The organism is Cellulosimicrobium sp. Marseille-Q8652 (genome assembly GCF_965112045.1).
The window spans coordinates 459,694-575,036 of sequence record NZ_CBCOPS010000001.1; the positions used below are offsets into that span (position 1 = coordinate 459,694).

At 74.0% G+C, this 115,343-nt stretch carries 84 protein-coding genes, 3 tRNA genes and 2 pseudogenes (2 of these 89 only partly in view); 18 read left to right on the plus strand and 71 right to left on the minus strand.

Going from position 1 to position 115,343, the window contains the following annotated elements:
* On the plus strand, positions 1–132 hold the end of the coding sequence (locus ACWPWV_RS02075; protein ID WP_454041316.1) for a L,D-transpeptidase family protein. Its footprint begins 876 nt before the window's first position; 132 of the gene's 1,008 nt are visible here — the last part of the coding sequence; its start codon lies beyond the left edge, outside the window; the stop codon is at positions 130–132.
* 13 nt (positions 133–145) lie between these two features.
* Here ACWPWV_RS02075 and ACWPWV_RS02080 read toward each other — a convergent pair whose 3' ends face one another.
* Genes ACWPWV_RS02080 through ACWPWV_RS02090 form a run of 3 tightly spaced genes read right to left on the minus strand, consistent with a single transcriptional unit; the run spans position 146 to position 4,365 of the window.
* Positions 146–1,390, minus strand: a complete 1,245-nt coding sequence (locus ACWPWV_RS02080; RefSeq protein ID WP_454041317.1) for a UDP-N-acetylmuramate dehydrogenase — start codon at positions 1,388–1,390, stop codon at positions 146–148.
* Positions 1,391–1,399: 9 nt separating this feature from the next.
* Positions 1,400–2,749: an MFS transporter gene (locus ACWPWV_RS02085; protein ID WP_454041318.1), complete on the minus strand. Its 1,350-nt coding sequence runs from the start codon at positions 2,747–2,749 to the stop codon at positions 1,400–1,402.
* Positions 2,746–4,365, minus strand: coding sequence for an MFS transporter (locus tag ACWPWV_RS02090; protein ID WP_454041319.1), 1,620 nt, complete (start codon positions 4,363–4,365; stop codon positions 2,746–2,748). The genes ACWPWV_RS02085 and ACWPWV_RS02090 overlap by 4 nt, the downstream gene beginning before the upstream one ends.
* Positions 4,366–4,456: 91 nt before the next feature.
* On the opposite strand from ACWPWV_RS02090, the gene ACWPWV_RS02095 reads away from it, so the two are divergent.
* Positions 4,457–5,653: a LacI family DNA-binding transcriptional regulator gene (locus tag ACWPWV_RS02095; protein ID WP_454041320.1), complete on the plus strand. Its 1,197-nt coding sequence runs from the start codon at positions 4,457–4,459 to the stop codon at positions 5,651–5,653.
* A 30-nt stretch (positions 5,654–5,683) separates the two neighbouring features.
* On the opposite strand, the gene ACWPWV_RS02100 is transcribed toward ACWPWV_RS02095, so the two are convergent.
* The 7 genes from ACWPWV_RS02100 to ACWPWV_RS02130 form a co-directional block, all read right to left on the minus strand.
* Positions 5,684–7,204, minus strand: a complete 1,521-nt coding sequence (locus ACWPWV_RS02100; protein WP_454041321.1) for a Tat pathway signal sequence domain protein — start codon at positions 7,202–7,204, stop codon at positions 5,684–5,686.
* Positions 7,205–7,331: 127 nt separating this feature from the next.
* Positions 7,332–7,778 carry a MaoC family dehydratase gene (locus ACWPWV_RS02105; RefSeq protein WP_454041322.1) on the minus strand — a complete coding sequence of 149 codons (447 nt, stop codon included), beginning with the start codon at positions 7,776–7,778 and terminating at the stop codon, positions 7,332–7,334.
* The gene (locus ACWPWV_RS02110; RefSeq protein ID WP_454041323.1) at positions 7,775–8,245 is read right to left on the minus strand and encodes an FAS1-like dehydratase domain-containing protein; all 471 of its coding nucleotides are present in this window, start codon (positions 8,243–8,245) and stop codon (positions 7,775–7,777) included. Before ACWPWV_RS02110 ends, ACWPWV_RS02105 begins: the two co-directional genes overlap by 4 nt.
* 22 nt (positions 8,246–8,267) lie before the next feature.
* A complete protein-coding gene (gene rpmG / locus ACWPWV_RS02115) occupies positions 8,268–8,438 on the minus strand; it encodes a 50S ribosomal protein L33 (RefSeq protein ID WP_021482899.1) in 171 nt (56 codons plus the stop codon).
* 87 nt (positions 8,439–8,525) lie between these two features.
* Positions 8,526–8,602, minus strand: a tRNA-Met gene (locus tag ACWPWV_RS02120).
* 62 nt (positions 8,603–8,664) lie between these two features.
* Positions 8,665–8,737 (minus strand) — tRNA-Thr (locus ACWPWV_RS02125).
* Positions 8,738–8,866: 129 nt separating this feature from the next.
* Positions 8,867–8,948, minus strand: a tRNA-Tyr gene (locus ACWPWV_RS02130).
* 138 nt (positions 8,949–9,086) lie between these two features.
* On the opposite strand from ACWPWV_RS02130, the gene rarD reads away from it, so the two are divergent.
* The 3 genes from rarD (at position 9,087) to ACWPWV_RS02145 (ending at position 11,683) form a co-directional block, all read left to right on the plus strand.
* Positions 9,087–10,076 (plus strand): EamA family transporter RarD, encoded by a 990-nt coding sequence (rarD, locus tag ACWPWV_RS02135; protein WP_454041324.1) that lies wholly within the window; start codon positions 9,087–9,089, stop codon positions 10,074–10,076.
* Between the two features lie 118 nt (positions 10,077–10,194).
* Complete coding sequence (locus ACWPWV_RS02140; RefSeq protein WP_454041325.1) at positions 10,195–10,689, plus strand: YajQ family cyclic di-GMP-binding protein; 495 nt, start codon at positions 10,195–10,197, stop codon at positions 10,687–10,689.
* Positions 10,690–10,702: 13 nt separating this feature from the next.
* Positions 10,703–11,683: an HAD family hydrolase gene (locus ACWPWV_RS02145; RefSeq protein ID WP_454042788.1), complete on the plus strand. Its 981-nt coding sequence runs from the start codon at positions 10,703–10,705 to the stop codon at positions 11,681–11,683.
* On the opposite strand, the gene ACWPWV_RS02150 is transcribed toward ACWPWV_RS02145, so the two are convergent.
* The 31 genes from ACWPWV_RS02150 to ACWPWV_RS02300 all read right to left on the minus strand — a co-directional run bounded on the left by ACWPWV_RS02150 (position 11,636) and on the right by ACWPWV_RS02300 (position 59,336).
* Positions 11,636–13,393: an L-aspartate oxidase gene (locus ACWPWV_RS02150; RefSeq protein WP_454041326.1), complete on the minus strand. Its 1,758-nt coding sequence runs from the start codon at positions 13,391–13,393 to the stop codon at positions 11,636–11,638. The genes ACWPWV_RS02145 and ACWPWV_RS02150 overlap by 48 nt on opposite strands.
* A gap of 227 nt (positions 13,394–13,620) precedes the next feature.
* Complete coding sequence (htpX, locus tag ACWPWV_RS02155) at positions 13,621–14,508, minus strand: zinc metalloprotease HtpX (RefSeq protein ID WP_454041327.1); 888 nt, start codon at positions 14,506–14,508, stop codon at positions 13,621–13,623.
* Positions 14,509–14,726: 218 nt separating this feature from the next.
* Positions 14,727–16,139 carry an FAD-dependent oxidoreductase gene (locus ACWPWV_RS02160; RefSeq protein WP_454041328.1) on the minus strand — a complete coding sequence of 471 codons (1,413 nt, stop codon included), beginning with the start codon at positions 16,137–16,139 and terminating at the stop codon, positions 14,727–14,729.
* 268 nt (positions 16,140–16,407) lie between these two features.
* Complete coding sequence (locus tag ACWPWV_RS02165; protein WP_454041329.1) at positions 16,408–16,881, minus strand: hypothetical protein; 474 nt, start codon at positions 16,879–16,881, stop codon at positions 16,408–16,410.
* Positions 16,882–17,009: 128 nt separating this feature from the next.
* Positions 17,010–17,279, minus strand: a complete 270-nt coding sequence (locus ACWPWV_RS02170; RefSeq protein WP_251153494.1) for a hypothetical protein — start codon at positions 17,277–17,279, stop codon at positions 17,010–17,012.
* 147 nt (positions 17,280–17,426) lie between these two features.
* Positions 17,427–21,938: an FtsK/SpoIIIE domain-containing protein gene (locus ACWPWV_RS02175; protein WP_454041330.1), complete on the minus strand. Its 4,512-nt coding sequence runs from the start codon at positions 21,936–21,938 to the stop codon at positions 17,427–17,429.
* A 68-nt stretch (positions 21,939–22,006) separates the two neighbouring features.
* Positions 22,007–22,708 carry a hypothetical protein gene (locus tag ACWPWV_RS02180; RefSeq protein ID WP_454041331.1) on the minus strand — a complete coding sequence of 234 codons (702 nt, stop codon included), beginning with the start codon at positions 22,706–22,708 and terminating at the stop codon, positions 22,007–22,009.
* Complete coding sequence (locus ACWPWV_RS02185; protein ID WP_454041332.1) at positions 22,705–24,462, minus strand: protein kinase domain-containing protein; 1,758 nt, start codon at positions 24,460–24,462, stop codon at positions 22,705–22,707. The genes ACWPWV_RS02180 and ACWPWV_RS02185 overlap by 4 nt, the downstream gene beginning before the upstream one ends.
* Positions 24,459–26,126 (minus strand): FHA domain-containing protein, encoded by a 1,668-nt coding sequence (locus ACWPWV_RS02190; protein ID WP_454041333.1) that lies wholly within the window; start codon positions 26,124–26,126, stop codon positions 24,459–24,461. The genes ACWPWV_RS02185 and ACWPWV_RS02190 overlap by 4 nt, the downstream gene beginning before the upstream one ends.
* An 11-nt stretch (positions 26,127–26,137) precedes the next feature.
* The gene (locus ACWPWV_RS02195; RefSeq protein ID WP_454041334.1) at positions 26,138–26,992 is read right to left on the minus strand and encodes a PP2C family protein-serine/threonine phosphatase; all 855 of its coding nucleotides are present in this window, start codon (positions 26,990–26,992) and stop codon (positions 26,138–26,140) included.
* Positions 26,989–28,647 carry an RDD family protein gene (locus tag ACWPWV_RS02200; RefSeq protein WP_454041335.1) on the minus strand — a complete coding sequence of 553 codons (1,659 nt, stop codon included), beginning with the start codon at positions 28,645–28,647 and terminating at the stop codon, positions 26,989–26,991. The genes ACWPWV_RS02195 and ACWPWV_RS02200 overlap by 4 nt, the downstream gene beginning before the upstream one ends.
* Positions 28,644–31,160 carry a transglutaminaseTgpA domain-containing protein gene (locus ACWPWV_RS02205; protein ID WP_454041336.1) on the minus strand — a complete coding sequence of 839 codons (2,517 nt, stop codon included), beginning with the start codon at positions 31,158–31,160 and terminating at the stop codon, positions 28,644–28,646. The genes ACWPWV_RS02200 and ACWPWV_RS02205 overlap by 4 nt, the downstream gene beginning before the upstream one ends.
* The gene (locus ACWPWV_RS02210; protein WP_454041337.1) at positions 31,160–32,452 is read right to left on the minus strand and encodes a DUF58 domain-containing protein; all 1,293 of its coding nucleotides are present in this window, start codon (positions 32,450–32,452) and stop codon (positions 31,160–31,162) included. The genes ACWPWV_RS02205 and ACWPWV_RS02210 overlap by 1 nt, the downstream gene beginning before the upstream one ends.
* Positions 32,453–32,529: 77 nt before the next feature.
* Positions 32,530–33,504, minus strand: a complete 975-nt coding sequence (locus ACWPWV_RS02215) for an AAA family ATPase (protein ID WP_454041338.1) — start codon at positions 33,502–33,504, stop codon at positions 32,530–32,532.
* A gap of 43 nt (positions 33,505–33,547) precedes the next feature.
* Complete coding sequence (locus ACWPWV_RS02220; RefSeq protein ID WP_454041339.1) at positions 33,548–39,565, minus strand: Ig-like domain-containing protein; 6,018 nt, start codon at positions 39,563–39,565, stop codon at positions 33,548–33,550.
* 393 nt (positions 39,566–39,958) lie between these two features.
* On the minus strand, positions 39,959–40,963 hold the full coding sequence (locus ACWPWV_RS02225) for a polyprenyl synthetase family protein (RefSeq protein ID WP_454041340.1): 1,005 nt from the start codon (positions 40,961–40,963) through the stop codon (positions 39,959–39,961).
* A 38-nt stretch (positions 40,964–41,001) separates the two neighbouring features.
* Positions 41,002–42,828, minus strand: coding sequence for an NADH-quinone oxidoreductase subunit NuoN (gene nuoN / locus ACWPWV_RS02230; protein WP_454041341.1), 1,827 nt, complete (start codon positions 42,826–42,828; stop codon positions 41,002–41,004).
* Positions 42,825–44,492: an NADH-quinone oxidoreductase subunit M gene (locus tag ACWPWV_RS02235; protein ID WP_454041342.1), complete on the minus strand. Its 1,668-nt coding sequence runs from the start codon at positions 44,490–44,492 to the stop codon at positions 42,825–42,827. Before ACWPWV_RS02235 ends, nuoN begins: the two co-directional genes overlap by 4 nt.
* A gap of 8 nt (positions 44,493–44,500) precedes the next feature.
* A complete protein-coding gene (nuoL, locus tag ACWPWV_RS02240) occupies positions 44,501–46,504 on the minus strand; it encodes an NADH-quinone oxidoreductase subunit L (protein WP_454041343.1) in 2,004 nt (667 codons plus the stop codon).
* Positions 46,505–46,517: 13 nt separating this feature from the next.
* Positions 46,518–46,817: an NADH-quinone oxidoreductase subunit NuoK gene (gene nuoK, locus ACWPWV_RS02245; protein WP_435738708.1), complete on the minus strand. Its 300-nt coding sequence runs from the start codon at positions 46,815–46,817 to the stop codon at positions 46,518–46,520.
* Positions 46,817–47,722 carry an NADH-quinone oxidoreductase subunit J gene (locus ACWPWV_RS02250; protein ID WP_454041344.1) on the minus strand — a complete coding sequence of 302 codons (906 nt, stop codon included), beginning with the start codon at positions 47,720–47,722 and terminating at the stop codon, positions 46,817–46,819. Before ACWPWV_RS02250 ends, nuoK begins: the two co-directional genes overlap by 1 nt.
* Positions 47,719–48,444, minus strand: coding sequence for an NADH-quinone oxidoreductase subunit NuoI (gene nuoI, locus ACWPWV_RS02255; RefSeq protein WP_454041345.1), 726 nt, complete (start codon positions 48,442–48,444; stop codon positions 47,719–47,721). The genes ACWPWV_RS02250 and nuoI overlap by 4 nt, the downstream gene beginning before the upstream one ends.
* A complete protein-coding gene (gene nuoH / locus ACWPWV_RS02260; protein WP_454041346.1) occupies positions 48,437–49,837 on the minus strand; it encodes an NADH-quinone oxidoreductase subunit NuoH in 1,401 nt (466 codons plus the stop codon). Before nuoH ends, nuoI begins: the two co-directional genes overlap by 8 nt.
* Positions 49,834–52,524, minus strand: coding sequence for an NADH-quinone oxidoreductase subunit G (locus ACWPWV_RS02265; RefSeq protein WP_454041347.1), 2,691 nt, complete (start codon positions 52,522–52,524; stop codon positions 49,834–49,836). Before ACWPWV_RS02265 ends, nuoH begins: the two co-directional genes overlap by 4 nt.
* A complete protein-coding gene (gene nuoF / locus ACWPWV_RS02270) occupies positions 52,524–53,897 on the minus strand; it encodes an NADH-quinone oxidoreductase subunit NuoF (protein ID WP_454041348.1) in 1,374 nt (457 codons plus the stop codon). The genes ACWPWV_RS02265 and nuoF overlap by 1 nt, the downstream gene beginning before the upstream one ends.
* Entirely contained in the window at positions 53,894–54,784 is an 891-nt protein-coding gene (nuoE, locus tag ACWPWV_RS02275; protein WP_454041349.1) for an NADH-quinone oxidoreductase subunit NuoE, read from the minus strand. Before nuoE ends, nuoF begins: the two co-directional genes overlap by 4 nt.
* The gene (locus tag ACWPWV_RS02280) at positions 54,781–56,172 is read right to left on the minus strand and encodes an NADH-quinone oxidoreductase subunit D (protein WP_454041350.1); all 1,392 of its coding nucleotides are present in this window, start codon (positions 56,170–56,172) and stop codon (positions 54,781–54,783) included. Before ACWPWV_RS02280 ends, nuoE begins: the two co-directional genes overlap by 4 nt.
* Complete coding sequence (locus tag ACWPWV_RS02285) at positions 56,169–56,951, minus strand: NADH-quinone oxidoreductase subunit C (RefSeq protein WP_454041351.1); 783 nt, start codon at positions 56,949–56,951, stop codon at positions 56,169–56,171. The genes ACWPWV_RS02280 and ACWPWV_RS02285 overlap by 4 nt, the downstream gene beginning before the upstream one ends.
* Positions 56,948–57,499, minus strand: coding sequence for a NuoB/complex I 20 kDa subunit family protein (locus ACWPWV_RS02290; protein WP_251153475.1), 552 nt, complete (start codon positions 57,497–57,499; stop codon positions 56,948–56,950). The genes ACWPWV_RS02285 and ACWPWV_RS02290 overlap by 4 nt, the downstream gene beginning before the upstream one ends.
* Positions 57,500–57,568: 69 nt before the next feature.
* Positions 57,569–57,931 (minus strand): NADH-quinone oxidoreductase subunit A, encoded by a 363-nt coding sequence (locus ACWPWV_RS02295; RefSeq protein ID WP_454041352.1) that lies wholly within the window; start codon positions 57,929–57,931, stop codon positions 57,569–57,571.
* A 103-nt stretch (positions 57,932–58,034) separates the two neighbouring features.
* Positions 58,035–59,336, minus strand: a complete 1,302-nt coding sequence (locus tag ACWPWV_RS02300; RefSeq protein ID WP_454041353.1) for a geranylgeranyl reductase family protein — start codon at positions 59,334–59,336, stop codon at positions 58,035–58,037.
* 234 nt (positions 59,337–59,570) lie between these two features.
* On the opposite strand from ACWPWV_RS02300, the gene ACWPWV_RS02305 reads away from it, so the two are divergent.
* Positions 59,571–60,122 carry an MOSC domain-containing protein gene (locus ACWPWV_RS02305; RefSeq protein ID WP_454041354.1) on the plus strand — a complete coding sequence of 184 codons (552 nt, stop codon included), beginning with the start codon at positions 59,571–59,573 and terminating at the stop codon, positions 60,120–60,122.
* Between the two features lie 23 nt (positions 60,123–60,145).
* Here ACWPWV_RS02305 and ACWPWV_RS02310 read toward each other — a convergent pair whose 3' ends face one another.
* Positions 60,146–60,844, minus strand: coding sequence for a demethylmenaquinone methyltransferase (locus ACWPWV_RS02310; protein ID WP_454041355.1), 699 nt, complete (start codon positions 60,842–60,844; stop codon positions 60,146–60,148).
* 65 nt (positions 60,845–60,909) lie between these two features.
* On the opposite strand from ACWPWV_RS02310, the pseudogene ACWPWV_RS02315 reads away from it, so the two are divergent.
* Both ACWPWV_RS02315 and ACWPWV_RS02320 read left to right on the plus strand, forming a co-directional pair.
* Positions 60,910–62,261, plus strand: a pseudogene (locus ACWPWV_RS02315) (isochorismate synthase).
* Positions 62,262–62,359: 98 nt separating this feature from the next.
* Positions 62,360–62,953 carry an N-acetyltransferase family protein gene (locus tag ACWPWV_RS02320; protein ID WP_454041356.1) on the plus strand — a complete coding sequence of 198 codons (594 nt, stop codon included), beginning with the start codon at positions 62,360–62,362 and terminating at the stop codon, positions 62,951–62,953.
* Between the two features lie 170 nt (positions 62,954–63,123).
* Here the strand turns inward: ACWPWV_RS02320 and ACWPWV_RS02325 are convergent, their stop codons facing one another.
* From ACWPWV_RS02325 to pdxR, 6 genes are all read right to left on the minus strand, one after another.
* Positions 63,124–64,689 (minus strand): S1C family serine protease, encoded by a 1,566-nt coding sequence (locus ACWPWV_RS02325; RefSeq protein WP_454041357.1) that lies wholly within the window; start codon positions 64,687–64,689, stop codon positions 63,124–63,126.
* A 100-nt stretch (positions 64,690–64,789) separates the two neighbouring features.
* The gene (gene menD, locus ACWPWV_RS02330; RefSeq protein ID WP_454041358.1) at positions 64,790–66,646 is read right to left on the minus strand and encodes a 2-succinyl-5-enolpyruvyl-6-hydroxy-3-cyclohexene-1-carboxylic-acid synthase; all 1,857 of its coding nucleotides are present in this window, start codon (positions 66,644–66,646) and stop codon (positions 64,790–64,792) included.
* Positions 66,643–67,653: an o-succinylbenzoate synthase gene (locus ACWPWV_RS02335; RefSeq protein ID WP_454041359.1), complete on the minus strand. Its 1,011-nt coding sequence runs from the start codon at positions 67,651–67,653 to the stop codon at positions 66,643–66,645. The genes menD and ACWPWV_RS02335 overlap by 4 nt, the downstream gene beginning before the upstream one ends.
* Positions 67,654–67,711: 58 nt before the next feature.
* Positions 67,712–68,401: a TetR/AcrR family transcriptional regulator gene (locus tag ACWPWV_RS02340; protein ID WP_454041360.1), complete on the minus strand. Its 690-nt coding sequence runs from the start codon at positions 68,399–68,401 to the stop codon at positions 67,712–67,714.
* Positions 68,401–68,730, minus strand: coding sequence for a DMT family transporter (locus ACWPWV_RS02345; protein WP_454041361.1), 330 nt, complete (start codon positions 68,728–68,730; stop codon positions 68,401–68,403). The genes ACWPWV_RS02340 and ACWPWV_RS02345 overlap by 1 nt, the downstream gene beginning before the upstream one ends.
* A 72-nt stretch (positions 68,731–68,802) precedes the next feature.
* A complete protein-coding gene (pdxR, locus tag ACWPWV_RS02350; protein ID WP_454041362.1) occupies positions 68,803–70,212 on the minus strand; it encodes a MocR-like pyridoxine biosynthesis transcription factor PdxR in 1,410 nt (469 codons plus the stop codon).
* A gap of 245 nt (positions 70,213–70,457) precedes the next feature.
* Between pdxR and ACWPWV_RS02355 the strand changes: the two are divergent.
* The 3 genes and pseudogenes from ACWPWV_RS02355 to ACWPWV_RS02365 all read left to right on the plus strand — a co-directional run.
* A pseudogene (locus ACWPWV_RS02355) lies at positions 70,458–70,742 on the plus strand (EamA family transporter); the annotation flags it as partial.
* Entirely contained in the window at positions 70,741–71,259 is a 519-nt protein-coding gene (locus ACWPWV_RS02360; protein WP_454041363.1) for an EamA family transporter, read from the plus strand. The pseudogene ACWPWV_RS02355 and the gene ACWPWV_RS02360, both read left to right, overlap by 2 nt.
* A gap of 263 nt (positions 71,260–71,522) precedes the next feature.
* Positions 71,523–72,392, plus strand: coding sequence for a 1,4-dihydroxy-2-naphthoyl-CoA synthase (locus tag ACWPWV_RS02365; RefSeq protein WP_454042789.1), 870 nt, complete (start codon positions 71,523–71,525; stop codon positions 72,390–72,392).
* A 55-nt stretch (positions 72,393–72,447) separates the two neighbouring features.
* On the opposite strand, the gene ACWPWV_RS02370 is transcribed toward ACWPWV_RS02365, so the two are convergent.
* Positions 72,448–72,681, minus strand: a complete 234-nt coding sequence (locus ACWPWV_RS02370; protein ID WP_454041364.1) for a hypothetical protein — start codon at positions 72,679–72,681, stop codon at positions 72,448–72,450.
* Positions 72,682–72,810: 129 nt separating this feature from the next.
* Positions 72,811–73,899 (minus strand): DUF3048 domain-containing protein, encoded by a 1,089-nt coding sequence (locus ACWPWV_RS02375; protein WP_454041365.1) that lies wholly within the window; start codon positions 73,897–73,899, stop codon positions 72,811–72,813.
* 136 nt (positions 73,900–74,035) lie between these two features.
* On the opposite strand from ACWPWV_RS02375, the gene ACWPWV_RS02380 reads away from it, so the two are divergent.
* Together ACWPWV_RS02380 and ACWPWV_RS02385 are read left to right on the plus strand one after the other, a co-directional pair.
* Complete coding sequence (locus ACWPWV_RS02380; RefSeq protein ID WP_454041366.1) at positions 74,036–75,304, plus strand: AMP-binding protein; 1,269 nt, start codon at positions 74,036–74,038, stop codon at positions 75,302–75,304.
* A gap of 29 nt (positions 75,305–75,333) precedes the next feature.
* Positions 75,334–76,203: a 1,4-dihydroxy-2-naphthoate polyprenyltransferase gene (locus ACWPWV_RS02385; protein ID WP_454041367.1), complete on the plus strand. Its 870-nt coding sequence runs from the start codon at positions 75,334–75,336 to the stop codon at positions 76,201–76,203.
* Positions 76,204–76,211: 8 nt separating this feature from the next.
* On the opposite strand, the gene ACWPWV_RS02390 is transcribed toward ACWPWV_RS02385, so the two are convergent.
* Positions 76,212–76,511, minus strand: a complete 300-nt coding sequence (locus ACWPWV_RS02390; protein WP_454041368.1) for a DUF4229 domain-containing protein — start codon at positions 76,509–76,511, stop codon at positions 76,212–76,214.
* 31 nt (positions 76,512–76,542) lie between these two features.
* On the opposite strand from ACWPWV_RS02390, the gene ACWPWV_RS02395 reads away from it, so the two are divergent.
* Entirely contained in the window at positions 76,543–77,082 is a 540-nt protein-coding gene (locus ACWPWV_RS02395) for a PLD nuclease N-terminal domain-containing protein (RefSeq protein WP_454041369.1), read from the plus strand.
* Positions 77,083–77,107: 25 nt separating this feature from the next.
* Here the strand turns inward: ACWPWV_RS02395 and ccsB are convergent, their stop codons facing one another.
* From ccsB to ACWPWV_RS02425, 6 genes are all read right to left on the minus strand, one after another.
* Positions 77,108–78,193, minus strand: coding sequence for a c-type cytochrome biogenesis protein CcsB (gene ccsB, locus ACWPWV_RS02400; protein WP_454041370.1), 1,086 nt, complete (start codon positions 78,191–78,193; stop codon positions 77,108–77,110).
* Positions 78,194–78,196: 3 nt separating this feature from the next.
* Positions 78,197–80,110 carry a cytochrome c biogenesis protein ResB gene (gene resB, locus ACWPWV_RS02405; RefSeq protein ID WP_454041371.1) on the minus strand — a complete coding sequence of 638 codons (1,914 nt, stop codon included), beginning with the start codon at positions 80,108–80,110 and terminating at the stop codon, positions 78,197–78,199.
* Entirely contained in the window at positions 80,110–80,916 is an 807-nt protein-coding gene (locus ACWPWV_RS02410; protein ID WP_454042790.1) for a cytochrome c biogenesis CcdA family protein, read from the minus strand. The genes resB and ACWPWV_RS02410 overlap by 1 nt, the downstream gene beginning before the upstream one ends.
* A gap of 71 nt (positions 80,917–80,987) precedes the next feature.
* Positions 80,988–81,599, minus strand: a complete 612-nt coding sequence (locus ACWPWV_RS02415; RefSeq protein ID WP_454041372.1) for a TlpA family protein disulfide reductase — start codon at positions 81,597–81,599, stop codon at positions 80,988–80,990.
* A 106-nt stretch (positions 81,600–81,705) separates the two neighbouring features.
* The gene (locus ACWPWV_RS02420; RefSeq protein WP_454041373.1) at positions 81,706–82,377 is read right to left on the minus strand and encodes a histidine phosphatase family protein; all 672 of its coding nucleotides are present in this window, start codon (positions 82,375–82,377) and stop codon (positions 81,706–81,708) included.
* A 37-nt stretch (positions 82,378–82,414) separates the two neighbouring features.
* Positions 82,415–82,915 carry a MarR family winged helix-turn-helix transcriptional regulator gene (locus ACWPWV_RS02425; RefSeq protein WP_454041374.1) on the minus strand — a complete coding sequence of 167 codons (501 nt, stop codon included), beginning with the start codon at positions 82,913–82,915 and terminating at the stop codon, positions 82,415–82,417.
* 191 nt (positions 82,916–83,106) lie between these two features.
* On the opposite strand from ACWPWV_RS02425, the gene ACWPWV_RS02430 reads away from it, so the two are divergent.
* The gene (locus ACWPWV_RS02430) at positions 83,107–83,658 is read left to right on the plus strand and encodes a YceI family protein (RefSeq protein WP_454041375.1); all 552 of its coding nucleotides are present in this window, start codon (positions 83,107–83,109) and stop codon (positions 83,656–83,658) included.
* Positions 83,659–83,805: 147 nt separating this feature from the next.
* Here ACWPWV_RS02430 and ACWPWV_RS02435 read toward each other — a convergent pair whose 3' ends face one another.
* Together ACWPWV_RS02435 and ACWPWV_RS02440 are read right to left on the minus strand one after the other, a co-directional pair.
* A complete protein-coding gene (locus ACWPWV_RS02435; protein WP_454041376.1) occupies positions 83,806–84,477 on the minus strand; it encodes a redox-sensing transcriptional repressor Rex in 672 nt (223 codons plus the stop codon).
* A gap of 63 nt (positions 84,478–84,540) precedes the next feature.
* On the minus strand, positions 84,541–84,858 hold the full coding sequence (locus ACWPWV_RS02440) for a glutaredoxin family protein (RefSeq protein WP_454041377.1): 318 nt from the start codon (positions 84,856–84,858) through the stop codon (positions 84,541–84,543).
* A 48-nt stretch (positions 84,859–84,906) separates the two neighbouring features.
* Here ACWPWV_RS02440 and ACWPWV_RS02445 point away from each other — a divergent pair, with 48 nt between their 5' ends.
* Positions 84,907–85,722 carry an HAD family hydrolase gene (locus tag ACWPWV_RS02445; RefSeq protein ID WP_454041378.1) on the plus strand — a complete coding sequence of 272 codons (816 nt, stop codon included), beginning with the start codon at positions 84,907–84,909 and terminating at the stop codon, positions 85,720–85,722.
* Between the two features lie 134 nt (positions 85,723–85,856).
* Here ACWPWV_RS02445 and ACWPWV_RS02450 read toward each other — a convergent pair whose 3' ends face one another.
* Positions 85,857–85,955 carry a 30S ribosomal protein bS22 gene (locus ACWPWV_RS02450; RefSeq protein ID WP_003792170.1) on the minus strand — a complete coding sequence of 33 codons (99 nt, stop codon included), beginning with the start codon at positions 85,953–85,955 and terminating at the stop codon, positions 85,857–85,859.
* A 251-nt stretch (positions 85,956–86,206) separates the two neighbouring features.
* A complete protein-coding gene (locus ACWPWV_RS02455; RefSeq protein WP_454041379.1) occupies positions 86,207–87,433 on the minus strand; it encodes an acetoin utilization protein AcuC in 1,227 nt (408 codons plus the stop codon).
* Between the two features lie 96 nt (positions 87,434–87,529).
* On the opposite strand from ACWPWV_RS02455, the gene ACWPWV_RS02460 reads away from it, so the two are divergent.
* Together ACWPWV_RS02460 and ACWPWV_RS02465 are read left to right on the plus strand one after the other, a co-directional pair.
* Positions 87,530–88,906 (plus strand): TrkH family potassium uptake protein, encoded by a 1,377-nt coding sequence (locus tag ACWPWV_RS02460; protein WP_454041380.1) that lies wholly within the window; start codon positions 87,530–87,532, stop codon positions 88,904–88,906.
* A 139-nt stretch (positions 88,907–89,045) separates the two neighbouring features.
* Complete coding sequence (locus tag ACWPWV_RS02465; protein WP_454042791.1) at positions 89,046–89,747, plus strand: potassium channel family protein; 702 nt, start codon at positions 89,046–89,048, stop codon at positions 89,745–89,747.
* Between the two features lie 25 nt (positions 89,748–89,772).
* Here the strand turns inward: ACWPWV_RS02465 and ACWPWV_RS02470 are convergent, their stop codons facing one another.
* The 10 genes from ACWPWV_RS02470 to ACWPWV_RS02515 all read right to left on the minus strand — a co-directional run.
* A complete protein-coding gene (locus ACWPWV_RS02470) occupies positions 89,773–90,408 on the minus strand; it encodes a hypothetical protein (protein WP_454041381.1) in 636 nt (211 codons plus the stop codon).
* 236 nt (positions 90,409–90,644) lie between these two features.
* Complete coding sequence (locus ACWPWV_RS02475; RefSeq protein WP_454041382.1) at positions 90,645–92,660, minus strand: OmpL47-type beta-barrel domain-containing protein; 2,016 nt, start codon at positions 92,658–92,660, stop codon at positions 90,645–90,647.
* Entirely contained in the window at positions 92,657–94,906 is a 2,250-nt protein-coding gene (locus ACWPWV_RS02480; RefSeq protein WP_454041383.1) for a glycoside hydrolase family 127 protein, read from the minus strand. The genes ACWPWV_RS02475 and ACWPWV_RS02480 overlap by 4 nt, the downstream gene beginning before the upstream one ends.
* A 173-nt stretch (positions 94,907–95,079) precedes the next feature.
* Positions 95,080–97,686, minus strand: a complete 2,607-nt coding sequence (locus ACWPWV_RS02485; protein WP_454041384.1) for an immunoglobulin-like domain-containing protein — start codon at positions 97,684–97,686, stop codon at positions 95,080–95,082.
* Between the two features lie 123 nt (positions 97,687–97,809).
* The gene (locus ACWPWV_RS02490) at positions 97,810–102,855 is read right to left on the minus strand and encodes a family 43 glycosylhydrolase (protein ID WP_454041385.1); all 5,046 of its coding nucleotides are present in this window, start codon (positions 102,853–102,855) and stop codon (positions 97,810–97,812) included.
* A gap of 229 nt (positions 102,856–103,084) precedes the next feature.
* Entirely contained in the window at positions 103,085–107,275 is a 4,191-nt protein-coding gene (locus tag ACWPWV_RS02495; RefSeq protein WP_454041386.1) for a beta-L-arabinofuranosidase domain-containing protein, read from the minus strand.
* A 306-nt stretch (positions 107,276–107,581) separates the two neighbouring features.
* Positions 107,582–111,469 (minus strand): alpha-L-arabinofuranosidase C-terminal domain-containing protein, encoded by a 3,888-nt coding sequence (locus tag ACWPWV_RS02500; RefSeq protein ID WP_454041387.1) that lies wholly within the window; start codon positions 111,467–111,469, stop codon positions 107,582–107,584.
* Between the two features lie 274 nt (positions 111,470–111,743).
* Positions 111,744–112,718: a galactofuranose ABC transporter, permease protein YjfF gene (gene yjfF / locus ACWPWV_RS02505; RefSeq protein WP_454041388.1), complete on the minus strand. Its 975-nt coding sequence runs from the start codon at positions 112,716–112,718 to the stop codon at positions 111,744–111,746.
* Positions 112,719–112,801: 83 nt separating this feature from the next.
* On the minus strand, positions 112,802–113,860 hold the full coding sequence (locus tag ACWPWV_RS02510) for an ABC transporter permease (protein ID WP_454041389.1): 1,059 nt from the start codon (positions 113,858–113,860) through the stop codon (positions 112,802–112,804).
* Positions 113,857–115,343: the 3' portion of a sugar ABC transporter ATP-binding protein gene (locus ACWPWV_RS02515; protein WP_454041390.1), read on the minus strand. It continues 55 nt past the right edge of the window; 1,487 of the gene's 1,542 nt are visible here — the last part of the coding sequence; the start codon falls outside the window, past its right edge — the gene reads right to left on this strand; it ends in the stop codon at positions 113,857–113,859. Before ACWPWV_RS02515 ends, ACWPWV_RS02510 begins: the two co-directional genes overlap by 4 nt.

A 115,343-nucleotide genomic window follows, 5' to 3' on the forward strand; every position in this document is an offset into this window, starting at 1 on the left:
GCGGTGCACGGCTCGGGCTCGATCCCGCCGTGGCCCGCGTCGCACGGGTGCATCCGCGTCGCGAACAGCGCGATGAACTGGATCTGGGACACGTGGGGCGCTCCGCCCGGGACGACGGTCGTCGTCTACTGAGCCCTCCCGGGCGTCAGAGGGACGCGCCCACCAGGACGGGCTCGGGGACGAGCTCGACCCCGAAGGCGTCGAGCACGCCGTCGCGCACGGCACGCGCCAGCTCGAGCACGTCGGCGGCGCTCGCCCCGCCACGGTTCGTCAGCGCGAGCGTGTGCCGGGTCGAGAGGGTCGCGGGGCTCGACGTGCCGTGCACGCCGTAGCCCTTGCCGAAGCCGGCGTGCTCGATGAGCCACGCCGCGGACGTCTTGACGAGCGTCGGGTCGACCTCGCCGAGGCTCGGGCCCGTCGTCCGGCTCGGGGTCGCGGACCGCACCGGGTAGCGCGGCGCCTCGGGGGGCAGCTCGTCCGCCTCGTCGGCCGGCACGACGGGGTTCGTGAAGAACGACCCCGCGCTCCACCGGTCGTGGTCGGGGGCGTCGGGATCGCCGTCGAGCAGCATGCCCTTGCCCGCGCGCAGGGCGAGGACGGCGTCGCGCACGTCCGCCATCGGCGCGCGCTCCCCCACCTGGACTCCGAGGCGGCGGGCGAGCTCCGGGTACGCGACGGGTGCGGACAACGACCCGAGCCGTGTCTGGAAGCCGACCTCGAGGACGACCCAGCGCGGCGACGGGTACCACGGGCCCGACGCGTCGCCGTCGGGACCGGCACCGCCCGCCCCCACGTGCATCGACCGCTTGAGCACCGACGTGCGGTACCCGAAGCCGAGCTCGCCGAGAGCGAGGGTCCGCACGCGGCCGCGCTCGCGGTCCCACACCCGCACGGTCGAGACGACGCCCGCGACCTCCTGGCCGTACGCCCCGACGTTCTGCACGGGTGCGGCCCCGACGGTGCCGGGGATGCCGGACAGCGCCTCGACCCCGACCCACTCCTCCGCCACCGCGCGCGCGACGAGCGCGTCCCAGTCCTGGCCCGCGGGCGCCGTGAAGCTCGCCCCGCCGCACGAGTCCTGCGCGTCGACGACGACGCCCTGGCGCAGGTCGCGCACCACGACGCCCCCGAACCCCTCGTCGGCGACGAGGAGGTTGGACCCGCCCCCCAGGACCAGCAGCGGCTCGCCCGCGTCGTCGGCCGCGCGGACCGTGGCGATCAGCTCCGCCTCGTCGTGGACCTCGACGTAGCGGTCCGCGGGACCGCCGACGCGCAGCGTCGTCAGCTCGGCGAGCGTCGGCTCCCCGACGGAGTCGGGACGCAGGCCGGGTGCGGTCGCGGTGGCGGTCGCCGTGTCGACGACGCGGGGTGAGGCGGGTTCGCAGGTCACGCCGACAGCCTAGTTCGGGCGGTCGACGCTCGACGCGGCATCGTCCGCGCCGGGACGGGCACCGTCGTCGGCGGCCCGGTCGCCCGTTCCTCCGGCGGCCGTCGGGAGCGGTCGCGCCGCCCCGACGACGAGCAGCCCGACGACGACCGGGATCGCGATGACGAGCAGCGCGGACCGGTACCCGACCTCGTGCGCGAGGAACCCGATGAGCGGCGGACCCATGAAGAACGCCGAGTAGCCGATGGTCGCGACGACGCTCACCCGCACCGCCGCGCGCTGCGGGTCGTCGGAGGCCGCGCTCATCCCCACGGGGAACCCGAGAGCGGCGCCCATGCCCCACAGGACCACGCCGCCGAGCGCGAGCCACAGGCTCGGCGCGAGCCCGAACAGCAGGAGCCCGGCGAGAGCCAGACCGGCGGAGACGCGCAGGACCGCGACGCGGCCGAAGCGGTCGAGGAGCCCGGTCCCGAGCAGGCGCATGCCCGTCATCGCGGTGAGGAACACGGCCAGCCCGACCGCGCCCGTCGCGTCGTCCGTCCCGAACCCGTCGACGACCGCGAGGCTGACCCAGTCGTTGGCCGCGCCCTCGGTCAGCGCGGCGGCGAGGACGACGAGGCCGATGAGCAGCGTGCGCGGCTCGGTCCACGCCGACAACGCCGACCGGGCGCCGCGCGACCGGTCGCCCCCGGAGCCGTGGACGGGGACCGCGGTGGCGGGATCGGCCCCGCCGGAGTCGGCCGAGCGCGGGGTCCCGCCGTCGTCCACCCTCCCGGCCGGGAGGAAGAGCCGGACGCACCACAGGATCGCGAGCAGGCTCACGACGACGGCGACGGCGAGGTGCCACTGCACCGGCACGCGCGTGGCCGCGGCCACGGCTCCCAGGCCGGCGCCCGCCATCGTGCCGAACGAGAACCCGGCGTGGAAGCGGGGCATGATCGCCCGGCCGAGCCGCTGCTCGACCGCGGCGCCCTCGAGGTTCATCGCGGCGTCCCAGACACCGGTCCCGACGCCGGTGACGAACAGCCCGACGCGCACGACCCAGTCCGCGCCCTCCGAGACGGCGAACGCGGTCGTCACGAGACCCGCGGTGTTGATCGTCGCGAAGATCACGACGGCGCGCGCCGCGCCGAGCCGCTGGACCACGAGCCCGGAGAGCGGGAGCGCGAGCAGCGAGCCCACGGCCATGAAGAGCAGCAGCAGGCCCATCTGGGCCTCCGCGAACCCGAGCTCGTCGCGCACCGCCGGCAGCCGGGACGCCCAGCTCGCGAAGTTGAAGCCGTTGAGGAAGAACACCGCGAAGACGGCCCACGCGGCGAGCGCGACGGCGCGCGCGGGTGCGGGGCGGGACGGGGCGGTCATGCGGAGGTCTCCTCGCGGCGTCGGGGGGTCGTGCGGTGCGGACGACGGCGACCGTGCCGCACGTTGCCGCGCCGGCGGACGCGTCCGGGCCGGACGTCGTGCGACGAGGTCTCGGTCGCCGGTGTCTCGGGCGCCGGCGCCTCGGGCGCCGGGGCGTCGGGCGACGCGACGTGCAGGGCGGGTGACCGGCCCGGGCCGGGAGCTGCGGCGTCCACCGCCCCATCCTCCCCCGCGCGGCGGGCGGCGAGCGCCGCGGGCGTGCGCAGCGGCGCCACCTGGCGGGCGAGGAGGACGCTGAGGACCATCGCCCCCACGATGAGGACGAGGGCGTGCCGCGCCCCCATGGCCTCGGCCGCGAGGCCGAGGAGCGGCGGCGCGGCGAGCGACGCCATCGAGGAGAACGCCGACACCACGGACACGCGCCCCGCGGCGCGCAGCGGCTCGTCCGAGGCCGCGGCGATCCCCACAGGGACGGCGAGCGCGGCACCGAACCCCCACAGGACGACGCCGACCCCGGCCAGGGTCAGGGTCGGCGCGAACCCGAAGAGCACGAGCCCGACGATCGAGGTCACGCCCGAGGCGCGCAGCACCGTGACGCGGCCGAACCGGTCGATGAGCCGCGTGCCCAGGAGGCGCATGACGGTCATCGCCGCCACGAACGTGCCGAAGACGACGGCTCCGACGGCCTCGGTCTGCGCGAACCCGTCGACGACGGCGAGCGACAGCCAGTCGTTCGCCGAGCCCTCCGACAGTGCCGCGGAGAGGATGACGAGACCGATGAGGAGCGTGCGCGGCTCGCGCCAGGCGCCGAGCGCCGCGCCGAGCCGCGCCCCACGACGGGCGCCGCGGCGCGCGAGCCGCGGGTGCAGGCGGGCGGTCTCGACGTCCACGACGGCGTCCCCGAGCGACTCCAGGGCAGCGGGCGCGTGCTCGGCCGCGGGCCCCGACGGGGCCCCCGCGCGGGCCGTCCGACGCGCGACGGCCGTGTCGTGCACGGTCGCCGGGATCGCGACGAGGCGCCACACGAGGGCCACCGCGCCGGTGACCGTGAACTGCACGAGGACGGGCACCTCGCCGTGCGCGCACGCCGCGCCGAGCAGCGAGCCGATCACGGCGCCGACGGAGAACGCCGCGTGGAACTGCGGGAGGATCGTGCGGCCCATGCGCCGCTCGATGCCGGCGCTCTCGACGTTCATGGGCACGTTGCCGAGCGCGAACGCCATGCCGTTGAGGAAGATCCCGGCGGCGAGGAGCGCGACGGAGCCGGTCGCCGGGCCGAGGCCGAGCAGGAGGAAGGCACCGCCGAAGAGCCCCGCGGAGAGCGCGAACGCGGCGCGTCCGCCGAAGCGCGTGACGAACGGGCCCGCGGCGGTGACCGTCGCGAGCGCGCCGACCGCTCCCGCGAGGAGCACGACGCCGAGGTCGGCGGGGCTGAGCGAGAGAGCGTCGCGCACCGAGGGGATGCGCGCGAGCCAGCTCGACATCATCACGCCGTTGAGCGCGAAGATGCCGAGGAGCGCCCAGCGGGCGCGGGACAGGGACGCGGAGTGCGCAGCACCTCCTCGAATCGATTCGATCCGAGGAAGGAGAGAGCGCTTCGAATCGATTCGAGGCATGGTGACCAGTGTGCGGGTACGCTGGCCGCGCGTCAATCGACATCCCGTCCGGACCAGGGCGGACGAGCAGGTACGGGCAGGCAGGAGCGTGATGAGCGGCACCCGCGGCACGACCGGCGGCACGCCCGGAGGTACGCCCGGCACAGGCCCGGCGGAGAGCGCCGCGCCGGTGGCGAGCACGGCCCCGGCGCCCCGCCCGCGGCCGACGCTCGCGAAGGTCGCCGACCTCGCCGGCGTGTCCGTCTCGACGGCGTCCCTCGCGTTCTCCGGCGCGGGACCGATCACGCCCGAGACGCGCGCACGCGTCCTCGCCGCCGCGGAGGAGCTCGGCTACACCGGTCCCAACCCCCTCGGCCGCCAGCTGCGCTCCGGTCGGTCGGGCGTCGTCGGGGTGGTCGTGGGCGACCAGCTGCGCCGCGCCTTCCGGGACCCGGTGGCGGTCCAGGTGCTCGACGGCCTGGTCTCCACCCTCGGCGAGAACGGTCTCGGCGTCCTCCTCATCCCCGGCATCCCCTCCGACGACCCGGCGCACGCGGTCGACCCGCTCGTCGAGAGCGCCGCGATGGACGTCGCGGTGCTCGTCTGGGGCGTCGGGGCCGAGGACGCGACGCTCACCGCGCTGCGCCGACGCGGCGTGCCGGTCGTCATCGGGGAGGGGCGCGCCGTCGAGGGCGCGCCGCTCGTGGGCATCGCGGACCGTCGCGGGACCGCCGACGTCGTCCGGCACCTGGTCGGGCTCGGGCACGCGCGCATCGCCGAGGTGTCGCTCCCCTTCGACACCTCCGACCGGAGCGGCCCCGTCGACGCCGGGCGCCTCGCCCAGGTCGACCGGACCCCCACCGCCAACCGCCTCGCCGGGGTGCGCGACGTGATCGAGCCCGTCGCGAGCTGGGAGACGGAGGCGTCGCTCGTCGAGCACGGGCGCTCGGCCGCGATCGCCCTGCTCGGCCGCACCGACGCCGACGGCGTCGTCGTGCCGCTCGACCCCACGTCCCGGCCCACCGCCGTCATCGCCCACTCCGACCTGCTCGCCGCGGGCGCGCTGCTCGGCGCGCGCGAGCTCGGCCTGCGCGTGCCCGACGACGTGTCCGTCGCCGGGTTCGACGGCCTCGACCTGCCGTGGCTGGCCCCCGACGTGCTGACGAGCGTCGACCAGCCGCTCGCGCGCAAGGGCGCGGAGCTGGGCCGCGCCGTCATCGACCTCCTCGCGGGCGAGGAGCCCCGGACCGTCGTGCTCGAGGTCGAGCTCGTCGTCGGGACGACGACCGGGCCCGCACCGACCGCCTGACGACGGACGGCGCGAGCCCGGGCCGTCTCGTCAGCGCAGCCCTCCGACCTGGAGCGGGTTCGCCCCCGCCGCCGCCATGAGGTACCAGGACGTCGCGCCGACGTGCTGGACCTGGAAGTACCCGAAGCCGAACCCCGTGTCGAGCAGGCTCGACGCCGCGACCACACCGGACCGCTCGGGCAGCGGCGTGCCGCCGACCGTCTGGCCCGCGCCCACGGAGTCCTGCGCGACCCGCACCTCGCGCAGCAGGTCGGCCGCACGGTCCCGGTCGTCGCGCCGGCGTCGCCCGCCGCCGTGCCGACCCCGGCCGTCCCTCCCGTCGCCCTTCCCGTCACGGTCGAGGAACGCCCCCGCCAGCTGGGCGGTGCCCTCGAGCCACACGCCCTGCTGATGCACGGGGAGCCCGTTGTACGACGCCGTCGACGTGAGGCTCGCGCTCGAGAACGTGACGCCCTCGACCGTCACGCCCGCCGGGAGCTGGGAGACGCCCTCCCCGGCGACGTCGCGCGCCGCGAGGGCGTCCGCCGCCCAGTCGAGAGCCCGTGCGTAGCGGCGGTCGCGCAGCGCCAGCCAGCCCCAGGTCTGCGGGTCGAGCGGGAGCGGGTCGCGGTTGATCTCGGTGCCGTCGTTCGTGCCGGTGTACAGATAGCCGCCGGCGGGCTCCCACATGCGGTCGACGAACGCGCGCGCGTGCTCGCTCGCGCGCGTCCAGCGCCGGTCCCGGGTCGCGGCCGCGAGCTGGCGGAAGAACGCGACGCAGTCGACGTTGTGCTCGGTCGAGCCGTTCGGTACCGGCGCGTTCGCGGCGTCCACGCCGAACGAGAAGCCGCCCAGCGGCCGCGTCGACCACGTGTTCGCGACGATCCACTCCGCGATGCGCAGCGCGCCCCGCAGGTAGCGCCGGTCGCGCGTCGCGGCGTGCAGGTGGAGCAGCGCGATCCCCGGCCAGGCCATGTCCCCGACCGCGGTGCCGAGGAACCCGAACTGCCAGCCGACGTTCGCCGTCCCGTCGGGGAGCACGAGGCCGTGCTCCTGCGGCGAGCCGTCGTAGAACACGTACGGGCCGACGTTGTACGCCTGGCGCAGGCGGCCGTCGTCGTGCGCGGGGTCGTTCTCCTGCGCGAAGAGGAAGCCGTCACCGAGCGCGCGTGCGCGGTCGAGGTGCGCGCGGCCCGCCGTGAGCGACGCGCAGATCGCCAGCGCGTTGTCGTAGACGAACGCCGTGGAGAACAGCCCGAGCTGGTCCGCGTACGACTGCGCGAGGCGCGGCCCGGGGTTCTGCTCCGGGTAGGCGTCCGTCATGACGTCGAGGAAGCCCTGCGCGCGCCGGACGGCGTCGCGCGCTCCCCCGCCGTGGGCACCGCCGTGCCCTCCGCCGGTCGCCACGGCGGGCGCGCCGGCGGTCGTCGCCGTCGCCGGCGCGGCGAGCAGCGTGGTCAGCGCGGCGGCGCCCGCGCCCGAGAGGGCGAGGAAGGCGCGGCGGTCGAGCGCGCGACCGGCGCTGGGCGCCCGGTCGGACGGCGTGGCCTCGTGGGGTCCGGACAGGGTCATGAGCGTCTCCTTCGACGTCGGCGAACCGTGACCCCACGGTAGTGGGAGCGTTCCCACCTTGGGAAGGGCTGCGTCGGACGACGTCAGGCGCTCCGACCGGCCGGGGCCGCGCCGGCGCACGGAGGCCTCAGAGCCGGACGACCGCCTGGCTCTTGCCGAGCACGCGCGCGCCGTCGGACGTCACCGTCAGGTCGACGCGCACGGTGCCGGCCTCGGCGTCGATCGCCCCGAGGGTGCCGGTGACCTCGAGCGTCGCGACGCCCGGGTTCGGGACGGGCACGGGCCGCGTGAAGCGCGCCTGGTAGTCGACGACCGCCCCGGGGTCGCCCGCCCAGTCCTCGACCAGCGCGACGGCCGCGCCCATCGTGAACATGCCGTGCGCGATGACGCCCGGCAGCCCGACCTCGGCCGCGAACGCGTCGTTCCAGTGGATCGGGTTGAAGTCGCCGCTCGCGCCCGCGTAGCGGACGAGCCAGGCACGGTCGACCTCGACCGTGCGGGTCCCGACGACGTCGCCGACCGAGAGGTCAGCGAGGACGGGGCGGCCGGCTGCGTCGGCAGGCTCGGTGCTCATGCGTCCTCCCCGCGGACGGCGAGGGTGGAGCGGACGGTCGCGACGGGCGTCCGGACGGCTCCGTCGTCGCCCGGCGACTCGGCCAGGATCTCGCAGCGCGTGGTGACCATCGCGAGGCCGGCCCGCTCGACGATCGAGTCCACGTGCAGCACCGTCACGAGCTCGTCGCCCGCGACGATCGGCCGGTGGTGCGTGAAGCGCTCGTCCGCGTGGACGACGCGGGAGAAGTCGATGCCCGCCTCGGGGTCCTCGATGAGCTGCGCCTCGGCGCGCTGCGCGACGACGACCGCGAACGTGGGCGGGGCGACCAGGTCCGGATAGCCAGCACCCCGCGCCGCCACGAGGTCGTGGTGCACGGGGTGCGTGGATCCGACCGCCGCGGCGAACTCGCGCAGCTTCTCCCGGCCGACGGAGTACGGGGCGTTCGCCGGGTACTCGCGACCGGCGAAGTCTGCGTTGATCGCCACGGTCGGGTGCCGGACCGCTGGGTCAGCGGGTCTCGCGGTGCGCGGTGTGCTTGCCGCAGCGCGGGCAGAACTTCGCGAGCTCCAGGCGGTCCGGGTCGTTACGACGGTTCTTCTTGGTGATGTAGTTGCGCTCCTTGCAGTCCACGCAGGCCAGCGTGATCTTGGGGCGAACGTCAGCGCTCTTGCTTGCCACGGTAGTGAGCCACCTCTCGCGCCTCCGGAGGGCGCTTGTGCTGTGCAGGCCGCACGACGCCGGCCGCCGTACGGAGATTGTCGAAAGTGGTAGCGGAGGCGGGGATCGAACCCGCGACCTCACGATTATGAGTCGTGCGCTCTAACCATCTGAGCTACCCCGCCGCATGAGGCGAACGCGAGGTCGTCTCGCAGTATTCCAGCAAGACGACCCCGCGTCACCACAGAGCCCCGAAAGGGAATCGAACCCTTGACCTTCTCCTTACCATGGAGACGCTCTGCCGACTGAGCTATCGGGGCGGCGCGGAAAACTCTACACGCAACCGGGCGCGGTACGAAATCGGCGGGATTCCGCCGCTGCGACCCCGCCCGGACGACCGGTGGAACGTCGACGGGGCGCCCCCGTGAGGTGGCGCCCCGTCGCTCCGGTGGCAGGTGAGGGATTCGAACCCCCGAAGGCTGAGCCGTCTGATTTACAGTCAGATCCCTTTGGCCGCTCGGGCAACCTGCCGCGTGTGGAGCTGCCGACACGACCGACCCGTGCACGTGGTGCGGGGTGGCCATGGCGGCGAGCCAACGATACAGCCCGTCCGGCCGCAGAGCGAAATCCGCTCCACGACGGCCCCGCGGCGGCTCCTAGAGTGTTCCCGTGACCGACCCTGCTCCCTCCCCGGAGCGCAGCCCCGACCTCGACGCCGCGCCCCGGCGATCCCCGCGCGACGCCGCGCCGGCCTCCGGCACCCTCGACCGTCGAGGCGTCCTGTTCGGCGCGAGCGCCTACGTCCTGTGGGGCGCCATGCCGCTCTACTTCCCGCTCCTGGAGCCCGCCAGGCCGCTCGAGATCATCGCCCACCGCGTCGTCTGGAGCCTCGTCGTCTGCGTGCTGCTGCTCGTCGTCGCCCGACAGCTCGGCCGGTTCGGACACGTCCTGCGCAGCCCGCGCACGCTCGCGCTGCTCGGCGTCGCCGGCGTGCTCGTCGCCACGAACTGGACGATCTACGTCTACGGCGTGCTCTCCGGCCACGTGCTCGACGCCGCCCTCGGGTACTTCGTCAACCCGCTCGTCACCGTGCTCCTCGCGGTCGTCGTGCTGCGCGAGAGGCTGCGGCCGGCCCAGTGGGTCGCCCTCGCGATCGGCACGGCCGCCGTCGCGGTCATCACCGTGGGGGTCGGGCGCGTGCCCTGGATCGCGCTCGGGGTCGCCTTCACGTTCGGGCTCTACGGGCTGGTGAAGAACCGCGTCGGGCGCAGCGTCGAGGCGCTGCCCGGCCTCGCGGCAGAGACCACGACGCTCGCGCCGCTCGCCCTCGCCTACCTCGCCTGGCTGGGTGTCTCGGGAGAAGGCACCTTCTCGCTCACCGACCCCGCCCACGCCGCCCTGCTCGCCTCGTCGGGGCTCGTGACCGCCGTCCCCCTCCTGCTCTTCTCGTCCGCGGCACGACGCATCCCGCTGTCCCTCGTGGGCATGCTCCAGTATCTCGCGCCGGTCCTGCAGTTCCTCTGCGGGGTCCTCGTGTTCCACGAGCACATGCCGCCGGCCCGGTGGGCGGGCTTCGTCCTCGTGTGGCTCGCGCTCGTCGTGCTCACGGTCGACGGCGTGCACACCGCGCGGGCGACCCGGCTCGCCGACCGCGCCTGACGGGCTCCGCACCCGACGCGGTCGCAGCAGTCGGCCGGGCGGCGTGCGACGACCGTCCCGCCGCGCACTCGACTACGGTGGACCCAGCACCCGCACCCGTCCCCGAGGGAGGACCACCATGGCCGACTCGTCGTTCGACATCGTCAGCAAGGTCGACCGCCAGGAGGTCGACAACGCGCTCAACCAGGCCGCGAAGGAGGTCGCCCAGCGGTACGACTTCCGCAACGTCGGCGCCTCGATCGCGTGGAGCGGCGAGAGCATCGTCATGGTGGCCAACTCGGCCGAGCGCGTCCTCGCGATCCTCGACGTGCTCGAGACGAAGCTCATCAAGCGCGGCATCTCGCTCAAGTCCCTCGACACGGGCGACAAGGAGCCCAAGGCCTCCGGCAAGGAGTACCGCCTCGCGGCGACCCTCAAGGAGGGGCTGTCGAGCGAGAACGCGAAGAAGATCACGAAGATCATCCGCGACGAGGCGCCCAAGGCCGTCAAGACGCAGATCACCGGCGACGAGGTCCGCGTCACCTCGAAGTCCCGTGACGACCTGCAGACCGTCATCGCGCTGCTCAAGGCGGCGGACCTCGACGTCGCGCTGCAGTTCACGAACTACCGGTAGAGCCGCGGTGCCCGTGACCGACGGCGGTCCGCACCCCGCGCCGTCGGCCGGCCGACGCCCGGCCTCGCCCCGGCTGCCTCGCCTCGTCGCCACCGACCTCGACGGCACGCTGCTGCGCTCCGACGGGAGCCTGTCGCAGCGCACGCGCGACGCCCTGCTCGCCGCCGAGGGGGCCGGCGTCGAGATCGTCTTCGTGACGGCCCGCCCGCCGCGCTGGCTCGCGCCGCTGCGCGACGTCGTGGGCGGGCACGGCCGCGTCATCTGCCTCGGCGGGGCGGCCGTCTGGGACCTCGCCACCGAGCAGGCGATCGACGTGTGCGGCTTCACGGACGCGGACGTGCGCGAGCTCGTCGACGACCTGCGCGAGGGCGTGCCCGACGTCGCGCTCGCGCTCGAGCGCGTCGACGGCCCGACGTTCGACCCCGGATTCCGCTCGGCAGCGGACGACCGCTCCGACCCGTCGGGGGCCGAGACGGTCGTCCGGTGGGTCGAGGAGACGCTGGGCGGGCACGACACCGTCGCCGGCGCGACCGTGCCCCGGCCGGTGGGCAAGATGCTCGCGCGCCTGCGCACCGCCCCTCCCCCGCCCGACGCACCGGCGACGCAGCCCGTCGTCGTGGCGTCGCACCAGGACGAGGCGCAGGAGCGCTTCCTCGCCCGGGTGCGCGAGGTCGTCGGCGACCGGGCCCACCTCGCCTACTCGGGCGCGGCGGGCCTCGCCGAGCTCCTCGCGCCCGACATCACGAAGGACGCCGCGCTCGCGCGCTGGTGCGACCGGCTCGGCATCCTCGCCCGGGACGTGTGGGCCTTCGGCGACATGCCCAACGACCTGCCCATGCTGCGCTGGGCCGGACGCTCGTTCGCCGTGGCGAACGCCCACCCCGACGTCCTGGACGCGGCGACCGACAGGACGTCCACCAACGACGAGGACGGGGTCGCCGTCGCGCTACTCGACGAGCTTGCCCGTCACGGAGTCGTCGTCGCGACGGAGTGAGGCGATCTCGTCCGGGACCGGCGGGATCTGCTCCGCCTCGACCCCGCGGCCGGGCGACCAGACGAGGTTCACGCGCAGCGCCGGGTCCGTGTCCGGGTGGTCCGACCGGTTGTGGGCGCCGCGGGTCTCGCGCCGGACCAGCGCCGACTCCAGGGTGGCCCGCGCCGCGAGCAACGACCCCTGGAGGTCGAACGCGTGCGCGAGGTCGTCGTACCCGGCGATGTCGGGGTGCGCGACGACGGCCCCGGACCGCTCCTCGACCTCGCCCAGCCGTCGGAGGCCCTCCGTGAGCCCGTCCTCGGAGCGCACGACGCCGGCGTGCGCCGACATCAGGTCGCGCACCTCCCGCTGGAGGCGACGGGCGTTCTCCTGGCGCACGGCGTCCGCGCCGGGCGTCGAGCCGAGCCCGAGCGCGCGGTCGACCTCGTGCGCGGCCTCGGCGACCGCTCCCGCGTCCCGCCGTGGCGCGTCCGACCCCGTCGCGAAGTCCGCCGCGGCCTCGCCCGTGATCCGCCCGTAGACCAGCAGCTCGATGAGAGAGTTGCCGCCGAGGCGGTTCGCCCCGTGCAGCCCGCTCGCGGCCTCGCCGATGACGTACAGGCCGTCGACCTCCGTGGCGTGGTCGGCCGCCGCGACCCGCACCCCGCCCATCGAGTAGTGCGCCGTCGGCGCGACCTCCATGGGCGTGGTCGTGATGTCGAGCATCTGGAGGTCGAGCATCATCCGGTACACCCGCGGCAGGCGCTCGAGGACCTGCTCGCGCGGCAGGTGCGACACGTCGAGGTAGACGCCCCCGTGCGGGGTCCCCCGGCCCTCGGCGATCTCGGTGTAGCCCGCGAGCGCCACGCGGTCGCGCGTGGAGAGCTCCATGCGCTGCGGGTCGTAGCGCTCCATGTAGCGCTCCCCCAGCGCGTTGCGCAGGATGCCGCCCTCGCCCCGCGCGGCCTCGGACACGAGCGTCCCTGCGGCGTCCTCGGGCTCGAGGATCCCCGAGGGGTGGAACTGGACGAGCTCGGCGTCGCGCAGGCGCGCACCGGCGAGGACCGCGAGACGCCACGAGTCCCCGGTGTTCTCGTCGCGGCGCGAGGAGGTCCGACGCCAGATGCGGGTGTGCCCCCCGGCGGCGAGGACCACCGCGTCCGCGTGGATCGTCACGCGCGTCCCGTCGGTGACGTCGAACCCGTACGCGCCGAAGACCCGCCCGTTCGCGGTGAGGATCCGCGTGACGTAGACCGTGTCGAGGACCGGGACGTGCAGCTCGCCCGCGCGCCGCACCAGGGTGCGCTGGATCTCGAGCCCCGTGTAGTCCCCGGCGAACGCCGTACGGCGGTAGGTGTGCGCGCCGAAGAACCGCTGGCTGATCCGCCCGTCGGCGTCGCGCGCGAAGGGCATGCCCCACCGCTCGAGGTCCTCGATGCCGCGCGCGGCTCCCCGCGTGACCACCTCGACGACCTCGGGGTCGGCGAGTCCGTACGACTCGGTGATCGTGTCCGCCGCGTGCTGCTGCCACGAGTCCTCCGGGTCCGTCGTCGCGAGCGCGGCGTTGATGCCGCCCGCGGCGAGGCTGGTGTGGGCGTCGTGGCGGCGCCGCTTGCCGACGGCGAGCACGTCCACCCCCCGCTCGGCGAGCTCGATGGAGGCGCGCAGCCCGGCGCCTCCCGTGCCGACGACGAGGACGTTCGTCGCGAGACGTCGATGACTCCACTGCATGGCGGGACCTCCGTCGGTGCACCAGGGTCGCCCGGCCCGGAGGCCCGGGCGACGGTCCCGGGGAACCGGGGCCTTCGTCCACGGTAGGCACCGCCCCGCCCTCGCGGGCCGGGTCGTGAGCCGGGTCACGCAGCCGGTGCGTCACGCTCGTCGGTCACGCCGGCGGGTCACGCTCGTGCGTCACGCTCGTGCGTCACGCCGGCAGGTCACACGCAGTCGCCACCTGGTCAGTGGTACGTGATCCCGCCGTACCCCGGGCCGTGCCCGGCCATCCCCTCGAGCCTCTTGATGCGCTCGGCCATCGGGGGGTGCGTCGCGAACATCTTCGCGACGCCGGCGCCCCGGAACGGGTTCGCGATCATGAGGTGCGAGACGTCGACGAGGTCGCGGTTCTGCGGCAGCGGGGCACGCTGCGTCCCCGCGTCGAGCTTGCGCAGCGCCGAGGCGAGCGCGAGCGGGTCGCCGGTGAGGCGGGCGCCGTCCTCGTCCGCGTCGTACTCGCGCGTGCGGGAGATGGCGAGCTGGATGAGCATCGCCGCCACGGGTGCGAGGACGACCATCGCGAGGGCGGCGATCGGGTTGCCCCCGCGGTCGCGGTCGCCGCCGAAGATCAGCAGGAACTGCGCGAGGGACGTGATGACGCCGGCCAGCGCGCCCGCGACCGACGACGTGAGGATGTCGCGGTTGTACACGTGCATGAGCTCGTGCCCGAGGACCCCGCGCAGCTCGCGCTCGTCGAGGATGCGCAGGATCCCCTCGGTGCAGCAGACGGCGGCGTTCTTGGGGTTGCGCCCGGTCGCGAACGCGTTCGGCGCCTGCGTGGGCGAGACGTACAGGCGCGGCATCGGCTGGCGCGCCTCGGTCGAGAGCTCGCGGACGATCCGGTACATCGTCGGCTGCTCGAGCTCGCTCACGGGCCGGGCGTGCATGGCCCGGATCGCGATCTTGTCGGAGTTCCAGTAGCCGTAGAACGTCGTCAGGAGACCGATGCCGACGAAGACCCAGAGCAGGTTGGCCCGGGCGCCGAACAGGGCCCACAGGCCCAGGACGACGACCCACATGCCCCCGAACAGCGCGGCGGTCTTCAGACCGTTGAAGTGCTGGCGTCGTCCCACGGGCGCTCCTTCCGTGCTCGGGGCGGCCCACCGTGGTGCCGGGCCGCCCGCAGAGGGCGCCGTCCTGCCGCCGCCCACCAGGTGAACGCGCCACGACGCCGACACGTTCCCGGGGCATCCGTCCTGCCTTCCCGCCCGTCGACGGCACGGACCGGGGACGACGACGGCGCCCCGCCCGGGAGGGCGGGACGCCGTCGTGACGGTCCGTGAGCCGGAGGTCAGCCGACCTGCGACTCGCCGCGCGCGACGCGGATCATGTCTTCGCGCGGGACGACCTTGATGCGCTCGCGGCCGTGCGGCTCGCCGAGGCCGCGCTCGAACGCGTCGAGCAGCTCCCAGCCGGACCACTCGATGTAGTCGACGCCGCGCTCCGCGAGGAACTCGACGACGGCGTCCGGGGTGCCGAGCGGGGCGACGCGTCCTGCCTCGAGGTCGGCCGACGCGACGTCGCCGCCGTCGCCCGCGCCGGTGACGTCCTCCACGAGGTGACGGACCGTCTCGGACGCGTCGGACTTCGTGTGGCCGATGAGCCCGACCGGTCCGCGCTTGATCCAGCCGGTCGCGTACACGCCCGGCAGGTGCTCGCCGTCGATGTCGAGGACGCGGCCCTCACGGTTGGGGACGACGCCCTTGAGCTCGTCGAACGGGATCTCGGGGAGCGGCGAACCGAAGTAGCCGACCGCCCGGTAGACGGCCTGGACGGGCCACTCGTGGAACTCCCCGGTGCCGGACACCGTGCCGTCGCCGTTGAGCTGCGTGCGCTCGGTGCGCAGCGCCTCGACCTTGCCGTCGCCGAGGATCGCGACCGGCGCGTGCAGGAAGTGCAGGTGCAGGCGGCGCGACGCCGTGTGCTCGCTCGGGTCCTTGAGCGTCCAGTCCGTGAGGGTCTTGACGACCTGCTTCGTCTGGTTCGACGAGCTGATGGCCGCCATCGAGCCCTCGTCGAACTCGAAGTCCTCGGGGTAGACGATGACGTCCACGTCGGGCACGTGGCCCAGCTCGCGCAGCTCGAGCGGCGAGAACTTCGCCTGTGCCGGGCCGCGGCGGGCGAAGACGTGCACGTCCGTCACGGGCGACGCCTTGAGCGTGTCGTAGACGTTCTGCGGGATCTCGGTGGGGAGCAGGTCGTCGGCGTGCTTGGCGAGGATGCGCGCGACGTCGAGAGCGACGTTGCCGGCGCCGAGGACGGCCACCTGCTGCGCCTCGAGCGGCCACGTGCGCGGGACGTCGGGGTGACCGTCGTACCAGGACACGAAGTCGGCGGCCCCGTAGGACTCGGGCAGGTCGATGCCCTCGATGGGCAGCGCCGCGTCGCGGATCGAGCCGGTCGAGAAGATCACCGCGTCGTAGTACTGGCGCAGGTCGTCGAGCTTGAGGTCGACGCCGTAGTCCACGTTCGCGAGGAGGCGGATGTCGCCCCGGCTCAGCACCTTGTGGAGCGCGACGATGATCTGCTTGATGCGCGGGTGGTCGGGGGCGACGCCGTAGCGCACGAGCCCGAACGGTGCCGGCAGGCGCTCGAAGAGGTCGATGCTCACGTCGAGATCGGTCTTGGACAGGATGTCCGCGGCATAGATCCCGGCGGGACCCGCGCCGACGATCGCGACGCGCAGGGGACGGATGCTGCTCACAGGACAGGGTGCCTTCCGGTCGAGGACGGGAGTCTGGTGCTCGGTGTGGTGCTCGGTCTGGTGCGCAGCGGGACGAGCGGGGCTCGTGCCCGGCCGCAGCACGGCGGTCCGGTGCTGACCGACCGCAGGTGACCACCTCGATTGTACGACCGGGTGAGGGTTACCTCACTCAGCCCTCTCCCGATCCTCCTACTGTGCCAGCGGTCTCGCCAGGTGGATAGGGCGTCTTGTGATCCGGGCGAATGTAAACGGTGACGGTCCTGCGGTGTCAGCGGTCGAGGCGCAGGCTCTCCTGGATCGCGCGGATCTCGTCGCCCGCCCACGGGTGCTGCACGACCGTGCACGTGCCGGTCGTCTGCACGACGTCCGCCACGGGCCCGCGCGGCACGACGACGGTCCGCACCGACTGGACCAGCACCGTCCCGGCGCCGCCCTTGAACGAGGCCTCGACCCAGCGCCCGGCCAGCCCGTCGACCTCGAGCTCGCCGCTCCCCAGCTCCCGCAGCTTCGGCAGGGGCCGCAGCTTGCGGACCACCTCGACGTGCGCGTCGTCGAGCGTCGCGTCGGCCCGGACGCGGGAGACGACGACGATGACGTTCGGGTTGAACTCCCCCTCCGGCACCTCGCGGCCGAGCGCGAGCGGGAGCGCGACGTGCGGCAGCGGCAGCCAGCCGTCCGGGGCGGTCACGCGGACGCCCACGGGCGCAGGGAAGTCGTCGCTCGGGTAGCGCAGCTCGGTCATGCGGCGGGGCCTCTCGTCGGGGGTGGTGCGTCAGCAGTCTCCCAGACGGCCCGGCCCCGGACACGCCGAGGGCGCAGGACCCCTCTCGGGATCCTGCGCCCTCGGTGGACCGCAGTGGAGCTCGCGGATCAGGAGTTCGAAGCCTGCTCCTGCTGCTGCGCGTTCTGCTGGGCCTTCTGGCCCGCCTCGGTGAGCATCTGCGAGACGTTGTTCAGCTGCGTCTGCGCGGCGGGCCAGTCGCTGCCCTTGAACTGCTGGGCGTCGGGGCCCTCCCAGGTGACACCCTGGACCTGGGTGTTCAGCGTGTTCATCGTGGTCCGAATCTCGTCCGCCTTCTGCTGCAGCGTCTGACCGAGCCCGCGGAGGTCCTCGACGTTCGCGCCCCAGTATCCAGCCATGGTTCATCTCCTTCTGTCCTCGGCCTCCACCTTGCGTGGACGCCGTCCCGTTGTCGATGGCCCTACTCAACCATCGGCCCCCGCACGCGTCGATGGGGAGGCCTCCCCATCGCCGTGCCGGAATCCTGCCCGAGGGCGCTCAGCCCGTCAGCGGGGCAGCGCCACGTGCATCTTGCGCGCCCTGCCCGAGACCACGAGGAAGCCGCGACCGGGCGGGAAGTCGGCGCGCCGCAGCCGCCCGAGACCCGTGCCGAGGAGCGTGTCCCCGTCGAGGTCGCCGGGCGTGAGCAGCAGCCCCGAGCGACCTGCCTTGAACGGCTGGGCGATGGCCCAGGCCTGGCCCCACGTCGACGACTCCGACTCCCCCACCACGAGCTGCTCCGCGCGCACGGCCGTCCGGACGAACGCCGCGAGCGGCTGCTCGGCCGGCGTCCCCGTGAACTCCGTGACCGACTCGACGAGCACGGTCAGCGACCCCGGGCGCAGCGATCCGCCCTCGAGCGCGGCCGTGAGGCTCTCGAGCAGGGTCACGACGTCCTCGGGCGACGTGGCCGCCGTGTCCCACACGTCGAGGGCGGAGATGCTCGTGCGCCGGGGCGCGAGGTACACCACGCGGCCCGCGCGCGCCCGGCGCACGGCCTGCGCGATCGTGACCAGCGCCGTCGTCCGCCCACCGCCGGGAGGCCCCGAGAGCATGAACGTGCCGCGCGCGGGAAGCGCCACCGGCGCGATGTCCAGGTCGTCGAGCCCGATCGTGGGCCGGTCCGCCGTGAGCTCGGGCAGCGCGTCGAGCGTGAAGCTGTCCGGCAGCCGGTCGACCCCGGGCGCCTGCGGGATCCCGAGCCGCGACATCGCGTCGCGCAGCCTGCCCAGCTCGCGGGCCTGGAGCGCGACGTTGGGGTCGCCGCCGAGGACCGCGACCTGCACCTCGTTCTCCTCGAGGATGCCGCGTCCCGGGGGCGACGTCAGCGTGAGGACGTCCTTCGGGACGCCCAGCGTCATGTAGTCGTCCTCGTTCGCGAGACGCAGCACGAGGCGCTTCTGGATGGTGGAGCCGAGCGACGTCGGGACGGAGGCCGCGCGGTCCCCCGTCACGACGACGTGCACGCCCACCTGGCGGCCGTCGGTCGCGATCTGCGTGAAGGCCCCCCACACCGGGAACGCGTGCGACGGCCGGAACTCGTACGCGTCGCGGAACGCGCCGATGCCGTCGACGAGGAGCAGGATGCGCTGCTCGTCGGGCGCGTTCGCGATCCGGCGGTACTCGTTGAGGTCGCCCGCCCGCACGGCCGCGTACCGCGCGGAACGCTCGTCGACGAGGTCGCGCAGCGTGCGCAGCACGCGCTGGACCCGTTCCTCGTCGTCGCCCGAGACGACCGCCCCCACGTGGGGCAGGTCCTCGAGCATGCGCAGGCCGCTGGCCCCGGCGTCGATCGCGTACACCTGGACCGGCCCGCCGCGCGCCGTGATCGCCGCCGACACCGCGATGGTGCGCAGCGTCGCGCTCTTGCCCGAGCCTCCCGTGCCGTAGATCGCCATGTTGCCGTCGCGGTCCGGCTCGTAGAACACCGTGGGCTGCGTCTGCGTGGTCGGGTCGTCCTCGACGCCGAGCAGGAGCATCGCGTCGGTGCGGGGGTTGGGCAGGCGGGCGAGGTCGTAGGTCCGCGCGAGCTCGGGCAGCCACGGCTTGCGGGGCGCCGGGACCGCCGCCTCGGCCGCGGCGCGCGAGATCGTCGCGACCACGCGCGAGATGTCGTTGGGGCCGGGGTCCTGCGTGTCGTCCTCGACGTCGGGGTCCGGCACCTCCCAGCGCAGCCCCGTGCCGAACGACATCTCCTGCACGTCGATGCGCGACGGCTCGGGGCGCGAGGACGTCCAGCCGCCCGCGTACCCCGTCTGGAACGGGGTGATGCGGCCGGGGCCGGTCTTCACGGCGCCGCGGCCGGGGATCGACGGGTCGAAGTGCGCCGCCATCGGGATGCCGAGGATGTCGGTCGAGTCGTCCTCGTCCGCCATGCGCAGCGCGACACGGAGGTTGGTGTTGGCGCGCAGGTTGTCCTTGATGACCCCCGCGGGACGCTGGGTCGCGAGGATGAGGTGCAGGCCGAGCGAGCGACCGCGCTGCGCGACGTCGACGACCCCGTCGACGAACTCCGGGACCTCGTTGACCAGGGCCGCGAACTCGTCGACGACGATGAGCAGGCTCGGCGGGGCGTCGGGGTCGCCGGTGCGCTCGAGCGACGCGAGGTCCTTGGCCTTCTTGCGGTTCAGCAGGTGCTCGCGGTACCGCAGCTCCGCGCGCAGCGACGTCAGCGCGCGGCGCACGAGGTGGGGCGACAGGTCGGTGACGAGACCCACCGTGTGCGGCAGGTTCACGCAGTCCGCGAAGGCGGCGCCGCCCTTGTAGTCGACGAACAGGAACGTCACCCGGTCCGGGCTGTGCGCGGACGCCATGCCGAGCACCCAGGACTGCAGGAACTCGGACTTGCCGGCACCCGTGGTCCCGCCGACGAGCGCGTGCGGTCCCTGCGTGCGCAGGTCCAGGTAGAGCGGCTCCGTCCCCGAGTGCCCGACGAGGCCGCGCAGGTTCGTCGGGGTCCTGCGCCGCACGGGCGGCGAGCCGTCGCGCGGGGTCAGCGAGCCGTTCTCGCGCCAGGCGTCGACGAGGATCGCCGGGTCCTCCGCGAGCGACGTGCCCGCGAGCGCCAGGTACGAGACGGAGCGCGGGAGGTCGGAGTCGTCGTCGACCGGAGCGCCCACGTCCACGACGGGGGCGAGGATCCGCGCGACGTCGTGCGCCGTCGCGAGGTCGACGGTCTCGCACGTCACGGGGAACGACAGGCGCCCGACGCGCACCTCGCCCGTGGTCGCGCCCTGGGCGGCGCCGGGGCGTCCCGCGTCCTGCGCACCGGCCGGTGCGGCGTTCTCCTCGACGAGGACGAACGTGCGGCACGCGGCGGGCAGCTGCTCGACGGACGGCGCGACCCACACGAGGTGCACCCCGGCGTCCGCGCCGCGCTCGGCGAGCCGGGTGAGGCGCGAGCGGTCCACCGGCGCGTCGTCCTCGACGAGGACGACGACGCTCGGCAGGACGGGCTTCGGGACGTCCTGGGGCTCGTCGGGGTCGATCGGCCCGCGCAGCTCGGCGTGCGCCCCGAGGTCGGCGCCCCGCAGCTCGACGATGTCCTCGAGCCGGGACAGCAGGGACAGCGCGGCACCCGGGTTGTCGGCGAGGTGCGCGCCCCCGCCAAGCGGGCTGTGCGGCGAGCCGGTGTGCGGGAGCCACTCGAGCCACTCCCAGTCGGCGCGCGACCGCTGCGAGGTGATGGCGGCGAGCACGAGCTCCGACGGCGAGTGCAGCCCGGCGAGCTGGACGAGCACCCCGCGTCCGACGGCGTCCGCGGTGGCCCCGGCGCCGGCGATGCCCAGCGCGCCGTCCGTGCGCAGACGGGCGACGACGGGGACGCCGTCGATCGTCGCGCACTGCGCGTGGAGCTTCTCGAGCTCGCTCCAGAACTCGGGGAGCGTGTTGTTCTCGTTCTGCTGGTCGACCTGGGCCCTCGACGGCGCGGTCCCGAGCCCGACGCGGACGGTGAGGAACGCCTCGTGCTCGGGCCGGTGGGTCCACAGGAGCCCGCCCAGACGCCGCACCGCGTCGACGGTGTCCGCCACGGACGGGGCCTCCGTGAGGCGCACGGCGCGCTCGACGGCGTGCGTGCGGTCGATGGTGTCGCGCATCGCGGCGACCGACGCCCGGAACTGCTCGACCTGGGCCTTGAACTTGCGCTTGGCCTGCATCCGCTGGTCGAGGTAGTTGCCGAGCATGAGGATCGGGCTGAGCCCGATGAACACGATCGACAGGATGCTCTTCGTCACCGAGTAGAGGATCACGCCCATGAGGAGCGGCGCGACCATCGCGAGGTACGGGAAGCGCGTCGGGTCCTGGGGCTGCGGGGGCTTCGGTGCCCGCAGCTTGCGCTCGGGGAAGCGCGCGACCACGCGCGGCGAGCGGTTGAACTCGACGACGGGGCTCGTCGGGGCGAGGCTCGTCGAGCGGTGCAGCGAGACCACGGAGACCACGGTGCTGCCGATCGCGACGGTGTCCGCCGACGTCAGCGTCGAGCGCGTCATCCGCTGGCCGCCCATGACCAGGCCGTTCGCCGAGTTCGTGTCCGTGATCTCGATCGACTCGCCGACCGTGATGCGGGCGTGGCGCTTCGAGACCTGAGGGTCCGACAGCCGGATGTCCATGTTGCGGTCACGGCCGACGTAGCTCGTCCCGACCGGCAGGGGGAACTCGCGACCCGCGTCCGGGCCCTCGAGGACCCGCAGGACGGCGACCGCCGCGCCGCGGTCCTGTCCCGGGGAGTCGAACTGCTCGGAGACCCGCACGATGGAGACGGTCGAGCCCGAGCGCAGGCCCGCCTCGACCAGGTCGCTCGTCGGTGACAGCACCCGTCCCTGCAGGGACGCCCCGCTCGACGTCGGAGCCCCCGTCACCTGGAGCGTGAGCCGTTCGGGCAGGGCCGACCCCGCACGCGTCGGGTCGCCCGCGAACAGCGCCTCCGCGACGTCGCGCACGGTGGCGGTCGCGTCGGCGGTGACGGCGACGTTCGTCGTCGTCGCGTCGGGGCGGTGCAGGGTCAGCTTGATGCGCACAGGGGTGTCCTCGGGGGGTCCTCGGGGTGGTCCTGGGTCGTGGCCGCGCCGTGGCCGGCGCGACCCGGTCAGCCGTCGTCGGCCGTGTCGAGCAGGGGGAGGTCGGCCGACGTCACGAGACGGGACGCCACGGCGTACTCGACGAGCCGCGCGCGCCGGTTCGTCGCGAGCGCTCCCGGGCCGCCGCGCAGCCCCTTGACGCCGATCCGGTCGAGCTTGTCGCACACGTTGTCGAGCTTGCGGTTGAAGCGCGTCGTCGCCCAGCCGAGCCGCGCGGCCGCCGCGGCGGACGACGGGATCTCGGACAGTCCCGTGCCGTCGCGGCGCAGCATCGGCTCGGCGAGCGCGACGATGAGCTGCTTCTGGCTCGTCGTGAACGTGATCATGCCGATGGTGGTGGCGCCGGAGTCCGGGTCCTCCGAGCGGATCTCCTGGTACGGGGCGCCCTTCAGCTGCGCGAGGATCTCGTACGTCGTCGGGCCGGCGGTGAACACGATCGAGGTCGTCGGGAAGACGATGGGGAGCCGGTTGCCCGGCGAGAGCCACGACTGCACGCCGCCGCCGGCGTCGCACACCGTCGCCGAGATGAGCGACCCCACGTTGGCGAGCCACCAGATCCCGCTCTCGAACGACACCCGGAGGAACCGGCGGTGCAGGTACGGGTTGTCCTCGATCGACAGGTCGCCGTCGCGCCCGATCTCGAAGACGTCGCCGTCGTCCGCGGAGGGGCGGAACCACTCGCCGCAGAACTCGATCGCGAGCTCGCTCATCCCGCGGCCCCCTCGACGCACGCGGTCTGCGGGCTCGCGGAGGCCTTGCCGGCACGCTCCACGATCACCTCGATGCACACCTGCTCGCCGGGGTCCGCGCTGAGCTCGACGGTGTCCTGGTCGAAGACCTGCTGGTACTGCGCCTCCTCCACGAGGTCGAGCTTGCGCCACGCGAAGCCGTCGCCCTCCTGGGCGTCCGGGCTGTCGTACGCCCACGTGAAGACGGCGACCTGCCGTTCCGGGTCGTACGTGCCGGTGAGGTCGTTGACCGGCGGGACGAGCGCACCGAGGTTGTCCGACGGCACGGACGACTCCTCGCCCGTCGCGGTGGAGGGGTCGTCGTCGGGCTCGGGCGACCCGCCGCCCCGGGTCAGGGCGACGACGCCGACCCCGGCGAGCACCAGGACGCCCGCGCCGACGAGGACCGGCAGGAGGGCTCCGCGTCGCGCCTCCTGCTCCGGCGTGCCCGCCGCCTCCTCCTCGCCCGGCCCGACCGTCCGCTGCACGGTGTCCTCGACGGGGGCCGTGCCCCACGACGCGTGGGGAGCGGCACCTCCCGGCCGCAGGCGGGACGGGTCCGTGGCCTCGACGACGGGCGCGTAGGGACCGGCGGTCGGGTACGTGCCCGAGGTGCCCGACGGCGCGTAGCCGGTCGAGGAGCCCGTCGAGGTCGCCGTCGGGACGCCGGTCGGCCGGTCCGTCCACGTCGCGGGCGCGACGGACGCCGCGCGGGCGCCCGGCGCGGGCTGGAGCGGGGTGGTCGGGACCGTCGGCCCGCGCGTCGGCGTCGGCTGCGGCGCCTCACCCCGTGGGTCGATCGACACGACCTGGCGCAGGCGCGTCCCGGCGTCGTCGTCCGGCTCCTCCTCGTGCACGTGGCCCGAGTCGTCCAGGAGGTCGACCGGCGTGACCGCGTACGAGAGCTCGTTCTGGACCTGCTGCAGCGCCCGGGCGAAGGCGAGCATCGTCGGGTACCGGGACGCGGGGTTCTTGGCCATCGCCGTGTCGAGCACGCGCTCGAGCGACGCGGGCACGTCCGTGCGCCCCGTGCGCGGCAGCGGGGAGGTCTCGATCCGGGAGATGAGGTTCGCGCTGGAGTTCGAGCCGCCGGGCACCTCGAACGGCGAGCGACCGGCGAGCAGCGTGTAGGTCGTGGCCGCGAGCGCCCACACGTCCGTCGCGATGCCGCTGCGCGGCGGCTCCGCGAACGACTCCGGCGGGGACCACGGGATCGACATGCCCTCGGCGCGCGCGGCGTCGTCGACCGTCGACGAGATGCCGAAGTCCGTGAGCGCCGGGTGGCCGTACTCGGTGACGAGGATGTTCGCCGGCTTGATGTCGCGGTGGAGGATGCCCGCGCGGTGCGCGGTCTCCACGGCGCCCGCGATCTGGACCGCGGTGCGCAGGGCCTCCGCGACGGACAGCCGCTCCGTGCGGTAGCGGGCACCGAGGTTGGGCCGCGAGCAGTACTCCATCGCGAGGTACGGGCGGCCGTCGTCCGCGACGTCGGCCTCGTACATCGTGACGATCGACGGGTGCGTCGAGAGCGTCGCCATGAGGTCGGCCTCGGCGTCGAACGCCGCGCGCTGCGACGGGCTCGACCACTCCTGGAGCAGGACCTTCACCGCGACGCGGCGGCGCGGCCGCTGCTGCTGGTAGAGGAAGACGTCGGAGAACCCGCCCGACCCGATGAGCGAGACGTACTCGAAGCCCTGGATCTCCGGTGGTGGGGACGGCGCTCGCTTGGTGCTCACCAGATTCCCTCGAACGTCAGGGTCACGCCGTCCCCGAGGTCGACGACGTCGCCGTCGACGACCAGCACGGGCTCCGACGGGTGCAGCCGGCGCGGTGGCTGCCCGGCGCGCAGGAGCGTGGTGCCGTTCGTCGTCGCCATGTCGCTCACGAGCACGTGCCAGCCCTCGAGCGTGACCTCGAGGTGGGAGCGGGAGATGTCCTGCTGCGGGCTCGGCACGGTCACGAGCCGCGGGAGGTCGGCCGCCTGGGTGCGAGGCGTCCTGGGTCGACGTCCGACGACGACCCCCCGGTCGAGCTCGACCGTCTGGCCCGTGGAGACCAGCAGGCGGCCGAGCGGGGGGCGCACCGCGAGGGCGGCGTCGCCGTCGAGCGGACCGCCGCACACCGCGCACGTGTCGCGCGACGGCGGGTTGGTGTGCCCCTGCGCGCACGTGCGCGCGAGGATCCGCTGCTGACCCGAGACGGGCGGGGTCGTGAACGAGGGCGCCGCGGGCGGCGGAGGCGGGGCGTCGGTCCCGCCCGCTGCCGCGCGCAGGTCGGCGATGGCCGACGACAGGACGGTGTGCCCGTCGTGGTCGAGGCCGCCGCCGTGCTCCTGCCCCTCGGGCGTCGCCGGGTCGTCGGGGTCGACGGTCGCGGCGCGGTGCGCCGCCGCCGGGGTGGCACCCGTCCACTCGCGCGGGACGCCGGCGATGAGGCCGCCGACGAGCGACGGCTCGTCGGGTCCGGGTACGGGGGCGTCGTCGGCCGGTGGCGGCGGCGGGACGGCGGCGTCCGGCCCGGCGGACCCGGACGGCGATGGCGCGGGGGGCTCGGCCTGCTCCTCGTCGGCGTCGTCCTGCGCACGGACGGCCGCGTCCTCGACGGTGCGCAGCACCGTCGAGCCCCACAGGTGCGAGTAGTCGTCGGCCGGGGGGAACGGGTCCTCGGGCGGCGCCGGCGCGTCGGCCTCCGGCTCGCTCGCGTCGCCGGGCAGGTCGGGACGACCCGCGCCGTCGGGCTCGGGGGCCATCGTCTCCTCGGGCATCGCGATGGTCGCACCGAAGGCCCCGAGCGGCTCGGCCGGTGCCGTCGGCTCGGTCGCTGCGGACGGCGGCCCGACGCGAGGGGCGTCGTCGGACGGCCCGGCGCCAGGGACGACGACCGGGGTCGGCGCGAGGACCTCGGGAACCGACGGCACGTCCGGCTCGTCGGCGGCGGGACGCTCCGCGAGCTGCCACGCCACCGCGTCGGCGAGCACGACCGCGGACGCGAGGGGCCACGTCGCGCGGTCGCCGAGCAGCGGCCCGCCCGCTGCGGCGTCGGCCGGGGCGCTCCCCGTGCGCACGAGCACCTCGACGACGTCGTCCACGACGCGCTCGGACCAGGTGGTCACGTCGTCGCCGTCCACGTGGACGCGGTCACCGCCCTCGACCTCGAGCGTCACCGCGAGCGCGCCCCGCACGGCGACGTGGACGCGGCGGTCGGCCACGACGGCGACCGCGAACGGCGGGATGGTGCGCAGGCTCGAGCCGAACGCGCCGGTGAGCACCTGGAGGACCTCCACGACCCCCGGCGCGGCGCCGAGCTGGTCCCACACCTGGTCGACGAGGGACGGCTCGACGGGGGCGGGGAGCACCACGACGGCGCCACCCCGCACGAGCGCGCGTGCCTCTCCCGTCACGTAGCGCAGCGTCACGCCATGCCCCCCATCTGGAGTCGAGCCTCTCGCGGCAAGGTGTCCTCGTCGACCGTCGAGCCCGGCTCGGACGCCCGGTCGCGCGGCGCGGTGCTGCCGCCGCTCGTGTCGTCGGACACGCCCGTCGCGTCGACGACGACGACTGTGATGTTATCCCGGCCCCCGGCCACGATGGCCTCGTGCACGAGGCGCTCGGCGGCGCCCTGCGGGTCCGGGTTCTCGAGCAGGACCTCGGCGATGCGTTCGTCCGACAGCTCTCCCGTGAGGCCGTCGGAGCAGACGAGGATCCGGTCGTGCCGGTGGATCGGGAGGTACCAGAAGTCGGCCTGCGGCTCCCCGCGGGACCCCAGCGCCCGGGTCACGACGTGCCGGCGCGGGTGCGTGAGCGCCTCGCTCGGGGTGAGCAGCCCGGCGTCGACCATCTCCTGGACCTCCGAGTGGTCCACGCTGACCTGCTCCAGGCGGCCGCCGGACAGGTGGTACGTCCGCGAGTCCCCGACGTTGACCACGAGCCAGTACGGGTTGCCGTCCTGCTCGGCCACGGCGACGCCCGTCACCGTGGTCCCGGCACCCCGGCCGGGCTCGGTCGTGATCGCCCGGACGTTCTCCTGCGCCACGGCGAGGTGCGTGCGGACGTCGTCGGGCGTCACGACCTCGAGGTCGGCGAGCGGCCGGAGGGCGTCGACGGCCGTCGCGCTCGCGACCTCGCCGGCGTCGTGCCCGCCCATGCCGTCGGCCACGACGAAGACGGAGCGCGAGACGAGGAAGCGGTCCTCGTTGAGCAGGCGGCGGGCCCCGCGGTGCGAGGCGGCACCCCAGGCGAGGTGGACCTCGGTCTCCGGTGCCGTCATGCCGGACCCGGGTGCACGACGAGGCGACGGTCGCCCACGTGGATCGTCGCGCCGACCGGCACGCGGACGCGAGCGCCCGGCTCGGCGACGCGCGGCGCCGCGCCCGGGGCCGACACCACCGTCCCGTTGGTCGAGCCGCGGTCGCTCACCCACAGACCGTCCGGGTCGACGCCGAGCTCGACGTGCGTCTTCGACACCGACCGCGTCGGGTCCTCGACGGCGACGAGGATCCAGTCCTCGCCGTCTGCGGGCTGGGGGTTGCGCCCGACCAGCGCCGGACCGTCGACGACGCGTCGCTCGCCGGACTCGAGCTCGAGCACGACGGTCACGACCGGCGCGGGGTCCATCGTCCGGACGTCGCGGGCGCCCATGCGGGTGCTGTCCCACTCCGGGTCCTCGGGCTCCGCGACCGGGCTCGCGGACCTGCCGGCCGCGACCGGCACGTCGACCGGGACGGCGCCCTCCCACGGCGGCCGGGGTGTCTCGGCGGGTGCCTGCGCGGGGACGGGCCGGGGCGGCGCGGGCGCCGCGTGGTCGACCGGACCGGCCATCCCCGGGACGCCGGTGATCAGCCCGCCGCCACCGCTCGCGGGGGCCGGCGCCGACGACGGGAAGGCCCACGGGTCGGGCAGCGGTGCAGAGGCCTGCGCCGGCTGTGCCGTCGCCGGTCCCCCGGGGCGGGGCGGGGCCGGCGGTGCATACCCGGTCGACGGCGGCCCGGCCGGGTACGCGGGCGTCGGGGCAGGACCGTGTCCGGCGGTGGGCGCCGACGCGGGGGCGTACCCGGCCGCCGGTCCGTAGGCGCCGTGCGCCGGGTAGGCCGCCCCGGGCCGGTTTCCGCCGGCCGGCGGGACGAGCGACGCGACGCCCTCGGCGCCGTCGCGCGCCGGGGCGACGCCCCGGGCGTCGACGACGACGGCCTTCGCCGCCTTGTCCTGCCAGCCCTGGCGGCGGCCCGAGGAGTCGAACGCCGGGCTCAGGACGACGACGAGCTGGCCGACCCAGAAGACGATCGACCCGGCGCCGACGACGAGCCAGCGCAGGAACGCGCGCCCGAACCCGACCGGCGCGCGGGTGGCGGCGTCGAGCGTGCGGACCCCTGTCGCGAGGTTGCCCAGGGTCTTGCCCGTGGTGCCCTCCCAGAACCAGAGGCCGACCCACCACGCGATCGCGACCACGGCTGCGACGACGTAGACGCCGAGCAGCTTCCCGAGGAGCGCGGACGCCTCCTCCGCGCTCACGGTCTGCGTGCCGCCGAGGAGAGGGACGCCGACGACGGCCGTCCCGGCCAGGACCACGGCGAGCACGATGACGCCGATCGCGGCGGCGTCGACGAGGTACGCGAGGAACCGGCGGCCGACGCCCGCGTACGGCGCGGTCAGCAGCGTCGGCCCGCCGGACGACGGCGCACCCAGCACGGCCTTCTGCGTCGCCGTGTAGACCTCGGGCTCGGTCGTCGTGTCGGGCGTGGCTCCGCCCGTGGCGAACGGCGGGAGGCCGGGTCCGCCGGCGGCGGCCTGGCCTCCGCCCCGGGGACCCGCCACGTCGGAGGCGACCGGACGGCCGGTGCGCGGGAACGGCTGCCCGCACACCGCGCAGAACGCCGAGCCCGGGGACTGCGCGGAACCGCACGCGGCGCACGTCACGTCCGTCATGACTTCTCTCCCTGCTCCGTCGACGACCCCGTCGTCGGGTTCCTCGACGACGTCGTGGACCTCGTCGCGTCGCGCCGGAACCACGACGTCAGACGTCGCGTCCCGCCACGACCGGCGGACCGGGCCGCGCGCAGCGACCGGGTCGACAGCGCGGCGCGGATCCGGGCACGCCGGTTCACGGAGGAGCGTAGCCCGCCGACGACGCCGTCGACGTCCGCCCAGAACGCCTCGATCTCCCGCTCGGTCGGCTCTCCCACGCCGAAGACCGTCGCGTCGGCGCGGTGGGCGAGCGGGATCGTCGTCGTCGCGCCGAAGGTCTGCGCGATGACGCCCGCCCCCTCACGCCGGGTGGCGCCCGACGGCACCGGTGTCCCGAGGTCGGTCGCCGCGTCGACGACCTCTCGCCAGCCGCCGCTCACCCGGTCGACCGGGCGCTCGGCCGCGCGACGTCGGGCGCGGCGACGCGCCTTGGAGGCGAGGATCAGCACGATCGGCAGGGCCAGCAGGGCGAGCGGGATCGCCACCGCGACGGCGACGACCAGGACGGTGCCCCAGTCGAACCCGTCGCTGTCGGCCTTCTCCTTGTCCTCGTCGTCGACCTTGCCCGCCTCGGCCTCGGCGGGCTCCTCCGGCGGCTCCGGGTCCTCGAGGACCGGCGGCTTGGGGACCTGCAGGCTCTTCGGCTCGGGCTGGATCTTGTTGTCCTCGTCCGGGATCGCCACGATCGGCACCCACCCGTGCCCGACGAACGGCACCTCGGCCCACGCGTGGACGTCGGCTCCCGTCGCGGTGAACGGCTCCCCCGGCTCCAGCGGGTCCTTCTCGTCCGGGTAGAAGCCCATGACGACGCGTGCCGGGATCCCCGCCTGGTTCGCCATGAGGGCGAGCGCCACGGCGAACTGCTCGTCGTCGCCGACCATCTCCTCGTCCGCGAGCAGGGTGTCGATGCGCTCCGCCGAGTGGCCGGGCCGCGAGGGCGGCTGGTTGTCCAGGCCGCTCGAGAAGATGCCGCTCGCGACGAGCCCGTCGCGCAGCGCGAAGAGCTGGTCGACCGGGTCGGTCTCCTCGCCCATGAACTGCGCCCCCTTGCCGGCGAGCGCTGCGGGGAGCAGGCCCTTGGGCGTCGGCGGGACCTGGACCTGCTCGATCGCGCCGGCGCGCAGGTCCTCCTCGGTGGGCTCGGGCGACACGCGCGCGGTGACCGTGTAGGTGTCCCCCGGCTGCAGGCCGGCCGTCGTGAGCGCCGTCCCCGTCGTCGCGTTGTAGTAGGTGCCCTCGGCGAGCTCGCGCGCGCGGTCCCCGGTGTACGAGATGCCCGCGAGCGTGCCCGTCTCGGGGACCCAGACGCCCGAGTAGTCGCCGACCACGACGTCGAGGGTCGCCTCGGTGCCCGGGGCGACGGTCGCGATCTCCTCGCCGGCCCGGGTGTACACGCCCGACCCGGGCAGCCCGCTCGAGGCGTCGTAGACCACGCCGTTGTAGGCGTCGAGGGTCGCGAGCCGGACCTTCGTGCCCGCGGGGAGCCCGCGGACCGTGAAGAGCTCGGCCTCCTTCATGTCCTTGGCGTACTTCCGGAACGCCGTGAGGGGGCTGACGTACTCGTGGAGGTCGAGCGGGGGGACGACCGTCTCGCGCAGCACGGTGCGCGGCTCGTCGGGCAGCAGGACCGGTCCGCCGAACGCCGCGGCGACGCCGCCGACGGCCAGCATCGCGGCGCCCGCGCGCACGCGGTGCCACCAGAGGCGACGCGTCGCGGCCCTGCTCGCCTCCGTGGTCACCTGGTGCCCGCCGAGCCGTGCGGCGGTGACGCGCCAGCTCGCCCAGAGGAGCCCGACGACCCCGACCACGAGCCCCTGCGCCACGGGGTAGGCCGCGATGACCGTCCCCAGGAGGATCACGCCGACGAACGCCGTGACCAGCGGGACCAGGGCCCAGGCGGCGTGCTTCGCGCGCCACGCGACCGAGCCCGCGACGAGCCCGGTGACGAGCATCAGCAGGTACGGCACGACGGCGAGCTCGGGGAACGAGTGCAGCGGCGGGACCGTCGTCACGAACTCCTTCCAGCCCGTGACGGCACCGAGGAGCAGGTCCCGGACGGTGTCGAGCGACGGCAGGACGCCGCCGACCGCGTCGGCGGGCAGCGCCAGCACGCCGCCCAGCAGGACGTACGCCACGACCGCGACGGCGAGGACCGTCACGGCGGGCCAGCGCCGCCAGGCCCCGAGCCACGCGACGCCGAGGCCGACGACGGCTCCCCCGACGGCGGGCAGGAGGTAGCCGGTGGAGCCCCAGACGGGGGCGAACCCGACGACCGTCGCGCCGAGGACGACCGCGAGGGCGACGGCGTCGATCGCGCCCAGCGCCGTGAGCGCACGGGGCTTGCCCTCGCGGAGCCGGGTGGTGCCCCGGCGGGACGTGCCGGACGACGTGCCGGACGGTGCGCCGGACGGGGTGCCGGGCCGTCCCGTCGGTGCGCGGCGCGAGCCGCGGGTGGTGGTGCCGCTGGCGCTCATCAGTCGTTCAGCCTCCGCAGGGCGAGCGGGAGCTCGCCGAGCTCCCCGATCGTCAGGACCACGAGCTCGGCGATCGCGTGCCGGCTCAGCGACGCCCCCGGGACGCACTGGATCGCCATGACCCGCACGTCCTGGGGAAGTCGCGCCGACGCCGCGCGGAGCTCGGTCGGCGTCACGCGCGACCCCACGATGAACGCCACGACCGACGCGTCGGTGATCGTCAGGCCCGCGACGCGTGCGACGTCGACGAGCGACGCCCGCTGCGACCGGGACTCGACCCGCGCGAGGTCGTCGAGCAGCCTCGTGCGGTGGTCGCCGCGCAGGGAGCCGTCGTTGACGAGCACCGTGACCCCGCGGTCCTCCTTGATCGCCTGGAGCCCGAGGGACCCGCACGCGCTCACGGCGAGCTCGAACTCGTCGTCCGTCGCGTAGTCCTCGGCGCGCGTGGACAGGAGCACCGCGAGGTGCGAGCGCCGCGTCTCCTCGAACTGGCGCACCATGAGCTGGCCCGTGCGCGCCGTCGTCTTCCAGTGGATGTGGCGCCGGTCGTCGCCCGGCACGTAGTCCCGCAGCGCGTGGAACGAGACGTCCGAGTTCGAGATGTCCGTCGTGACGCGGCCCTCGAGGTCCTTGAGGAAGCCCGTCGACGACCCGGAGAGGTTCTTCACGCGCGGGTGGACGAACAGCTCCTCCGGCTCCGTCCACACGACCTCGCGCCGCAGGAGCGCGAGCGGGTCGGCACGCACCGAGCGGACCGGACCGACGGAGATCACCGACCGCCGGTGGGTCGGCACGGTGAAGATCTCCTCGTGGTTGGCGCCGGGCCGCAGGCGAGGGACGGGGAAGGTCGCCATGCCCTGGCCGACCGGGAGCTCCATGACCGAGGGGAGCAGCGGGCGCGACGAGTCGTTCTTCACGTCGAGCCGGCCCACCGCCCGGTCACCGACGGTCACGCGGCGCTGCGCCAGGTCCAGCACGACGGCGTAGCGGAAGCGTCCGAGCACGAAGACGACGGCCGCGAGCAGCGCGACCGTGAGGAGGATCGCCACGACGACCAGCTCGAGCCACGCGAAGCGCAGCCCGGCCCACCACGCGGCGACCGCGGCGACGACCGTCGCCCAGCCGAGCGGGCTCACGGCGGAGGTCACCGGCGCGAGCGGGGCGAGCGCCCGGCCGACCCCGGCGAGGGCGCGGGCCACCGCGTCCCGCAGGGGACGCAGGAGCCCCGCGAGCGCGGTCGACGGCGGGGTGCCGGCGGTGGCGCCGCGGGATCGGGGTCGTGAGGCGTTCATCGTCCTGCTCTCGGAACGGGTCCTGCGAGGTGGGTGGTGTCGTGCGGTCGGCGCCGTCGGCATGGCGGCGCGCCGGGTCAGGCGCTGCGGCGCTCCTGCGGCGCGGCGACGTCGGCGAGGAGGCGGCCGAGCACCGCCTCGGCGCTCGCCCCCGCGAACTCGGCCTCGGGGTCGAGGACGAAGCGGTGCGCCCAGACCGGCTGCGCGAGCTCCTTGACGTCGTCGGGCAGCACGTAGTTGCGGCCGTGCGCCGCCGCCCAGACCTTGGTGCAGCGCACGAGTGCGAGCGCGCCGCGGACCGAGACGCCGACGCGCACCTCGGGGGCGTTGCGCGTCTCCTCCGAGAGCCGGGAGATGTACTCGAGGACGGCGCCGTCGACGTGCACGCGCGCGCCGAGCTCGGCCATCTCGGTGACCGCCTGCGTCGTGATGAGCGGCTGCAGCGTCTTGCTGCGGTCGCGCACCGAGGCCCCGGAGAGGATCTCGACGGTCGAGGCGTGGTCGGGGTAGCCGATCGACGTCTTCATGAGGAAGCGGTCGAGCTGGGCCTCGGGCAGCCGGTAGGTGCCGGCCTGCTCGATGGGGTTCTGCGTCGCGATGACCATGAACGGGCGGCCCACCTCGTGGCCGACGCCGTCGACCGTGACCCGGCCCTCCTCCATGACCTCGAGGAGCGCCGACTGCGTCTTCGGCGACGCGCGGTTGATCTCGTCCGCGAGGACGATCGACGCGAAGATCGGGCCCGGGTGGAAGTCGAACTTGCCCGTCTTCTGGTCGTAGATCGTCACGCCCGTGACGTCGGAGGGCAGCAGGTCCGGCGTGAACTGGATGCGCTGCTGCGTGCCCTGGACGCTGGCCGCGATGGCACGCGCGAGCGACGTCTTGCCCGTGCCGGGGGCGTCCTCGAGGAGGACGTGGCCCTCGGAGAGCATGCACGTCAGCACGAGGCGCACCACGTGCGGCTTGCCCAGCACCGCCTGGCCGACGTTGCCGACGAGGCGGTCGAAGGTCTGAGCGAACCAGGCGGCCTGCTCGGGGGTCATGGTCGTCATAGGGGTTCCGTTCGCTGTCCGTGGAGCTGGCCTGGCGGGAGTGCTAGTACCAGGCCATGCGGTTGGTGTTGCCGATCGTCGTGTCGACCCAGACCTGCGTGCCGGGGCCACCCCACACGCACTGCTGGCCGCCGGAGTAGTTGCCGTTGCCGTCGGTCCGCAGGTTCCGGTACTGGGCGTCCTGGGTGTAGTTGCCGGAGCCGATCCGGTTGCCGCCCGCGTAGCACGTCGAGCGGAACGACGTGTTCGGCGGGCCGTCCTTGATCGTCAGGTACAGCTCGGCGCACGACGAGTGCTGGCAGTTGCCGGGCCAGTTGCCGTCGGGCAGCTTGTGGTTGCTGCCCTTGCTGACGGTGAACACCGGTTCGGGCTTCTTGTCGGACGTCGCCTCGCGGCACGTCTGCTGCGAGGTGCCCTCGGTCGGCGTGACGGTGACGCAGATCCGGCGCGTGTCGGAGTAGCCGACGTTCAACGTCCCCGACCCGTCCTTGCTGGAGGAGCTCACCGCTCCGGTGACCGAGGTGGAGTACGGGCGGCCGTTCCCCGCCGTCGACCAGGCGTAGGTGATCGACTGGTTGCCGCCGTTCATCGTCAGGCTCGGCGCGGGGATGGGCCCGTACGGCGACTCGCGGTTGGCCGTCGCCGCGGGACCGGGCTCGGTGGTGGGGCCGACCCCGGCCACCGCGCGGACCGCGATGTCGTAGTTCTGCCCGTTGGTCAGCCCGCCGACCACCTTGTTGGCGCCGAGGTTCTGCCAGCCACCGCCGGCGTTGTACTGGTACGTGATCTCCTCGGGCCTGACACCGTTGCCCGACGCCGCCCCGAACGCGAGCTGGATCTGCCCGTTCGCGCCGTTCGCGTCCGCGCTCAGACCCGACACGGTGCCCGGCGTCGCGAAGGCGCGGACGGCCGCGGAGGCGGGCGAGAACTCGGCGTCGCCGAACTTGTCCGTGGCCTTGTTGTGCGCCCGTACCCGGAACGTGTAGTCGGTGGTCGAGGCCGGGACGGGGACCGTGGCGCTGGTCGCGCCGCCGCCCGCGGTGACGGTCCTGGCGACGGTACCGCCCTGCAGGGCCTCGACGGTGTAGCTGGTGATCGGGCCCCCGTTGTCGTGCGGCGGGGTCCAGGAGACCGTCATCTGCACCTCGTCGCCGAGCCCGCCGCGCGAGACGTTCGGCGTGGCCGGCGCCGCCGGCTTGCCGGCCGGGATCTCCGGTGCCGAGGTCTCGCCCCACTCCGAGGGGTCGGGCGCGGCGTTCTCGGCCTGGACCTGGACCGTGTACGGGGTGCCGTTCGTCAGCCCTTCCCAGGTGGTGGTGGTCTCGGTCAGGCACGTCTTGTCGGTCGCGCCGCCGGCGGGGGCCGGGGAGATGCGCAGGTTGACGCACTCGATCGGGGACCGGTCGGTGTAGGTCGCGTTCTTCCACGTGACGGTGAGGGACCCGTCGCCGAACTCGAGGGTGGGTGCGGCGGGCGGGTCGGGCTTCTCGTTCGGGCGCGCGACGGCCGAGGGCGGGGACGCGGGGCCGTCGCCGACGGCGTTCGTCGCGAGCACGGTGAACGTGTACTCGACGTCGTTGGTCAGCCCGTCCAGGGTGCAGGTCGTGGTGCCGCACGCCTTCTCGTACCCGTTCTGGGACCGCACGGTGTAGCCGGTGATGTCCGCGCCGTTGTTGTTCGGCGGGTCCCAGGACAGCACGACCGTCTTGGAGCGGACCTCCTCGACCTGCGGGGTGGGCGGTGCCTCGGGCTTGCCGAGCACGGTGAGCTGGACACGGCCCTCGACCTCCCGGTCGGGGTCCTGCGTCGCGTCCTGGACCCGGTAGCGCACGACCATGACCCCGACGAAGTCGTCCCGGGGCGTCACGGACACCCGGTCGCCCGCGAGCGACACCGTGCCCTGCCCGGTCTCGATGACGGCGTCGAGGAGCGTGAGCGGCGTCTCGGGGAAGGGGTTGGAGTCGTTCGCCAGCACCGGCACGACCGTCTCCTTGCCCTGGTGGGCGTCGGCGACCGCGTCGTCGTTCGCCCGGGCCAGCGGCCGCGTCGACGCGACCACGGTCAGCGTCGCGGAGCCCTCGACCGGCGGGTGCTCGCCGTCGGTCACGGTGATCGGTACCCGCACGACCGTGCCCTTGGGCACGTCGGGCGTGGCCTGGGCGCGGAGCGTCGAGCCCTCCATGGACAGGGTCACGCCCTGCGCCTGCCCGCTGCTCCGGAAGGTCAGCGGGTCGCCGTCGGGGTCCTCGGCGAAGCGCGCCAGGTCGACGGCCGCGTCCTCCCCCGCCGCGACGTCGAGCGTCGGCGAGCCGACGAGCTCGGGCGGGAGGTTCTCCGGCGGCAGCACGCTGATGGGCAGCGTGAGCAGCGCGGTGCTGCCGTCCGGGTCGTCCGGGCCCGAGCCGTCGGTGACCTCGAACGTCACGGCAGCGGGACCGACGTAGCCGGCGGTCGACGTGTACGTGATCTCCGTCGTGCTCGTCACCTGGCGCGACCCCTCGAGCGCCGTGACCTTGTCCTCGACGGTCAGCCGCGGCGTGCGGCCCTCGACGACGAGCACGTGGTCGGTGATGTCGATCTCGAGCGGTTCCCCGCTGTTGACCTCGAGCGGGGCGATGCCCGGGCGGAGGGTCGGGGCCTGGTCCATGAGACCGGGCACCTTGACGAACGCCTTGGCGGTCAGGCCGTCGGGGTCGGTCGCCGTGTACGTCACGACCTGGCGCCGCTCGGTCAGGGTGACCTCGAGCTCGTTGCCGTCGGTCACCGCGACGGTCTCCCCCTCGGCGGCGACGGTCAGCTCGGACGCGGCACCGTCGGGGTCGTCGTCGTTCTCCAGCACCGGGACGGTGACCGTGGTCTTGCCCAGGATGTCCTCCACCGCCACGGTGTCGTCGCGCGCGACGGGCGGCTGGAGCGGGGCGTCGGCGGCGACGTTCACGGTGATCGCACCGGTGGCCCGCGCGCCGTAGGTGTCCTGGATGCCGTAGTAGAACGTGTACGAGCCGTCCTCGGCGGGCGTCGTGACGACCACGCGGTCGGCGACGACCTCGGCGTCCATGCCGTGCTCGTCCTCGACCGCGGACGGGACGAGCGCGACCTGGTCCCCGTCGGGGTCGGTGTCGTTGACCAGCGCGGCGACGGCGACCGTGCGTCCGGGTCGCACCGTCACCTCGTCGTCGACGGCGACCGGCGGCTGGTTCGTCTCGCCCGGCGCCGAGATGCCCACGCGCACGGAGCCCGTCGCCACCGCGCCCCGGGCGTCGAGCACCGAGTACGTGAACGAGTCGAGCCCGACGGAGTTCTTGGACGCCGCGTACTCCACGACGCCGTCGACGACGCGGGCGGTCCCCTTCGACGCCGGCGACGCGATGCCGGTCACCTGGACGGAGTCGCCGTCGGGGTCGATGCCGTGCACCGGGATGTCGATGCGCACCGACGCGCCGGACAGCACGCGGGCCTCGACCTCGCGCGGCTGCGGCGGCGCGTTGTCCTCGCCGTCGCGGATGCGGATGGTGACCTGGGCGGAGTCCTCCTGCCCGTTGGCGTCGCGCACGCGGTAGATCGCGTACGCGGTGCCCGCCTCCGAGCCGGCCTTGAACCGCAGCGTGTCCTCCGACACGAACGACTCGCCCAGCGCCGGGTCGGCGCCCTGCTCCAGCTCGGGCTGCAGGAACAGCTCCAGCCCGTCGGGGTGCGTGTCGTTCTTCAGCACCGGGACCGTCACGACGTCGCCCGCGTGCACCGTGACCTCGTCCGCCGCCGCGTTCGGCGGCTGCAGGCGGGTGGGCGCGGGGACGGGGACGACGCGCACCTGTCCGGTCGAGGTCTCGGTCCCGTTCGACGCCGTGTACTCGATCGTCACGGGGCCGTCGAGCCGGCGGATCTCGGTGATCCGGAGCATCTGGTGGGCGAGCACGGCGACCGACACGCCCGCGTCGGCCGGCACGCGCACCGACTGCACGACGAGCACCCCGCCGGCCGGGTCGGTGTCGTTGGCGAGCACGTCCACGAGCGTCTTGCCGCCCGTGGGCAGCAGCGCGGTGTCGGCGACGACGACCGGTGCGCCCTCCGCGGCCGACGGCGGGAGGACGTCGACCCGGACGAGCCCGGTCGTGGCGTCCGGACCGTCGGTCACCTGGTACGTCAGGTCGTAGGAGCGCGGCTCGTTCGAGAAGAACGTGAACGTCCCGGCGTCGTAGTTGGGCGTGATCTCGGCCGGTGCGGACTCCGAGACCGACGCGAGGCGCAGCTCGTCGCCGTTCGGGTCGGAGTCGTTGCGCAGCGGCTCGACGGTGACCGGCTGGCCGGCCGGGACGACGACGTGGTCGTTGACGGCGATCGGGGGCTGCGCCCCCGGGACGACGTCGACGAGCAGCTTGCCCTCGGCGATGCCGCCGAGGCCGTCGGCCACCGCGAGCGTGACGATCTTGCGCCCGGTCGAGCCCCCGGCGTCGCGGAACTCGACGGTGCCGTCCGGGCGCGAGCGCACGTCGTCGCCCGCCGACGTCGCCGCCGCGGAGGCCAGGTAGAGGTCGTCCCCGTCGGGGTCGCGGAAGAACGGGAGCACCTTGATCGTCGCGGTCCCGCCCTGCGCGACCTTGAGCACGGGGTCGCCCGTCGACTCGGGGATCCCGTTCTCGCTCCACGGCGAGATCTTCAGCGAGACCCCGGCCTCGGCGACGCCGCCCCGGCCGTCGGACACCGAGTACCGGAAGCCCTGCGTCCCCTCCGCGTCCTCGGGCACGACCGCCTGGAGCGCCGCGCCCCCGAGGATCTGCTGCACCGTGGCGTTGGCCGGGGACTCCCCGACCAGCGAGGCCGTCATGACGTCGCCGTCGGGGTCGACGTCGTTGGCGAGCACCGGCAGGATGGTCGTGCGCCCGGGGCGGGCCCCGAGCACGTCGTCCTTCGGCTGCGGCGGCTTGTTCGGCTGCGACCGGTCCGCGATGAACTGGTCCACCTGCTCGGGGTTGGTCAGCTCGGCGTCGGACTCCTCGCCCTCGGCCTCCTCCGGGAGCTGCACGTCCCAGTCGTCGACCTTCTCGTACTCGTCCGCCGCCATCCACAGCGTCCCGGCCGCCAGGTCGTTGAGCACCACGACGTGCCGGTTCACCCGGTACTCCAGGCGCGCCTGCGGGTCCACACCCTCGAGCCGCTTGTCCACGTCGTCGTCCGGACCCGCACAGTCCCGGATCACCTGCGCCGTCGAGCCCCACACCCCGTAGGTGCAGCCGTCGAGCTGCACCGGGGCGGACGGCACGCCGTCGGCGCGCCGGACCTGCGCGTCCCCGCCGCCGAGCGGCTGGGTGACCAGGCCGGTCGACGTCGCGACCACGACGTCGTCCGACGCGGCGGACGGCTGCTGCAGCTGGGCTCCGTCCGCGCCGTCGAGCGCGACCGCCTTCTCGCCGGGAAGGATCAGCTGCCCGCCCGACCGGTCGAGGACGACGGGCTGGTCACCGACGGCGGTCACCGCCACGTCCGCGCCGGTGCTCACGGGCAGGGCGGACTGCTCGGGCTCCTCGGGCGTCCCCCTCGACGTCGTGCCCACCGTCCACAACGTCCCCGTCGACGGGACCGCGACGAACACCGTGCCCTCGCGCGAGACCGCCAGCGCACCGTCACCGTCCAGCTCGGCGACCGGCTCCGTCTCCTCCGGGTCGAACGCCGTCGCACCGTCGAACGGCAGCACCCACAGCAGGCCCTCCTCACCGTCGAGCACCGCCGTCGCCGCACCTCCCGACGCCACCTGCGCCCCCGCCGGCAACCGCACCTGCCCGTCCAGCGTCAGGTGCGCCACCTCGACCGGCGACGCCGTGCTCGTCCCGTCGTCGTCCAGCAGCACCCGACCCTCGTCCTGCTGCACGTCGAACGACGCCGACCCCGCCACCAGCACGCCGTCGATCGCCTGCGACGCGTAGTTGAACCGACCCAGCTGCCCGGACGACGTCTTCGTCACCCACACACCCGAGTCGTTCAGCTCCACGTCCGCCGTCGCCTCGCCCTCGTAGAGCCAGGCCAGCCCGACGAGCGCCGTCGAGAACACCGACACCGTCGTCACCGAGGCCACGGTGCGTCGGTTGTCGTTCAGGCGCGCCAGGAAGCCCACGTGTCCTCCGAGAGTCGGGTCGGTGACGACCGGTTCCGTCGTGTCCCCCGTCGCTCCGTGTCGCCGGGCCCCGCACCGATCGCGCACATGAGAATAGCGTCCTCGGGTGTCGGGCTCGTCACTGTTCCATGGGGAGAAGTCCCCCGTCCCGGACCGGTTCGCCGTGCGACGCTCGGGCCGCCGGCCGGGTCCGCCGGTCCTCCCGGCGACAACTCCGCAGGTCATCGATGCCTTCAGCAACGGCCTGCGGTCCGGGAGCGTCCGGTCCACCGATGTCGGGGGCGCACCGCGATCTCACCCGCTCGACGGGCCGGGGGCGGGCGGTGGCGCTCCCGGCACGGACCGTCAGGCGGCGCGGTCCGCGAGCGCCTCGGCGAAGGACCGGAGCGCGTCGATGACGGGCCCGTCCGGAAGACCGTCGAGCTCGCCCGCCGCGTCACGGGCCCATCGCACGGCCAGCGCGCGCGTCTCCGCGACCACCTCGTGCCGGCGCAGGGCGGCCACGGCGTCGGCGAGCGCGGCGTCGTCGGACAGGTCGGAGTCGAGGAGCTCGACGAGCGCGACGTCCGCGGCGTCGGCCGAGCCGTCCGCGACCCGGGCGCGGAGCAGGAGGACGGGCATCGTCGGGACCTTCTCGCGCAGGTCGGTGCCGGGCGTCTTGCCCGACTCGTCGCCGGTCGAGGCGAGGTCGAGCACGTCGTCGGCGAGCTGGAACGCGACGCCGAGCCGCTCGCCGTAGGCCGCGACGGTGTCGACCGTGCGGGCGTCGCACCCGGCGAACATCGAGCCGAGCCGGGCCGACGTGGACAGGAGCGAGGCCGTCTTGTCCGCGAGCACCTGGAGGTAGTGCGCGACGGGGTCCTCCCCCTCCCCCGGGCCGACCGTCTCGTGCAGCTGGCCGAGGCACAGGCGCTCGAACGTGCGCGCCTGGATGAGCACGGCCTCGGGCCCGAGCGCCGCGACCGTCGACGCCGCGCGCGCGAACAGCAGGTCGCCGACCATGATCGCCACCGAGTTGCCGAAGACCGCGTGCGCCGCCGGTGCCCCGCGCCGCACGGCGGCGGAGTCCATGACGTCGTCGTGGTAGAGCGACGCGAGGTGCGTGAGCTCCACGACGACGGCCGCCTCCACCACCTCGGACCGGTCCCCGTCGCCGAGCTCCGCCGCGAGCAGCGTGAGCAGCGGGCGCAGCCGCTTGCCCCCCGCGTTGACGAGGTGGCGCGACGCCGTGTCGGCGAGCGGGTCGGCGTGTGCGACGGCGTCCCGCAGCCTGGTCTCCACGCCCGCGAGCCGCTGCGTGAGCAGGGCGGCGAGCTCCGGGTCGGAGATCGGGATGGCGGTGGTCGTCACGGGGGTCGTCCGTGCGGGCGGCCCAGGAGGAACGGAGGTCACGGGACGAACTTAACCGCCTCGGCCGCCAGATCGAGAACCGGGGACGGGAACACGCCCAGGACGAGCACGCCGAGCGCGCACAGGGCGATCGCCACGGTCGTCGGCCCGGTCGACCGGACGACGGTCACGCCGACGCCGCCGTCGGCGTCAGCACCCTCCTCGGCGGGGGGCGTGAAGAACATGAGGACGATGATCCGGACGTAGAAGAACACCGCCACGGCGGACGCGAGCACACCGACCACGGCGAGCACCCACGTGGAGCCGCCGCCGAGCCCGTCGGGTCCCGCGACGGCCGCGCCGAACGCCGTGAACTTGGCGATGAACCCCGCGGTGAGGGGGATGCCGGCCATCGAGAGCAGGAAGAGCGAGAACGCGCCCGCGAGCCACGGGCTGCGACGCCCCAGCCCCGCCCACTGCGCGAGGTGCGTCGCCTCGCCGAGGACGGCGCCGCCGTCGGGTGCGGTGCTGCGGGACGTGTTGTCCGGGACCTCTCCCGGCCGGTCGCCGCCGCCGGACGCCGCGGCGTCGCCGCCCGCGGTGAGCTCGCCCGCCGCCGCGCCCGAGCGGGCTCCCACGACGGCCGGCGCTGCCGCCGCTGCGGCGACCGGCGAGGGGGCCTTCTCCCGGACGAGCGTGACGACGGCGAACGCGCCGACCGTCGCGAGCCCGTAGACGAGCAGGTAGAAGACCGTCGCGCGCAGCGCGAGCTGGTTGAACCCGACGACGCCGACGAGGATGAATCCGGCGTGCGCGATCGACGAGTAGGCGAGCAGGCGCTTGACGTCGGTCTGCACGGCGCCGACCGCGGTGCCGATCACCATCGTGAGGAGCGCCACGACCCACAGCGCGACGAACAGGTCCTGGCGCAGGTCCGGCGCGCCGTACTCCAGGCCGATCGCGACGGAGTAGAGCACGCGCAGGAGGGCGCCGAACGCGGCCGCCTTGGTGCAGGCCGCCATGAACCCCGTGATCGGGGTGGGGGCGCCCTGGTAGACGTCCGGCGTCCACGCGTGGAACGGCGCGGCGCCGACCTTGAACAGCAGGCCGGCGAGGACCAGCAGCATCCCGGTGAGCACGAGGCCGGGCATGTCCGCGACCGGGCTCTCCCCCGTGGCGAGCGCCCGCTGGATCTGCGCGAGGTCCACGGAGCCGGCGTAGCCGTAGAGCAGGGCGACGCCGAAGATGAAGAGCGCCGACGCGAACGACCCGAGCAGGAAGTACTTGAACGACGCCTCCTGCGACAGGAGCCGGCGCCGGCGTGCCATCGCGGAGAGGACGTACAGGGGCAGCGAGAGCACCTCGAGCGCGACGAACATCACGAGGAGGTTGCCCGTCGCCGGGAAGATCATCATGCCGCCGACGGCGAAGAGCACGAGCGGGTAGACCTCGGTCTGCTCCAGGCCCTGGCGGCGCGCGAGGTCCTCGTACGGGGAGCCGGGCACGGCCGCCGCCGTCGGGGCGAAGGCGTCCTGCCCGGTCGACGTGCGGTCGGCGATGACGAGCAGCGCGAGGAACGCGAGGAGCACCACGGTGCCCTGGACGGCGAGTCCGAAGGCGTCGACGACCATCGACCCGCCGAGCACGCGGACGCCCGCGGCGCCCGTCGAGGGGTCGCCCTGCACCGCCGGGTCGCGCCAGAGCACGACGATCGCCGCGAACGACGCCGCTGTGGCGAGCAGCGCGAGCACGACCTGGGTCGTGCGGCGCACGCGTGCCGGGACGAACGCCTCGACGAGCACGCCGACCACGCCGGCGCCGAGCACCACGAGGATCGGGACGAGGTAGACCCAGTCGACCGTGGGGGCCACGAAGGAGTCGGTCACGACTCGCTCCCTTCTGCGGTGGTGGGCACGGCGGTGCCGACGACGGCGAGGCCGTCGAGGTCGGCGGCCGCGGCGTCGGACGGCACGTCGGACGCGAACGGGTCGGTCCGCGGCGGGTCCTCGACCCCGGCCGGAGCGAGGTCGGACAGCGTGACCTCGGCCGGCTCGTCGACGAGGTCGAGCGCGGGCGCCGGGTAGAACCCGAGCACGAGGAGCAGGGCGATCAGCGGCGCGACGACCCACTTCTCGCGCCCGCCGAGGTCCGGGAGCTGCTCGAGGCCCTCGCGGGTCGTGCCCGTGAACACCTTCTGGTACGTGAGCAGCACGTACAGGGCGGCGAGGACCACGCCGAGCACCGCGACGAGCGCCGCCCACGGGCTGCGGGTGAACGTGCCGAGGAGCACGAGGATCTCGCTGACGAACGTCGACAGGCCGGGCAGCGACAGCGCCGAGAGGCCCGCGACGAGGAACGTCCCGGCGAGCACGGGGACGACCCTCTGGAGACCGCCGTAGTCCGTGAGCCGTTGCGAGCGCTCCGGGTGCCGCGCCACGAGGAACCCGGCGAGCAGGAACAGCGCGCCCGTCGAGATGCCGTGGTTGACCATGTAGAGCGACGACCCGGCGACGCTCGTCGTGGTGAACGCGAAGATGCCGAGCACGATGAACCCGAAGTGCGACACCGACGTGTAGGCGATGAGGCGCATGAGGTCGCTCTGCCCGATCGCCATGAGCGCGCCGTAGAGGATCGACACGACCGCGAGGACGACGACGACGGGTGCCGCCCACGCGCTCGCGCTCGGGAAGAGCGGCAGGCACAGGGTGAGCATCCCGAAGGTGCCGACCTTGTCGAGCACACCGACGAGCAGCGTCGACGTGCCCGCCGGGGCGTGCTGCGCGGCGTCGGGCAGCCAGGTGTGGACCGGGAACAGCGGCGCCTTGATCGCGAAGGCGAGGAAGAAGCCCAGGAACAGCAGCCGCTCCGTGGTGACCGGCATCGGGTTCGCGGCGAGGTGCTCGACGAGGTTCGCGGTGAGGAAGCCCTGCGGCCCCCCCGGGCCGTGCAGGTAGAGCGCGATGACCGCCGCGAGCATGATGAGCCCGCCCGCGAGCGAGAAGAGCAGGAACTTCACGGCCGCGTAGCGCCGCCGCGCCCCCACGCCGAACCCGCCGATCATGAAGTAGACGGGGATGAGCATCGCCTCGAAGAGGACGTAGAAGAGGAACACGTCGCGCGCGACGAACACCGCGACCATGAACGCCTCGAGGAGCAGCACGAGCGCGAGGTAGTGGCGCAGGCGGCGCACGTCGCCCTCCTGCTCCTTCCACGCGGCACCGACGACGAGCGGGACGAGCACGACGGCGAGCGCGACGAGCGCGAGCGCCACCCCGTCGGCGCCCACCGCGTAGCTCGCGCCGATCTGCGGGATCCACGCGTACGTCTCGGCGAGCTGGACCGTGCCGGACGCCGCGGTGTCGAACGCGGTGAAGGCACCGACGAGCAGGGCGACCTCGACGAGCGCGGTGCCGAGCGCGATGCCGCGCACCGCGCGCAGGGCACCGGTGCCGACGCCGCGCGTGCGGGCCGCGGCGGTGAGCCACACCGCGGCGGCGCCGACGACGGGCCACGCGACGAGGACGGTGAGCCAGGGGAAGCCGTTCATCATGAGTCTCCTCAGCTCGCGGTGCCGGTGGTCAGGGCGAGGACGACGGCGGCGATGACGACGAGCCCGCCGAGCATGGTCGCGCCGTAGGAGCGGACGTAGCCGTTCTGCCAGCCGCGCAGCCACTCGCCGGTCTTCCCGACGAGGCCCGCGAGGCCGAGCCACCCGCCGTCGACCATCTCCTTGTCCGCGTAGACGAGAGACCGGGTCAGGTACTGGCCGGGCCGCATGAAGACGGTCTCGTTGACGTCGTCCTGGTAGAGGTCACGACGGGCGGCGCGCGTGAGCACGGTGCCGCGCGGCGCCTGCACCGGGACGAGCGAGACCACGTACTGCCGCCACGCGAGCAGGAGGCCTGCGAGGACCAGGAGCAGCGTGAGCGCGATGAGCGACCACACCGGCAGCACCGGCTCGTGGTGCTCGGCGTGCCCCGTCACGGGCTCGAGCCAGTCGACGAACCGCGATCCGGCGGCGAGGAACCACCCGAGCCCGACCGAGCCCACCGCGAGGACGATCATGGGCCACGTCATGAGCCGCGGGGACTCGTGCGGGTGCTGCACCGGCCCGTCCTGCGCCCCGAGGCCGTCGACGTCGCCGCGACCGTCGTTCCAGCGCCGACGTCCGAGGAACGTCATGAAGAACAGGCGCGACATGTAGAACGCGGTGATCCCGGCGCCGATCAGCGCCGCGCCGCCGAACACCCAGGCCCGCCAGGGCGCGCCGTCGACGGGCACGAACGCGGCCTCGATGATCTTGTCCTTGCTCCAGAAGCCCGAGAACGGCGGGATGCCGAGGATCGCGAGCCAGCCCATCATGAACGTGATCCACGTGACCTTCATGAACCGCGAGAGGCCGCCGAACCGGCGCATGTCGACCTGGTCGCCCATGCCGTGCATGACCGAGCCGGCGCCGAGGAACATGCCCGCCTTGAAGAAGCCGTGGGTCACGAGGTGGAAGATCGCGAACGCGTAGCCGATCGGCCCGAGCCCCGCGGCGAGGATCATGTAGCCGATCTGCGACATCGTCGAGGCGGCGAGCGCCTTCTTGATGTCGTCCTTCGCGCAGCCGACGACCGCCCCGAAGATCAGCGTCACGGCACCGACGACCACCACGACGAGCTGCGCGGTCGGCGCGCCCTCGAAGACCGGCGCGGACCGGACCACGAGGTAGACGCCCGCGGTGACCATCGTGGCGGCGTGGATGAGGGCCGAGACCGGCGTCGGGCCGGCCATCGCGTCACCGAGCCACGCCTGCAGCGGGAACTGCGCCGACTTGCCGCACGCGGCGAGCAGCAGGGCCAGGCCGGTCGCGGTGAGGAGCGCGGTCGACGCCTGCGGCGCCTCGGCGAAGACCGTCGTGAAGTCCACCGCGCCGAACGTCGCGAACATGAGCATGAGCGCGACGATGAGCCCGATGTCGCCCACGCGGTTCATGACGAACGCCTTCTTGGCGGCCACCGCGTAGTCGCGGCGGTGGTTCCAGAACCCGATGAGCAGGTACGACGCGAGGCCCACGCCCTCCCACCCCACGAACAGCAGGAGGTAGGAGTCGGCGAGGACGAGCACGAGCATCGCCGCGACGAACAGGTTGAGGTACGCGAAGAACCGGCGGCGGTCGACGTCGTGCTCCATGTACGCGACCGCGTACACGTGGATGAGCGTGCCGACGAAGGTCACGAGCAGCACGAACGTCATCGAGAGCGGGTCGATGCGCAGGCCGGCCGCGACGTCGAGACCGCCGGCGGCGATCCAGTCGAAGAGCCGGTAGTCCACGACCCGCTCGTCCGCGGGGAGGGACAGCATCGACACGAAGACCCAGGCGCCCACGAGGAACGCCGCGCCGGACATCGCCACGCCGAACCACGCGCCCCACCGGTCGCTGCGGCGCCCGGCGAGCAGGAGGACCGCCGCGCCGAGCAGCGGGAGCACGACGAGCAGCGGCGCGGCGAGGAACGGGCCGGGGACGACCGTGCTGGCGGGCACGATCGTGGACTCGAGGGGCAGGAGCGTCGTCATCGGTGCCGACCTCTCAGCTCTTCAGCAGGTTGACGTCGTCGACCGAGGCGGACCGACGCGTGCGGAAGATGGACACGATGATCGCGAGGCCCACGACGACCTCGGCGGCCGCGACGACCATGACGAAGAACGCGAGCACCTGCCCGGTCACGTCGCCGTGGATGCGCGCGAACGTCACGAGCGCGAGGTTCGTGGCGTTGAGCATGAGCTCGATGCCCATGAACACGATGATCGCGTTGCGCCGCAGGAGCACCGTCGCGGCGCCGATCGAGAACAGGATCGTCGCGAGCACGAGGTAGTTCGTGATCTCCATCAGGCCTCATCTCCGAGGGTGCGGGTCCGGCCCGGGTCGTCGGGTCCCGACACGTCGCCGGCCGGAGGTGCGTCGGCCGGCTCCGCCGCGACGGTCCGTTCGTTCGCGTCGCCCGCGCGCAGCGCGGGGAGCGCTCGCTGCGGCTCGTGCTCGACGAGGACCTCGCGCTCGGCGGCGAGGATCGTCCCCGCCGAGCGCTCCTGCCCGCGGATCCGCAGGATGCGCGAGACGGACTCCTCGATCGGGCGTCCCGCGGCGTCGAGCGCGGGCGTGTCCATCGCGTTGTTCTGCGCGTAGACGCCGGGCGCGGCGAGCGGCGTGAGGCGACCGCCCGACGGCAGCGCCGCGACCTTCGCGTCGGCCTGCTCGCGCTGGCCCACCTTCGGCACGAGGCGACGGCGGTGCGTGAGCACGAGGGCCGAGACGGCGGCCGTGACCAGCAGGATGCCGACGACCTCCATCGCGAACACGTAGTCGGCGAACAGGACGCGCGCCAGGGCCACGGGGTTCGTCGCCTCGTTGGCCGCGGCGAGACCGATGGCCGGAGGGAACGTCGCCTGCGTGACGACGCCCACGAGCACGGCGCCCAGACCGAGCCCCAGCAGCACGCCGATCCACCGCTGCCCGCGGATGGTCTCGACGAGCGAGTCGGACGCGTCGACGCCCACGAGCATGAGGACGAAGAGGAACAGCATCATCACGGCGCCCGTGTACACGACGACCTGCACGACCCCGAGGAACGACGCCTCCTGGGCGATGTAGAGGATCGCGAGGTCGACCATGACGAACATGACCGCGATCGCCGCGTGCACCGCCTTGCGCGCGAAAAGCAACGAGAGGGCTGCCAGGACCATGAGGGGGGCGAGGACCCAGAAGAGGGCCGCCTCGCCCGCGCTCGCGGTCACCGGGCAGCCTTCCGGTCACGACCGGCGCGGGCCGCGTGCTCGACGCGGCGGACCTCGGGCGCCGGGCCGGACGGCTCGGGCGGGAGCGTCGGGTCGTCCGGGCGGTGCTCGCGCACCCACGCCACCTGCTCGGCCACCGGGCCGCTCACCTCCCCGCGGTAGTACTCCGTGTCGGTCGTGCCCGGCACCATCGGGTGCGGTGCGGCGAGCATGCCCTGCTCCAGCGGCGCGAGGAGGTCCTCCTTCTCCCAGATCATCCCCTCGCGCGTCGGGCCGGCGAGCTCGTACTCGTTCGTCATCGTCAGCGCGCGCGTGGGGCACGCCTCGATGCAGAGCCCGCAGAAGATGCAGCGCAGGTAGTTGATCTGGTAGACGCGGCCGTACCGCTCGCCCGGCGACATGTTCTCGCCCTCGGGGAGGTCGGCGTTGTCGGCGCCTTCGACGTAGATCGCGTCGGCGGGGCACGCCCACGCGCACAGCTCGCACCCGATGCACTTCTCCAGGCCGTCCGCGTAGCGGTTGAGCTGGTGCCGCCCGTGGTAGCGCGGCTTCGGCGCGTGCTTCTTCCGCGGGTACTGCTCGGTGACCGTCGGGCGGAACATCGACGAGAACGTCACGCCGAAGCCCGCGACGGGCGCGAGCGCCTCGCGCAGGCCCGAGGCCTGCGGGCGCAGGGGCCGGTACTCCCCCGGTGCTGCGGACTGCTGGTCGTCGTCAGCCACGGTCGACCTCCTTGTCGTGGGGCGCTGCGGGACGGGTGCCGGACGACCCCGCCTCCGCGGGCGAGCGGTCGTCGTCGGGCACGAGGGCACGACGGCGCGGGGACGGCGGGAGCGACTGGCCCGGCAGCGGCGGGACGGGGAACCCGCCCGCGAACGCGTCGAACGGCTCGGCGGCCCCACGGGCGCCCGACGCAGCGGGCCGGGCGGCGCCGGCAGGTGCCGGTGGCGCCTTCTTCTCGGGCCAGAACCACGTGATCGCGACGATCACGAGCGCGAGCCCCACGCCGACCCCGATCACGGTGCGCGTGTCGACGTCGCCGAACTGGCGCACGCCCTGGACGACCGACAGGAGCACGACCCAGCCGAGCGCGACGGGGATGAGCACCTTCCAGCCGAAGGTCATGAACTGGTCGTAGCGCAGCCGAAGGAGCGTGCCGCGGACCCACACGAAGACGAACATGAAGGCCCACATCTTCACGAGGAACCAGAGGATCGGCCACCAGCCCTCGTTGAACATCCCGTCGTTGATCGCCGACAGCGGCCAGGGTGCGCGCCAGCCGCCGAAGAACAGCGTCGTCGCGATCGCCGAGACGTTGATCATGTTGATGTACTCCGCGAGGAAGAACCACGCGAACTTCATCGACGAGTACTCGGTCATGTAGCCGGACACGAGCTCGCCCTCGGCCTCGGGCAGGTCGAACGGCAGGCGGTTCGTCTCGCCGATCATCGAGATGACGTAGATGACGAACGCCGGCAGGAGCGGCAGCGCCCACCACAGCGGCGTCTGGGAGTCGACGATCTGCGACGTCGACATCGACCCCGCCATGATGAACACCGAGACGAGCGACAGGCCCATCGCGAGCTCGTAGCTGATGACCTGCGCCGTCGAGCGCACCGAGCCGAGCAGCGGGTACGTCGATCCCGACGACCAGCCGCCGAGCACGATCCCGTACACGCCGAGCGCGGCGCAGGCGAGGATGTACAGCACCGCGACGGGGAAGTCGGTGAGCTGCGCCGGCGTCACGTAGTCCGTGAACGGGATGCGCACCTCGGGCCCGAACGGGATGACGGCGAACACGAGCAGCGAGCAGAACACCGAGATCATCGGCGCGAGCAGGTAGACGAACTTGTCCGCGGCCTTGACCGTGATGTCCTCCTTGAGCAGGAGCTTCATCGCGTCGGCGAGCGACTGGAGCAGGCCGAACGGGCCGTGCACGTTCGGGCCCGGGCGCACCTGCATGCGCGCGACGACCTTGCGCTCGAACCAGATCGCGAGCAGCACGCTCGTCAGCAGGAAGACGATGATGAGCACCGCCTTGACCAGGTAGGTCCAGCCGTTGTCCTGCGAGAAGTCGGCCGCGATGCCGGGCACGTCAGGTGTCTCGAACCTCATGACCGCTCCCCTCCCTCGGTACCCGTTCGCGCGACGTCGACCGACGCCTCCGCGGGCGCGAGCGTCACGACGTCGCCCGGCACCGCGCCGAGCGTCGCGTGCACCTGCGACCCCGCGGAGCGCAGCGGGAGCCACACGACGTGGTCGACCATGTCCGTCACGACGACCGGCAGCGTGATCGCCCCGCGGTCGGTGCCGACGCGCACGAGCTCGCCGTCGAACACGTCCACCGCGGCCGCGGTCGTCGCGGACATCCGGGCGACCGGTCGTTTCGCCGTCCCGGCGAGGTAGCGCTCGCCGTCCTGGCCGCGCCCGTCGTCGAGCAGCAGGCGCCAGCTCGCGAGCACCGCGGTGCCCGGGGCGACGGCAGGCGGCTCGGCGGCCGGCACGTCCGGGGCGGCGACGCGCTCGCCGTCCCACGCGTCGAGCCGACCGAGCTCGGCGCGCACGGCGTCCGCCGTCGGCAGACCGAGGCCGACGCCCGCGGCGTCGGCGAGGGCGTCGAGCACGCGGTGGTCCGTCATCGCGGTCGACGCGAGCGCCGCCGGGAACGTTCGCAGTCGGCCCTCCCAGCTCCAGAACGACCCCGCCCGCTCGACGGGCGGCGCGACGGGCAGGACCACGTCCGCGAGCTCGGTGACGGCCGAGCGGCGCACCTCGAGGCTCACGACGACGTCGGCCGCCTCGAGCGCGCGGCGCGCGTGCACCGGGTCGGGCAGGTCGGCGAGCTCGAGCCCGCCCACGAGCACGCCCGCGAGCTGACCGACCGACAGCGCGTCGAGCATCTCCGTGACGTCGCGGCCGGTCGTGGCGGGCACGTCCGCGGCGTCGACGCCCCAGAGGCGCGCGACGTCCGCACGGGCGGCCGCGTCGGCCACCGGTCGCGCGCCGGGCAGCAGGTTCGGCAGCGTGCCGACCTCGACGCCGCCGCGCTCCCCCGCACGACGCGGCACCCAGGCGAGCCGGGCACCCGTGGCGGCCGCGGCGCGCAGCACGGCGCTGTAGCCGCCGGGGGTCGCGGCGAGCCGCTCCCCCACGAGGATCACCGCGCCGGGCCTGCGCAGCGCGTCGCTCGCGTCGGCGAGAGAGTCCTCGGGGCCTGCCGCCTCGTCGAGCGTGCGGACCCGGTCGCCCGCGGCGATGCCGTCGAGCCACTCGGCCTCGGTCCCGGGCGCGGCCGGGAGCAGCGTGCCCTCCATGCGCTCGAGGCCCCGCGACGCGTACGGCGCGACGGAGAACACGCGCACGCCGTGCTGCACCGCACCCTTGCGCAGCCGCAGGAACGTGACGCCCGCCTCCTCCTCCGCCTCGAGTCCGACGAGGAGGACGGCCGGGGCCTTCTCCAGCTCGGTGAACGTCACGCCGATCCCGTGGCCGGCGACGGCGTGCGCGAGGAAGTCGGCCTCCTCGGCGCTGTGCGCACGGGCGCGGTGGTCGACGTCGTTCGTCCGGAGCAGGACGCGGGCGACCTTGGCGTAGGCGTACGCGTCCTCGACCGTGAGGCGGCCACCGGGCAGGACCCCGACGCCGCCCGCGTCGCGCGCCGCGACGAGGGCCTGCGCGGCGAGCTCGAGCGCCTCGGCCCACGACGCCGGCCGCAGCTCACCGCGGGTGACGGTCCCGTCGGGAGCCACCTCGCGGTCGCGCACGAGCGGGTGCGTCAGGCGGTCGGGCGCCGACTGCCACGTGAACGCGAAACGGTCCTTGTCGGTGATCCACTCCTCGTTGACCAGCGGGTCGTCGCCCGCGAGACGCCGGAGCACGACGCCGCGGCGGTGGTCCACGCGGATCGCGCTGCCGCACGCGTCGTGCTCGCCGACCGACGGCGTCGAGACGAGGTCGAACGGGCGCGAGCGGAACCGGTAGGCGGCCCCCGTGAGCGCGCCCACCGGGCAGATCTGGACGGTGTTGCCGGAGAAGTACGACGCGAACGGCTGGCCCGACTCGTCCTCGAGGGCGAGCCCCACCGGGCGGTCGCCGGGCATCTCGCCCGCGGGCGGCGCGAAGTCCAGGACGGCCTCGTCGAACCGGCCGATCTGCTGCGCGGCCCCGCGCTTCTGCAGGTCGATGAACGCGTCGCCCGCGATCTCCTTCGAGAAGCGCGTGCACCGCTGGCACAGGACGCAGCGCTCACGGTCGAGCAGGATCGTCGTCGACACCGAGATCGGCTTGGGGAACGTGCGCTTGACGTCCACGAACCGGCTCGTCGCGCGCCCGTTGCTCATCGCCTGGTTCTGCAGGGGGCACTCGCCGCCCTTGTCGCACACCGGGCAGTCGAGCGGGTGGTTGATGAGCAGCATCTCCATGATCCCGTGCTGCGCCTTGTCGGCGACAGGGCTCGTGCGCTGCGTCTTCACCACCATGCCCGGCGTGACCTCGAGCGTGCACGACGCCTGCGGCTTCGGCATGGGCCGCAGGTTGCCCTCGCGGTCCGGCGTCGCGACCTCGACGAGGCACTGGCGGCACGCGCCGGCCGGGGCCAGGAGGGGGTGGTCGCAGAACCGCGGGATCTGGATCCCGATCTGCTCCGCCGCGCGGATGACGAGCGTGCCCTTCGGCACGGCCATCTCGATGTCGTCGATCGTGAACGACACCTGGTCCGCGGGCGGCGCCGGCTGTGACGGCTGTGACGGCACTGCGGGCTGCCCCTCTCCGGCGCCGGAGGTGGCCGGGGTGGTCGTCGTCATCAGTGCACTCCTGCCGTCAGGGCGCGCGCGGCGGCCGGTCGCGGGGTGTAGTCGAACAGCGCCGCGGCGGACGGGTCGAACGGGCACCCGTGCCCGGTGATGTGCGCCTCGTACTCGTCGCGGAACAGCTCGATGCTGCTCGTCACGGGCGACGTCGCGCCGTCGCCCAGCGCGCAGAACGCACGCCCCAGGATGTTGTCGCACGTGTCGAGCAGCAGGTCGAGGTCACCTGGGGTGCCCTGGCCCGCCTCGATGCGGGCGAGCACCTGCTTCATCCAGTACGTCCCCTCGCGGCACGGCGTGCACTTGCCGCACGACTCGTGCGCGTAGAAGTCCGTCCAGCGGCTCACCGCACGCACGACGCACGTCGTCTCGTCGAAGAGTTGCAGAGCACGCGTGCCGAGCATGGAGCCGGCCTTCGCGACCGACTCGTAGTCGAGCGGGGTGTCGAGGTGCGCGTCCGTGAAGAGCGGCGTCGACGACCCGCCCGGGGTCCAGAACTTCAGCGCCTTGCCGCCGCGCATCCCGCCCGCGAGGTCGAGCAGCTCGCGCAGCGTCGTGCCCAGCGGCGCCTCGTACTGCCCGGGCCGCGTGACGTGGCCCGAGAGCGAGAAGAGGCCGAACCCGGCCGAGCGCTCCGTGCCCATCGACGTGAACCAGTCCGCGCCGCGCGCCACGATCGACGGCACGCTCGCGATCGACTCCACGTTGTTCACGACGGTCGGACGCGCGTACAGGCCCGCGACCGCCGGGAACGGCGGCTTGAGCCGCGGCTGCCCGCGCAGCCCCTCGAGCGAGTCGAGCAGCGCCGTCTCCTCGCCGCAGATGTACGCCCCGGCCCCCGCGTGCACCGTGACGTCGAGGTCGAAGCCCGACCCGAGGACGTCCGTGCCGAGGTACCCGGCCTCGTACGCCTCCTCGACCGCGCGCAGCAGGCGCCGGTACACGTGCAGCACCTCGCCGCGCACGTAGATGAACGCGTGCCGGCACCCGATCGCGTAGGACGTGATCGCCACGCCCTCCACGAGCGCCTGCGGGCTCGCCATCATGAGCGGGATGTCCTTGCACGTCCCCGGCTCCGACTCGTCCGCGTTGACGACGAGGTAGCGCGGCCCGCCGTCGGGCGCGGGCAGGAAGCCCCACTTCATCCCCGTCGGGAACCCCGCACCGCCGCGCCCCCGCAGGCCGGAGGCCTTGACGGTCTCGACGATCGCCGCCGGCTCCTGGGCCAGCGCCGCGCGCAGCCCGTCGTAGCCGCCGCGGTCGGTGTATGACGCGAGCGTCCACGACCGGTCCGCGTCCCACGTGTCCGACAGGACCGGGGTCAGCGGGTCCGTCCTCGGGCGCTGCACGCCGCTCTGCTGCTCGCTCATGCGTCCGTCCCCTTCGACGCGTCGGGCTTGGCCTCGGGCGTCCCGGGCTTGCCGCCCGGGTCGACGTCGGCGTCGGTCGTGGGTGCGCGCTCGGCGCTGGACTGCTCCTCGCCTGCAGCCGGCTCACCGTCGGCCGGGGTGGCGGAGTCGCCTTCGGCGGGCACCGGGGCGTCGGGGGTGGGGGCGGTCCAGTCGTGCTCGCGTGCCAGGCGCAGGCCCGCGAGGGTGGGCTCGCCGGCGCCGACGCCCTCGTCGGCGCGGCCGTCGGAGAAGCCCGCGAGGACGCGGCTCATCTGCTTGAAGGAGCACACGCTGGCCGCACCGCGGGTCGGGGCCACCTGCTCGCCCGCGCGGAGGCGGTCGACGACGTCGGTCGCGGTCTGCGGGGTCTGGTTGTCGAAGAACTCCCAGTTGACCATCATGACCGGCGCGTAGTCGCAGGCCGCGTTGCACTCGACGCGCTCGAGGGTGATCGCGCCGTCGTCGGTCGTCTCGTCGTGACCGACGCCCAGGTGCTCCGAGAGCTCGTCGAAGATCGCGTCGCCGCCCATGATCGCGCAGAGCGTGTTGGTGCAGACGCCCACGGTGTAGGTGCCGTTGGGGTGGCGCTTGTACTGGGTGTAGAACGTCGCGACGGCGGAGACCTCCGCTGCCGTGAGGTCGAGCTGCTCGGCGCAGAAGAGGATCCCGTCGCGCGAGACGTAGCCGTCCTCGGCCTGCACGAGGTGCAGCATCGGCAGGAGCGCCGAGCGCGCCTGCGGGTAGCGCGCGACGATCTGCGCGGCGTCCGACGCGAGGCGCGCGTGCGTCTCGGAGTCGTAGCCCGGGCGCGAGCGGGGACCGCCCGCGGGCGACCCGTTCGTCGCGCGTCCGGCGTCGATCGTCATCGGTCCACCCCTCCCAGCACCGGGTCCAGTGACGCGACGGCGACGACGACGTCGGCGACCTGGCCGCCCTCGCACATCGCGGCCACGGCCTGGAGGTTGTTGAACGACGGGTCGCGGAAGTGCGCGCGGTAGGGGCGCGTCCCGCCGTCGGACACGAGGTGCACGCCGAGCTCGCCGCGCGGGTGCTCCACCGTCTGCCACGCCTGGCCCACGGGGACCCGGAAGCCCTCCGTGACCAGCTTGAAGTGGTGGATCAGGGCCTCCATCGAGGTGCCCATGATCTCCTTGATGTGCTCGAGCGAGTTGCCCTGGCCGTCGGAGCCGATCGCGAGCTGCGCGGGCCAGGCGATCTTGCGGTCGCCGACCATGACGGGCTGGCCCGCCGTGGCCTCGAGGCGCTCGAGGCACTGCTCGACGATGCGCAGCGACTGGTAGCACTCCTCGAGCCGCAGCACGACGCGGTCGTAGCAGTCGGCGCCCTGCGACGTCGGGACGTCGAAGTCGTACGTCTCGTAGCCGCAGTACGGGTCGGTCTTGCGCACGTCGTACGGCAGGCCCGTCGACCGCAGCACCGGGCCCGTGATGCCGAGGGCCATGCAGCCCGCGAGGTTGAGGTGCCCCACGCCGACGAGACGGCCCTTGAAGATCGGGTTCGCGAGCATGAGGTCGCCGAGCTGGCCCAGGTAGCGGCGGATCAGGGGCTCCGCCTCGCGGACCTGCTCCACGATGTCGGGCGGCACGTCCTGCGCCACGCCTCCGGGGCGCACGTACGCGTGGTTCATGCGCAGGCCCGTGATCGCCTCGAAGATCTTGAGGATCTCCTCGCGCGCCGTGAAGCCGACGGTCATGACCGTCGTGGCGCCCATCTCGTTGCCGCCCGTGCCGAGGCACACGAGGTGCGACGCGATGCGGTTGAGCTCCATGACGAGCACGCGGATCACGCTGGCGCGCTCGGGCACGTCGTCCGTGATGCCGAGGAGCTTCTCGACCGCGAGGCAGTACGCCGTCTCCTGGAAGAACGGCGCGAGGTAGTCCATGCGCGTGCAGAACGTGACGCCCTGCGTCCACGTCCGGAACTCCATGTTCTTCTCGATGCCCGTGTGCAGGTAGCCGATGCCGCACCGCGCCTCGGTGACGGTCTCCCCGTCGATCTCGAGCATCAGGCGCAGCACGCCGTGGGTCGACGGGTGCTGCGGCCCCATGTTGACGACGATGCGCTCCTCGCCGAGCGCCGCCGCGGCGACGGCGCTCTCCGCGATCTCCGCCCAGTCGCCGCCCGACGCCTCGAAGCTCGGGACGCCCTGCTCGAAGTCGCCCTCGGGCGGCCGCGTCGAACGGGGTGTCGCGTGCGGGCCCGAAGGGGGAGCCCCGGTGGTGTGCGTGCTCACGAGTACGACCTCCTCGTGTCCGGCGGGGGGACGGTCGCGCCCTTGTACTCGACCGGGATCCCGCCGAGCGGGTAGTCCTTGCGCTGCGGGTGGCCGGGCCAGTCGTCGGGCATCTCGATGCGCGCGAGCGACGGGTGCCCGTCGAAGACGATGCCGAAGAAGTCCCACGTCTCGCGCTCGTGCCAGTCGTTCGTCGGGTAGACCGACGTGGTCGACGGGACGTGCGGGTCGGCGTCGGGGACGGCGACCTCGAGGCGCAGCCGGCGCCCGTGCGTGATCGACGTCAGGTGGTACAGCGCGTGGAGCTCGCGGCCGACGTCGTGCGGGAAGTGCACGCCGCTCACGCCGAGGCTCAGCTCGAAGCGCAGGTCCTGGTCGTCGCGCAGGGCACGGCACACCTCGACGAGGTGGTCCCGGTGCACGTGCAGCGTCAGCTCCCCGTGCCGGCCCGGAGGGTCCACGCTCACGTACTCGACGGCGTCGGCGATCGACGTGCCGGCCTCGGCGAGCACCTGCGCGAGGACGTCGACGACGTCGTCGAACCAGCCGCCGTACGGGCGCGGGGTCGCGCCGGGCATCGCGACGGGCTGCACGAGGCCGCCGTAGCCCGACGTGTCTCCCGAGCCCTGCGCCCCGAACATCCCCGAGCGCACCTCGACGACGTCGAGCGTGCGCGGCGCCTCGGCGCCGGTGACGAGCTCGCCCGCGCGCGGGCCCTGGACCTCCTCGGGCTGCGGCACCGGCTTCGCGCCGCCGCCCGGGCCCGTCGTCGCGCTCACCGGAGCAGCCCCTTCATCTGGAAGGTGGGGGTGGCCTCGAGCGCGGCCGCCTCGGCGGCACGTGCCGCCTCCTTGCGGTTGGCGCCCAGCGGCTCGTCGCCGATCTGCTCGTGCAGCGCGAGGATCGCGTTGATGAGCATCTCGGGGCGCGGCGGGCACCCGGGCAGGTAGATGTCGACCGGGACGACGTGGTCGACGCCCTGCACGATCGCGTAGTTGTTGAACATCCCGCCGCTCGACGCGCACACGCCCATCGACAGGACCCACTTGGGCTCGCTCATCTGGTCGTAGACCTGGCGCACGACGGGCGCCATCTTCTGGCTCACGCGTCCGGCGACGATCATGAGGTCGGCCTGGCGCGGCGACGCGCGGAAGACCTCCATGCCGAAGCGCGACAGGTCGAAGCGCGAGGCGCCCGCGGCCATCATCTCGATCGCGCAGCACGCGAGCCCGAACGTCACGGGCCACAGCGAGGCCTTGCGGAAGTACCCGGCGAGGTCCTCGATGGTCGTGAGCAAGAAGCCTGAAGGAGCTTCCTCGATCCCCATGGTTGTTCTCCTAGCCCATCGTCGGTCGCGCGTGCGGCTCGTGCCGCGGACAGGTGCAGATGATCGGTGTCAGTCCCACTCGAGGCCCCCGCGGCGCCACTCGTAGACGAACGGGACGGTGATGAGCGCGAGGAACGCGAGCATCGCGACGAGACCGAACGTCGCGAGCGTCGCGAAGTCGACGGCCCAGGGGTAGAGGAAGACGACCTCGATGTCGAACACGATGAAGGTCATCGCCACGAGGTAGTACTTGATCGGGAAGCGCCCGCCGCCGACGGCGTGGGGCGTGGGCTCGATGCCGCACTCGTACGCGTCGAGCTTGGCGCGGTTGTAGCGCTTGGGGCCGATCACGGCGCTCGCGGCGACGCCGCCGAGGGCGAGGACTGCGGCCAGTCCCATGAGGACGAGAAGCGGCACGTACGGGTTGGTCATCGCGTACTCCTCGAGTGGGGGCTCGGGATCCCTGGACGACGCCGTCCGGGGTCACGGTCAGGTGGTGCGAGCGTCGACGCCTTTGCCGACCCACCAGGTCTGGTCATGACGAGGGCACCACCCTCGTCAGCCCCGCGATGACGCGGTCGACCCAGTCGCCGCCGCGGGGCTCGTAGCAGTCGGACAACAGCTTGAGGACGAACCGCATGACGACCGGGCGGGGCAGCCCGTAGCGCGTGCAGATCCGCATGATCTCGGGGTGCTCGATGAGCTTCACGAAGTACCGGCCGAGCGTGTAGTAGCCGCCGAGCTCGCGGCGCATGACCTTCGGGTACGTCTGGAGCGCGCGCTCGCGCCCGGCGTCGGTGGCCCGTGCCCGGGACTGCGCCACGACGTCCGCCGCCGTGCGCGCGGCCTGCATCGCGTACGCGATGCCCTCGCCGTTGAACGGGCTGACCATGCCGCCCGAGTCGCCGACGAGCAGGACACCGCGCGTGTACAGCGGCGTGCGGTTGAACCCCATGGGGAGCGCCGCGCCGCGCACCGGGCCGATCTGGTTCTCCTCGGTGAGCTCCCACTCGGCGGGCGCGTTGCGCATCCACGTGGCGAAGAGGTCCTTGTAGTCGACGTTCGCCGCGGACTGCTTCGCCGGGGTCGAGCTCACCGAGCCGAGGCCCACGTTGGCCGTCCCGTCGCCGAGCGCGAAGATCCACCCGTAGCCGGGCAGCAGGGCGGACTCGTTCGGGGCGCCCTCCCAGAGCTCGAGGTGGGACTCCATCCACGCGTCGTCATGACGGGGCGTGCGGAAGTACGTGCGGACGGCGACGCCGATCGGCCGGTCCTCGCGACGGCTCAGCCCGAGCGCGAGCGCGAACCGCGACGAGACGCCGTCGGCGGCGATGACGACCGGCGCGCGGTACGTCACGTCGTCGCCCGCGCGGCGGCCCTTGTCGTCCACGGGGCGGGCGGTGACGCCGACGACGCGGCCCGTGCGCTCGTCGAGCACGGGGCCGGTCACCGCCGTGCGCTCGAGGAGCTTGGCCCCCGTGCGCTGCGCGTGCTCGGCGAGCGTGCGGTCGAACGAGTGCCGCGCGCGGGCCATGCCGTAGCTCGGGTACGACGCGAGGTCGGGCCACGCGAGCTCCCACGAGCGCCCGCTCGCGACGACGCGCAGGCCCTCGTTGCGGATCCAGCCGTCCTCCGCGCGCGTCGGGACGCCCATGCGCACGAGCTCGGCGACCGCGCGGGGCGTGAGCCCGTCGCCGCAGATCTTGTCGCGCGGGAACGCGGACTTCTCGAGCAGCAGCACGTTGAGGCCGGCGGCGGCGCAGTAGTGGGCCGCCGTCGAGCCCGCGGGGCCCGCACCCACGACGATGACGTCGGCGTCGTCGCGTCCTGCGCCCACGTCCTCACCTCTTCGCCGCTCGTCGGAACACCCTCCGGTGCTCGCGCACCTCACCGTCACCCGTCGTCGGGCACGGTGCACCCACATCCCTTGTGAAGTCGGTCACAATGGACAACCGTCACTCTAGTCACTCGTGCCGCGCGATGTGTAGCAAGGAGACCCTTCCTCGGGACATCCGGGACCCTCCTCACCGGACCGGGGACCTCGGTCCCCCGGGTGCGGCAGGATGGGCGCGTGCCCACCGTCGCGCCCCACGTCGTCGCCGTCGCCTCGAGCCCGGACCACGGCTTCAGCAAGCAGGTCAGCCCGTCCGTGCGCGTCGTCGCAGGTCATGGCGTCCTCGGCGACGCGCACGCCGGCGTCACGGTCCAGCACCGCAGCCGTGTCCGGGCCGACCCGACGCAGCCGAACCTGCGCCAGGTGCACCTGGTCCACGCCGAGCTCCTCGAGGAGCTCGCCGGGGCAGGGTTCGACGTCTCGCCCGGGGACCTCGGGGAGAACGTCACGACGCGCGGCGTCGACCTCCTCGGGCTCCCCCGCGGCGCACGGCTCGCGATCGGCCCCGACGTCGTGCTCGAGGTCACCGGGCTGCGCAACCCGTGCCGCCAGATCGACGACTTCCGGGCAGGCCTGCTCAGACGGGTCGTCGGTCGCGACGACGACGGCGAGGTCGTGCGCCGGGCCGGCGTCATGGCCGTGGTCGAGCACGGCGGGACGATCACCGCGGGGGACGACGTCGTCGTCCACCTCCCGGCCGCGCCGCACGCGCCGCTCGCGCCCGTCTGACGGCGCCCGCCGGACGTGCCGCGCTACGCGGCGGGGCGCGTGCCGCGGTGCAGCGCGACGACACCGCCCGAGAGGTTGCGGTACGCGACGCCCTCCCAGCCCGCGCGCAGCAGCAGGCGGCCGAGACCACGCTGGTCCGGCCACGCCGCGATCGACTCCGCGAGGTACTCGTACGAGCCGCCCTCGCGCGTCACGGCGGCGGCGATCCGCGGCAGCGCCTGCACGAGGTACTCCTGGTAGAGCACGCGGAACGGCTCCCACGTCGGCGTCGAGAACTCGCAGATGACGACGCGGCCCCCGGGCCGCACGACGCGCAGCATCTCGCGCAGCGCCCCCTCGGTGTCGACCACGTTGCGCAGCCCGAACGAGATCGTCACCGCGTCGAACGTCCCGTCGGCGAAGGGCAGGTGCGTCGCGTCGCCCGCGACGAACGGCAGGTCCGGGCGCCGCTCCTTGCCCACCTGCAGCATCCCGAGCGAGAAGTCGCACGGGACGACCCGCACGCCGTCGTCCGCGAACGGCTCCGACGACGTCCCCGTCCCCGCCGCGAGGTCGAGGACCTTCTCACCGGGCAGCGCGCCCAGCGCGCGCACCGTCGCGCGGCGCCAGGCGCGGTCCTGGCCGAGGGACAGGATGTCGTTGGTCAGGTCGTAGCGGCGGGCGATGCCGTCGAACATCGACGCGACCTCGGCGGGCTTCTTGTCCAGGCTGGCGCGGGGCATGGGCCCATGCTTCCACGAGCCGCGCGCTGCGCCGCACCCACCGGGCGCGCTTACGCTGGGTGACGATGACTGCAGAACCGTCGACGGCCCCGGCCGCCCAGCCCCACCCCCTCGTCGTCCGGACGAGCCGGATCGACGACCTCCCCGGCGGCCCCGCCGCGCTCGTCGACCTCCTGCCCGACGCGCGTCCCCTGAGGCCTGGGTGCGGCGCGGCGACGGGATCGTGGGCTGGGGCGAGGCCCTGCGCCTCGAGACGTGGGGACCGGGTCGGTTCGCCGACGCCGAGGCCGCGTGGCACGAGACGCTCGCGCGCGCCGTCGTGCGCGACGAGGTCGGCCTGCCGGGCACGGGCCCGGTCGCGTTCGGCACGTTCGCGTTCGACGACTCCGCGCCCGGCGACGACGCGCACGAGCCGCTGCGCGCGGGCGGCGTGCTGGTCGTCCCGCGCGTCGTCGTGGGGCGCCGCGACGGCACGACGTGGCTCACGACGGTCGACACCGCGGGCTCGCTCTCGTCCTCCCCCGCGGCCGCGCTGGCCCGCTCTCCGCGCACCCCGGTCTCGCCCCCCGGCGAGGTCACCTGGCACGACGGCGCCCTGCGCGCGGACGACTGGGCCGCCGTCGTCGCCGAGGGGGTCGAGCGCATCCGCGCCGGGGCGCTCGAGAAGGTCGTGCTCGCGCGCGACGTCGTGGCCCGCACGAGCGCGCCGGTCGACCCCCGCTGGCTGCTCGCGCGCCTCGCCACGGCCTACGAGGCGTGCTGGACGTTCTCGGTCGACGGCATGGTCGGCGCGACGCCCGAGCTCCTCGTGCGCAGCGAGAAGGGTCTCGTCACGTCGCGCGTGCTCGCGGGGACGATCCGGCGCGCCGGGCTGTCCGACGACGAGGCGCTCCTGCGCGCGGCACAGCTCGCGCGGTCGTCCAAGGACCTCGAGGAGCACGAGTACGCCGTGACCTCCGTCGCGCAGGCGCTCGCGCCGTTCTGCTCGTCGATGAACGTCCCCGACACGCCGTTCGTGCTGCACCTGCCGAACGTCATGCACCTCGCGTCCGACGTCACGGGCGTCCTCGCGGGCGGCGGCGCGACGCGCCCGGCCGCGCCGACGAGCCTGGCGCTCGCGGCCGCGCTGCACCCGTCGGCCGCGGTGTGCGGCACCCCGACCGAGGCCGCGCGCGACCTCATCCGGGAGATCGAGGGCATGGACCGGTCCCGCTACGCCGGGCCGGTGGGCTGGCTCGGCGCCGACGGCGACGGCGAGTGGGGCATCGCGCTGCGCTCGGCCGAGCTGTCCGCGTCCGACCCGCGCGACGTGCGGCTCTTCGCGGGCTGCGGCATCGTCGCGGCGTCCGACCCGGCGGCCGAGCTCGCGGAGTCCGAGGCCAAGCTCGAGCCGCTGCGGTACGCGCTCGGTTCCTGAGCCCGTCCCGGACCGTGGCGAACGGCACCACCGCGACCACCGGACCGGGCTCCGGACGCCTCTGTACCGGGCCCCGCGCCGCTGCTAGGTTCCCGCGGGTGTCCGAATCCTCCCCTGCTCCCGATCTGTCCGACCGCGGCGGCGGCCAGGACCCGACCGGCGTCCTCGTCCGGCGGGCGACGGTCGCGGACCGCGACGCCGTCCGGCCGCTCGTCCCCGAGCTGCGGCGCGACGCCCCGGACGCGACCGCGTTCGAGCGGTCGTTCGGCCCGCTCCTCGCCGCCCTCGACACGTGGTTCGCGGTGGCCGAGCTGCCCGGCGCGGGCGTCGTCGCGTACGTCCTGGCGAACCGGCACCTGAGCCTGGCCGGGAGCGGGGTCGTGTGCCGTGTCGAGGAGCTGGTCGTCGCGCCTGCGCACCGGCGTCGCGGCGTGGGGCGGGCGCTGCTCGCCGCGACGGAGGAGTGGGCGGTCGACGCCGGCGCGCGCCAGGCGGCGATCGCGACGGAGGTGTGCCAGGAGTTCTCGACCGCCGGCGGCTACTCGCGCACCGCGGGGTACTTCACCAAGCCGCTCGCGCCCCGCAGCGTCGCGGCCGAGGCGACGGCGCCCGACGGCACCGCGGCCGACGACGCGGGCTGGGCCGGTCCTGCCGTGCCGGCCCCGGGCCCGGGCCCGGCCGAGCACGCCTGACCCCTCGCACACGTCTGACCCCCGGCACGCCTGACCCCCCGCACGCCGAAGGCCGGCACGGAACGGGTCCGTGCCGGCCGGGCGGGGCGAGCGGGGGGACGTCCGCGGCGCTCCGCCGGGTCCGTCACGCCGGACGGGAGCACGGCGCGACGGGAGACGACGGCGGTGGGTCAGCCCTGTCCGCCGAAGAACCAGTCGAACGGGTTCGGGACGTTGCCGGGGTCGCTGGGGTCGGTCTCCTGACCCTGCTCGCCCTGCTGGCCGCCCTGGCCCTGGCCGTCCTGCCCCTCGGGCAGCTGGCCCTCGGGGAGCTGGCCCTGGCCGGAACCGTCCGAGCCCTCCGAGCCCTCGCCCGTGGTCTCCTGGTCGGCGGGGCGCGTCGCGAGCGTGACGTCGAGCTCGAGCGTCTTGCCGTCGCGCACGACCGTCAGGGCCGCGCTCGCGCCGGCCGCACGCTCGCGGACGAAGGCGGTGAGCGACTCGGCGCCGCCCACGGCGTCGCCGTCGATCGCGACGATCACGTCGCCGTCCTCGATGCCGGCCTCCGCGGCGGGCGACCCCTCGGTGACCTCGGCGACCTGCGCGCCGCGGCGCGTCACGCCGTCGGCCGTCGCGGTCGCGTCGGAGAGCGAGACGCCGAGGAACGCGTGCTCCGCGGTGCCGTTCTCGACGAGCTGCTCGCCGATCGTCTTCGCGAGGTTCACGGGGATCGCGAAGCCCAGGCCGATCGAGCCGGACTGGCTCCCGCCGCTCGACAGGGTCGCGATGGACGACGTGATGCCGATGACCTTGCCCTGCGCGTCGAACAGCGGACCGCCCGAGTTGCCGGGGTTGATCGCGGCGTCGATCTGGATGGCGTTGGTCACGACCGACGTGCCGCCCTCGGAGCCGGACGCGGAGACCGGACGGTCCACGGCGGACACGATGCCGGTCGTCGCGGTGTTGGCGAGGCCGAGCGGGTTGCCGACCGCGAGGACGGACTCGCCGACGCTCACGTCGTCGGAGTCGCCGAGCGTCGCGGGCTGCAGGTCGTCCGGGGCGTCGGTGATCTGCACGACCGCGAGGTCCGTCGCGGGGTCGAGCCCGACGATCGTCGCCTCGAACAGGCGGCCGTCGCTGAGGGTCACCTGGACGGTGTCGTCGACCGCGCCGGCGACCACGTGGTTGTTGGTCACGACGTGGCCCTGGTCGTCGATGATGACGCCCGAGCCCTCGCCGCCGCCGGACTGCGTCTGCACCTGGATCGCGACGACCGACGGCGCCACGGCCTGCGTCACGGCCTCCCAGTCGGGGTTCTGCGAGGACGAGCTCGAGACGGGTGCCGTCGTCGACTCCTCCTGCTGGCCGAGCTGGGCGAGCGAGCTGCTCGGCGACGCGTCGTCGTCGACGGCGAGCACGAGCCCGGCCGTGCCGAGGCTCGCGACGACCGCTGCGGCGGCCGCAGCGCTCACGACGGGCACCCAGGCGCGACGGCGCTCCGAGCGCGGGCCGGCGGGCTCGCCCTGCACGGGCGGCGCCGGCGGCGGGGGCACGGCCCCGTGGCCGCCCGCCGCCGGGTGCGCGGCGGGCGCGCCCTGGGCCGGGCGGGCGTAGGGGTTCGCGGCGGCCTGCTGCGGCGCGGCGGGCTGGGCGAAGTGGACGTGCTGCACGTTCTGCGGCTCCGTGAGGGGCGCGGTCGGGTGCGCCTGCGGGTGCTCGACGGGCTGCAACGGCGTGGTGGGGGTGTCGTTCGACATGGTGGGCCTCCTCGTTCTGCCCACTACTGAACACCGCGGGGCTTGAACGAGGCTTGAGCGTTCCTGGGAATCGGCTGCGAATCCGGAGCGGCCGCACCGGTCAGCCGGCGAGCGCCTCCACGACGGCGGTCCGCACCGCGGCGGCGAGCGCCGCGGCGTCCGCCCGCCGGTCCGTCCTCGGGACCCGGATCTCGAGCACCTGGACCCCGTGGCTGGGCGCGGCGAGCGCGTGCCGCAGCGACGCGACGTCGGGCACGAGCTGGTGGTCGACGCCGTAGCCCGAGCACAGGTGCGCCAGGTTCGCGCCGTGCGGCGTGGAGAACACGCGCTCGAAGGTCGCGCCCGCCGCGGTCGACGACTCCCCGAGCGCGCCCGGCTCGAGGCCGGCGAAGATCGACCCGCCGTCGTCGTTGACCACGACGAGCTGCAGGTCCACGTGCGGCTCGTGCGGGCCGCGCAGGAGGCCGCCGACGTCGTGGAGGAACGTCAGGTCACCGAGCAGCGCCCGCGTCCGGCGGCCGCGCCGGGCCTCCGCGAGCGCGACGCCGAGCGCCGTGGACACGGTCCCGTCGATCCCGGCGAGGCCGCGGTTCGCGACGACGCGCGGCGCGCCACGGCCGGCACCGTCCGCCGCGTGCTCCTCGACCCCGAGGACGAGGTCCAGGTCGCGCACCGGGTTGGACGACCCGACGACGAGCACGTCGTCCGGCCCGCACGCCCCGGCCACGGCGCGCGCGACCGCCGGCCCGCTCGTCCGGTCGGCACCCGTCGCGGCGTCGACGGCGCGCGCGGCCGCCCGGGCCGCGGCGCGCCACCGGGCCAGCCAGCGCCGGTCGGCCGCCGCGGCGGTCTCGTCGCCCCCGTCGTCACCGTCGCCCGGGGTCCCGGGCGCGGGGACGAGCCACTCCCCCGGCACCGCGGGGAGCACGGACCACGCGTTGCGCGCGGCGTCGGGCCACGGCGCGCCGGCCGGTGCGACGACGACGACGGACACGTCGTCGCGGCCGAGCAGCCGCTGGACCGGGCGCGTGAGCGTGGGGCGCCCGAGCACGACGACGTTCTCGACGTCGTCGACGAGCTCTGCCACGCCGAGCACGAGCGGCGCGGCCGGCACGGCGTCCGGTCCCCCTGCCGCGCCCGAGGACGGCTCGGCGAGCAGCGGCCAGCCGCGCACCTGCGCCAGCTCGCGCGCCAGCGGGCCGGCCCCGTCGCCCGCGACGACGACCGTGCGCCCTGCGGGCCGGCCCTGCCGGGGCGCGGAGACGGCTGCGGGGACGACCACCGTGCGCCGCCCGAGCGCCGCGGAGGGGTCGACGTCGGACGCCCCGAGCGGGGCGACGGGCACGAGCGGTTCGCGGTAGGCGAGGTCGAGGTGCACGGGCCCGGGCACGCCCGTGCGCGCGCCGGTCGCCGCGGCGAGCGCGCGCGTCGTCGCCGCGAGCAGGTCGCGCAGCTCGCCGTCGCGCCCGTCCGGAGCGGGCTGGTCGACGACGAGGCGCACCGCCGGCCCGAAGACCCCCACCTGGTCGGTCGTCTGGTTCGCGCCGGTGCCGCGCAGCTCGTGCGGGCGGTCGGCCGTGAGGAGCACGAGCGGGACCCCCGCGTGGTGCGCCTCGAGCACCGCGGGGTGGAGGTTCGCCACCGCCGTGCCCGACGTCGTCACGACGGCGACGGGCCGCGGCACGCGCCCCCCGCCGGGGGTCTCGACCGGGTCGCTGCCCCGGGCGAGCCCCAGGGCGAGGAAGGCGGCCGACCGCTCGTCCACGCGCACGTGCAGGGTCACGAGGCCCGCGTCGGCCGCGGCGGCGACCGCGTACGCGAGCGGCGCGGAGCGCGACCCGGGCGCGAGCACGACGTCGCGCACGCCCTCGCGGACGAGCCGGGCCACGAGCGCGCACGCCGCCCGCACGGCGGGTGGCTGCTGGACGGGCCCCGACCTGCTCGTCGCGGCGCTCATCGCCGCACCGCCGTCACGGAGGTGCCCACGAGGGCGGAGACCCGGTCGAGCCGGTCGCGCCAGCGGCGGTCGGTGTCGTCGCCGGGCGCGGTCGCCGCGAGCCGGTCGGGCGCGGGCCGCGGTCGCGCGACGCGCAGCACGCCGTCGACCGGCAGGAGCGGGGTGTCGGTGACGTCGTCGGCGAGGAGCTGGACGGTCGCGAGCCCGCACGCGTACGGCAGCTCCGGCAGTGCGGCCGCGAGCGCCACGCCCGCCGCGATCCCGACGGACGACTCGAGCGCGGACGAGACGACCACGGGGAGCCCGACCTGCTCGGCGAGCTCGAGGCACGCCCGGACGCCGCCGAGCGGCTGGACCTTGAGCACGACGACGTCGGCCGCGTCGGCGCGGACCACGGCGAGCGGGTCCTCGGCGCGCCGGACGGACTCGTCGGCGGCGACGGGCACGGCCGCGTCGCCCGGCTGCCCCCGCCGGACGGCCGCGAGGCCGGCGACGTCCGCGCACGGCTGCTCGACGTACTCGAGGCCGCCGGCGGCGCGGTCGAGGTGCGGGAGGCGGCGCAGCGCGTCGTCGACGTCCCACGCGCCGTTCGCGTCGGCGCGCACCCGGCCTCCGGGACCGAGCGCGTCGCGCACCGCCTCGAGCCGCGCGACCTCGTCCGCGAGCGGTTCGAGGGCACCGTCGCGCCCGCGCTGGGCGACCTTCACCTTGGCGGTGCGGCACCCGCCGGAGGCGGCGACGATCTCCCGTGCGCGCTCGGGACCGACGGCGGGCACCGTGACGTTGACCGGGACGGCGTCGCGCACGGCGACCGGCCAGCCGTCGTCGGCGGCCTCGAGGGCGGCGCGCAGCCACGCGGTGGACTCCGCGTCGTCGTAGTCCCAGAACGGGGAGAACTCACCCCACCCGGCGTCGCCCCGCACCAGCACGCCGTCGCGTGCGTCGAGGCCACGGAACCGGGTGGTCAGGCGGGTGCTGAAGACGACGACGGAGCGGGGGTCGGGCACGACCCCAGGCTATGCCACCCCCCGCCAGGACCCGCGGCGGGCGCCACCCCGGCTCGCGTCAGCCCGTGCCCCGCACCTCGCGGTGCCCGTCCTCGCCCACCAGGTCGGCGACGAGCCGCACGGCGAGCGCGCGCACGTCCCGGCCCTCGCTCAGCGCGCTCACGGCGGCGCCGTCGACCACGGCGACGAGGAGACCGGGGGGCACCCGCTCCACGCCGAGCACCGTGAGGACGTGCGCGACGGCGGTGTCGAGCCGGTGCCGGCCCTCGGCGTACGCGTGCGCGAGTGCGGGGTACCTGCCCGCGCCGACGAGGTGCTCGTAGAACCCGCGCACCTCCGCCTCGCCGCCGGGCGGCAGGACGGAGTCGACGAGGGCCTCGGCGCCGGTGGTGGTGGTGCGCCGCCCGGACGAGGCGCGCCGGATCGCCCGCGCCGCGGCGTCGCGCGCGTGGTCGGCCCAGCCCTCGACGATCACGCGCCCGGCAGCCCCGATGAGGTCGTCGAGGCCGGTGAAGTAGTACGTCGTGGCCGCGAGAGGGACCTGGGCGCGGGCGGCGACCGCGCGGTGCGTCACGGCTGCGGGGCCCTCGCGCAGGATGAGGTCGGCGGCCGCCCGCACGATCGCGTCGCGGCGCGCGGTGCCGCGCGCCTGCCGACGCGGCTCGGCGCGTGTCTCCGTGCGCGTCTCCGTGCGCGTCTCCGTGCGCGGCGCCCCGGTGGCCGCGCCCTCGGCCGACGACCCGGCCATCAGTGCCCCCCGCCGGACAGGTTGAGCCCGACGACCCCGGCCACGATGAGCACGAGGGAGACGACCTTGAGGGCCGTGACGGGCTCGTCGAACAGGACGACGGCGAGGACGGCGGTCAGGGCGGCCCCGATGCCCACCCACACGCCGTAGGCGACGCCCACCGGCAGGGTCTTGAGCGCGTAGCTCAGGCCGACCATGCTGAGCACGAGCAGCACGACGAACGAGACGCTCGGCCACAGCCTGCTGAGCCCCTCCGACGCCTTGAGGCTCAGGGCCCACCCGGCCTCCAGCATGCCGGACAGTATGAGGACGATCCATGCGAGCGCCATGAGGACTCTCCGTGGTTCGGCGCACCGGGTGGCAGATCCCGCCGTCGTACGCTAAGTGGTACTACCGTACCACTATCGGGAGGCGACGGCCCGCAGCACCGCACCCACCTGCCCGTCGCGCACGCGCGCGGTGCCGACGACGACCCCGAATCGCTCGCCGGGCCTCGCACCCGTCGTGCTCAGCGCCAGCGCCGGCACGCCCGCGCCCGCGAGGACCCGGACGGCCTGCGCCTCGGCCTCGCGCGACCCGAGCTCCACCACCACGTGCAGCCCCGCGTCGACGCCACGGACCCGCAGGCCCGGGGCCTGCGCGGCCAGCGCGTCGAGCAGGACCGCGCGACGGCGGCGGTAGATCGAGCGCACGCGGCGCAGGTGACGGCCGTAGGCACCGCCGACGAGGAGGTCGGCGAGCGCCGCCTGCTCGGGGACCGAGCAGCCGAGGTCGGCGCGCGTCTTGGCCTCGACGAGCGGCCCGACGAGCTGCGGCGGCGCGAGGACCCAGCCGAGGCGCAGCGCCGGCGAGAGCATCTTCGACACCGAGCCGAGGAGCACGACCCGGTCGGGGTCCATCGCCTGGAGGGCGGCGACCGGTCGCCGGTCGTACCGGAGCTCGGCGTCGTAGTCGTCCTCGAGCACGTACCGGTCCCCCGCCCGCGCCCACGCGAGGAGCTCGCGGCGCCGGTCCGGCGCCAGCACGACGCCGAGCGGGAACTGGTGCGCCGGCGTGACGAGCACCGCGCTCGCGTCGGGGAGCAGGTCCGCGCGCAGCCCGTCGTCGTCGACGGGGACCGGGTCGACCCCGAGCCCCGCCGCGAGGAGCAGGTCGACGGCGCCCGGCGACGAGGGGTCCTCGACCGCGACGCGCGCGGACGCCGCCGCCCCGCCCGCGCCGGCGGCGAGCAGGCCGGCGAGCAGCGTCAGGCCCTGGGCGACGCCGCTCACGACGACGACGTCGTGCGCGCGCGCCCGGGCACCCCTCGCCTGCCGGAGGTGGCTCGCGAGCGCCTCCCGCAGCGCCGGGAGGCCCTGCGGGTCCGGGTAGCCGAGGTCGGAGTCCGGGAGACCGGCCGTCGCGGACCGCACCGCGCGTGCCCACGCCGCCCGAGGGAAGAGCGCGGGGTCGGGCGTCCCGACGCTCGGGAGGCGTGCGGGGCGAGGTACCGCCGGCGGTGAGCCACCGCCGGTCGCCGACGCCGTGGACGGGCGGAGCGCCGCCACCGCCGTCCCGGCACGCGGCCTGCTCACGAGCAGCCCGTCGCCGACGAGCAGGTCGAGCGCCGTCGTGACCGTCCCGCGCGCGACGCCGAGCGCCGTCGCGGCGTCCCGGCTCGAGGGCAGCAGGACCCCGGCGGCCAGCCGCCCGTCGTCGACCGCGGCCCGCAGACCGTCCTCGATCCACCGTCCGACGGCGCCGTCGGGCCGCGGCCCCAGGAGGAGGAGCAGCGCGTCGGGTTCCAGCCGGTGCCGCGCGAGGTCCGTCATCTGGACCAGTGAACCAGAACGGAACTGGCTCTGTCCGCATGGACCAGACCTCCCTACCGTCGCAGAGGTGACCACGTCCGCCCGCCCGGCCCCGCCGCGGCCCCCGTCCTGCCGTCCGGCGCTGCCGACGACGGCCCGTCCGTCGCGCGTGCCTCGGGACTGTGCGCGGCGGGCATGGTGATCGTCGGCGCGTCGTTCGTCGCGTCCGCCGCCCTCGCCGACTTCCCCTGCTCGGCGGGCAGGCGGTGCGCTACGCCGTCGCCGCCGTCGTCCTCCTGGCCGTCCTGGCGTGGCGCAAGGTCCCGTGGGTCCGGCCCACCGCCCGGCAGACGGGACGGCTCGTCGCCCTCTCCGCGACCGGGCTCGTCGCCTTCAGCGTGCTCGTCGTGCGCGGCGCCGACCGGGCCGACCCGTCGCTCGTCGGAGCCGTCGTCGGCGCGACGCCCGTGGTCCTCGCCGTCGCGGCGGCGCTCCGCGAGCGTCGCGTCGACGCCCGCACCGGCCTCGCGGCCCTCGCCGTGGCGGCCGGTGTCGTGCTCGTCGAGGGCCCGGGCGCCGTCGACCTCGTCGGGCTCGCCCTCGCCGTCGGGGCGCTCGCGTGCGAGGTCTGCTTCTCGCTCCTCGCGCTGCCGCTCCTGTCGACCCTCGGCCCGCTGCGGGTCTCCGCGTGGGCGTGCGTGCTCGCCGTCCCGCAGGCTCGCGCTGGGCGGCCTGCTGCTCCCCGGACCCTTCCTCGCGGTGCCGACCGCGACGGAGACCGCCGCGCTCGCCTACCTCGCCGTCGTGGTCACGGCCGTCGCCTTCCTGCTGTGGTACTCGGGCCTGGCGCGCCTGGGCGCGGCCCGCGCGGCTCTGTTCGCCGGTCTCGTGCCGGTCGCCGCCCTCGCGGCGTCCGTCGCCCTCGGTGTCGAGAGCCCGACCTGGCACGCGGTCGCGGGCGTGCTCGCCGTCGGCGCCGGGCTCGTGCTGGGCCTCGCCCCGCGCCCTCGCGCACCGCACGAGGCGCCGGAGCCGGCACCCGGGCGAGCACCCGAGCGCGCCGGCTAGCAGGCACCGCCCCGGTGGTCGACCGGCTACCGTGGCGCTGGTGAGCAGCCCCAGCAGCCCCAGCACCCCCAGCGCCCCCAGCGGCCCCAGCAGCGACGACCGGACCACGCCCGGCGCAGGCCCCGGGACGGCGGCCGCGGGACGCACGCCCCTGCCGCGCCAGGTGTCCGAGACCTTCGACCCGCGCTCGTGGCGGGAGGTCGCGGGCTTCGAGGGGCTCACCGACATCACGTACCACCGCGGGGTCGAGCGCGCCCCGGACGCTGCCGACGGCGCACCGGGCGACGTCCTGCGCGACCTGCCCGTCGTGCGCGTCGCGTTCGACCGCCCGGAGGTCCGCAACGCGTTCCGCCCGCACACCGTCGACGAGGCTCTACCGCGTCCTCGACCACGCGCGCATGACCTCCGACGTCGGGACGGTCCTGCTCACGGGGAACGGCCCCTCCCCCAAGGACGGCGTCTGGGCGTTCTGCTCGGGCGGCGACCAGCGCATCCGCGGCCGGTCGGGCTACCAGTACACGACCGCGCCCGACGGCGGCGGCGCGGAGGTCACGGCCGACGCGGTCGACCCGGCGCGCGCGGGCAGGCTGCACATCCTCGAGGTGCAGCGCCTGATCCGGACGATGCCCAAGGTCGTCGTCGCGGTCGTCAACGGGTGGGCCGCGGGCGGCGGGCACTCGCTCCACGTCGTGGCGGACCTGTCCGTGGCGAGCCGCGAGCACGCGCGGTTCAAGCAGACCGACGCGGACGTCGGCTCGTTCGACGGCGGGTACGGGTCGGCCTACCTCGCACGGCAGGTCGGGCAGAAGCGGGCCCGCGAGATCTTCTTCCTCGCCCGCGAGTACTCGGCCCAGGACGCGTTCGAGTGGGGTGCGGTGAACGAGGTCGCCGACCACGCGGACCTCGAGGGGCTCGCGCTCGAGTACGCGCGGACGATCGCGACGAAGTCGCCCCAGGCGATCCGCATGCTGAAGTTCGCCTTCAACCTCGCGGACGACGGTCTCATGGGCCAGCAGGTCTTCGCGGGCGAGGCCACGCGCCTCGCGTACATGACGGACGAGGCCGTCGAGGGCCGCGACGCGTTCCTCGAGCGCCGGGACCCGGACTGGGGCCGGTTCGGCTACGCGTTCTGACGACGCGGGACGCACGCCCGCCTGGTTCGGGCCCCGACCGGCGGCCGGAGCGCGGTCACTGGCCGACCATGCCCGTGAGCATCTCGATGATGCCGCGGCCGACGAACGCGGCGGCGACGGCGAGGCCGAACAGGAGTCCGACGGAGACGACGACGGGCACGGCCGAGCGGGCGGGGCCGGGCTCGTCGCGCTGCGGACGCGGCGCGTACGACGGCGGGAGCGGGGACGGGCCCGCACCGGGGGTGCGGGCGGACGACGGGTGGGCGGGGTTCGGGACGACGGTTGCCATGCCTCCACGGTGCCGCGGGGCGGCCTCCCGGCGCGTCGGCCCGGCGGAGGCTCCTGGTCCGCACCCGCTCCTCCCGCGGGGGGAGCGCACGTCCGCCCGCGGGAGGAGAGCTCCGTGGGCGGAAGGCGGTCAGCCGATCGTCCAGCCCCCGCTGTCCGTCGGCACGAGCTCGATCCACGTCGTGCCCGGCTCGAGCCGGACGGGCGTGCCGTCGGCACCGGTGAGGACGAGCGGCGCGTCGACGGCTCCCTTCGACCAGGTCGCCGGGACGTGCTTGCCGCCGCTCGCGACGACGGCCTCCCCCGAGCCGACGAGCCGGGTCTCCGGGACCGGCGCACCCGCAGGGTCCGTGAACGGCGTGTTCACCATGGTCGCGGAGACCAGCACGACGTTCGTCGCGCTGAGGCGTGCGCCGTCGGCCGCCACGGCGGGCTCGTCGCCCTCGCTCCGCACGAACGCGCCCTGGTCCCCGGCCCAGTCCCACACCGCGCGGCTCGCGAACGTCAGGGCGACGTCCAGGCGCGCGGCCGGGGCGCCCGAGACGGTCGCCGTGCCACGTCCCGGCTCGCGCGCGTGGACGAGCTGCGCGGGCGGCGGCGACGTCCGGTCGGAGTCCGCCTGCTCCCAGAGGTCGGCGAGCCGGCCGTAGACGTTGTGGGGTGCCCTGCGGGTCCGCGTCGTCTCGAAGCCGTCGTCGCCCTCGTCCATGACGACGGACTGCACGCCCGCCGCGCCCACGGCGTCGACGAACGGCTCCTGCCCGCCGGTGTAGGCGAGGACGCCGTGCAGCGGCGAGACGATGGCGGGGTCCATCGGCCGCACCGAGCGCACCGGTCCGACGAGCTCGGGCGCCTGCGAGTGGTAGACCGCGACGAAGCGCGTGATCCCGCCCTCGACGACCTCCTCCCAGACCACGTCGGCGGACTCGAGACCGGTCTGCGGGCGCGCCTGGGGCGCGTTCTCGATCTTCACGGCCAGGGCCGGGCGGACCGCGACCTCCTCGACCGGGACGCCCGTGAGCGGCCAGACGACGGGGACCACGGGGTCGGGCGGGCCGCCCTTCGCGACGGACGTGTCCGCGTCGACGGTCGCGGTGACGGGCGCGGTGGGCTCGGCGCCGCCGCACGCCGCGAGCGTCAGGGCCGCGGCCAGCGCGAGCGCGCCGCCCGGGGCGCGGCTCCGGCGACCGCCCCGTGGCGCTCGCGGTCCGCGTCGCACCTGTGGTCCTCCGGCGAGCATCCGCACCGTCGCCCCTCTCGTCGCCCGCCGGACCCCGTCGTCCGTCGCCGTCCTGACGCTCGCGCGCGTCCTGGCTCGTTCCGGGTCACCCTATGCCGCCACCTACGCTGATCGGGTGACCCGCGCCGTCGTCCCCGCAGACCTGGCCGAGCTCGTCCGGGCCGTGGGAGCGGCTCTCGACGGCGGCGGCCCGCCCGTCGCCCCCGTGCCGGTGCTCGCGGACGCGGACCCTGGCGACGCCGCTCTCGTGCTCCGCACCTCGGGGTCGACCGGCACCGCACGCGAGGTCGTCCTGTCGGCGCGCGCGCTGCGCTCCTCGGGCGACGCCACGCACGCGCGGCTCGGCGGCCCCGGCCACTGGCTGCTCGCCCTTCCCCCCACGCACGTCGCCGGGGTCCAGGTCGTCGCCCGCGCGCACGCAGGGCTCGGGCTGACCGCGTCGGCCCCCGGCGCGCCGTTCACGGCCGACGGGTTCGCCGACCTCGTCCGTCGCGCGCCGCGCGACGGACGGCGCTACGTCTCCCTGGTCCCCACGCAGCTCCACCGCCTCGTCGTGGCGGCGGAGTCCGGGGCCGACGGCGGCGCGCGAGGGCTCGACGCCCTGTGCTCGCTCGACGCCGTCCTCCTCGGCGGCGCCGCGACGCCCGCCGCGCTGCTCCGCCGGGCCCGCGAGGCCGGCGCGCACGTCGTGACGACCTACGGCATGACCGAGACGTGCGGCGGCTGCGTGTACGACGGCGTCCCGCTCGGGGGCGTGCGCGTCCGTCTCGCCCCCGGGACGGGCGTCGTGGAGATCGCCGGTCCGGTCCTCGCGGACGGCTACCTCGGGGACGACGCCGCGAGCGCGGCGGCCTTCCGCACCGACCAGGAGGGGACGCGGTGGTTCCGCACGAGCGACCTCGGCCGGATCGACCACGGCCGTGGCACGGACGTCCTCGACGCCCCGACGACGCGCCGGGCGGACGAGGCCGCGGGGCGGCTCACCGTCCTCGGCCGGGCCGACGACGTCGTGGTCACGGGTGGCGTCAACGTGGCCCCGGCGGCCGTGGAGGACGTCATCGCGGACGTCGAGGGCGTCGGCGAGGCGTGCGTCGTCGGGGTTCCCGACCCCGAGTGGGGGCAGGCCGTGGTCGCCGTCGTCACGCTGCGCGGCAGCTCGGTGCCGGACCTCCCGTCGGGCCGCCCGCCCGTCCCTCCGTCCGGCGTCCCGACCGACCTCCCGGCGGACCTGTCCGGCGCGATCCGGCGTCGCGTCGCGGATAGGCTGGGACGGGCCGCTGCACCGCGCCGCGTCCTCGTCGTGACGGACCTGCCTCGGCGAGGTCCGGGCAAGGTGGACCGGGCCGCGGTGGCGCGGCTCGCCGTCGGGCACGACGGCACCTGAGCACGAGCCGCACGACCGATCGGAGCACCATGGCCAGTCCCGCCGAGTGGGTCGCGGGCGCACGCCTGCGCACCCTCCCCGCCGCCGCGACCCCCGTGATCGTCGGCTCGGGCGCCGCGGCGCAGGTCGACGGGTTCGCCTTCTGGCCGGCGCTGCTCGCGCTGGGTGTCGCGCTCGCGCTCCAGGTCGGCGTGAACTACGCGAACGACTACTCGGACGGGATCCGCGGGACGGACGTCGAGCGGGTCGGGCCGATGCGACTCACGGCCACGGGCGCTGCGCGCCCGAGCGAGGTGCGCGCGGCGGCGTTCGCCGCGTTCGGCCTCGCAGCCGTGCTCGGCCTCCTGCTCTGCACGGTCTCGGGGCACTGGTGGCTGATCGCCGTCGGCGCGCTCGCCATCCTCGCCGGCTGGTACTACACCGGCGGCCGCAACCCCTACGGGTACCGCGGGCTCGGCGAGGTCGGTGTCTTCGTCTTCTTCGGCCTCGTCGCCACGCTCGGCACGACGTACACGCAGGCGGACGTCGTGACCTGGCCGGCCGTGGTCGGCGCGGTCGCCGTTGGCCTGCTCGCGTGCGCGCTGCTCATGGTCAACAACCTGCGGGACATCCCCACGGACGTCGTCGCCGGCAAGCGCACGCTCGCCGTCCGGCTCGGCGACTGGCGCGCACGGCGTGTCTTCGTGCTGATGATCTGGGTCCCGCTGCTGCTCGCGGTCGTGTGCGCGTTCGCCTCGGCATGGACGCTGCTGACGCTCGCGCTGCTCCTGCCGGCGGTCCTGCTCACGCTGCCCGTGGTCGCCGGGGCGCGCGGACCGCTGCTCGTGCCGGTCCTCGCGGGCACGGGGCTGTACGAGCTCGCCTACGGGATCCTGCTGGGGGTCGGGCTCGCGCTCTGACGGACCCCTCAGCGGCCCGGGTGCGTCCCGGGCCCGTCGGCGGAGTCGACCGCGGCGTCCTCGACGGCGGCGTCGTCCTCGATCTCGCGCGAGAAGCGCTCGCCCGTGCGCGCGCGACGCTCGGCCCGCGCGGCGAGGTAGCGCGACGCGGCCTCGCGCGGCCGGTTCAGGGTCAGGTAGGACAGCATGAGCGCGACGACCGCGGCGACGAGGACGAGCAGCCAGCCGCGCATCCCGGCGAACCAGAGCGCGCCGAGAGCGACCGCGAAGAGCAGCAGGCGCAGGACGGAGTAGACGAGGACGGGCACTCCTCCAGGGTACGGCCCGTAGGCTGGAGGCATGCTTCGCGTGCTGCTGCCCCTCATCGCCGTCGGTCTCGCGGTCTACGCGCTCGTCGACCTCGCCTCGAGCGACGACGAGGACCGCGGCGGGATCCCCAAGGGCCTGTGGGTGGTGCTCATCGTGCTGCTCCCGTTCGTCGGGCCGGTCGCCTGGATCCTCGTCAAGCGGTCGCAGCGCTCCGTCCCCCGCTACGGCGCGAGCGGTCGTCCGGCAGCCGGGCCGTCCGCTGCCGGACGGCGACGGCGCGCCGCGCCCCTCGCGCCCGACGACGACCCCGAGTTCCTCTGGCGGCTCGAGCAGCAGCAGCGCCGCCAGGGCAAGGACGAGCCCGGCGCGACGGACGGCCCGGGCGCGACGGGCACCAGCGACGCACCGACGGCCGACGACGCCCCCTCCGTCACCGACGAGCCCGCCCCGGACGACCTGGGCCCCACCCGAGCGGCCGGCGACGACCGCGACGCCACGGACGGCCGGCACGACGGCGGGAGCGACCAGCCCGGCACCGAGCCCGACCGCGACGAGCCCAGCAGCCGCTGAGAGCGGGCGGCGGGCGTCCGGGCCGTCAGTCGCCCGGGTTGAGGCCCGAGTACGAGTGCTTGCCGCTGAACAGCAGGTTCACCCCGGTGAAGTTGAACAGCACGCACGCGTACCCGACCACCACGAAGTACGCGGCGCGACGGCCGGACCACCCGCGCGTCGTGCGCGCGTGCAGGTAGGCCGCGTAGACGACCCAGACGACGAAGCTCCAGACCTCCTTGGGGTCCCAGCCCCAGTAGCGGCCCCAGGCGTGCTCGGCCCAGATCGCGCCGCCGATGATCGTGAACGTCCACAGCACGAAGGCCACGGCGTTGAGGCGGAAGCTCAGGCCCTCGAGCTGCGTGGGCGTCGGCGTCGTGTCGAGCCAGCGCCAGCCGCGCCGGCCGAGGACCGCGCTGCCGCCCTCGCGCGCGTCGCGCAGGAGCTGCAGGACCGACGTCACGAACGCGACGGTGAAGATGCCCGTCGCGATGATCGCGACACCCACGTGGATGACGAGCCAGTAGGACTGGAGCGCGGGCTGCACGCCCGTGGCGGCGACGAAGAACGCGTTCTGCGCGAGGACGAGGAAGAGCACCGCGAGACCCGTGACGAACGAGCCGAGGAACCGCACGTCCCGCTTGAGCGAGACCACGAGGAACACGGCCAGCGCCACGAAGCTGCCCACGAGCGTGAACTCGTACATGTTGGCCCACGGCGTGCGACCGGCCGCGATGCCGCGCGTGACGATCGCCGCCAGCAGGATCGCCGTGCCGAGCCACGTCACCGAGACGCCGATGTTCGCGGCCCGGCGCGAGACCGGTGCCGGGCCGTCGGCCGGGCCGGCGTCCACCGGCTCGGCGGGACCGGCGACGTCGTCGCCCGGCCCGTACGGCGAGCCGGTCGCCGTCGCGCCGGTCGCCGTCGCGCCGGTCGCCGCGAGGGCCGCGGCGCGCTCCGGCGCCGTCGAGGCGTCGCGCTGCCGCACCTGCTCGGCCGCCCGCTCGTCGGCGCGCTCGTCGTCGCGGCGGCCCGCGAGGCGCGCGAGGTCGATCGCGAACGCCACGAGCGCGACGGTCAGCGCGGTCGCCGCCGCCCACACGAGGTCCTGGCTCAGCTCGGCCACGGTCATCGGTCAGCCTTTCGTGCGCGGCCCTGTGCGGCGCGCGGTCGTCCCGGTCCCCCGGGCGTCGGAGGACGAGGTCCCGCGCGGGCGCGCCGGACCGGAGGTGAGGTCGCCCTCGTCCGATGGTGCCACGCCCGGGAGCGCGGCGAGAAGCGAGTCGACCTCGCCCTGCAGCCCGGCGTCGTCGCCGCGCGCGAGCCCGGCGACCCGGACGACGGTCCGCTCACGGCGCGCGTCGGACGGCACCGGCTCACGCCACGCGCGCACCCACACGCGGCGTCGCGGCGTGAACAGCGAGACGGCGAGACCGCCCAGCGCACCGAGCGCGAACACGAGCACCCACGTGAGCGACGGGTCGTGGCGCAGGTCGAGCGCGACGTAGCGGGGCAAGGACTCGAACGTGATCGTGCCGAGGCCGTCGGGCAGCTCGACCGTCTCGCCCGGCGCGACGAGCACCTTGGCCCGCTCGCCGTCCGCGTCGACCGACGGCTCGAGGTCCTCGGTGTCGAGGCGGTACACGTTCTGCGGCAGGCCCTCGTCGAGGCCCAGGTCGCCGCGGTACACCTCGAGCACGAGCAGGGGGTTGATCGGCTGCGGGTAGACCGAGCTCGCCGTCGTGCCGTCGGCGCTGAGCTCCGCCGTCGGCAGGAACGACCCGACGAGCCCGATCTGGTCGAGCCCGGGCGAGACGTCCGGGACCTTGATGACGCCTCGCGACGTGTACATCGTGTCCTCGGGGAGGAACGGCACGCGCCCGGCGAACGCGACCTCGCCGTCGGCGTCCCGCACGGTGACCTCGGGCGCGTAGCCGTTGCCCTGGAGGTAGATCTTGGCCCCGCCCGCGGTGAGCGGGTGGTTGACCTTGATGGTCTCGTCGTGGGTGCCGCCGTCCGGGTCGCGCACGGTGACGAACGCGGTGAAGTCGCGCGACTGGGCGAACGCGACGGCGTCCGCGGCGAACTCGGCCTCGAACCGGTCGAGCGTCATGGAGAACGGGACGAGCGACGACGGCCGGAACCACGCGCCGTTCTCGAAGGTGTCGTAGTCGACCACGGCGTTCGCGAACCCGCGGTCCTCCGTGACGATCGCCTGCCCGCGGTAGTGCAGGAGCTGCCCCAGCGCCACGGCGACGAGCAGCCCGAGGAGGGACAGGTGGAAGACCAGGTTGCCCGTCTCGCGCACGTAGCCGCGCTCGGCCGCCACGGTCCGTGCGGCCGGACGCGCCGCCCGCTTCCCGACCGCCGGTGCCCCCTCCTCCGTGCCCGTCTCGACGCGGAACGTCGGCAGCCACCGGACGCGGCCCCGCAGGTGCGCCTGCGCGGCCGCCACGACCTCGTCGGGCGTCGCGTCGGTGGTGGCGGCGCCCTGCGCGGGGAACCGGTCGAAGCGGCGCGGCGTGCGCGGCGGGCGGCTGCGCAGCGCCTGCAGGTGCGCCTTGGTGCGCGGCAGGATGCAGCCCACGAGCGACACGAACAGCAGGATGTAGATCGCGGAGAACCAGACCGACGCGTAGACGTCGAAGAACCCGAGGCGGTCGAGCCACTCGCCCGTCGTCGGGTTGTCCTGGAGGTAGCGCAGCACCGCCGCGGGGTCCTGCGGGCGCTGGGGCAGCACCGACCCCGGCACGGCGGCGACGGCGAGCAGCATGAGGAGCATGAGCGCGACGCGCATGCTCGTGAGCTGGCGCCACGTCCAGCGCACCGTCCCCGCGAGCCCGAGCCTCGGGACGTTCGGCCCCGTCGGCCCCGCGCCGTCGCCCGCCGCGGCGCCGCCGCCCGGCCCCGCTCCGTCCGACCCGGCCGCGCCGCGGTCGTCCCCCGACGGCGGCGGGACCGCCTCCGGGCCGCCCTCGGCGAACGCGTCGTCGATCCCCTCCGGTCGGTACCGCGGCGTGGTCCTCGGCTCGGTCTTCTCGTCGCTCATCACACCACCGTCACGAATCCGCCGATCCAGCCCTGCAGCGCCGTCGTCACCGTGCCCCACAGGCCCGTGACGAGCGCGACGCCGATGAGCACGAGCAGCGCGCCGCCGACGCGCATGACCGCGAGGCGGTGCCGGCGCAGGAAGCCCAGCATCCGCTGCGAGCTCTGCAGGCCGAGCGCGATGAGGAGGAACGGCAGCCCGAGCCCGACGCAGTACGCGACCCCGAGGACCGCGCCGCGTCCGGCGGACGCCTCGCTGAGCGACAGCGCCTGGACGGCGACGAGCGTCGGGCCCAGGCACGGGGTCCAGCCCAGGCCGAAGACGACGCCCAGGAGCGGCGCTCCCCACAGCCCCGCCTGCGGGCTCAGGTGCAGGCGACGCTCGCGCTGCAGGAAGGGCACCGCGCCCAGGAAGGCGAGGCCCATGAGGATCACGACGACGCCGAGCACGCGCGTGATCACGTCCTCCCAGCGCACGAGGTGCGCGCCGACCGCTCCGGCCGCGAGCATGAGCGTGACGAACACGAGCGTGAACCCCGCGACGAACAGGCCGACGCCCGCGAGCACCCGGCCGCGGCTGGGGGCGGCGACGACGACCTGCGGGCCGGCCGTCGTCGTCCCTCCGCCGGCGCGGGCGTCCCGTGCCGGTCGGCCGTCGGCCGCGTTCCCCGGCCTGGCCACCGTCCCCGCGTTCGCCGCGGCCATGCCGCTGACGTACCCGACGTAGCCGGGGACGAGCGGCAGCACGCACGGCGAGGCGAACGAGACGAGGCCGGCGAGGATCGCGACGGGCACCGCGAGGAGCATCGACCCGCTGAAGACCGTCGTGGCGAACGTGTCGCCGACGTCGGTCGCGAGCGCGGGGAGGTAGGACACGGTCAGCCGTCCGCCGCCGGCTCGGCGAGCACGTCGTCGACGAGAGCGCCGAGCGTCGTGCCCTCGACGAGGCCGATGACGCGCGCGGCGACCCGTCCCTCGCGGTCGAGCACGACGGTCGACGGCACGGCCTGGAGCGGCACCGTGCCCGAGAGCGCGGCGACGACCTCGCCGCTGCGGTCGTCGATCGAGGGATAGGGCACCTCGAACGTGCGCTGGAACGCCTGGGCGGCCCCCGCCTCGTCCGTGGTGTTGATCCCGACGACACGGACGCCGTCGGCCTCGCGCTCGTTCGCGAGCTCCACGAGGTCCGGGGCCTCGGCACGGCACGGCGCGCACGCCGCGTACCAGGTGTTGAGGACCACGACGTCGCCCCGCCACGTGCTCGTGTCGACGGCCTCGCCCTCGTAGTCGGTGCCGGTGAGCGTGACGGCCTCGCCGCGGTCGCCCGCGTCCCACGTGCGGACGGAGCCGTCGCCGGAGACGTAGCCCTGCCCGACCACGTCGGTCGTCGCGCCGGACTCCTGGGCGCACGCCGACAGGGTCGTCACGGCGACGAGGGCGAGCCCGGTCGCCGCGAGCGCACGCGCGCGGGTTCGGGGACGGGCGGTCACGACGGCATCACGGGGGGAACTGTCCCGCTCGAACCTGAGCGGGCGCTGAGAGCCGACCCGGCAAACCGGTCAGAACGGGCACCCGTCACGCGCGACATGACGGACGTCACGCTCCGGCGACCTGGGAGGCCCCCGGGAGGAGGTCCGCGACGGGCTCGGAGTAGTGGATCCCCACGAGGCGGTCGTCCTCGAACCGGAGCGACGTGAGGGACGCCAGCGCGCACTCGCGCTTGCGCGGGTCGTGCCACAGCCGCCGGTTCTCGAAGCTGAGCCGCGTGAGCCAGACGGGCAGCTGGTGGCTGACGAGCAGCGCCTCGTGCCCCGACGCCTTGTCCCGCGCGTCCGCGACGGCGGCGCGCATGCGCGCGACCTGCTCGACGTACGGCTCGCCCCACGACGGACGCAGCGGGTTCCACAGGTACCGCCAGTGCTGCGGGTGGCGCAGCGAGCCGTCCCCGACGCCGAACGTCATGCCCTCGAAGTGGTTGGCGGCCTCGATGAGCCGCTCGTCGGTCCCGAGCTCGACGCCGAACGCCTCCGCGGCGGGCGTCGCCGTCTCCTGGGCCCGCTGGAGCGGGGACGCGACGACCACGGTGAGGTCCGCCCGGGGCCGGGACGCGCCGTCGGGCCCGGGCTCGCCCGCGAGGTGCGCGGCGACGCGTCGTGCCATCTCGTGGCCGCGCTCGGACAGGTGGTAGCCGGTGATGCGGCCGTACAGGACGCCGTCGGGGTTGTGGACCTCGCCGTGGCGCAGCAGGTGGACGGTGGTGGAGACCATGGGTCCAGTATCGGCGATGGTCGGTGGCGCCCGCGTGTCAGACGTCGCGCTCCGCCTTGCACGCGTCGGCGACGGCGACCATCGCCTCCCCGAGGGCCCGGAACTGCTCGGGAGTCAGGACGTCCACCATGTACCGCCGGACGGCGGCGACGTGCGTCGGCGCCGCCGCCACGAGCGCGTCGTAGCCCTCCGGGGTCATCACGCAGTTCACGCCCCGCCGGTCGCCGACGCTCGCCGACCGGCGCACGAGCCCACGCGCCTCCATCCGCGCGACGGTGTGCGTCACGCGGCTGCGCGAGCGTGCGAGACCCTCCGCGAGCGCGGACATGCGCAGGGTGTGGTCCGGGCTCTCGGAGAGACGGACGAGGAGCTCGTACTCGTTGAGGGACACCGACGAGCGCTCCTCGTGGTCACGGCTCAGCGCCTCGATGAAGCGCACCGTGCCGTCGAGATAGGCGCGCCACTGCCGCTGCTGCTCGGCGTCGAGCCAGCGGGGTTCGAGCGCCGCGGCCGGGCGGGTGGCGGGCTGGCTGGTCATGCGGTCCTCGGGCTGTGCATCCGGTCCTCGGGTGGTCTGTCGGGGCGTCGTGACGATTCTTCCATCACCGGGAATAGACGGAGCACGGGGTCGCGTTGATACCGGCGACTGTGATTGAATCTTCAACCATTGGACTTCCTCCCGGGACCCACCGCGAGGCACCGCACGTCACCGATCTGAAGGAGCCACCCATGGCCACGCCGCTGCCCTCCGGCCTCACCGCCGGTACCTACGCCATCGACGCCTCGCACTCGCAGGCCGCCTTCACCGTCCGCCACGCCGGCATCTCGAAGGTCCGCGGGACGCTCGCGATCACCGGCGGGACGATCGCCGTGGGCGACGACCTCGACTCCTCGACGGTCTCCGCCGAGCTCGACGCCGCGTCGGTGAGCACCGGCGACGCGAACCGCGACAACCACCTGCGCAGCGCCGACTTCTGGGACGCGGAGAGCAAGCCGACGTGGACCTTCGCGTCGCGCAGCATCCGGGGCGACGGCGACGACTACGTCATCGCCGGTGACCTCACCATCAACGGCGTGACCAAGCCGGTCGAGCTCGAGGCCGAGTTCGCGGGCACCGCGACCGACCCCTTCGGCAACGCGCGCGCCGGGTTCGAGGCGAAGACGGAGATCTCCCGCAAGGAGTTCGACCTCACCTGGAACGCCGCGCTCGAGACCGGCGGCGTGCTCGTCGGCGACAAGATCAAGATCACGCTCGACGTCTCGGCCATCAAGCAGGCCTGACCCGACCGACCACCGCCATCGGCCAGCCCCCGCCCGGCCGGTGAGCGGTTCGGCCGCCCCCCCGGGGCGGCCCGAGAGAGGCCGCGTGCTCCCCCGCACGCGGCCTCTCGTCGTCTCCCCGGACCTTCGCACCGTCCGGCGCAGGCCTCAGCGGTCCGCGGCCGCGAGGGCGCGCGCCTGCGAGTGGAACGCGAGGATCTGCAGCTCGCTGCCGACGTCCACCCCGCGCACGTCGACGTCCGCGGGGACCTGCAGCGCGCGCGGCGCGAAGTTGAGGATCTCCTTGACGCCCGCGGCGACGACGCGGTCCGTCACCGCCTGCGCGTGCGCGGCCGGCGTCGCGAGGACGACGATCGTCACGTTCTCGCGGGCCACGACGTCCTCGAGCGCGTCCACGTGCTCCACGACGATCCCCGCGGCGCGCGTCCCCACCACCTCGGGCGACGCGTCCAGCAGGGCCGCGACGTGGAACCCCCGCTGCTCGTAGCCCGAGTAGTTCGCGAGCGCGTGCCCGAGGTTCCCGATCCCGACGATGGCGATCCGGTGCTCGTCGACGAGCCCCAGCGCCTCGGTGATGTACTGCGCCAACGAGTCGACGTCGTAGCCGACGCCCCGCGTCCCGAACGACCCGAGGAACGACAGGTCCTTGCGCAGCTGTGCCGGGCCCACGCCCGACAGCTCCGCGAGCTCGACCGACGACGTCGTCGTCACCCCGCGCGCGACGAGGTCGCGCAGCGCTCGCAGGTAGGAGGGGAGCCGCGCCACCGTGGCGCTCGGGATCCCCGGGACCGTCACCTCACCGACAAACTGCTCAGCCACCTGCCACCACCGTCGTCCCGGGACCGTCCTCGTCGACGGTCGCTCGTGCGTACCCGGTGCCGATCATCCCAGGTCCGGGCGCGCGCCCGAAATCCGTCCCACGGCGCGCGCCAGGCGACGCGCGTCGACGCGCCAGAACCCCTGCTGCACACCGGCGACCGTGACGACCGGCACGTACTCGCCGTACTGCTCGCGCACCGCCGGGTCCGTCGCCGGGTCGTCGAGGTCCACCTCGGCCCACGCCACGCCCGCGTCGTCGCACACCTCGCGGACGACGACCCGTGCGTCGTCGCACAGGTGGCACCCGGCGCGGCCGTACAGCACGACGGGGACGGGTGGTCCGGACGGGTCCGGCCGACCGGACGGCTGGGCGGCGCTCACCGTCCCAGGGTAGAGGCACGCCTCACGGGCGCCGATAGAGTGGGCGGCATGCCGACGTCCCCCGGGCAGCCGCCCGCCCGCCGCACGGCGGCGTTCTTCGACGTCGACAACACGATCATCCGCGGCGCGTCCTCGTTCCACCTCGCGCAGGCCCTGTACCGCCGGGAGTTCTTCTCCACGACCGACCTCGTCCGGTTCGCCGCGCACCAGGCGCGCTACCTCGCGCTCGGCGAGAGCCGCAAGCAGATCGACCGCATCCGCTCGCGTGCGCTCGACCTCATCGCCGGCCGGTCCGTCGCCGAGATCACCGCGATCGGCGAGGAGGTGTACGACACCGTCCTGTCGCTCCGCATCTACCCCGGGACGCGCCGCCTCCTCGACGAGCACCTCGCCGCGGGCCACGACGTGTGGCTCGTGTCCGCGACCCCGGTCGAGATCGGCGAGCTCATCGCCCGCCGCCTCGGCACCACCGGCGCCCTCGGGACCGTCGCCGAGCACGAGGACGGCTTCTACACGGGCCGGCTCGTCGGCGACCTCATGCACGGGCGCGCGAAGGCCGCGGCCGTCGCCGCCCTCGCCGAGCGCGAGGGCATCGACCTCGAGGCCTCCTACGCCTACGGCGACTCGCTCAACGACGTCGCCATGATGAACGAGGTCGGGCACCCGTGCCCCATCAACCCCGACGCGCGGCTGCGCCGGCACGCGCAGGACGTCGGCTGGCCCATCCGGGAGTTCCGGGGGCGTCGGCGGCGCGTCGCCCGCAGCGGTGTCCGGACCGCGAGCTGGGCCGGTGCCGTGTGGGCGGGGGCGCTCGTGCTGCGGTCCGTGCGCCGGGCCGTCGACCGGCGCATCGCGCGGCTCTGACCGCCGGTCACGCTCGCACGTCACGACCGCAGAGCGTCCCGGCGCGTGCGGTGCCGTGCCGGACGCAGCGAGCCCGGCCGCCCCTGTCGGGGCGCCGGGCTCGGCGGTCGGTGCGCGTCAGGACGCGCGCGACGTCACTTCTTGTTACGGCGCTGGTGACGCGTCTTGCGAAGCAGCTTGCGGTGCTTCTTCTTGGCCATACGCTTGCGGCGCTTCTTGATGACGGAGCCCATACGGTCCTCGCAATGCTTGTCGGTGCTGTTCGGCAGCTGATCGGCTGGTCGGCGGCCGGCGACGGTACGTTCCGAACCGGTCGAGCGACTGCCGTGGGGTCCACGGTTGATCAGGTTTCGTGGACCACGAGCCGACCAACACGAGAGAAATCCGCCCCTTAGCCTACCTGCTCGCGCCGGTGGCCTCGAACGCGCGCGGTTCGCGGTCCGGTCGGGCGCCGGTGGGCCGGTCGCCGTGACCGCTGGGCACGTCAGTCGAAGTGCGGGTCGAGCCCGAGGTGCGGGAAGACGGCCCGACGGGTCGCGAGGACGGCGCGGTCGACGGCGTCGTCGGGGTCGAACCCGGCGCTCCACCGGCGCCACGTGACGTCGGGCCCGAAGGACGGCGGCGCGTCGTGGCCCGCGACGTCGGCGACGAGCTCGCGCCACGGCGCGGGCAGCTCGCGGTCGGCCGCGACGGGCGCGTGGACCACCTCGCCCACGACGGCCGACCACACGAGCGGCACGACGCGCGCGACGGCGTAGCCGCCGCCCCCGAGCGCGAGCCAGCGACCGCCGCTCAGCTCGTGCGCGAGGTCGTGCATCCCGGCCGCCGCCGCGCGCTGCGCGGCCACGGACACGTCGAGGTCGGACAGCGGGTCGTCCCCGTGGGCGTCGCACCCGTGCTGCGTGACGAGCACGTCCGGGCGGAACGCCCGCAGCACCGGCGGCACGACGGCGTCGACGGCACGCAGCCACCGCGCGCCGTCGGTGCGGCGCGGGAGCGCGACGTTGACCGCCGTGCCCTCGGCGCCCGGCCCGCCCACGTCCGTCGCGTGCCCGGTGCCGGGGAAGAGGGTCGCGCCGCTCTGGTGCACGGACACGGTGAGGACGCGCGGGTCGTCCCAGAAGACCTCCTCGACGCCGTCCCCGTGGTGGGCGTCGAGGTCGACGTACGCGACGCGCCCGACGCCCTCGTCGAGCAGGCGTCGGATCGCGACGGCGGCGTCGTTGTACACGCAGAACCCGGACGCGGCACCGGGCTTCGCGTGGTGCATGCCCCCGGCCACGTTCACCGCGTGCACGGCCGTGCCCGACGCGAGGGCGCCCGCCGCCGCCCACGAGCCCCCGACGATGCGCGCCGCCGCCTCGTGCATGCCCGCGAAGACGGGGTCGTCCTCCGTCCCGAGCCCGCGGTGCGGGTCGGTGGTGCCCCGGTCCGACGCCGCGCGGACCGCGGCGACGTACGCGGCGTCGTGCACGAGGGCGAGCACGGCGTCGTCCGCGGGCTCCGGGCCGACGACGTCGACGTGCTCGCCGTCGAGGAGCCCGAGGTCGCGCACGAGGCGCATCGTCAGGTCGAGCCGGGTCGGCGCCATGGGGTGTCCGGGGCCGAAGTCGTACCGGAGCAGCTCGGGGCCCCAGACGACCTGTGCGCGGCAGGTCCCGTCGTCGGCCACCTCGGTGGCACGTGAGGGCGTCGGGTCGCTGCTGGGCATGGCTCACGGTATCGCCCGGTGGGGCGACATGACGCGCCCCGGGCCGCGTGGCAGAGTTGCGCTCGTGGTGCGACCGAAGCCTGTGTGGGGGGACCGATGCCGTCAGGGCTGACCGGTCGCCTCTTCAAGGGGCGCGAGATCGTCGACCGCCTCGCCCGCCAGTCCCCCGCCCGGCTCGCCGTGACGGTCTTCGCGGCGGTCATCGCGCTGTTCACGGCGCTCCTGCTCGCGCCGTGGGCGACGGCGTCGGGCCGCTCCGCGCCGTTCGTCGACGCCCTCTTCACCGCGACGTCCGCCGTGTGCGTCACCGGCCTCGTGGTCGTGCCGACGGGGACGTACTGGTCCTTCTACGGGCAGGTCGTCATCCTCGTCGGGATCAAGGTCGGCGGCCTCGGCGTCATGACGCTCGCGTCGATCCTCGGCATGGCCGTCTCGCGCCGCATCGGCCTGACGCAGAAGCTCCTCACCGCGTCGGAGACGAAGACGACGCGGCTCGGCGAGGTCGGCTCGCTCGTGCGGGTCGTCATCATCACCTCGACGTCGCTCGAGCTGCTCATCGCGCTCCTGCTCCTGCCCCGGTTCATCGTGCTCGAGGAGACGTTCGCGGAGGCGGCGTGGCACGGGATCTTCTACGGCATCTCGGCGTTCAACAACGCGGGGTTCGTCCCGACCGAGCAGGGCCTCATGCCCTACGTCGGGGACTGGATGCTGTGCCTGCCGATCATCCTGGGCGTCTTCATCGGCTCGCTCGGCTTCCCCGTGATCCTCAACGTCATGCGCAACCGCCGCCGCGCCGTGAAGTGGAGCCTGCACACCAAGCTCACGCTGACCATGAGCGCCGCCCTGGTGGTGGTCGGCACCGCGCTGTTCGCGGCGCTCGAGTGGGGCAACGAGGGGACGCTCGGCCCGCTGTCCTTCGGGGAGAAGCTGCTCGCGTCCCTCTTCGCCGGCGTCATGCCCCGGTCGGGCGGGTTCTCGACCGTCGACACGGCGGAGATGCACGAGGCGAGCTGGCTCATCACCGACGCCCTGATGTTCGTCGGCGGCGGGTCCGCGTCGACCGCGGGCGGCATCAAGGTCACGACGCTCGCCGTCATGCTCATCGCCATCGTCTCGGAGGCGCGGGGCGACCGCGACATGGAGGCGTTCGGGCGCCGCATCCCGCGCGAGACGCTGCGCCTCGCGGTGGCCGTGTCCTTCGTCGGCGCGACGGCGGTCCTCCTCTCGAGCCTGCTCCTGCTGGAGATCACGGGCGAGACGCTCGACGTCATCCTCTTCGAGACGATCTCCGCGTTCGCGACCGTCGGCCTCACCACCGGGATCACGCCGACCCTGCCCGACACCGGGAAGTACGTGCTCGTCGCCCTGATGTTCATCGGGCGCACCGGGACGATCACCTTCGCCGCCGCGCTCGCGCTCCGTGACCGACGCCGCATCGTGCGCTACCCCGAGGAGCGCCCGATCATCGGGTGACCCGCCGACGGCGACCGCGACCCTTCGACGCTCCGACCCTCCGCACCGCGAACCTCAGGAAGGCCCCACCGTGACCGACCCCCTCTTCCCGGCGAACGCCGACGACCGGCTCCCGGTCGACCCCGTCGCCCGGCGCATCGTGGAGCGCGGTCGCTCCGAGCGGGCGCGGCGCGACGAGGCGAGAGCACCGCGCAAGGACGCCGGCGTGCTCGTCGTCGGCCTCGGCCGGTTCGGCACCTCGATCGCGGTGACGCTCGACAGGCTCGGCCAGGACGTGCTCGCCGTCGAGCGCGACCCCGACCTCGTGGCGCAGTGGAGCGGTCAGATCCCGCTCGTCGAGGCCGACGCGTCGAACCCCGTCGCGCTCGACCAGCTCGGGGCGCGCGACTTCCCGGTGGCGGTCGTGGGCGTCGGGACGTCGCTCGAGGCGAGCGTCCTCATCACCGGCAACCTCGTCGACATGGGGACGCCGCAGATCTGGGCGAAGGCGATCTCGGCCGAGCACGGGCGCATCCTGCAGCGCATCGGGGCGCACCACGTGGTCTTCCCCGAGGCGGACGCCGGTGCACGCGTCGCGCACCTCGTCTCGGGCAAGCTGCTCGACTACATCGAGGTCGAGGACGGCTTCACCATCGTCAAGATGCGTCCGCCGAAGGAGGTGCAGGGGTTCACGCTGGAGCAGTCCAAGGTGCGCGAGCGCTACGGCGTCACCGTGATCGGCGTGAAGTCACCGGGCGAGGAGTTCCTCTACGCCACGCCCCAGACGCGCATCAGCGCCAACGACCTGCTCATCGTGTCCGGCCACGCGGAGCTCCTCGAGAGGTTCGCCGCACGCCCCTGACGCCGCGGGCGTCCCGCTCGCCGGCTCAGCCTCCGGCGCGTGCCGCCCGACGGCGCAGCACGGCGCCCGCGCCGAGCGCGGCACCGGCGACGAGCACGACGCCGGCGAGGCCCGCTCCGGTGGCCGCGAGGCCGCCGGGACGCGGTGACGCGGACGGACCGCCGCCGACGGCTCCGTCACCCGGGTCCGCGGGAGCACCCGGTTCGACCGGATCACCCGGGACGACGGTCGGCGCGACGACCTCGAACGGGTCGGAGCTCACGTCGACGCCGAGCGGCGCCGCGGTGGCACGGATCCGGTGCGTGCCCGGCGCGGTGTCCGCGGGCAGCGTGGCCGTGAGCTCGAAGCGCCCGTCCGAGCCGGTGGTGACGGTGCCGAGCAGCAGGGGGTCGCTGAGCAGCCAGACGTCGAGGGCTGCGCGCGGCGGGAGCCCGCTGCCCCGCACCACGATCGGCTCGCCCGCGACGAACGGCCCGTCGCCCACCACGACGACGCGCGGGCTCGCGGGCACCTCGCGCTCGGTGATCTCGACGGTGACGCGGACCCCGTCGCCGGTCGGGCCGGGAGGGGCGGGGGTCGACGCCGCGGCGCCGGTCGCGCCCGAGGCCGCCAGGGCGGCGCCGAGGAGCACGGCGGTGATCCGCCGTCGGGTCGTCGTCACGCGGTCTACCTCTTCGTCGGGCCCAGGAGGGCTGGTCGGCCCCCCCGAGCCCGCTGGACGATCGTCCAGCAGGGCCATCCTGCCAGGCGCCGACGCGAAACTGAACACCTGTCCAGGTCGTTCACCCGACGAGAGCCCCGGCACGACGAGACCCGGCCCGCACCCCGAGGGGGCACGGGCCGGGCAGGGACCCGGGCGGCGCCGGCACGCCGCCCGGGGGTCTGTGACGGACCGGGTCAGCCGCAGTCGAGCGCGTCGAACGCCGCCGTCGAGGTCGAGGTCACCTCCTCGCCGTCGACCGTCGCGCTGCCCGTCACCGTGACGGTGCCGGCGGGGGCCGACGCGGCACGCACCGCGAACGACTGGTAGGCCGCGCGCCCGGCCGCTACGTCGGCGAACGCCTTCGTCCCGTACGGCGTGGCCAGGGTCACGTCGACCGGCACGTCCTCGCCGTTGGTGGCCCGCACGGCCACGTAGGCCTTCCCGGCGAGGCAGCGCGGCGACGCCTCGACCACGAGGTCGAGCGACGGCTCCGCGCCGAGCGCCGGCAGGACCACCTGCCCGCGCGCCTCCTCGTTGCCCGCCGCGTCCGTCGCCGCGAACTCGACGACCTGCTCCTCGTCGGTGAGCGCGCGCGTGAACGGCTCCGAGTAGGTGCCCCAGAACGTGCCGGGGCCCTCCCACTGGATCTTGTCCACGCCCGAGCCCGCGTCGGTCGCCGCGAGCGTGATCTCGACGCTCGTGCCGAGGTCGCGCACCGTCGCCGTGGTGACGGGCGCGACGGTGTCGACGCGCAGCGTGCGCGACCCCTCGCCCACGTTGCCCGCGGCGTCCGTCGCCCGGGCCGTGACGTCGTGGTCACCGTCGTCGAGCGTGAACGGGCCGTCGTAGGCGACCCACCCGCCGCCGTCGACGGCGACCTCCACGGCGGGGGCCGGGTCACGGTTGTCGGTCGCGACGACCGTGACCGCCGGGGCGTCCACGTACCAGCCCGACGTGGCGGGGCCGGGCTGCGCGGAGACGACGACCGTGGGCGGCGTGGTGTCCTCGCCCGTGTCGGGCGCGAGGACGAACACCGTGGCCTCGGCCGCGAGGTCGGTCCCCTCCACGTCGCCGGCCACGAAGAACAGGCCGTCGGGCTCGGCGTAGTCCGCCGGGTCGACCGCCTCCCACGTCACGGGCACGCGGCTGTCCTTGGACGCGTCGTCGTACTCGGCGGTCACGGTCGCCGGCAGCGCCGGCGCCGTGCCCGCGAGCGTCACGACGCTCACGTAGTCGACCGCCGCGATCTCGCCCGGGTCGCCGTCGCGCACGTGCACGGTGCCGCTCACGGGCTCGACGAGCTCGGGCGACGTGCCGGTCACGTCGAACGCACCGGGCGCGGCCAGTTCGTCGGCCGTGACGTCCTCCCAGTCGACGTCGACGGTCTCGACCCGCCCGTCGGTGAAGATCGCGTCGATCTCCGCCGGGAGGTCCGGGAGCACGCCGACGTCGGTCGGGACGTGGACGGGCGAGTGGTCGATCGGACCGTTGGGGTCGACGGGGTCCGGCTCCTCCACGCCGCCCGTCCCCCACAGCTCCCACTCCGAGACCCCGACGGCGGAGTAGCTCGTCGCGGTCGTGCCCCGCAGCGCCTGGAACGTCGCCCGGACGCGCGTCGTCGTCACCGCGTCGAACGTCGTCTCGTTGGTCTCCAGGCGCGCCGTCGGGAAGCCGCTGGGGTTCGGGAGGTCGACGAACGCCCCGGTGCCCTCGTCCCAGTACTGGATGGTCCACGACGCCGGGACGCGCACGTTGTCGCCGTTGGGCTCGGTGCCGTCGGACCAGAACCGCAGGACCGAGCGGTCCACGGTGACCGGCGCGGGCCACGAGTACTCGAGCCACTGCGTCGCGGGCCGGTCCCCGCTCCACGTCGCCCACGTCGCGTCGTGCGCGCCGCCCTGGCTCACGCCCGCGCCGTCGTTGACGGCCTCGACCTTGTTCCACGACGCCGTGTAGCTCGCCTCGGGCGTCCCGAGGAGCGCGACGTTCGACGGCTCGGCCTCCGCCGCGGCGACGAGGCCGTCGGCGCTCTCCCCGGTCGCCGCCCACGCGCCGACGCCTGCGCCGGTGACCGCGAGGGCCAGCGCCGCGACGGTGGCGACCACGCGGCGTCGGACCCGCGCAGGGTGGCCGCTCCCGTCCTGACCGTCCAGCGGGACGAGCACGGTGCCGCCGCTCCCCTGCGACGTGATGCTTCCTCGCGCGCTCATGCCAGCCTCGCCTTCCCCGCCGTGACCAGGACCCTCTGCCCGTCGCGGCGGCTCAGGAGGCCGTCCGCGGTGAACTGCTCGACCGTGCGCTGCACCTTCGCGAGGAAGGCCGCGCGGTCCGCGAATCCCCCGTCGCCCCACACGACGTCGAGGAACGACGTCCCGTTCTGGCGGCGGGCGTTCGTCACGCCGCTGTCCAGACCGGCGAAGACGACGCGCGGCTCCGACCGCTCGACGTACATGTGGTACTGGGTGTCGTCGCCCGACCACGCGGGCTCGAACGTGATGCTCCCGAGCCGGAAGTACCCGTCACCGAGGTCCGTGAACGCGCCCTCGAGCGTCCCGTCCAGACCCATGTGGGCGTAGAGCGACAGCTGGAGGTACTCGCGGGACGCGCTGCGTGCGAGGAGCACGGTCGGCCCGTTCTCGATGCTCTGGATCGCGGGGTTGTCGATCGTCGGCACCGCGCGGATGCTCAGCGGCATGTCGATCTCGACGACGTCGCCGGGCGCCCACGAGCGCGAGACGCTCACGTACGTCCCGGGCACGGCGTCGAGGTCCTGCACGGCGCCGTTGACCCGCACCGTGAAGCCCTTGCGCACCCAGCCGGGCACGCGCAGGCGCAGGTCGAGCTGTCCTGACCCGTTCACCGTGAGGCGGCTCGACCCGACCTTCGGGTACTGCGTCTCCTGGACGACCTCGAACCCCTTCTCGACCCACGCGAGCGTCGAGGCGAGGTAGAGGTTGACGTACAGCGCGCTGCCGTCGACCGTGCGGAAGTAGATCGAGTCCCGGTACTTCACGTGGTTCTCGAGCCCGGTCCCGCCGCAGCACGTGCCGGTGTTGCCGTACTCGCGCCGCGTGCCGGGGTTGACGCCGTACATGTACGTGACGTCGGGGTTGGTGTCCGACTGCGTGTTCTTCTTCGAGCCGACGATCTGGTTGAGCAGGCCGCGCTCGTAGTACTCCATGTACTTCGGGTCGAGCGTGTGGAAGAACAGCAGGCGGCTGAGCTTGAGCATGTTGTACGTGCCGCACGTCTCGGCGTTGCGCGCGCCGATGTCGCCCGCGACCGTGTTCGGCGGGCCGAAGAGCTCACCCTCGCCGTGGCCGCCGTGCGCGTAGGTGCGCCCGGGCACGACCATGCCCCAGAACCCCTCGACCGCCGCGCGGTACCGCTCCTCGCCCGTGAGGTCGTGGACCTTGAGGTAGCCGGGGAACTGGGGGATGTGCTGGTTCGCGTGCTTGCCGTTGAGCGTGTCCGTGCCCGCGGCGCTCGCGTCGACGAGCGTGTTGAGGTCGAACAGCCGGGCCGTGGCGACGTACGTGTCGTCGCCGGTGACGGCCGCGAGGTCCGCGAGGACCTCGTTCATGCCGCCGTACTCCCCCGCGATGTAGATGCCCCACATGCGGTCGAGCTGCGCCTGCGGCAGCACGGAGAGCCGGCTGTGCACCCAGTCCGCCATCGAGGTGGCGATCTCGAGCGCCTGGTCGGAGCCCGCGAGGCGGTAGGCCTCCAGGAGCCCCGCCATGATCTTGTGGCACGTGTAGTACGGCGCCCAGATCTCGCCGTACGGCGCGTACTTCTCGAGCTGGCTGAACTGCCACTCGCCGTAGGCGGCGAGGAAGCCCGGGTGGCTGAACCGCCCCATGGCCGCGAGCGCCGTCTGCACCTCGCCGAGGCCGGCGACGATCTGGTCCACCTTGTCCTGGAACACGGTCTCCCCCGTGCTCGCGAACGCGAGCGACACCATGGACAGGAAGTGCCCGCCGTAGTGGCCGCGCAGGAGGTTGGCGGTCTGGGTGTTCGCGCGGCCCGGGTAGTCGTCGGGTCCCCACGCCTGCTCGTTGGCGTGGCCGAAGCCCTCCCAGCCGCCGGGCGCGCTCGCGCCCTTCGTGTCGAGCCCCGCGTTGCGCCGGAAGACCGCGAGGACGCGGTCGACCGGGTACACGCGGGCGAGGTGCAGCATCTGGTCCTGGGACCGGGTCGCGACGCTCGGCGCGAGCGTCACGTCGGACATCGAGAACGGCTCGGCGGCCCAGCCGTCGAGGGTGATCGACCGGTCGAGGGACCGCAGGAAGCCGCGGCTCACGGGTGGCCTCGTCGGGACGAACGCGGCCGGGACGGCCGGTGGTGCGGCCGCGGCGCCCCCGGCGAGGGCGACCGCACCGGCGGTCGCGCCGGCGGCCAGCGCGCCGAGCCGCAGGACGGACCGGCGCGAATAGGTCGAGTCGTGCACAGGCATGTCTGCTTCGCTCCTTCTCACTCGTCGTCGAGTGGTGGAAGCGTCGTCGGCGGCAAGGAGGGAAGTCCCGCGTTCCGACGCTCGTGCAGGGTCTGGGGTGCGAGGTGCAGGCCGCGCGCCGAGGGAGAGAGGCTTCCCCTCTCCCTCGGCGCGACGGCTCGACCTCGCGAGGATCAGGCGCAGTCGAGAGCCTCGACCGGCGCCTCGAGCGTGGTCGTCACCTCCTTGCCGTCGAGGGTCGCGACACCGGCCACGGTGACGGTCCCGGCAGGGACGCTCGTCGCGCGGACCGCGAACGACTGGTACGCCGCCCTGCCGGCCGCGACGTCGGCGAACGCCTTCGTCCCGTACGGCGTCGTGAGGGTCAGGTCGACGGGCACGGCCTCGCCGTTCGTCGCGCGCACGGCGACGTACGCCTTGCCCGCGAGGCACCGCGGCGAGACGTCCACCGCGAGGTCGAGCTCGGGCGCGGGCGGCTCGTCGCCGTACGCGGCGAGGAGCGCGGCCTGCTCGGCGGCCGTGATCGGCAGGACGGTCCCGTGGCGCGGGCTGCTCGGCAGGTCCGCGTCGACGGACGTCCACACGCCCGAGTCGAGGTCGGTGGACTCGAGCGGCATGTACCCCTGGCCGCCGTGATAGCTCGGCTGGTCGACGAAGAGGTACCACTTCTCCTCGGTGTTGGACTTGAACACCGTCGGCCCCTCGCCCGCCGTGAGCGTGCCGCCCCACGGGTTCGGCTGACCGAACCCGATCTTCTCGGCGACGAGGTCCCAGTCGGTCGAGCGCAGGTCCGTCGACCTCTCGAGGCGCGGGATCATGTACGCCTCGTCCTTCGTGAACCGGTAGTACGTGCCCTCGTGCTCGACGATCGAGGAGTCGATCATGCCGAGGCCGTTGCCGCGCTTCTCGTCGATCCACACCTGCGGCTCGCTGAACGTCACGAAGTCGCGCGTCGTGGCGTACATCATGCGCTGGTACGAGTCGGCGATCCGCCGGTTGGACGTGTCGGTCGTCGGGTACAGCGCCGAGGCCCAGTAGACGATGTACTCGCCGCGCTGCGCGTCGTAGAACGCCTCGGGCGCCCACGTGTTGCCCGCGTACTCGCTCGAGACCGTCACCATGCGCTGCTCGGACCAGTTCACGAGGTCCGTCGACTCCCAGATCATGAGGGCGCGCGAGCCGCGCTCCTGGGCGTTGCCGAAGGTGTTGCCGCCGTAGATGCGCAGGTCGGTCGCGAGCAGGAAGAACCGGTCGCCCTCGGGCGAGCGGATGATGAACGGGTCGCGCAGGCCCTTCTCGCCGAGCTCCGACGTGAGGACGGGCTCCGCGTCGTTGAGCTCGACCCAGTCGAGCGGGTCGTTGCCGTCGCTCACGCTGAAGTAGACCGACTCGCCGTCGGGCGTGCTCTCGCCCTCGAAGTACGGGAAGAAGTAGCCCTCGTAGTCGGCGGCGGCGGGCAGCGGCCGGACCGTCGCGTCGTAGGTGTGCGTCGCGGTCGCGCCGTCCTTCGACGCCGTGACGGTGAGCTGCACGACGGCGGCGCCCTCGCCGTGCGCGGGGCGCGTCACCTCGCCCGTGGGCGAGATCGTGGCGGGGTCCGACGTGATCCACGTGAGGGACGAGCCGTTCGCACCCGTCGCGGGGAGCGTGAGGTTGCCGCGCACGTCGTCGAGGTGCGGGACCGTCGCGTGCTCGGCGTCCCACTGCGCGGCCTCGGCCGGCAGGAGCTGCGCGAGGACCGTGACCTCGAACGTCGCGGTCCGCGCGACGGCGCCGCGCGTCACGGCGGCGGTCAGGGTGACCGTCGCGTCGTCCTCGCCCGCCGCGGGGCGCGTGACCGTGCCGGTCGCCGAGACGACCGCGGGGTCGGACGACGTCCACCGGACGAGCGAGCCCTGCGGGCCCGCCGCCGGCAGCGCGAGGTCGGCGGTGACGGCGCTCGTGTCGCCGAGGTCGAGCGCCGCGAGGTCGGCGTCGGCGGCGGCGGTCGACGTCTCGAGCGCGAGCTCGGCCGCCTCGGCCGCCGTGACGGCGCGGTCGTAGAGCCGGAAGTCGCGGACCTTCCCCTCGAGGTACCGGTCGCCCGAGTACAACGAGCGCCCGACGTAGTTCGCCGTCGTCTGCCCGCCGCCGATCTGGCCCGGGTCGGTCGTGACGTTGGTGGCCTGCCGGACCTGGACGCCGTCCTCGTAGAGGGTCGCCGTCGTGCCGGTGAGGGTGTAGGTCAGGGTCTTCCAGACGCCGCGCGTCAGGTTGGACCCCTTGGTGACGGTCTGCTCGGTGGACCAGTTGCCCGTCGCGATCGACGTCCGGTACGCGTTGCCCGTGGTGAAGAGGTAGCCGTTGCCGGCCGTCCCGCTCGAGTTGCCGAGCCCGTAGACGAAGTACGGCGTCGCCTGCGTGGTGTCGACCAGCACGTCGAGGCTCACCGTCGCGTCGGTGAGGCCGGCGAGCAGGTGGTCGGGCAGGTCGACGTAGTCGTCCGTGCCGTCGAGCGCGAGGCCGTCGGGGGTCGCCGTCGCGCCGTGCACCGTCGCGGGGCCGAACGTCGAGCCCGCGGCGAGGTTCGCCGTCGTGCCGCCGGTGGTGCTGGCCGCGTCGAGCGGGTACCAGGCGACGAGCCCGGCGTCGTCGGCGCTGCCGACGGTGCCGACCGCCGTCGCCACGGGGGCCGCCGTGGCCCCGGCGGTCCCGAGCATCGTCGCGGTGAGCGCGCCGACGAGCCCGACGGCGATGCCCGCCGCCCGGCGACGCGGGCCGCGCGTCCTGAGTCCTGTCATGGTCGTCCTTCTCCTCGTCGAGATGAAACGTGAAGCGCCTGCCTGCCGGGGTAGGACCCGCGGTCGCGAGGGAGGACCCGGGGGTTCTACCTCGCGACCTGCGGTTCTCTCTCGCGGGTGGTGTCAGCCGCACGTGGCCGCGTCGTACGCGACCTCGTGCTCCGTGGTGACGGGCTCGCCGTCGAGGACCGCGGTGCCCGTGACCGTCGCCGTCCCCGCGGCCACCGACTTCGCCCGCACCGCGAACGACTGGTACGCCGCCTTGCCGGGCGCGACGTCGGCGACGACCTTCTGGCCGAACGGCGTCGCGAGCGTGACGTCGGCGGGCACGTCGCCCGCGTTCGTCGCGCGGACCGCGAGGTAGGCCTTGCCCGCGAGGCACCGGGGGGTGGCCTCGACGGTCAGCTCGACCTCGGGCTGCGGCGCGACGTCGACCGGGTCCACGCTCTCGAGCGTGGGCGTGACCTTCTGGATGAGGCCGTCCTCGCCGAACGTCAGACGGTCGATCGTCGTCTCGCGGTTGGTGCCGTTGCCGCCGGGGATCGCGAAGCGGTGGTACGCGATGTACCAGTCGTCCGTGCCCTCGACGTTGAGGATCGAGCTGTGCCCGGTCCCGAGGATCCCCTGCGACGGGTCCTTCTCGAGGATGACCCCGCGGTAGGTCCACGGGCCGTCCATGCTCGTCGCGGTCGCGTACCCGACGCGGTAGTTCGGCGACCCGGTGTCGTCGATCGAGTACGTGAGGTGGTAGATCCCGTCGCGGAAGTTGACGAACAGGCCCTCGCGGAAGTCCGTCAGCCCCGGGATGCGACGCAGCGTGTCCTGCTCGATCGACGTCATGTCGTCGGACAGCTCGGCCATGACCGGGCCGTTCGACGGGCCGCCGTTGCCCCACAGGAGCCAGTACTTCCCGGTCTGCGGGTCGTGGAACGCCGCCGGGTCGATGGCCTGGCCCGAGGCGATCGGCTCGCCGTTGGTGATCATCGCCGTGGGCTCCGCGGTGAACGGTCCCTCGGGGCTGTCGGCCACCGCGACGCCGATGGTCTTGCGGTTGTACGTCGGGTTGTGGCCCGAGAAGTAGAAGTAGTACTTCCCGTCCCGCTCGATGATCGTCGGCGCCCACGCGTTGCCGGTCGCCCACGGGACGTTGCCGTTCGCGCCGTCGAGCGTGAGGAACGGCTCCTCCGAGCGCTCCCAGTCGACCAGGTCGGTGGACTTCCAGACGTAGAAGTCCTTGCCGCCCCAGCCGGGCGTGCCGTCGGTGGTCGCGTACAGGTAGAACGTGTCGCCGAACTGCGCGATGTTCGGGTCGGCGTACCGGCCCGGCAGAACGGGGCTGTTCATCTCCTTCGCCTGGACCGTCCACGTGCGCGACGACCCGTCCGGCCCGGTCACGGTGTACTCGACCGGCGCCGTGAAGTCCTGCGCGGACCCGTTCTCCGGCGAGACCGTCGCGCGGGGCGAGACGGCGAGCACCGGGGCCAGCGCGGTGAGGTCCGTCCCGGGCTCGACCGGGAGCGTGACCGTCGAGCTCGCGCCGTCGACGATCGCCGGGACCTTGAGCTCCGCGAGCTCCGCGCCCGTGACGGCCGTGTGGTCGGCACCGAGCTGGAACACCTCGTCGGCGGTCAGCGCGCGGTCGTAGACGCGGAAGTCGCGCACGGAGCCCTTGAGGTACCGGTCGCCGGTGTAGACCGAGCGGCCGATGTAGTTCGCGAGCGTGGACCCGTCGCCGATGTCCTCCGGGTCGATCGTCACGTTCTCCTGGCGGCCCACCTCGACGCCGTCCTCGTAGAGCACGGCGGTCGTGCCCTCGAGCGTGTACGTGAGGTGCTTCCAGACGCCGCGCTGCAGGTCGGCGTTCTTGCTCACCGTCTGCTCCGTGGTCCAGTTGCCCGTCGCGATCGACGTGCGGTAGGCGTTGCCGGTCGTGAACAGGTAGCCGTTGCCGGCCGTCCCGCTCGTGTTGCCGAGGCCGTAGATGAAGTACGGCGTGGCCTGGTCCGTGGCGATCTTCACGTCGAGGCTCACGGTCACGTCCGTGAGGCCGGCCAGCAGGTGGTCGGGCAGGTCGACGTAGTCGTTCGTCCCGTCGAGCGTCACGCCCTCGCCGGTCCCGGAGAAGGCCGCGCCGCCCGTGAGCGTCGCCGCGCCGATCGTGGCGTCGGGCGCCGAGTTGGCCGCCGTCGTGCCGCTCGTCTCGTCGAGCGCGTAGCGCACCACGAGGCCCGGCACGTCGGAGGTCACCTCCACCGCGACGTACGCGGTGCGCGACCCGTCGGCGGTGGTGGCGGTGACCATCGCGTGGCCCTCGCCGACGCCCGTGACGACGCCCTCTGCCGAGATCGAGACGACGGACTCGTCGTCCGACGCCCACGTGATCGCGCGGGCGCTGGCGTTGGCCGGGGTGACGGTCGCCGTGAGCTGCCTCGTGCCGCCGATGCCGACCTGGACCGACGCCGGGGTGACGGTCAGGCCCTCGACCGGCACGACGTCGTCGGTCACGGTCACGACCGCGCGGGCGCGCACGCTCACGCCGCCTCCGAGGGATCCACCGACCTCGAACGTCCCCGCCTGCGCGTACGACGCCGGGTCGATCTCGTCCCACGTCACGTCCGCCGGGCCCGAGGTCCCGTCGGCGAAGCGCGCGGTCACCTCCGCCGGCAGCACGGGCGCCGAGCCCGTCTGGACCGTCACGGTGACGTCCTCGACCGACTCGACGAACGCGTCGGGCTGGTAGGTGCGCAGCAGGCGGTCGTACTCGGCCTGCGTCACGGGGAGCACCGTGCCGTGGCGCGGGCGCGACGGCATCTCGTAGTCGGTCGACATGGTCCACTCGGCAGCGTCGAGGGACGTCGACTCGAACGGCACGTAGCCGCGGCCGCCGAACTCGTCGATGAAGAGGTACCACTTGTCCTCGGTGTTCGACCGGAAGATCGTCGGCCCCTCGCCCTGGTTGATGCCGGGGCCGGTCGAGTTCGCCTTGCCGATGCAGTCGGTGACGTAGTCCCAGTCGGTCGACAGCAGCTCGTCGGACTTCTCCGCGAGGATGAACTTCGAGCACGGCGTCGTCGAGGTGTTGTTCCGCTCGTCCTTCGTGAAGCGGTAGAACGTGCCGTCGTCGTCCTGCGCGACCGTGGAGTCGATGACCGAGTAGCCCGGGTCGACCCAGACCTTCGCCTCGGAGAACGTCACGAAGTCGCGCGTCGTGGCGTACATCATGCGGTTGTAGCTGTTCCCCGTGTGGCCCGGGTCGTCCTCGGCGTAGAGCTTCGAGGCCCAGAACACGACGTACGCGCCGATGCTCTCGTCGTAGTACGCCTCCGGTGCCCACGTGTTGCCCGCGGTCTCCGGGGAGACCTCGACGAGGCGCTGGTCGGTCCAGGTCACGAGGTCCGTGGACTCCCACACCATGATCGACCTCGAGCCCTGCCGCTGCGCGGCGTCCCAGCCGTTGCCGTCGTAGATCCGCAGGTCGGTCGCGATCTGGTAGAACTTGTCGCCCTCGGGCGAGCGGATGATGAACGGGTCGCGCAGGCCCTTCTCCCCCAGCTCGGACGTGAGGACCGGCTGGTTGTCGTTGAGGTTCTGGTAGTTCAGCGGGTCGTTGCCCTGGCTCAGGCCGAGGTAGACCTGCTCGCCGGTGGCCGTGCCCTCGCCGACGAAGTACGAGAAGAGGTAGCCCTCGAGCTCCTCCTGCTCGGGCAGCGGCGGGACCGTCGCGCCGAGCTCGCGCGTCGCGGTCGCCGTGCCGACCGTGACGGTCGCGGTGAGCGTCACCGCCTCGGCCTCCGCACCGTGCGCGGGCCGCGTCACCTCGCCCGTGGGCGTGATGGTGCCCGACGACGACGCCCAGCTCACGCTCGCGCCGTGCAGCCCGCTCGTGGGCAGCGCGAGGTGGCCGCGCACGTCGTCGAGGTTCGGGACCTCGAGCGCGGCCGCCGCGGCCTCCGCCTTCGCCTGGTCGCCGTCGCCCGGGAGGACGGTGACGTCGAACGTGCGCGTCTCGCTCGCGCCGCGCAGGGCGGCGGTGGCGGTGAGCGTGGCGGTCGCCGGCTCCTCGCCCGCGGCCGGACGGGTCACCGTGCCGTCGGCCGCGACGACGCCGTCGTCCGAGGTGGTCCACGTGAGGGCCGAGCCACCGACGCCCTTCGCCGGGAGGGCGAGGTCGGTCACGACGGCGCTCGTGTCGCCGAGGTCGACGGCCGCGACGTCGGCCGCCACCGCGTCCCGCGCGGCGTCGGCGGAGATCTCCGCGACCTCCTGCGCCGTGAGCGCGCGGTCGTAGAGCCGGAAGTCCTTCATGCGACCCTTGAAGAGGTTGTCGGCCGCGTAGGCGGACTTCCCGAGGGCGTTCGCCGTCGTGCTGCCGCCGCCGATCGCACCCGGCGCGATCGTCACCGCGGCGTTCTGACCGACCTGCGCGCCGTCCTCGTAGAGGCGTGCGGTGCCGCCGCCGAGCGTGTAGGTGACGGTCTTCCAGACGCCGCGGGCCAACGCCCCCGCGGGGGCCTTCGCGGTGTTCTGCTCACGACCCCAGGCGAGGTCGGAGATCGTCGCGCGGTAGTTCGCGTTGCCCGTCGAGAACAGGTAGCCGTTCCCGGACTGCGGCGTCCCGACGGCCGGGTTGCCGAGGGTGTAGAAGAAGTAGTTGCCGGACAGCGACGAGTCGATCCAGACGTCCGCGCTGACGGTCACGGCGTCCAGGCCTGCGAGCAGGTCGTCCGGGAGGTCCACGTGGTTCGCGCCGCCGAACGTCAGCCCCTGGCCCTCGCTCCAGCCGCCGCCGGACCCCACGAGTGTCGCGTCGAGCCCGTTGCCCGACGCGTCGTGCGCGACGGTGCCCTCGGTCTCGTCGAGCGGGAGCCACAGCTGGAGGCCCTCGGTGGCCGGCGCGGCGAGCGCCGTCGCCGACGTCGGCTCGAGGGCCGTGGGCCCAGGAGCGGCGGGGGCTGCGGCCGCCGCGGCGGGCACGAGCGGGCCGACCAGGGCGAGCCCGACGAGCGCGGCGAGCGCACGCCGTCCGGCACGCGTGTCGGACGGACGCGTGCCGGACCTGCGCGGGTGCGGAGCGGTCGCGGAACGGTGGCCGGCCGGCGGCGTGTCGGACGGGCCGGCGGTCCCTCTCGATGTCGTTCGAGAGCTGTCTCGTACGTGGCGTGAGGTCATCGATGACTCCTCGTCGTCGTGCCCCGGCGGCACCGCCGGGCGGCCCGTCCGTCGTCGGACGAGCGCGTGTGAACGCTAACATGTGAGCGCGAACATGAACAGGGCAGGCCCTCGGCGATCACGTTCGAACGCCTTTGGCGACTCTCGTCCGCGAGGTGGAACCAGCGGTCGCGAGGTAGAACCCCGGGGGTTCTACCTCGCGACCTGCGGTTCTACCTCGCGGGTGGTGTCAGCCGCACGACGTCGCGTCGTACGCGACCTCCTGCTCGGTGGTGACGGGCTCGCCGTCGAGCACCGCCGTGCCCGTCACCGTGACCTCGCCCGCGGCGACCGACGACGCCCGCACCGCGAACGACTGGTACGCCGCCCTGCCGGGCGCGACGCCGGCGAACGACCTCGTCCCGAACGGCGTCACCAGCGTGACGTCCGCCGGCACGTCGCCCGCGTTCGTCGCGCGCACCGCGACGTACGCCTTCCCGGCGAGGCACCGCGGTGTCGCCTCGACCGCCAGCTCGACCTCGGGCTCCGGCACCACGTCGCCGGGCACGATCTCGACCGTGTAGGTCGTCGACGTCGTGTGGTCCTGCGCGACGCCGACGATCTCGACGGTCCGACCGGTCCCGTCGGCCGGGAGCGGCACGACGCGGCCGGCGGTGTCGTCGACCAGCACGCCGTCGACGCGGACGAGCCCGCTCGGGACGTGCGGGTCGGCGTCGAGCACGACGCTCGCCGTGCCCTGCGGCACCGTGAGCGTGTAGGCCGTCGTGGCAGGGTCGAACGCGGGCGCGAGCGTCCCGGTGTCGAACCCGAGCGCGGACAGCCCCGGCGTCGTGTCGTAGGACGCCGCCCGGTCGACCCGCACGCCGAACACACCGCCGGCCCACCCGCCGGTCGCCTGGAAGCGCACGGTCACGACGGGGATGCGTTCGCCGTCCTCGTCGAGCACGTGCTCCCCCGCGCTGTCGACCTTCCAGCGCGTGGCCCCGCCGATCTCGAGATACTTCGCGGGGAGCTGCGTCGAGTCGACGTAGAACCCGTCCTCGTCCTCGTTCGGGGCGCCGTCGACGACCCTGACGGTCTTCAGCCTCTCGTCGTTCACGTACACGTCGAACGTGCGGCCCGCGTCGCCCCCGTAGTACGTGACCCCGAGGTGGTTCGCCGCGGAGTCGGGGTCGATCACGAGGTCGTAGCTGAACCAGCCCGTCCCGTCGGCGTGCCGGAACTGGCGCCCGGAGAACGCCCCGACCGACGACCCGCTCTGCTTCAGGTTCTTCGCGTTCTCGAAGTTGTTGTTGTCGAAGCTGGTCAGCTCGTCGACCGTGCGGTCGGCGTCGCGCAGCTGCTGCTTGGCGCGCAGGATGCGCTCCTGCGACGCGGCGGAGTCCGGCTCGTCGAGGTTCAGGTAGAGCCCGTACGTCACGTCCCAGTTCGTGTGGTGCGGGGTGAAGACGAGACCCCCGCCGTCTGCGGTGTTGCGGAGCTCGAGCTGGACGCGACCGTCGGCGCCGTCCTCGACGCGCACGAGGTTCTCGGCGATGCGTTCCTTCCACTCGTCCGCGCCCATGCCGGCCGCGGTGAGGGTCGTCTGCGCGTCCTCGTCGCGCGTCGAGGACCGCACGAGGATGCCGGTGCCCTGCGACGCCGGCTGCGGGATCGCCCCGAGGTCGGCCGACAGGACGACCGGGCCGTAGCGGAACGCGACGAAGTACGGGTTGTCCGGGGTGTCGACGACCGACACCCCCGTCGGCATCGTGTACCGGACCACGTCCCCCGCCGCGACGGGCAGCACGACGTACCCGCGCGACACCGTGGGCTCGACCGCGGAACCGTTGACCTCGAGCGACACGTCTCCCGCGGCCCACGACGGGACGCGGAGGCGCAGCGTCGCGTCCTCGGCGACCGCGCCGCCGTCGAGCGCCGCGACCCGGAACGTCACGGTGTCGTCGTTCGGCAGGTTGGCCTCCTGCTCCACGCGCAGGTTCTGCGCCGCGTGGTCGAACGTCGAGGAGAAGAACATGTTGACCCACACGGAGCCCTGGCCCGTGAAGTAGACCGAGTCGCCGAGCTTGGAGAAGTTCTCCATGCCCGTCCCGGTGCAGCACCAGAACTCGGTGAACGGGAGGTTGAACACCTTGTGGTAGCCCGAGCCCATGGGGTTGAAGTAGGTCGTCGTGCCCGTCTCGGGGTTCTGCGACGACAGGATCGTGTTGATGAACGCGTTCTCGTAGTAGTCCGCGTACCGCACGTCCTTGCTCAGCTTGAACAGCTCGCGCGACAGCTTGAGCATGTTGTACTCGTTGCACGTCTCGGCCGTCTCGGCGTTGCGCGCGTCGCCCTGCTCGTCGGCGCGCTCGTGCAGCGACCCGGGCTCGTGGAAGTGCTCCGCCTGGCTGTTGGCCCCGGTCACGTAGGTGTGGTCGCGCACGACGATGTCGAAGAAGTTCTCCGCCGCCGCGAGGTACATCGGCAGTTCGTCCTTCTCCGCCTGCGTGAGGAGCGCGTAGTACTCGGGGTTCTGCGTGAAGACGCGGTAGCGCTTGAGCGCGCCGAGGAGCTTGGGGATCTGCGTGTTGGCGTGCTTGCCCGGCAGGACGTCCTGGCCCGCCGCGAGCTGGCGGAACAGGGCCACCTCGTCGAACGCCTCCGCCGCCTCCTTGATCCGCACGTCGCCGGTGGTCTCGAAGAGCTCGTACAGCGCCTCGTTCATGCCGCCGTACTCGGTGCGCAGCATGACGTCCGTGCTCGGCAGCCTCGACACGCGACCCTGCACGTACAGCCCGAAGTCGGTCGCGACCGCGAGCGCCTGGTCGCCGACGGGGCCGTCGACGTACTCGGCGACGTCGAGCAGGCCGGCGAGCACCTTGTGCAGGTTGTACCAGGGCACGATGACGTTCTCGTCGGACGACCCCGTGCCCTGCACCTCGTCGAGGACGGACTCGCGGAACGCCGACACGTAGCCCGCCGAGCCCGGGTGCGACGCCGCGTAGGCGTCCTGGACGCGCGAGAGCCCTCCCACCGCCTCCTGGATCTCCGTGAAGAGCGCGTCCTTCGTCGCCTGGTCGGGCGTCGAGGACCACGACATCGCGAGCGCCGACATGTAGTGCCCGAACGCGTGCCCGCGGAAGTTCACCGCGTTGCTGCGCTCCCAGCCGCCGTACCCGGTGGCGGTCGTCGGGGTCAGCCCGCCGACCTTGTAGAACTCGTGGAGGAACGTCTCCGAGTCGAGGCTGAGCAGGTACTCGTGCTCCTTCGACGCCGCGTTCTGCAGGAAGTCGTCCGAGAGCAGCACCGACGGCAGCGTCGTGTCCTCGAGCGGCGTCTCGTCGACGACCGCGGGGACGAGCACCTCGAACGCACGCGTCACCGGCTCGCCGTCGAGGTAGCGGACGCTCGCGGTGAGGGTCACGTGCGCGTCGTCCTCGCCGAGCGCGGGTCGGTGCACCGCGCCGTCGGTGCCGATCACCTCGGGGTCGGACGACCGCCACGTCACCGTCGACCCGCGAGACCCGGTGGCGGGCAGCACGAGGGCGACCGTCGCGCGCTCGGGCAGCGTCAGGCGGTCGGCGTCGTCGCGGGCCACGGCGTCACGGTCGATCATCCGTCCCGACTCCTCGTAGAGACCGACGACGTCCGCGAGGTTCGCGACGCCGTCGTACAGCCGGTACTGGTCGAGCGCCGCCCGCAGGTAGCCGCCGTTGTACTGCGGGCCGTTGAAGCCGACGGTCTTGGGCAGTGCCGGGTCGGAGCCGAGCACCCCGGTCGCGTCGCCGCCGACCGCGTTGGCCACCGTCGACGGCACCTTCTCGCCGTTGCGGTAGAACGCGACGTCCTTGGTCGCGCGGTCGTACGTGACGACGACGTGCGTCCACTCGTCCGCGGGGAAGAACGACGCGCGGTCGGAGCTCGCGACGCGCACCTTGTAGGGCTGGCCGCTCGCGGGGCCGACCGACAGGGCGAGCGGCACCGTGTCGGACTCGGACGACAGGTACCAGCCGTCCGAGTTGTAGGCGCGCTTGTTCCACGTGACGAGGTGCTCGCCCGCGAGCCTCCCGCTCGGCTCGATCCAGAACGAGAGCGTGAGGTCCTCGGGCTGCAGCTCGGTGGACGTGCCGAGGTCGAGATACGTGCTCCCGGTCAGGCGCAGGGCCTGGGTCCCCGGGACGACGCCGTCCACGTACTCGTAGCCGACCGGCGCGGACCCGGCGTGGCCGCGCAGCGACACGGGGTGGGCGAGCGGGCCGGAGTCGGTGACGTCGCCCTCGAACGCGAGGTCGAGGACGGGGTCGGACAGCGCCGGCTCGGCCGCGACGGCGGTCGGCGCCCAGGTGGTCAGGGCCAGCGCGGTGGCGGCGGCGACGGCGGCGAGCCGCGCCGGCCCACCGGGTCGACGGCGCACGCCGTCGGTCGTTCTCGGATGCATCGTTGCTCCTCGGGTCGCGCGCGGGCTGCGGTGCCCGGCGACGTCGTGCGGTCGGGGTGGTGACCCTCGTGGCCTGTCGGACCGGCCACGAGGGAAGCGGGCTGCCAGGTCGAGCCCTAGGCCGCCACCGCCGTGGCGACCTGGCGGTCGAGCGGGCGGGGCGGCGTCGGATGCGAAGGGCGCAGAGCCGCGCGCGGAGACCGCCGGCCGAACGCCCGAGGTGACGGCGCGGCAGCCCGAGCACCGAGGCCGCCCCGCCCGCGGAGGCGGGGCGGCCGTCGGTACCCGGGCTCTACCTCACGGTGTTCAGCCGCAGTCGAGCGCGTCGTAGGCGACGTCGACGCTCGACGTGACCTCGTCGCCGTCGACCACGGCCGTGCCCGTCACGGTCGCCGAACCGGCCGGGACGGAGACCGCGCGCGTCGCGAACGACTGGTACGCGTTCTTGCCCGGCGCGACGTCCGCGACCGCCCTGGTGCCGAACGGCGTGGCGAGCGTGACGTCCACGGGGACGTCCTCGCCGTTCGTGGCCCGCACCGCGACGTACGCCTTGCCCGCGAGGCAGCGCGCCTGCGCGGTGACGTCGAGGTCCAGCTCCGGGGCGGCCTGCTCCGCGTGGAGCCGGACGAACGTGATCGAGTACGCGGGGAACTCGTACGAGAAGTCCTCCCCCACGCCGGTGATCGTCCGCTCGACGGGCACCAGGAGCTCGGGGTCGGCCTTGGTGTTGGTGTCCGACGGCGAGCCCACCATCTCGGTGACGGTCGCCTCGTCCGAGATGCCGGCCGAGCCTGCCAGCCCGTCCACGTGGACCTGCGTGCGCGCCGCGGTCGCGGTCGGGTTGACGACCTTGACCACCACGTCGCCCGAGTCCTCGTCACGCGTGACCACCTGGTACAGGGACTTGGTGGTCGCCTGCTCGTAGGACATCTGGAGCTCGCCGTCGAGGTAGAGCTCGATGGTCGAGCCCTCGACGACGACCTTGATCCGGTACGCCTGCCCGGCCTCGATGCTGTGGTTCTCGACCGCCTTCACCTCTCCGGCGCTGCCGCCCGAGGCCCGCTGGAGGGCCTGGCGCGTGTTGTTCCACCCGCCGAGGTTCCACCAGTAGTAGTCGTTGGGGCCGCCCGCGGCGAAGCCGACGAGGAAGCCCTCCGACCCGGCGCTCTTGCGGGCGTCCAGCTCGAGCGTGTAGCTCGACCAGTCCTTCGCGTAGGCGCCCTCGACGATCGAGCGCGCGTCGGTGACGTTCGTCGCCGACTGGACGTAGGCGCCGTCCTGCGCGGCCCACGTGCCCGCCTGCGGCTCCCACCGGTCCGCACCGGCCTCGAAGTCGTCGGAGAACAGGACGTCGCCGGAGGCGTTGTCCGTGACCCGCACGTTGTCGTACTGCGCCGCCGTGTTCCACGTGGAGAGGAAGACGCCGCCGTCGAGCGTCGAGCTCGCCGGCGCGGGTCCGGAGTGGGTGCTCGGCACGACCTGGTCCCCGACGTTCGCGGAGAACATCTGCTGGACGTGGTAGTTGACCGAGCCCCACGACTCGTCGTTGTCGAACCAGATCGCGTCCGGCGACCACTGCACGTACGACTCGTTGGCGAGCAGCGGGGCGTACGACGCGAGCCGGACGAGGTCGGAGTTGCGCTCGAGTCCCGTCATGAACGCCGCCTCGGAGAGGGCGTTGGCGAACGTGTTGCCGCGCGACGCGTACTCGCCGAGGAACACGTCCGGGCCCTCGCGGTCGTAGGAGTCGTACCGCTCGTCGTTCTCGAGGAACCACTGGGGGTCGTTGTAGTAGTGCTCGTCGACCATGTCGACGCCCTGCTCGCGGTTGAACTCCCACAGCTCGTCGAAGCGCGTGCCGGTGTCGTCCGGGCCGGAGTTGGAGATGATCTCGATGTCCGGGTAGGCCGCCGCGATGGCGTCACGGAAGGCCGGGAAGTTGGCCTCGAACGTCTTCGTGTTCTCCTCGTTGCCGAGCCCGATGTACTTGAGGTCGAACGGCTCCGGGTGGCCGAGCTCGGCGCGCACGGCGCCCCACTCGGTCGTCACGTCGCCGTTGGCGAACTCGATGAGGTCCACGGTGTCCTGCACCCAGCGCTGGATCTGCGCGGGGTCGGTCATCTCGGGGATGGTGCTGCCGCAGCCGTTGGCCCCGACCGACACGACGGGGAGGGGCGTCGCGCCGAGGTCCTCGGCGAAGAGGAAGTACTCGAGGTAGCCGATCCCGTACGACTGGTTGTAGCCCCAGAAGTTCCAGTTGGTCGCGCGCTCCTCGACCGGACCGATGGTCTCCTTCCACTGGTACGTGCGGCGACGGTCCGTGAAGCCCGACTCCTCGTACGTCCGGAACGTGCCGACGTTCGTCACGCACCCGCCGGGGAAGCGCACGAACTGCGGGTCGAGCGCCTCGATCTTCTCCGCGAGGTCCTTGCGCAGCACCGACGGCCCGTTGACCGGGCCGACCCACGTGTCCTGCGGGAAGAGCGACACCTGGTCGACGGCGAGCGTGCCGGCGGCGCCGGAGAGCAGCGCGAGACGGCCGGCGTTGGTCGTCCCCGTCGCGTCGAGCGTCAGCTCGTACTTCTTCCACGTGTTCGAGCCGTCGACGGCGACCTGACCGGTCGCGTAGGCGGTCGTCCCGGCCTCGTCCTCGACGCGCACCGTGAGGGTCTGCGCCGTGGCCGAGCGCGCCCAGACGGAGAAGTCGTACGACTCCCCCTCCTCGACGAACAGGCCCGTGTTGTAGCCCGCGTTGCGCACGCCGGCGCCGGCCGCCGTGGTGGTGAGGTTGAGGTAGTTCCGGTTCGTGGCGTTGAGGCGGCCGGCGTCGTTCACGACCTGCGTGGTCGCGGTGGCCCCGCCGCGGTTCGCGGCGCTCCACGCGGTGAGCCCGGTGAAGGACGCGTTGTCCTGGTTGTTGAACTCGAAGGACCGGTTGCGCACGAGCTCGGCGTACAGCCCGCCGTCCGCGGCGTAGTTGATGTCCTCGTAGAAGATGCCGTAGAGCTCGTCGCTCATCTCGGTCCGCTCGCCCGCGAGGTCGACCGTGAGCTCGTGGTCGGCGCTCGCCGACGGCGTGAGCGTGAGCGGCGTGGCCGCGTCGCGTGCGCCGAGGACGAGCGCGCCGTCCTGCGCGCGCACGCCGGCGTACTGCTCGGGGTCGGCGGCGCTGCGCAGCCAGACCTTCCCGCCGCCGGCGTCGGTGATCCGCAGCGCCGTGCCGTCCGTGCCCGCGCCTCCGAGGGCGAGGCGGGGCTCCGGGTCACCCGTGACGACGACGGGACGGTCGCCGACCGCGAGCGTCACCGGCGACGTGCCGGGTGCGCCGTCGACGGCGGTCGCCTCGAGCGCGACGGTCGTGGCGGGACGCTCGTCGTCCAGCGCGAGCCCGTCGTCGGTGGCGACCAGGTACCGGGCGTCACCCGGTCCGGACAGCGTGAACGCGCCGTCGGGCACCTGGTCCGCGCCCTCCGCCGCCGTCAGCGCCACGTAGTCGAAGACGGCGGTGTGCGACGTGCCGTCCTGCGCGGCGAGCGCGTAGAGCCCGACCTGCGTCGTCGGGAAGTCGACCTCGACGGACCCGGCCGGCTGCCACGCCGTCCCGTCCCAGTACGACGTGGTGATCGTGTCGCCGGAGCGCTGCATGCGCAGCGTCTCGCCCGTGGAGCCGGGCCGGTCCGTGAACGAGTCGGCGGCGAACACGCCGCCCGACTCGACGTCGTTCTCGATCGCGCGACCCGAGGGCGCGAGATCGCCGACGAAGGTCAGGCCGGAGCGGACGTAGTTGTCCATGTCCTGCCACGCGATGAGGCCCGCGCCCTGGTAGACGCGGTCGACCGGTGCCTCGACGTGCGTCACGACCGTGAAGTCGCCCGCCGGCACGTCGAGCACGACGACGTTCTTGGCGGTGTTGTTCGTCTGCCACGTGTCGCCCGGCTGCGAGCGCAGGGTGAGCGCGCCGCCGTCGACGGTGAGCGCCTCGGGCACCGGGTTGACGACGGTCCAGTCGGCGCCGAGCTCGGCGCCGTCGAACGCGTCGACCCACGCGCCGGCGGGCAGGTCGGGCTCCGCGGCGGACGCCGGCATCGACGACGCGAGCGCGACCGTGCCGACAAGCCCGCACGTGAGCGCGACGGCGACCGTGCGGCGCCACCTCCGCGCTCGGCTGTGCAGGGGGTCCTGGGGGTGATCCATGGCCTTCCTCTCCTCGTTGAGAGACGTGGTCCGTGCCATCCGTGTGAGCGTTAACAGACTCGCGCCCACCGTAGTGTGAGCGTTCACATCTGACAAGGGTCCTCGTCGCGGGCGTCGCGCGGGCACGGGCGTGCCCGCGCGACCCGGGGTGCCGGCCCCGTCCAGCTCTGCGGTGCCTCCGGACGACCGGAGGTCCAGACGCGCGCCGCGCCGGCCCCGTCCCGCCACGCCCCGGCACTGCCGGCACGTGACGGGACGGACCCGGCGCCCGCGCTCACCGCCGTCTGACGACCAGCACGCGCTGCAGGACCACGAAGATCAGGAGCAGCACGCCGATGACGATCTTCGTCCACCAGGAGGACAGCGTGCCCTCGAAGGTGATGATCGTCTGGATCAGGCCGAGCACGAGCACGCCGAGGACGGACCCGAGCACGAAGCCCGTCCCGCCCGTGAGGATCGTGCCGCCGATGACCACGGCCGCGATCGCGTCGAGCTCCATGCCCACACCGGTCAGCGAGTAGCCCGACCGCGAGAACATCGCGAAGAGCAGTCCCCCGATGCCGGCGCACGTACCGCTCACCACGTACACGAGCACCTTCGTGCGGGCGACGGGAAGCCCCATGAGCATCGCCGACTGCTCGCCGCCGCCGATCGCGTAGACCGTGCGGCCGAACTGCGTGTAGTGCAGGACGAAGAAGGCGATCGCCACCACGACGAGAGCGATGACGACGGCCGTCGTGAGGCGCCAGCCGTCGCCGATCTCCTGGCTCCAGCTCGCGAGCGCGACGAAGGACTCGTCCGTGATGGGGATGGACTGGAGGCTGATGACGTAGCACAGGCCGCGCGCGAGGAACATCGCGGCCAGCGTCGCGATGAACGGTTGGATCTCGAACACGTGGACCATGAGCCCCACCGCGAGCCCGAGGACGGTGCCGATCAGCACGGAGATCGCGATGACGACGGCGACGGGCCAGCCGCTCTGCAGCAGCGACGCCGTCGTGATGCCCGAGAGCGCGACGACCGCGCCGACGGACAGGTCGATGCCGCCCGTGAGGATCACGAAGGTCATGCCGACGGCGAGCACGATGAGGAACGAGTTGTTGATGAACAGGTTCGAGATCACGCGCGCCGACAGGAAGTTCTCGTACCGGCTGCCGCCCACGACGAGCATGAGGACGAGCACGAGGAGCGTCCCGAGGACGGGCAGGTAGCGCCGGTCAAGACGGAACCGGCCGAGTCGCGCTGCCATGGTCGTGCTGCCTCCGGGGGTGGCTGGACCGGCACCCCGAGGGCCGGGAGACGAGGTGGGGGCGGGGGTCTGCACGGCGGACATCAGGCACCCACCTCCGCTGCGACGGCCGCGTTCGGCGCGGCTCGGCGACGGCGGGCCGCGAGCTTGTCACGGACCACCGGGGACTGCGCGAGGCACACGGCGATGACCACGACGGCCTTGAACAGCGGCGTCACGGACGGGGAGATGCCGAGCAGCGTCACGGTGAAGGTGAGCGTCTGGATGATGAGGACGCCGACGAGCGTCCCGGACAGCGAGAACTTGCCACCGGCGAGGGACGTGCCGCCGATGACGACGGCGAGGATCGCGTCGAGCTCGATGAACAGACCGGCGTTGTTCGCGTCGGCCGCCATGGTGCCGGACGAGATCATGAGGCCCGCGAGGCCCGCGAAGAGCGAGCACACCGCGTAGACCGTCCAGATGATGCTGCGCGACCGTACGCCCGCGAGCCGGCTCGCCGCCGGGTTGATGCCGACGGACTCGATGAGCATCCCGAGCGCGGTCCGCCGGGTGAGGACCGCCACGGCCGCGAAGACCGCCCCGGCGACGAGCACGGCGACCGGCAGGCCGAGCCAGAAGCCCGAGCCGAGCGTCTTGAACGGCGCGCTCGTCACGGTCGTGATCTGCCCGCCCGTGATGAGCATCGCGATGCCACGGCCGGCCATCATGAGGACGAGCGTCGCGATGATGGGCTGGATGCCCACGACCGCGACGAGGAACCCGTTCCACAGGCCGAGGACGAACGACAGCGCGAGGGCTAGCCCCATGGCGACGAGGACGGTGGTGACGCTGCCCGGGTCCGGCGACGAGGCGATGAAGGTCAGCGCGACCGCGCCGGAGATCGCGACGACCGCACCGACCGACAGGTCGATGCCGCGCGTGGCGATGACGAGGGTCATGCCGAGGGCGACGAGCAGGAGCGGCGCGCCGTTCTTCAGCAGCAGGACGAGCGAACCCTCCAGGTGGCCGTCCCGGACGCCGACCGACAGGAAGCTCGGCCGGTTGATCGTGTTGGCCACCAGCAGCGCGGCCAGCGCGGCCAACGGCCAGAACAGCCGGTGCTGGGTGACGCGGCGCCAGGTGGGCGTCGTGGCGGTCATGAGTCGGACCCTCCGCTCGCGATGAGCTCGACGACGTCCTCGACCGTGACGTCGTCGTCGTTGGTGATCTCCGCGACCTTCTTGCGGTCGCGCAGGACGGCGATGCGGTGGCTGAGCCGCAGCACCTCCTCGAGCTCGGCCGAGATGAAGACGACCGACATGCCCTCGCTCGCGAGCTGCGCGACGAGCTTCTGGATCTCGGCCTTCGCACCGACGTCGATCCCGCGCGTGGGCTCGTCGAGGATGAGCAGCCGGGGCGCCGTCGCGAGCCAGCGCGCCAGCAGGACCTTCTGCTGGTTGCCGCCGGAGAGGTTCTTGATGAGCGCGTCCGGGTTGGCGGGCCGGATGGACAGCGCCTCCATGTACTTCGTCACGAGCTCGTCCGCCTGGCGCGTGGGAACCCGGCGCAGCCAGCCCCGCTCCGCCTGGATGCCGAGGATGATGTTCTCGCGGATCGTCAGGTCGCCGACGATGCCCTCGGCCTTGCGGTGCTCGGACGAGAACGCGATCTTCCGCTGCATCGCGGCGCGGGGCGTCCGCAGCCGGACCGGCGTGCCGTCGAGGACCGTCTGCCCGGAGTCCGCGTGGTCCGCCCCGGCGAGGAGCCGGGCGAGCTCGGTGCGCCCCGAGCCCAGCAGGCCCGCGAGCCCGACGACCTCGCCCGGGTAGACGTCGAGGTCGAACGGCTGGATCGAGCCCTTGCGCCCGACGCCCACGGCCTGGACGAAGGGGGTGACGTCGGCGTTGTCGGCGACCGAGCGCTTGGGGGTCTCCTCGAGCGCGGACAGCACCTCGAGGGACGTGCCGATCATCTTCGACACGAGCTCGAGCCGCGGGAGCTCGGCCGTGCGGTACTCGCCGACGAGCCGCCCGTTGCGCAGCACCGTCATGCGGTCGGAGATCTCGTAGACCTGCTCGAGGAAGTGCGACACGAAGAGGATGGCCACGCCGTCGTCGCGCAGCCGCCGGACGACCGCGAAGAGCTGGGCGACCTCGTCCGCGTCGAGGCTCGACGTGGGCTCGTCGAGGATGAGCACCTTGACGTCGACCACGAGGGCACGGCAGATGGCGACGAGCTGCTGCACGGCGAGGGAGTGCGACGAGAGCGACGACGCGGGGTCGATGTCGAGGTTGAGCCGGGCGAGCATCTCCCCCGCGCGCCGACGGGTCGTGCGCCAGTCGATGGCCCCGAGGCGTCGCGCCTCGTTGCCGAGCATGATGTTCTCGGCGACCGAGAGGTTCTCGCAGAGGTTGACCTCCTGGTACACCGGCGAGACACCGGCCGACTGCGCCTCGCCGGGGCCGGAGAACGTGTGCTCCACCCCGTCGACGACGATGCGCCCGGAGTCGATGGAGTAGACACCGGTGAGCGCCTTGATGAGCGTGGACTTGCCGGCGCCGTTCTCGCCCATGAGGGCGTGCACCTCGCCGGGGCGCAGGGTGAGGTCCACGCCGTCGAGCGCCTTGACGCCGGGGAACTCGA

Excerpts from the sequence above, each read along its gene's own strand:
- ACWPWV_RS02085 (WP_454041318.1), bottom strand. The coding sequence starts at position 2,749 with ATGACCGCCCCGTCCCGCCCCGCACCCGCGCGCGCCGTCGCGCTCGCC.
- ACWPWV_RS02090 (WP_454041319.1), bottom strand. The coding sequence starts at position 4,365 with ATGCCTCGAATCGATTCGAAGCGCTCTCTCCTTCCTCGGATCGAATCG.
- ACWPWV_RS02095 (WP_454041320.1), top strand. The coding sequence starts at position 4,457 with ATGAGCGGCACCCGCGGCACGACCGGCGGCACGCCCGGAGGTACGCCC.
- ACWPWV_RS02100 (WP_454041321.1), bottom strand. The coding sequence starts at position 7,204 with ATGACCCTGTCCGGACCCCACGAGGCCACGCCGTCCGACCGGGCGCCC.
- ACWPWV_RS02105 (WP_454041322.1), bottom strand. The coding sequence starts at position 7,778 with ATGAGCACCGAGCCTGCCGACGCAGCCGGCCGCCCCGTCCTCGCTGAC.
- ACWPWV_RS02140 (WP_454041325.1), top strand. The coding sequence starts at position 10,195 with ATGGCCGACTCGTCGTTCGACATCGTCAGCAAGGTCGACCGCCAGGAG.
- ACWPWV_RS02150 (WP_454041326.1), bottom strand. The coding sequence starts at position 13,393 with ATGCAGTGGAGTCATCGACGTCTCGCGACGAACGTCCTCGTCGTCGGC.
- ACWPWV_RS02165 (WP_454041329.1), bottom strand. The coding sequence starts at position 16,881 with ATGACCGAGCTGCGCTACCCGAGCGACGACTTCCCTGCGCCCGTGGGC.
- ACWPWV_RS02170 (WP_251153494.1), bottom strand. The coding sequence starts at position 17,279 with ATGGCTGGATACTGGGGCGCGAACGTCGAGGACCTCCGCGGGCTCGGT.
- ACWPWV_RS02180 (WP_454041331.1), bottom strand. The coding sequence starts at position 22,708 with ATGAGCGAGCTCGCGATCGAGTTCTGCGGCGAGTGGTTCCGCCCCTCC.
- ACWPWV_RS02195 (WP_454041334.1), bottom strand. The coding sequence starts at position 26,992 with ATGACGGCACCGGAGACCGAGGTCCACCTCGCCTGGGGTGCCGCCTCG.
- ACWPWV_RS02200 (WP_454041335.1), bottom strand. The coding sequence starts at position 28,647 with ATGACGGACGTGACGTGCGCCGCGTGCGGTTCCGCGCAGTCCCCGGGC.
- ACWPWV_RS02205 (WP_454041336.1), bottom strand. The coding sequence starts at position 31,160 with ATGAGCGCCAGCGGCACCACCACCCGCGGCTCGCGCCGCGCACCGACG.
- ACWPWV_RS02210 (WP_454041337.1), bottom strand. The coding sequence starts at position 32,452 with ATGAACGCCTCACGACCCCGATCCCGCGGCGCCACCGCCGGCACCCCG.
- ACWPWV_RS02215 (WP_454041338.1), bottom strand. The coding sequence starts at position 33,504 with ATGACGACCATGACCCCCGAGCAGGCCGCCTGGTTCGCTCAGACCTTC.
- ACWPWV_RS02235 (WP_454041342.1), bottom strand. The coding sequence starts at position 44,492 with ATGATGAACGGCTTCCCCTGGCTCACCGTCCTCGTCGCGTGGCCCGTC.
- nuoL (WP_454041343.1), bottom strand. The coding sequence starts at position 46,504 with ATGACGACGCTCCTGCCCCTCGAGTCCACGATCGTGCCCGCCAGCACG.
- nuoK (WP_435738708.1), bottom strand. The coding sequence starts at position 46,817 with ATGGAGATCACGAACTACCTCGTGCTCGCGACGATCCTGTTCTCGATC.
- nuoH (WP_454041346.1), bottom strand. The coding sequence starts at position 49,837 with ATGAGGTTCGAGACACCTGACGTGCCCGGCATCGCGGCCGACTTCTCG.
- ACWPWV_RS02265 (WP_454041347.1), bottom strand. The coding sequence starts at position 52,524 with ATGACGACGACCACCCCGGCCACCTCCGGCGCCGGAGAGGGGCAGCCC.
- nuoF (WP_454041348.1), bottom strand. The coding sequence starts at position 53,897 with ATGAGCGAGCAGCAGAGCGGCGTGCAGCGCCCGAGGACGGACCCGCTG.
- nuoE (WP_454041349.1), bottom strand. The coding sequence starts at position 54,784 with ATGACGATCGACGCCGGACGCGCGACGAACGGGTCGCCCGCGGGCGGT.
- ACWPWV_RS02290 (WP_251153475.1), bottom strand. The coding sequence starts at position 57,499 with ATGGGGATCGAGGAAGCTCCTTCAGGCTTCTTGCTCACGACCATCGAG.
- ACWPWV_RS02295 (WP_454041352.1), bottom strand. The coding sequence starts at position 57,931 with ATGACCAACCCGTACGTGCCGCTTCTCGTCCTCATGGGACTGGCCGCA.
- ACWPWV_RS02310 (WP_454041355.1), bottom strand. The coding sequence starts at position 60,844 with ATGCCCCGCGCCAGCCTGGACAAGAAGCCCGCCGAGGTCGCGTCGATG.
- ACWPWV_RS02325 (WP_454041357.1), bottom strand. The coding sequence starts at position 64,689 with ATGTCGAACGACACCCCCACCACGCCGTTGCAGCCCGTCGAGCACCCG.
- menD (WP_454041358.1), bottom strand. The coding sequence starts at position 66,646 with ATGAGCGCCGCGACGAGCAGGTCGGGGCCCGTCCAGCAGCCACCCGCC.
- ACWPWV_RS02340 (WP_454041360.1), bottom strand. The coding sequence starts at position 68,401 with ATGGCCGGGTCGTCGGCCGAGGGCGCGGCCACCGGGGCGCCGCGCACG.
- ACWPWV_RS02345 (WP_454041361.1), bottom strand. The coding sequence starts at position 68,730 with ATGGCGCTCGCATGGATCGTCCTCATACTGTCCGGCATGCTGGAGGCC.
- pdxR (WP_454041362.1), bottom strand. The coding sequence starts at position 70,212 with ATGACGGACCTCGCGCGGCACCGGCTGGAACCCGACGCGCTGCTCCTC.
- ACWPWV_RS02370 (WP_454041364.1), bottom strand. The coding sequence starts at position 72,681 with ATGGCAACCGTCGTCCCGAACCCCGCCCACCCGTCGTCCGCCCGCACC.
- ACWPWV_RS02385 (WP_454041367.1), top strand. The coding sequence starts at position 75,334 with ATGGCCAGTCCCGCCGAGTGGGTCGCGGGCGCACGCCTGCGCACCCTC.
- ACWPWV_RS02395 (WP_454041369.1), top strand. The coding sequence starts at position 76,543 with ATGCTTCGCGTGCTGCTGCCCCTCATCGCCGTCGGTCTCGCGGTCTAC.
- ccsB (WP_454041370.1), bottom strand. The coding sequence starts at position 78,193 with ATGACCGTGGCCGAGCTGAGCCAGGACCTCGTGTGGGCGGCGGCGACC.
- resB (WP_454041371.1), bottom strand. The coding sequence starts at position 80,110 with ATGAGCGACGAGAAGACCGAGCCGAGGACCACGCCGCGGTACCGACCG.
- ACWPWV_RS02410 (WP_454042790.1), bottom strand. The coding sequence starts at position 80,916 with ATGCTCCTCGCGGTGCCCGTCGCGATCCTCGCCGGCCTCGTCTCGTTC.
- ACWPWV_RS02420 (WP_454041373.1), bottom strand. The coding sequence starts at position 82,377 with ATGGTCTCCACCACCGTCCACCTGCTGCGCCACGGCGAGGTCCACAAC.
- ACWPWV_RS02425 (WP_454041374.1), bottom strand. The coding sequence starts at position 82,915 with ATGACCAGCCAGCCCGCCACCCGCCCGGCCGCGGCGCTCGAACCCCGC.
- ACWPWV_RS02430 (WP_454041375.1), top strand. The coding sequence starts at position 83,107 with ATGGCCACGCCGCTGCCCTCCGGCCTCACCGCCGGTACCTACGCCATC.
- ACWPWV_RS02445 (WP_454041378.1), top strand. The coding sequence starts at position 84,907 with ATGCCGACGTCCCCCGGGCAGCCGCCCGCCCGCCGCACGGCGGCGTTC.
- ACWPWV_RS02450 (WP_003792170.1), bottom strand. The coding sequence starts at position 85,955 with ATGGGCTCCGTCATCAAGAAGCGCCGCAAGCGTATGGCCAAGAAGAAG.
- ACWPWV_RS02455 (WP_454041379.1), bottom strand. The coding sequence starts at position 87,433 with ATGCCCAGCAGCGACCCGACGCCCTCACGTGCCACCGAGGTGGCCGAC.
- ACWPWV_RS02460 (WP_454041380.1), top strand. The coding sequence starts at position 87,530 with ATGCCGTCAGGGCTGACCGGTCGCCTCTTCAAGGGGCGCGAGATCGTC.
- ACWPWV_RS02475 (WP_454041382.1), bottom strand. The coding sequence starts at position 92,660 with ATGAGCGCGCGAGGAAGCATCACGTCGCAGGGGAGCGGCGGCACCGTG.
- ACWPWV_RS02480 (WP_454041383.1), bottom strand. The coding sequence starts at position 94,906 with ATGCCTGTGCACGACTCGACCTATTCGCGCCGGTCCGTCCTGCGGCTC.
- ACWPWV_RS02485 (WP_454041384.1), bottom strand. The coding sequence starts at position 97,686 with ATGACAGGACTCAGGACGCGCGGCCCGCGTCGCCGGGCGGCGGGCATC.
- ACWPWV_RS02490 (WP_454041385.1), bottom strand. The coding sequence starts at position 102,855 with ATGACCTCACGCCACGTACGAGACAGCTCTCGAACGACATCGAGAGGG.
- ACWPWV_RS02495 (WP_454041386.1), bottom strand. The coding sequence starts at position 107,275 with ATGCATCCGAGAACGACCGACGGCGTGCGCCGTCGACCCGGTGGGCCG.
- ACWPWV_RS02500 (WP_454041387.1), bottom strand. The coding sequence starts at position 111,469 with ATGGATCACCCCCAGGACCCCCTGCACAGCCGAGCGCGGAGGTGGCGC.
- yjfF (WP_454041388.1), bottom strand. The coding sequence starts at position 112,718 with ATGGCAGCGCGACTCGGCCGGTTCCGTCTTGACCGGCGCTACCTGCCC.
- ACWPWV_RS02510 (WP_454041389.1), bottom strand. The coding sequence starts at position 113,860 with ATGACCGCCACGACGCCCACCTGGCGCCGCGTCACCCAGCACCGGCTG.